Consider the following 87,133-nt stretch of genomic DNA (forward strand, 5'->3'; position numbering starts at 1 on the left):
TCATTCGTGCTGGCCACCTGGGCACTACTCCTTCTCCGCCCTCGACTCAACGAATCATCCAGTATGCCTGACTCGACCTACTTTGACAGAGAGGGCTCGGGATGCCGTACGGCTATCAGGTCACGGAAGGCGGGACGGCCCTGGTGTTCGACGGTGGCCTCGGCGGGCAGCGCTCCGACGGACAGCAACCGCTCGACGAGCGCACTGTTGTCCTCGGCCGTGTAGTGCAGCGCGCCGGCCCAGAAGTCGGCCTGCGCGTGCGGGTCGGCGGCGTCGATGACGAGCTTCCAGTGCAGCGGAGCGGGTGCCTTGGCGGGCGTCTGCGTCGACATGCCGCCAATGTACAGCGGGCCACGCGTCCGGCGGCTCGGATATGCCCTCCCGGGCCAGGGCACCTACCGCTCGGCCCCGTTGGCTTCGTCCGGTGACTCCGGCGGCCTGGTGTTGCGACGTTCTTCTGGAACCAGCCTCTCGTACAGCCCGAGCACCCGCTCTTTTCCATCCCGGAGTTCAAAGTGAATACCCCGGTCTCCGGGGCAGGGAAGCCGATGGTCGAAACCGCCTCGGTAGATGTCGTCCGGAATATTTTCGGGGAAGGCTTCGCAGTAGGGGATCCACTGGTCCAGTGAAGTCCTCGCCTCGGGATTCTGGCGCTGTTTCACTCTTTCATTCTGGATCGTATTTATGGCTCGGTCTTGTTCAGGATTACACGCCAGTTACCGCCGGTACCGAGCCCGTCGACCCGGTCAAGGGTCCAGGTGTCCTCCCCGATGGGAAACGTGTCGCCGATGCCGAGCTCGAGTGTCTGCTCCGTGGCGGATGCGACGACCAGGTAGACCGTGACCGGGCCGTCGTTTGGGGCATAGACGTGTTGTACAGCGAGGTTGGCGTTTTCTGTCCGTCCGGGCACATTGGGGCGAAGGGTGACTACGTTTTTCGCCATTATCCACTTCCTGTGAGGAGATGTGAGGGGGTAATTGGGTTGGGTCGACCGCCGCTGGTCTCGTTCGGCTGATCCGACTGTTTGGCGTTGCGACGTTCTTCTAAAGCGAGCGTGAAGTGCTCGCCTCCGGGTTCTGGTACTGCTCTGCCCTGGTGAAAGCGTCACAGATGTTGGGGAGTCGGTGTGCCATTCATCGTCCCTGTTTTTATTTGAGGAATTTGGGTGCCGAGGTCAATTCACGTGGGTGAGTACCACGGTCCAGTCCCCGGTCGGAGAATCGAGATCCACGATCCGGTCCAGCTTCCACTCTTGGTCCTGTACTGGAAAGACGTCGCCGGGTGTGAGGGAGTGGAACGGTGATGGCTAATGCCGTGAGGTCGCAATCGGCGTCAATTGGGACGCCGCGCTGCTGGGGGGTGCGATCAGGCTTCGACGCTGCTATTGCTCAACCTTGGTAAGGATGACTCTCCAGTTCCCGCCGGTTCCGAGTCCATCGACGCGCTCGACGATCCAGGTTTCGTCATGAACGGAGAATGTGTCGCCAATTCCCAGCTCGAATTCTCGCTCCCCGGCTGCGTCGACAATCAGGTAGACAGTGGGCGGGAGGCCCTCCGGTGCGTATACGTGACGCACGGCGAACCAAGCGTTCTCGGTTTCAAATGGTACCCCGCGCCGCAGGGGAACTCTGCTGATCATTTTTGTGACTCCGTCGTCGTGTAGCGGTTCTTGATATGGTTCCGAAATTCGGTGACAGTCAAAGGTTTTGGTTGATCTTTATTGTACGGGTTGCGTAGGTGGATAAATCCCTGACTGTCCACTTCGGTCACCTCGTAGGCGTGTCTTTCAATAAGCCTCTTGGGGAGTGGCTTATCGTTTTCCGTCAGGGCGATGGTTCCTACGAGTATCGGTCGGCCTTCGGCGAGCTTTTCTCGGAACGTGTCCACGAGTTGTCGATCTGGACTGCGGCCCTGCATGTTGTACTGACTGGGGAAGTCCTCAGTGTATGCGGGTTCGCCGGTGAGCTGAGTGAGCAACTCGGCCCTGAAATTGGGATTGCTTCCTCGATCCAGCCTCGCGTATCCCATAACCTTCTTTGCTCGCCCTTGATCCCACGACTGATCGACTCCGGCAATCGCCTTCTCTAAAACCGACGGCCATGCTGCTTCGCTGTCGCCCGATTTGGCGTACGCGGGTCGATCTGGACGGGAATTCAACACTGGGAGGTCGGGTGTGACAGTGAGCTTGATGACGGATCCCGTCGGCCGGAAGCGGCGCCAGGAATCCGCGCCGCTGGAATACGTCGCCCGGTGGAGAGTCACCTCGTACGTTCCGTCGCTGTTCTCGCGGATGCACTGGGAAATTAGCTCTGGCCGATGACCGGCGACGGCTCCCATCGTGGCGATGACCCCACAGTCGCCGAGCAGCCCCTGTTGCGTCTGCTCCCTGGAAGGCGGTCCGTCGAACAAGGGAAGACGTTTTCCATCGGCACCGTCGAGCGGTGTCCCGTACCTGAGGAGAATCAAGTCCTCCTCAGGCATCTCCACGTTGTTGAAGTCCGGCCTGTCCACGGTGACCTTCGTGGGCTCGGGCACATCGGTCGGCTCCTTCCAGCCGGAGAGTGCCTCGTGCATCCAGTTGACGAAGCCGCCTTCTGCATCTTCGCTCCGCATGACGCGTTCTGCGGCTGACGACGGTTTCGGGGCTTGGGAAGGATCAGGGGCCTCCCCGGCGTCCACATCGTCAGTCGTTGCTGGGGCGTCTGGTGTGTCCTGTCCACCGAGGTCTCTCTCGGGTGGCACAACCCCGACCGCCTCTGAGAGGCCGGAGTCCTCCGGGACGTCGCCGGCTTCATCAGTTCTCGGTGACTCAACAGTCTCCGCTGCCTTTCCGCCCGCAGCTCCTGTTGGTATCTCGGCAGGCTCTTGAGCCTCTTGGATTACGGATGGCGTCGATGCCTCACGATGCTCTGGGGATGCTTCGCCAGGCTCGGGTGCCTTCAGAGACTCTTTCGTGGGTTTGGGCGGCGCGGAGGATTCCGCTCGTTCGGTTGGAGGCTCCGCAGGTTGAGATCCTCCTCCCTGAGGAGCAGGTGTCTCCCCGGCATCAACGACCTCGACGGAGGATGAGGCCTCTACGGCCTCCGGCGCGGCAGGAGCGGCCGTAGCGGCGTACGTCACCGGGGCGTCGGTCGCGTTCGCCGGTGGTGGGTTGTCCGAGACGACAGTTGCGTCCGGTGAGTCATGTTCGGCGAGGGCCCCATCGGCTGTGGGGGCAGGCTTGGGCGCCTCTGGATCAGGCGCCTCGTCGGCCTGCGCGTCGGAGTCACCGGAAACGAGCCCCTCCGTCGTCGCCTCCGGAGGGGGCGGCGCGGCCACGTCGTCGGATATGACAGGGGTCTCGGCGGATGCCATCGCTGGTTCCGGTGCCTCCAGAGGTTCCGATGCCGAGGAGGGTTCCGGTGTTTCCAGTGGGTCGGACGACTCTTCCGGCTCTGATGCCTCAGGGCTGTTCGGTGCCTCCGGCGGAGTCGGTGCCTCGGAGAAGCCGGGGTGCTCCGGAGCGACGGTGGCTTCGCCGGTCCAAGGGGCCCCAGTAGGCGCCTCAGTCTCTTCACCCATCGCAGGCGTCGGCGCTTCAGCAGGCTCGGGAGCCTCCACCGACGCAGGTACTTCCCCTGCGTCGGCCGGTTCTGTCGGCTCCGCCGGCTCGGCAGGGGCCCGTATGGATTCCGGATCCGGTGCTTCCACCGGCTCCACTGCGGTCGGAGACTCCGATTGCGTCGGCCGCTCGACCGGGCGGTCGCTCACGCGTTACCCCTTGAGGACAGGTGGGTGCGGTAGAGGCGCACCCAGGGGAGCGTCTTGCGTTGCCAGGCCGAGCGGGCCACGTGGATGAAGACGCACGCCCGGTAGTCCGAGACGGTGGCGGGGGAGGGGTCTTCGTCGGGCAGTGGGGCGCGGTCGGCGAGGTCGGTGATCCAGGTCGCCGTCGACTGCCACCAACTCGCCTGCTCCGGTTTGGTCTTCGGGTAGGTCTTCACCCGTTCCCGCAACTCCTTGCCGTCCTCGGGCCAGACCGCCGCGCCCGCCCGGGAGCGGAAGGCGCAGCGGTGGCGGCAGCCTTCGCACTCGGGGAAAGGGGCCAGCGCGTCCGACACGGACGTGTCGGATTCGGCGAAACGACGGAATCGGGTGGCCAGTTCGGCGGAGGTCGCCAGGGGGGCTCGCGGAACTCCCGCCTCGCGGGCCGCCGCAGCGCGTACGTCCGGTACGGCGATCAGGGCCGGGCGGTCCAGGCGGTCGTGGTGGGCGAAGGCTTGGAAGGGTTCGAGCGTGGCCGCGTAGCGTTCCTGGTCGGGGGAGAAGCGCATGGTGCCACCGATGAGTTCGCGGTCGGCCGTGGCCGGCAGGCGGTGCATCACCTTCAGATTGGTGTTCTTGTACGCGTCCTCCACCAACTTGCCCGGCACCTGTTCGACGATCACGATGCCCTCGCCGTACTTGCGGTTCTCCGCAAGGGTGTTGGCGAACGCCTGGGCGGCGCGTGCCTGGGCGTTGCCCTCCTTGGCGTCACCGGACTGCGCGTGCGGGCGGCCGAGCAGGCGGTGCGCCTCCTCGATCACGGTCACGTGGGCCAGCGAACCGCCCGAGCGGTGCGCCTTGTAGTACTCGGTCATCGACTGCAGGATCAGCGCGGTGACGAGGGACTGCTCCTTCTCGTTGTCGCCGACCGCCGCCAGTTCCACCACCACCGGCCGGTTCAGCAACTCGGCCACGGGATACGACCGGGCCACGTCCAGCGTGCTGCCGCAGGCACCCTCGGCGAGTGCCTCGCCCCGCAGCAGGGATGCGGCGATGATGTTGTCCCGCACCTCGCCCGAGTAGTCGAGCGCCTCGCACTGTCTGCGCATCTCGGCGATGAACTCCTGGAGGGTGGGCCACTCGTGCGTCGGATTCGCGAGGTCCGTCGGCACGATGCCCTTGCGCGCGTACGTGGCGCGCAGCGCCCGGTTGTAGATGTTCGGCAGCGGGTCCCAGAGGCCGAACGCCGCGTCGAAGCAGGCCATCAGCCCGGCCATGTGCGTGCTGATCCGGACCCCGGTCGGCACCTCGAAGGGGTTCAGCCGGAGAGGGGCGGTGCTCTCGTCGCCCACGGTGAGGACCAGGAGGTCCTCGAAGCCGGGCCGGGTGGCGAGCCAGCGGTAGTCGTCGAGGTCGGAGTTGACCGGTTCCAGGACCAGGAAGGGCACCCGGTGGTCACGCCAGAGCTGTTCGCAGAAGGCCAGGGTCGTGTTCGTCTTGCCCGAGCCCGTCGTGCCCACGAACAGCGCGTGCCGGGACAGGTCGCCCAGGGCGATGCCGAGCGGTCCGGCAGGGGAGTCTTCGACGAGCTGGCGGCCCAGGGTGATCGACGGACCTTCCGCCCGATACACCGTCTCGCCGGCCAGGCCCGGGCGCCGTACCGGAAAACCGGTCATGTGACCGCTCACGGCCAGCGGCAGCCGGAATGCGGCGCTCGCTTCCCGGGCGTCGACCAGGTCGGCGAGGAGGCGCAGCGGCGGGGCGAGCGGCTCGGGCAGCCGCCAGCCGTGGTCGCCGCCCCAGCGGGACTGCTCCAGCGTGGTCAGCGCCTGCCATGCCGCGGGCAGTTCGGCCGGCGTCGGCCAGATCACGCAGTGCGCCGGGCCGGTGAACGTCTCGGTGAGCACGCCTGCCTCGCGTGCCTGTTCCTGCGGGGAGACGGTCGCGCCGACCAGCTCGGCCAGGCTCTCGGGCAGCGGGGCGGGCGAGGCCAGAGCGATCCGGGCCCGGAAGGCGCGGTCGGTGTAGCGGCGGGCGGCGTCCGCATAGATTCGTGAGGCGTCGACCGCGAAGGCGTCCGGGGCGAGCTGCGTTCCTGGTGACCACAGGCCGTCCGGCAGCTGCCCCTGGGTGCCGAGCCGTCCGTACTGCGTGGCGATCCGGTCCAGCAGCGGCCCCAGGTCGTGGGGTACGGCGAACGGCTCCAGACCAATCGTGAGCATGACCGGGTACGGGTGCTCGGCCAGCGCCCGCCACAGCGCGTCCCAGGGCGGGGCGGACGCTGTGAAAGGCTGCGGTGACAGGTAGTACCGCACCCCCGCGTCGGGGCGGTTGGGCAGGCCCGTGCGGTACCGCTTGCGGATCTCGGCCAGACCGGTGACCGGTTCGGGCGTGAACGGCGTGAGCAGGCGCGCCACCTCGGCCGGGTCCTCGACCGGGCCGGCGCTCACATGGCGGGGCAACGCGGCCAGCCGCGCGTGCAGGGCCAGCGCTGCCGCTTCCGCCCCGGTCAGGGTGGGCGCCTGGACGCGGCCGAGCACCGCACACGAGATGCGCCGCTCGGCCGGGTCGGTCAGATAGCGCAGTTCGAGCCGTGCGCCGCGCGCGGTGTCCCACTGGCCGGCCAACCATGCCGCCTCGGCCGCGACCGCTTTGACCCGGCGTTCCCTCTCCTCGAGGTCCGCGTACTCCTTGGTCTCGGTCAGGTCGGCGGCGGCGTCGATCCGCACGGCTGTCCAGGCCCACACGGTCGTACCGTCGGAGACGGTCAGCACGCCGGCTGTCGGCGGTGCCCCGTCGGCGATCAACTTCCGTTCCAGCCGGTCGTGTAGGGGGACTGGGGTGGCGGTGTCACGGACGGACCGGTCGGGTTCACCGGGGGCATGCCGTGCATCGGGCCGGGGGACGGAACGGGGCCGCCGGGTATCGGCCCCGGCGTGTAGACGGGAGTGGGCGGTGACGGCGGGGCGGGCGGCACCGGCCCTGCCGCGGACGAGACGTCCTGGATCGGGATCTCCTGGCCGAACGTCGAGGCCAGCGGCACCTCGATGCCCTGGACCGCGATCTCCACGCCCTCACGCGCGGCCGAGTGCACGGCCTCCCGCATGGCGCGCGGCCGGTCGGTTCGCAGCATCTGGTTGAGGTTGCCGGCGCGGTTCACGAACGAGCCGAGGATGTCCTTCAGGAAGTGCCCGATGACGACGAAGCCGGGTCGGCTGCGCCACATGGTCCAGCCGACGTACAGGCTGGTGCCGTACGCGAAGACGGTCACGTACGCCACGTAGCGGCCGCTCGTGATCACCAGCCGGTTGTGCACGACCTCGGGCGTGATGTCGCTGCGGACGCGGGCGGGTACGGCGGAGAGCGGGATGTGACGGCGGGCCAGGGCGCCGTAGATCGCCGCGTAGGCGGAGGAGGAGGCCGCGGCCTTCTCCTCCAGGAGCGTCTTCCACTCGGAGATCGGTTCGTTGAGCCGGGTCAGCAGGAGCGTCAGCCAGAAGACGACGAACGAGATCACCAGGCCGGGGCTGAGGGCGTCGAAGCTGCCCGCGAAGAGCGCAGGCAGCACACCGACGACGAGGAAGACCAGCGTCGAGAAGGCCGCGGCCGCGAACCACAGCCGTTTGATGGTGCTGAAAGCGACCGACTCGTCGAAGGCCAGCTCGACGTCGCGGTACTGCAGCGTCTGGTTGCGATACGACGCGTTCGGACCCACCGCTCCGGCCGCCGCCCAGTCGGTGGCGCCCCCTCCGGTGTGCATGGCAGCCATGGTCCCCATTCCCCCGATTCCCCCGGCGCGTTGTTCTCTTGTCCCTCTGCCTGTACGGCAGTGGGTCACCCTAGTGGACGGGTCGGACAGCGCGGCGGGGTCGCGTGGTTTTGCGGGGTTCAGGCGTCCACTGTGGCCGAATCCGTCGCCTGAGCGCGAGGTGCCGGCAGCGGGCCCCTCGTGCCGCGTGCCCTTCTCGCGGACTGCATGGCGCTCCAGGTCAGCAGGATCAGGGCCAGCCAGACCAGGGCGAAGCCCGCCCAGCGCTCGGGCGGCATGGCCTCGTGGAAGTAGAGGATGCCGAGGGCGAACTGGAAGACCGGGGCCAGGTACTGGAGCAGGCCCAGGGTGGACAGCGGGACCCGGATCGCCGCCGCGCCGAAGCAGACCAGGGGCAGGGCGGTGACGATGCCGGTCGAGGCGAGCAGGACCGCGTGCCCCGAACCCTCGCTCGTGAAGGTGGATCCGCCGTGCGCCCCGAGCCAGAGCAGGTAGCCGAGGGCGGGCAGGAACTGGATCGCGGTCTCGGCGGCCAGGGACTCGATGCCGCCGAGGGCGACCTTCTTCTTCACCAGGCCGTACGTGGCGAAGGAGAGGGCGAGGCACAGGGAGATCCACGGCGGACGGCCGAAGCCGACGGTCAGGACGACGACGGCGGTGACGCCTACGCCCACGGCGACCCACTGGAGGGGTCGCAGCCGTTCCTTCAGGATCAGCACGCCCATCGCGATGGTCACCAGCGGGTTGATGAAGTACCCGAGGGACGCCTCGACCACGTGACCGGCGTTCACGGCCCAGATGTAGACGCCCCAGTTCACGGTGATGACACCGGCGGCGAGCACGACGAGCCCGAGACGCTTCGGCTGCCGCAGCAGCTCGCCGGCCCAGGCCCAGCGCCGCACGAAGAGCAGGGCGAGGGCGACGAAGGCGAGCGACCAGACCATCCGGTGGGCCAGGATCTCGGCCGCACCCGCGGGCTTCAGCAGGGGCCAGAACAGGGGGACGAGCCCCCACATGCCGTAAGCGGCGAAGCCGTTCAGCAGGCCTATCCGGTGTTCTCCCTTGGACATCCCGGCCACGGGCCCCTCCTTCTCGCTACCAGGCACGCGAGAAAGAAGGTAGCGCCGAGCACCCCGGTCTGTCATGTCCGTACCGCTATACGGTCATGACAGTCCGGAAAGGAGTGCCGAGCGGGCGGTTCGACCACCGGGTTCAGCCCGTGCGTTCAGTCCTTGAGCGCTGCGGCCACGGCCTCGGACAGCGGGGTGGTCGAGCGGCCGGTCAGCCGGGAGAGGTCGCCGGTGGAGACCACCAGCTCGCCCTTCTCGATCGAGGCGTCCACGCCGACGAGGATCGCGGCGAACGGCTCGGGCACCCCGGCGCCGGTCAGGATGGTCTGCATGACCTCGCCGGTGACCGCGTTGTAGGCGATCTCCCTGCCGGTCTGCCGGCTCAGCTCGGCCGCGTACTCGGCGAAGCTCCACGCCTCGTCGCCGCCCAGCTCGTACGTCGTGTTCTCGTGGCCCTCGCCGGTCAGCACGGCGACCGCGGCGGCGGCGTAGTCGGCGCGGGAGGCGGAGGAGACCCGGCCCTCGCCGGCGGCGGTGACGACCGCGTCGTGCTCCAGCACGGGGGCCAGGTTCTCGGTGTAGTTCTCGTGGTACCAGCCGTTGCGCAGCAGGCTGTACGGCAGACCGGAGGCGAGCAGCGCCTTCTCGGTGCCCCGGTGGTCGTCGGCGAGCGCGGCCGTCAGGCTGCCCGGGGCGCTGGTGTACGCCAGCAGCGCCACCCCGGCCGCCCCGGCGGCGTCGATGACGACCTGGTGCTGGTGCACCCGGCCCTTGTCGAACTCGTTGCCGGAGATCAGCAGGACCTTGTCGCCTGCCGAGAAGAGGCCGTCGAAGGTCTCGGGCGCGTTGTAGTCGGCGACGGCGATCGTGACGCCGCGGGCGGCGAGGTCGGCGGCCTTCGCCCGGTCGCGCACGACGGCGGTGATCCGCTCCGCCGGAACCTTCCCCAGCAGCTGCTCCACGACGTGGCGGCCGAGGTGTCCGGTGGCTCCGGTGACGACGATGCTCATGGTTCTGAACTCCTTGTGGGTGGCTAGGGCACTCACCCTAGAAGCTGTACTAACCGTAGGAAAGTACCCACTTTGAAGTAAGGTACTGGCATGGAAGTAAGCAGCGCGCGCACCCGCACCCGCACCGGAGCCGAGGCCGAGGCGTTGTGTCCCTACCGGCTCGTCCTCGAGCACCTCACCAGCCGCTGGGGCGTGCTCGTGCTGATCGAGCTGCTCGACGGTTCGCGGCGGTTCAGCGAGCTGCGGCGGGCGATCGGCACCCTGGGCCGGATCAGCGAGAAGATGCTCGCCCAGACCCTGCAGACCCTGGAGCGTGACGGTCTGGTCCACCGGGACGCCAAGCCGGTCATCCCGCCCCGCGTCGACTACTCCCTGACCGACCTCGGCCGTGAGGCGGCGGAACAGGTGCGGGCGCTGGCCCGGTGGACGCACGAGCGCATGGACGACGTGGAGCAGGCCCGCCGGGCATACGACGAGGCCCGGGAAATCCAGTCCCGGGCCTCGTGATCGTCGGACGGTCTCGGCTCTCGGCTTTTCGCTCTCGGCTCTCCGCTCTCAGCCGATGACCGTCCAGGTGTCCCCGCCGGCCAGCAGCGTGGCGAGGTCGCCCTTGCCGTGCTGTTCCACGGCGGTGTCGAGCTGGTCGGCCATCGCCGTGTCGTAGACGGGCCGCTCGGCCGAGCGGAAGACGCCGATCGGCGTCCGGTGCAGGGTGTCGGGGTCCGCCAGCCGCGACAGCGCGAACGCGGTGGTGGGCGAGTCCGCGTGCGCGTCGTGGACGAGGACGTCCGCCTCGTTCTCCGGCGTCACGGTCACCACCTTCAGATCACCGGTCTGCCGGTCGCGCACGACACCCTGGGCCCGGTCGGCGCCGAAACGGATCTGCTGCCCGTGCTCGAGACGGATCAGCGCCTCCTCGGACCGCTGCCTGTCCTTGAGGGCGTCGAAGGCGCCGTCGTTGAAGATGTTGCAGTTCTGGTAGATCTCGATCAGTGCCGTGCCCGGGTGGTCGGCGGCCGCGCGCAGCACCTCGGTCAGGTGCTTGCGGTCGGAGTCGATGGTGCGCGCGACGAAGGAGGCCTCCGCGCCGAGCGCCAGCGACACCGGGTTGAACGGCGCGTCCAGCGAGCCCATCGGCGTCGACTTGGTGATCTTGCCGACCTCGGAGGTCGGGGAGTACTGCCCCTTCGTCAGGCCGTAGATCCGGTTGTTGAACAGCAGGATCTTGAGGTTGACGTTGCGGCGCAGGGCGTGGATGAGGTGGTTGCCGCCGATGGACAGCGCGTCGCCGTCACCGGTGACCACCCACACGCTCAGGTCCCGCCGGGAGGACGCCAGGCCGGTCGCGATGGCGGGCGCGCGGCCGTGGATGGAGTGCATCCCGTAGGTGTTCATGTAGTACGGGAAGCGGGAGGAGCAGCCGATGCCGGAGACGAAGACGATGTTCTCCTTCGCCAGGCCCAGCTCCGGCATGAACCCCTGGACGGCGGCAAGGATCGCGTAGTCACCGCAGCCCGGGCACCAGCGCACCTCCTGGTCGGTCTTGAAGTCCTTCATCGACTGCTTGGCCTCGGCCTTGGGGACCAGCTGCAGCAGCCCGTTGGTGGCGTCAGTCATCGATGGCCTCCTTGAGCGCGGCGGCGAGCTGTTCCGCCTTGAACGGCATGCCGTTGACCTGGTTGTAGGAGCGGGCGTCGACCAGGTACTTCGCCCGGACCAGGGTGGCGAGCTGCCCGAGGTTCATCTCGGGGACGATCACCTTGTCGTAGCTCTTGAGGATCTCGCCGAGGTTGGCGGGGAAGGGGTTGAGGTGGCGCAGATGGGCCTGGGCGATGGACTCGCCGGCCTTGCGCAGCCGCCGTACCGCCGCCGTGATCGGGCCGTAGGTCGAGCCCCAGCCGAGGACCAGGGTGCGTGCCCCGTCCGGGTCGTCGACCTCGAGGTCGGGGACGGTGATGCCGTCGATCTTGGCCTGGCGGGTGCGGACCATGAAGTCGTGGTTGGCCGGGTCGTAGGAGATGTTGCCCGTGCCGTCCTGCTTCTCGATGCCGCCGATGCGGTGCTCCAGACCGGGCGTGCCCGGGATCGCCCACGGCCGGGCCCGGGTCTGCGGGTCCCGCTTGTACGGCCAGAAGACCTCGGTGCCGTCCTCCAGCGTGTGGTTGGGACCCTGGGCGAACCGCACCCGCAGGTCGGGCAGCTCGTCCAGGTCCGGGATCCGCCACGGCTCGGAGCCGTTGGCCAGGTAGCCGTCGGAGAGCAGGAACACCGGCGTGCGGTACGTCAGCGCGATCCGGGCCGCCTCCAGAGCGGCGTCGAAGCAGTCGGCCGGCGTCCTCGGGGCGATGATCGGGACCGGCGCCTCGCCGTTGCGGCCGAACATCGCCTGCAGCAGGTCCGCCTGCTCGGTCTTGGTCGGCAGACCGGTCGACGGGCCGCCGCGCTGGATGTCGATCACCAGCAGCGGCAGCTCCACGGAGACCGCCAGGCCGATCGTCTCGCTCTTGAGCGACACACCCGGACCGGACGTGGTCGTCACCGCGAGGGAGCCGCCGAACGCCGCGCCCAGCGCCGCTCCGATGCCCGCGATCTCGTCCTCCGCCTGGAAGGTCCGCACACCGAAGTTCTTGTGCTTGCTCAGCTCGTGCAGGATGTCCGAGGCCGGGGTGATCGGGTACGAGCCCAGGAACAGCGGCAGATCGGCCTGCTTGGAGGCGGTGATCAGGCCGTAGGCCAGGGCCAGGTTCCCGGAGATGTTGCGGTAGATGCCCGGCGGGAACGCCTTCGTGGCCGGCGCGACCTCGTAGGAGACCGCGAAGTCCTCGGTCGTCTCGCCGAAGTTCCAGCCCGCCCGGAACGCGGCGATGTTGGCCGCGGCGATGTCCGGCTTCTTGCCGAACTTGGCTGTAAGGAACTTCTCGGTACCCTCGGTCGGCCGGTGGTACATCCAGCTCAGCAGGCCCAGCGCGAACATGTTCTTGCTGCGCTCGGCCTCCTTGCGGGAGAGCGAGAACTCCTTCAGCGCCTCGACGGTGAGGGTGGTCAGCGGCACCGGGTGGAGGCTGTAGCCGTCCAGCGAGCCGTCCTCCAGCGGGGACTTCTCGTATCCCACCTTCTGCAGGGCGCGCTTGGTGAACTCGTCCGTGTTGACGATGATCTCGGCGCCGCGCGGCAGGTCGCCGATGTTGGCTTTCAGGGCGGCCGGGTTCATCGCGACCAGCACGTTCGGCGCGTCGCCCGGGGTGAGGATGTCGTGGTCGGCGAAGTGGAGCTGGAACGAGGAGACACCCGGCAGGGTGCCGGCGGGCGCGCGGATCTCGGCCGGGAAGTTCGGCAGCGTGGAAAGGTCGTTGCCGAAGGACGCGGTCTCCGAGGTGAACCGGTCACCGGTGAGCTGCATGCCGTCGCCCGAGTCCCCCGCGAACCGGATGATCACCCGGTCCAGGCGCCGCACGTCCTTCGCTCCGCCCGGTTTGCGCTGCTCTCCCACGACGGTTCCGTCGGTGTGCTCCGCTGGGCTGCTGACCTGACTGGTCACTGAACTGGACCTCCTTCGAGGCGGCTGTTCGGGCACGGTCGTCCCACGGACCATCCCAACATCAACCCTACGTCGCTTAGGGTCGCCTTCCCGGGGCCATCCGCATGATGGACGGGTTTGTGAGACAACCTTTCGCGCTGACTTCTCATGTTCTCCTCGCCCCCGGAGCATTGCTGGAAGCCGCTCCCCGCGCGTTTCCGTGGTTCCGTACTGACACAGTGTCAGACCGTTACGAGTTCAGGTAGGTCAGGACGGCCAGAACACGCCGATGGTCCCCGTCGCTCTGGGACAGGCCGAGCTTCAGGAAGATGTTGCTGACGTGCTTCTCCACGGCTCCGTCGCTGACCACCAGCTGCCGCGCGACGGCCGAGTTCGTCCGTCCCTCCGCCATCAGCCCCAGCACCTCGCGCTCCCGCGGGGTGAGCCCCGCCAGCACGTCCTGCTTGCGGCTGCGGCCGAGCAGCTGGGCGACCACCTCCGGGTCCAGCGCCGTACCGCCCCGGGCCACCCGCACCACCGCGTCGACGAACTCCCGCACCTCGGCGACCCGGTCCTTGAGCAGATATCCCACACCCCGGCTGGAACCGGCCAGCAGTTCGGTGGCGTAGCGCTCCTCCACGTACTGTGACAGCACCAGCACCCCGAGTCCCGGGTGCGCCTTGCGCAGTCGTACGGCGGCCCGCACGCCCTCGTCGGTGTGCGTCGGCGGCATCCGTACGTCCGCCACCACCACGTCGGGCAGCTCGCCCTGGACGTTCAGGTCGGCGATGGTCTTGACCAGCGCTTCCGCGTCCCCGACGCCGGCCACGACGTCGTGCCCACGGTCGGTCAGCAGCCGGGTCAGCCCCTCTCTGAGCAGCACCGAGTCCTCGGCGATGACCACCCGCACCCTGTCCTCCACGATGTTCCGGCCCCCCGTTGCCCGATCTTCCGACGGTGTCCGCCCGTACGGAAGTCCAGCATTCCAGCATTCCCGTCGGGGCGCCGCCGTGACGTGGGAACGGGTTCGGGGGCCGGGGATCCGGCACACGCGGAAGGGGGCCACGGGTGTGGCGGCGTGGGCGTGACGGCGTGGGCGTGGCGGCGGGGCGCGAACGCGGGCGCGGCCGTACGGGGTGCGTTCAGCCGCGCCAGGGCAGTTCCGCGAGGACGCGGGTGGGGCCGCCCGTGGGGGAGTCCACCAGCAGGACGCCGTCCACCGCGTCCAGTCGACCGGACAGACCCGCGAGGCCCGAGCCGAGGGAGGCGTCCGCGCCGCCCACGCCGTCGTCCGTGACCTGGAGCATGAGCCGGTCCTCCGAGCGCCACACGTCCACCGAGGCGGACCGGGCCCGGCTGTGCTTGCTGATGTTCTGGAGAAGCTCGGAGACGATGAAGTAGGCGATGCCCTCGATCGCCGGGGCCGGCCGGGAGGGCAGGTCGACCTCCACCTTCACCGGGACCGTGCAACGGGAGGCGACCGAGGAGAGCGCCGCGTCCAGGCCGCGGTCGGTGAGGACGGCCGGGTGGATGCCGCGGGCGAGATCGCGCAGCTCCTGCAACGCGGTCTTCACCTCGCCGTGCGCCTCCTCCACCATCCGCGCGGCCACCCGCGGGTCCTCGCGCAGCTTCTCCTTGGCCAGGCCCAGGTCCATCGCCAGGCTGACCAGCCGGGCCTGCGCCCCGTCGTGCAGGTCGCGCTCGATCCGGCGCAGGTCGGCGGCCGCCGTGTCCACCACGACCCCGCGGTCCGACTCCAGCTCCACCACTCGCGCCGACAGCACCGACGGCCCGAGCAGTCCGCGCACCAGCAGCCCGTCCACGGTCGTCAGCGCCCGGACGATCCACGGCGTGGCCAGCGTGAAGAGCAGTCCGACCAGCGCGGTCACGGTGATTTCGAAGGGATTGTCCAGGTAGACGCTGTGGTGCTCGTCGCCGTACAGCTGGATGCCGCCCTGGCCGGCGTACATCGGGAACACCCAGAACCACAGCGGGTACGTCAGCAGCGTCCAGCCGGTCGTCCAGAAGGTCACGGCCACGGAGAACGAGAACACCGCCCAGGGAAACTGCAGCAGCGCGTACAGCAGATGCCGCCAGGACGAGCCGCTCTTCAGCACCGCGCCCATCCACGCGAACATCCCGGGCCCGGCCGTCCGCAGCGGTTCCGGGTCGGCCACCTCCAGGCGCAGCAGGCCGCGCGCCCGGGTCCGCTCCAGCGCGCCGAAGCCCCGGCAGCCGGCCAGCGCCACCGCGAGCACGGGGATGCCGACGAAGGTGACCAGCATGCCCGCGCCGAGCGACACCATCGTCACCGTCCAGGTGAACAGCACGATCGAGATCGGCAGGCTCAGCAGGACATATCCGAACTCGCGCCGGCTGCGTGCCGCCAGCGGAGCCCGCAGCGCGGCGGGCATCCGGTGGCGTCGTTCGCGCCCGTGCTCCGGCTCGTATCCGTACCCGTGTCCGTGCCCGTACTGCGTGGACTCCATGGCCATCGGTGTCGTCCCGTTCCCCTCGTCCTGGCGGCGGTAGCGCCGTGTCTCCAGAGTCGTGCGCCGCGGGTCCGTGAACCATGGAGGTCGTCGGCGTCTTGGAAGGGGGGTTTTCCCCACCTCCACCCCGATCCCGACGCCCCACCTCCGATCACGACACCCCACCCCCGATCCCGTCGGTGCGGCGGCGGGGCTACTCCGTGCGGTCCCGCCACGGCAGTTCCGCCGTGACGACCGTCGGGCCGCCGGCCGGGGAGTCGACCACGAAGAGGCCGTCGACCGCGCCGAGGCGCTCGGCGAGCCCCCGCATCCCGCTGCCGCCCTCCAGCCGGGCGCCGCCGCGGCCGTCGTCGCCGACCTGGATGAGCAGCCGGTTCTCCGAGCGCCAGACGTCGACCGAGGCGGACCGGGCGCCGCTGTGCTTGCTGATGTTCTGGAGCAGCTCGGAGACGGTGAAGTAGGCGATGCCCTCGATCGCGGCGGCCGGCCGGGACGGCAGGTTCGCGGTCACCTTCACCGGGACGGTGCAGCGAGAGGCGACCGAGGACAGGGCGGCGTCGAGACCGCGGTCGGTGAGGACGGCCGGGTGGATGCCGCGGGCGAGGTCGCGCAGCTCCTGCAGCGCCAGCTTCACCTCGCCGTGCGCCTCCTCCACCATTGCCGCCACGTGCTCGTCGGCCTGCCCCTCCAGCAGCTTCTCCTTGGCCAGGCCCAGCCCCATCGCCAGGTTGACCAGCCGGGCCTGCGCCCCGTCGTGCAGGTCGCGCTCGATCCGGCGCAGGTCGGCGGCCGCCGTGTCCACGACGACACCGCGATCGGACTCCAGTTCGGCGATACGGCGCTCCAGTTCGTCCGACGGGGACAGCAGACCCCGCACCATCGCCCGGTCCACGTTCGACAGGCCCCGCGCGATGAACGGCAGCACCGGCCACAGCACGAACAGCGAGGTCAGCACCAGACAGAAGGTGAGGATGCCCCAGGGCAGCCGGATGACGTCGTACAGCAGCGTCCGCCAGGCCACCGGGTCCTTCAGCGCCAGCCACAGCCGCTGCACCGGCCCGCCGCCCTTGGCGAGCGGCAGCCGGGTCGGCTCGTCCACGCGCACCCCGAGCAGCGCCCGCGCCCGGATCCGCTCCAGCTTGCCCAGTTGTCGGGCGCCCAGCAGACAGAGGGCGAGCAGCGGCAGTCCGATCACCGTGAGGGTGAGGACGCCGCTGACGAGCACGACGGCGAACACGTACGTGAAGCCGAACACCGCCAACGGCAGGTTCAGCAGGAGATGCGCGATCTCCTTCCAGGTGTACGCGTCGTAGGCGAACCGGGCCGGAGGCAGCCGGTCGGTGCCGTCGGCCTGGCCGTCGACGGCATGGCTGTCAACGGCATGGCTGTCGACGGCACGGCTGTCGACGGCGTCGATCCGGCGGTCCATGTCGTCGGTCCGGCGGTCGATGCCGCCAGTACGGTCGCCGGTGGCGTCGGTCCGGCCGTCGCCGGAGGTGGGAGCGGTCATACCGGTCAGCCTGCCGTGCCCGGCACCCGTCGCGCCATGCGGTCCGCCGCCTTCCGTACCTGGGGAAAACCCCACCCTCCCCCCGGCCCGCGCGTCTCACCCCGTGACGGCCTGCTTACCGCCTCTTTAACAGGGCCTAGACTCCCGTGCGTACAGATCCTCGAATCGCGTCACGTCACGTCACGTGATTCATCATGGTGACGAGGTCAGGGAGCGAGGGACGGACGGTGCGGGAGACGTTGGGGCACTCGACGGTCGCCGCGGCGGACGTCGCGGCCGGCTACTTCGGGTCCTACTCGGTCGTGGGGCTGCTCGCCTTCATCGGCGTGCTCTTCGTCGCGGTCGCCTTCGGCGCGGGGCGCCTGCTGCGGCCCGTCGTGCCCACCCCCGAGAAACTCCTGACCTACGAGTGCGGCGTCGACCCGGTCGGCGAGGGCTGGGCCCACACCCAGGTCCGCTACTACGTCTACGCCTTCCTGTACGTGATCTTCGCGGTCGACTCGGTCTTCCTCTTCCCCTGGGCGACGGTCTTCGCCGCCCCCGGCTACGGCGCGACGACCCTGGTGGAGATGTTCATCTTCCTGGGCTTCCTCGCCGTGGGCCTGCTGTACGCCTACAAGAAGGGCGTCCTGACATGGACGTGAACCCGTCTGTCTCGGAGCCCGTGAGCGCGGCACCTGTGGCTGCGGAGCCCGTGCCGCTTCCCGAGCCGAAGCGGCTCGGCACGCTCGCCCGGCTCGCCCCGGAACCGATGAAGGTGGTCCTGAACTGGGGCCGTCGCTACTCGCTCTGGGTCTTCAACTTCGGCCTCGCCTGCTGCGCGATCGAGTTCATCGCCGCGTCGATGGCCCGGCACGACTTCATCCGCCTCGGCGTGATCCCGTTCGCGCCGGGCCCCCGTCAGGCCGACCTGATGATCGTCTCCGGCACGGTCACGGACAAGATGGCCCCCGCCGTGAAGCGCCTGTACGAGCAGATGCCCGAGCCCAAGTACGTCATCTCCTTCGGCGCCTGCTCCAACTGCGGCGGCCCGTACTGGGACTCGTACTCCGTCACCAAGGGCGTGGACCAGATCATCCCCGTCGACGTGTACGTCCCCGGCTGCCCGCCGCGCCCCGAGGCGCTGCTCCAGGGCATCCTCAAGCTTCAGGAGAAGATCGCCCACGAGTCCCTGGGCGAGCGCTACGGCCACGGAGGGGCCCGGCCGTCGGCCGCCGCCCTGCAGAGCGGCCTGGTGAAGCCCCCGGCTCCGGAGGGGGACGCGCGATGACCACGGTCGGCTGGCTGCCCGCCCCCGCCGAGGAACTCTTCGGCCCGGACGCCACGGCAGAGGAGTCGTACGACGTCCTGACCGTGGACGTCCCGCCGTCCTCCTGGCTCACGGCCTTGGAGACGGCCCGTACGACCCTGTCCTGCACCTACTTCGACTGGCTGAGCGCGGTCGACGAGCCGGGCACGGGCTTCCGCGTCTGCGCCCACGTCGCCGCCCTGCACCCGGTCCGCCGTCTGCTGCTGCGCACGACGGTCCCGCACGAGGCGCCTGTGCTGCCGTCGGCCGTCGGCGTCTACGCCGGCGCGGCCTGGCACGAGCGCGAGACCCACGAGATGTTCGGCGTCGGCTTCGAGGGCCACCCGGGCCTCGACCACCTCCTCCTCCCGGAGACCTTCGAGGGTCACCCGCTGCGCAAGGACTTCGTCCTCGCCTCGCGCGTGGCCAAGGCATGGCCCGGGGCCAAGGAGCCAGGGGAGCCTGCGGCGGGCGCCGACCACGGTGGTCCGAAGCGCCGTCAGATGCTGCCGCCGGGTGTCCCCGACCCGAACGAATGGGGCCCCCTCAAGGGTCAGCTGCCCCCCGCCCCGGCCCGCCCTGCCAGGGGCGCGGGCCGCGCCGCCGGCGAACGTCCGGCCCGCGCGGCGGGAACGGCAGGCGCGGCGGGAGCGGCGGGAGTGGCGGGGGAGCGTCCGGTACGTCGGGCGCGTACCGCGGCGGAGGGCTCGGCGAGCCAGGTGGCCGCGGGTGCCGCTGCCGGCGCGGACGCGGCGCAGGCCACGGGAGCGACGGAAGCCAAGGCGGCCCCGGAGGGCACGAGTGCCCCGACCGCCCCGGGTGCTTCCGGCGCCGCTGCCCGACCGCGCCGGATGCGGAGCGCGAGCCAGGGTTCGGTCAGCCAGGCGGAGACGACCCCGGCGGGCACGACCCCGGCAGACACGACGCCGGCGGGCACGACCCCGGCGGGTACAACCTCCGCGGCCACGCCCGAGCCGACGGCCACGCCCGAGCCGACGGCCACGCCCGAGCCGACGGCAGCGCGCAGCTCGGACGCCCCGTGGCACCACGCGCGCCCGGCGTTCGACGAGCAGCCGGAACGGGAGCCGGAGAGCAGCCGGGCGGAACCGGAAGCTCCACGTCCAGCCGAGTCGCCGTCCGGGGAACCGGCCACCGAGAAGGCACCATCCGGGAGCGCGACCCCCGAGAATTCGACCCCCGAGAACTCGAACTCCGAGAGCTCGCCCCCCGAGAACTCGAACTCCGAGAGCTCGCCCCCCGAAGCCGCACCTTCCGACACCTCCACCTCTGAGAACGCACCCTCTGACACCCCCACCCCCGACGACCCCACTGGAGGCCAGCAGTGAACGGCGTGTCGGACGTCGCCCTGCGACTCCTGCTCGTGTTCGTCGTGTTCCTCACCTTCCCGCTGATCGTCGGACAGACCGAGCACAAGGTGATGGCCCACATGCAGGGCCGTCTCGGCCCGATGTACGCGGGCGGGTTCCACGGCTGGGCCCAGCTCGTCGCCGACGGCGTGAAGTTCGCGCAGAAGGAGGACGTGGTCCCGGCGGGTGCCGACCGCCGCGTCTTCCAGCTCGCCCCCGCCGTGGCCCTGCTGCCGTATCTGCTCGTGCTGCTCGCGATCCCGATCGGGCCGAGCGAGGGAGCGGTCGGGCAGGTCCTGGACGCGGGCATCTTCTTCGTCCTCGCCGTGATGGGTGTCGGCGTGCTCGGCTCGCTGATGGCCGGCTGGGCCAGCGCGAACAAGTTCTCCCTGCTCGGCGGCCTGCGCACGGCCGCCCAGCTGCTCGCCTACGAACTCCCGATGCTGCTCGCCGCGGCCTCCGTCGCCATGGCGGCCGGCACGGTCTCCCTGCCGGGCATCCTGCACGCCTTCCACTGGTGGTGGGTGCCGTGGCAGATCGTCGGCGCGATCGTGTTCTTCGTGGCCGGCCTCGCCGAGCTGCAGCGCCCGCCCTTCGACATGCCGGTCGCCGACTCGGAGATCATCTTCGGCGCGTACACCGAGTACACCGGCCTGCGGTTCGCGCTGTTCCTGCTCGCCGAGTACGCCGGCATCGTCGTCCTGTGCGGTCTGACCACCGTTCTCTTCCTGGGCGGCTGGCACGGCCCCTGGGGCGCGGACGGCCTCGGCTGGCTGTGGACCCTGCTGAAGACCGCGATCCTCGCCTTCGTCGTCATCTGGCTCCGCGTCACCTACCCCCGCCTGCGCGAGGACCAGCTCCAGAAGCTCTCCTGGACCCTCCTCGTCCCTCTCTCCCTCGCCCAGATCGCCCTCACCGGCATCGTCAAGGTGGTGATCTCCTGATGGCTGCGTCGCTCCCGCCCACCCGGCCCCGCATCCCCGGCAGTGGCCTCGCCAAGGGCCTGGCCGTCACCCTCCGCACGATGACGAGGAAGCACGGCACCGAGCAGTACCCGGACGTCCAGCCCGACCTGCCGCCCCGCACCCGGGGCGTCATCGGCCTGTTCGAGGAGAACTGCACGGTCTGCATGCTCTGCGCACGCGAGTGCCCGGACTGGTGCATCTACATCGACTCCCACAAGGAGACCGTCCCGGCCGCCACGCCCGGCGGCCGCGAGCGCAGCCGCAACGTCCTCGACCGGTTCGCCATCGACTTCTCCCTGTGCATGTACTGCGGTATCTGCATCGAGGTCTGTCCGTTCGACGCGCTGTTCTGGTCCCCGGAGTTCGAGTACGCCGAGACCGACATCCGCGACCTCACCCACGAGCGCGACACGCTGCGCGAGTGGATGTGGACCGTCCCGGCCCCGCCCGCCCTGGACCCCGGCTCGGAGGAGCCCAAGGAGATCGCCGCCGCCCGCAAGTCCGCCGAGAAGCAGGCCGCCGCGCAGGCCGAGGCACGGGAACAGGAAGCGCAGGCAGCGCAGGAACAGAACGCACCGGAACAGAACGCACCGGAACAGGAGGGGGAGTCGTGAGCCTGAGCCTCGCCGCAGCACAGCACGGCTTCCTGTCCCCGACCGGCGTCGAGATCGCCTTCCTGCTCGTCGGCCTGGTCACCTTCGGCGCCGCGCTCGTCACCGTCACCACCCGGCAGCTGGTGCACGCCGCCCTGTGGCTGGTGGTCACCCTCGGCGGCCTGGCCGTCGAGTACCTCCTGCTCACCGCCGAGTTCATCGCCTGGGTGCAGGTCCTCATCTACGTCGGCTCCGTCGTCGTCCTCCTCCTGTTCGGTCTGATGCTCACCAGGGCGCCGATCGGCCGCTCCCCGGACGCCGACTCCGGCAACCGCCCGGCCGCCCTCGTCGTCGCGCTCGCCGCCGCCGGCGCCCTGGTCTGGGTGGTCGTCGACGCGTTCCGCACCACCTGGATCGACCTGAGCGGTCCCGCCGCCGGCACGACGAAGGTCACCGGCGCGAGCCTCTTCCAGAACTGGGTGCTGCCCTTCGAGGCCCTCTCCGTCCTGCTCCTCGCGGCCCTGGTCGGCGCGATCGTCCTGTCCCGCAAGGCGAAGGCGGACGCGGAGCCCTCCGGCACACCGGCCCCCGCGACCGCACCGGCGGACACCCCCGCGACCGCACCCGCGGCCGCTCCCGGCGAGAAGGAAGGCGCCCGCTGATGCACCTCGCCTACCCCGCCGTCCTCTCCGCCCTCCTCTTCTGCACCGGCCTGTACGGCGTCCTCGCCCGCCGCAACGCGATCCTGGTCCTGATGTCGGTCGAGCTGATGCTCAACGCCGTCAACCTCAACCTGGTCGCCTTCGACGTCTGGCTCAGCCGTGCCGCCCGGGAGACCCTGCACTCCGGCCAGGCGCTGACCCTGTTCACGATCGCCATCGCCGCCGCCGAGATCGGCATCGGCCTCGCGATCGTCCTCGCCGTGTACCGCAACCGCGGCACCTCCGACATCGACAAGCTCCGCGACACCGCCGAGGGCCACGGCGACGACACCGACGGCCCCGGCACCGACGCCCTCGCGGCCGAGAAGGCTGAGGCCACCGCGTGACCACGACCAACCTCGCCGTCCTCGTCCCGCTCCTGCCCTTCCTGGGCGCCGTGGCCGGCCTGCTCCTGGGCCGCACCGCCCCCGGACTCGTCCGCCCGCTCGCCGTGCTGCCCGCCGCCGCCGCGCTGGTGCTGGCCGCGCTCGTCGCCGTACACCAGGGCGGCGACCGGGCCGTCGACGCCCACACCCTGCTGACACCCACCGGCTCGGTGCCGATCGAGCTGGCCCTGCACATCGACGGTTTCGCCGCGCTCGTCGCCGTCCTGGTCGCCTTCGTCGCGACCTGCGTGCAGATCTACTCCACGGGCTACCTCCGCGACGACCCGCGCTACCCCTCCTACGCGGCCCTCGTCTCTCTGTTCACCTCCGCGATGCTCCTCGTCGTCTACTCCGGCGACCTGATCGTGCTGCTGGTCGGCTGGGAAGTCATGGGCATCTGCTCCTACTTCCTCGTCGGCCACTACTGGGAGACCCCGGAGGCACGCGCCGCCTCCCTCAAGGCCTTCCTGGTCACCAAGCTCGGTGACGTGCCGTTCCTCATCGGCCTGTTCGCCCTGGGCACCGACGCCGGATCGTTCCGCATCACCCGCGTCCTGGGAGCCGTCGCGAGCGGCGGCCTCGACCACCCGACCCTGATCGCCCTGCTGCTGCTCGCGGGCGTGGCCGGCAAGTCGGCGCAGTTCCCGCTGCACACCTGGCTCCCCGACGCGATGGCGGGCCCGACGCCCGTCTCGGCGCTGATCCACGCGGCGACGATGGTCGCCGCCGGTGTCTACTTCGTCGCCCGGCTCCTTCCGGTGTTCGAGGCCTCCCAGGCCGCGATGGTCGTCCTCGCCGGCATGGCCGCCGTCACGATGGCCGGCTCCGGCCTCGCCGCGCTCGCCCAGGACGACATCAAGCGCGTCCTCGCCTACTCGACGATCGGCCAGCTCGGCTACATGACCGGCGCCCTCGCCGTCGGCGACCGCGGTGCCGCCGTCTTCCACCTCCTGTCCCACGGCGCCTTCAAGGCGCTGCTGTTCCTCGCGGCCGGCGTGATCATCCACGCCGCCGGCACCAACTCACTGGCCGCCATGTCCCGCATGAGCCGGCTGCGCGACCGTGTGCCGGACGCCTACTGGACGATGACCGTGGCGCTCCTCGCGCTCGCCGCGATCCCGCCGTTCAGCGGCTTCTTCTCCAAGGAGTCCGTCCTCGGCGCCGCCGAGCACGTCGCCACCGGCCACACCGACCACGCACCCGGCGCCGCCGGCTGGATCGTCCTCGTCGCCGGCCTGGTCACCGCCCTGCTCACCGCCGCGTACGCCACCCGGCTGTGGCTGCTGGCGTTCCACGGCCGCGGCGGTGAGGCCCCGGACCACGGTCGGCAGCCGGTGCAGATGACCGTGGTGCTGTGGGTGCTCGCCGTGCCGTCCCTGGCCTTCGGCGGGCTGGCCTACCGCTCGCTGCCCCGCTGGTTCGACGGCCGCGACCTGACGCCGACGCTGCTCACCTCCATCCTCGGCACGGGCCTCGCCGTGGTCGGCGGGCTCCTCCTGTACGGCGCCTGGCAGCGCACCCGCGCCCTCGCCGCCCGTGTCCCGACCGGGCCCGCGCCCTCCTTCGAGTGGGAGCACCTCCAGGGCGAGGCCGCCGCGCACCCGGAGGGCGACGCGAGCCTGGTCGAGGCGCATGCCCTCGCCGACCACGAGCCGGCCTACCGCGACCTCGCCCACGCGCCCGACCCCGGCCGGCTGCTGCTCGGCCCGCTGTACCGGCACGCGACCGCCGGCTTCCACCTGGACGCCGTGTACTCCGCGCTGTTCGTCCGCCCGGTCCTGGCCGCGGCGAGTCTCGTCCGGTTCCTCGACAGCGCGGTCGTCGACACCTACGTACGCGCAGCGGCCGCCCTGCCCCGGCTGCTGGGGTCCGCCGTACGACGTGCCCAGACCGGCAACGTCCAGACCTATGTGAGCGCGCTGCTCGCCGGCACCGTCGTCCTGACGGTCGCCGTCCTCCTCGTCGCCACGGGAGTGTGAGCAGGCGTGATCGATATCAACGAGTCCGTGATGCGGTTCCTTCTGGCATTCGTCGTCGTCGGCCCGCTCCTCGGCGCCGCCGCCGCTCTTCTCCCGGCCCCGCCCGGACTGAAGGGGAAGTCGCCCGAGCAGGCGGTGCTGCGGCACGGTGTGACCGTGACCGGCGTGATCCTTCTCGCCGCGATCGTCCTCGCACTCGGCTTCGACCACGGCCATCCGTCGAAGATGCAGGCCCAGACCGACATCAGCTGGATCCCCGCACTCGACGTGCGGATCCACCTCGGCATCGACGGCATCTCGCTCCCCCTTCTGGTCCTGACCGCACTGCTGACCTTCCTCTGCGCGCTCTACTCGTACTTCAAGACGCCCCCGGGCGGCTCCCCGAAGGCCTTCGTCGCCCTGCTGCTCCTGCTCGAGTGCGGCACCCTCGCGACCTTCGCCGTCCTCGACCTGCTGCTGTTCTTCCTCGCCTTCGAGACCGTGCTCATCCCGATGTACTTCCTCATCGCCCGCTGGGGCGGCGAGGGCCGGACCCGCGCCGCGTGGAAGTTCATCCTGTTCACGCTGCTCGGCTCCGTCGTCATGCTGCTCGGCCTGCTCCTGATCGGGATCAAGGCGGGCACATTCGACATGGTGGCACTCGCCACTGACAACGGCCGGTCGCTGACCACGACCGTGCAGGTCATCGCCGTTCTGGCGATCGGGATCGGGCTCGCGGTCAAGACGCCGATGTGGCCGCTGCACAGCTGGCTGCCCGACGCCCACACCTCCGCGCCGACCGTCGGCTCGGTCCTGCTCGCCGGTGTCCTGCTGAAGATGGGTACGTACGGGTTCGTCCGGATCCTGCTGCCGATCGCACCGGACGGCTTCCGTGTCTTCGCGCCGTACCTCGCCGCGTTCGCCGTCGTCGGGATCATCTACGGATCCCTGGCCTGCCTGGCCCTCGCCAAGCGGGGCGCGAAGGGCGATCTCAAGCGGCTGATCGCCTACTCCTCCGTCGGCCACATGGGCTTCGTCCTGCTCGGCATCGCCACCATGACCCCGACCGGCGTGAACGGCGCCCTGTTCGCCAACATCGCCCACGGCCTCATCACCGGCCTGCTGTTCTTCCTGGTCGGCGCGCTCAAGGACCGCACGGGCACGACCGACCTCGACGCCCTCGCCGAGGGGGGCGGCGCAGCACTGTACGGCAGGGCCCCGCGCTTCGGCGGCCTGCTCGCCTTCGGCGCCGTCGCCTCGCTCGGCCTGCCGGGCCTGGCCGGGTTCTGGGGCGAGATGCTCGCGCTGTTCGGCGCGTTCAAGCCCGCCGCCGACCTCAGCCGCCCCGCGTTCCTCACCTTCATGGCGATCGGCGCGTTCGGCACCCTGCTGACCGCCGCGTACATGCTCATCGTGGTCCGCCGGGTCTGCATGGGCGCCGTACCGCAGGACACGCCGAAACTCGCCGACGTCCACGGGTACGAGTTCGCGGCCTGGACCCCGCTCGTCGTCCTCACCCTCGTCGCCGGACTGTGGCCGCGGGCCCTGCTCGGCCTGACCGACCCGGCCGTGCACCAGCTCCTCGCAGGAGGCTCCCGATGAGCGCCCTGGCCCCGTCCCTGGCCGAGCCGCTGGCCCAGCCCGTGGCCCAGTCGCTGGTCCAGTCCGTCGACTGGCTCGCGATCGCGCCGCCCACCATCGCCGCCGTCGTCGGGCTCGCGGTGCTCGTCGGCGACCTGTTCCTGCCCGAGGCGCGCAAGCCCGTCCTCGGCTGGGTCTCCGTCGCGGGCCTCGCCGCGGCCACGCTGATGCTGCTGCCGCTGCTGGACGGCGACCGCAGCACCTTCTGTCTGACCGGTGACGCGCGCGCGTGCAGCTACACCGCCGACCACTTCACCCTCGTCATCCAGTTCCTCGTCCTCGGCGGCGCCCTGCTGGCCGCCCTGCTGTCCGTGACGAACCTCAAGGACGACGAGCGGCGGGTCCCGCCGGGCGAGTTCTGGTTCCTGCTGCTGTCCTCCGCGGCCGGCGCCGCCCTGCTGCCCGCCTCCCGCGACCTGGCCACCCTGATCGTCGCCCTGGAGGTCGCCTCCCTGCCCGCCTTCGCCCTCGTCGGCATCCGGCACGGCGACAAGCGGTCCTCCGAGGCAGCCCTGAAGTTCTTCCTGTCCTCGGTCACGGCCACCGCGGTCAGCCTGATGGGCATCAGCTTCGTCTACGCCTCCACCGGCACGCTCTACCTCACCCAGGTCGCCCAGCGCATCCAGCACGTCGACGGCCAGCTGCACACCCTCGCCCAGACCGGCGTCGTCCTCACCCTCGTCGGCTTCGCCTTCAAGACGGCCGCCGTCCCGTTCCACTTCTGGGTCCCCGACACCTACGTGGGCGCGCCGCTGCCCGTCGCCGCCTACCTGTCGGTGGTCGGCAAGGCGGTCGGCTTCTCCGGCCTGATCCTCGTCACCGTCGTCGGCTTCCCGTCGTACGCCGACGTCTGGGGACCCGCGCTCGCCGCCCTGGCCGCCCTCACCATGACCGTCGGCAACGTCGGCGCCCTGCGTCAGCAGGCCACGCGCGCGTACAGCGCGGTACGGCTGCTGGCCTGGTCCTCCGTCGGCCAGGCCGGCTACCTCCTGGTGCCGATCGCCGCCGCCGGCTACACCAAGGACGCCCACAGGGCGATCGGCTCCACGGTCGCGTACGCCCTCATGTACGCCGTCGTGAACCTCGGCGCCTTCGCGGTCGCCGCCCTGGTGGGCCGTACGAAGTCCCTGAACCGGGTGAGCGACTACCGGGGGCTGTACGCCACCAACCCGGCCACCGCCCTCCTCATGGCCTTCTTCCTGCTGTGCCTGGCCGGTCTCCCGCCGGGTGTCATCGGCCTGTTCGCCAAGGTCACGGTGTTCTCGGCGGCCGTCGACGCGGGCCTGGGCTGGCTCGCCGTCCTCATGGCCGTCAACGTGGTCATCGCGCTCTTCTACTACCTCCAGTGGACGGCCCTGCTGTTCCGCGCCCCCGAGGGCGAGCCCGCCCGGCTCCGGGTCCCGGCCCCCCTCACCGCCGCGCTCGCCCTCACGGGCGTCCTCGGCGTGGCCCTCTCCGGGGCACCCCAGCTGGTCCTGCGCTTCGCGGCCACCGGCCTGTTCTGAGCACCCCGCGGAAGGCCGTACGACCACGTCACCGCACGTCACCCGTACGGCCGCCCCGCGCCGCCGTACACACCGGGGAACTCGTGGCCGTCGTCTGGCGTTGACGAGAGCGGGAAGGTCCACTGGACCAAAGGGCCAAAAGGGTTCCCCTGCCGCACGACTTGGAGGGCGTACCGTGCACCGCCGGCACAACGGGCTCAGGACCGCCGTACTCCTCGGGGGACTGTCCGCACTCATCATCGTCATCGGCAGCCTCTTCGGCCGTACCGGACTGATCGTCGCCGTCCTGGTGGCGCTCGGCACGAACGCGTACGCGTACTGGAACAGCGACAAGCTGGCACTGCGTGCGATGCGCGCCCGTCCGGTGAGCGAGTTCGAGGCGCCGGCCCTGTACCGGATGGTCCGCGAGCTGTCCACGCAGGCCCGCCAGCCGATGCCCCGCCTGTACATCTCCCCGACGGAGGCCCCCAACGCCTTCGCCACGGGCCGCAATCCGCGCAACGCCGCCGTGTGCTGCACGGAGGGCATCATGCGCCTGCTCGACGAGCGCGAACTTCGCGGTGTCATCGGCCACGAGCTGAGCCACGTCTACAACCGCGACATCCTCATCTCGTCGGTCGCCGGCGCCCTCGCCTCGGTGATCATGTTCCTGGTGAACTTCGCCTGGCTGATCCCGGTCGGCCGTTCGGACGACGACGACGGCCCCGGCCTGCTCGGCACGCTGCTGATCATGATCCTCGGCCCGATCGCCGCGTCCCTCATCCAGCTGGCCATCAGCCGCTCCAGGGAGTACGAGGCCGACGCCTCGGGCGCCCAGCTCACCGGCGACCCGCTGGCCCTCGCGAGCGCCCTGCGCAAGCTGGAGCTGGGCACGCAGCAGCTGCCGCTGCCTCCCGAGCCCCGGATCGAGACCGCGAGCCACATGATGATCGCGAACCCGTTCCGCCCCGGCCAGGGCTTCACGAAGCTGTTCTCCACCCACCCGCCGATGGCGGAGCGCATCGCGCGACTGGAGCAGATGGCGGGCCGGAACCGCTGAGGGCCCGCGCCCCGACCGGGCCCGCGCCCCGACCGGGGCCGCGCCCCGACCGGGGCCGCGCCCCGACCGGGGCCCGCGCCCCGACGGGTCCGGTGCGGGCTCAGCGCCCGCCGAACGCCTCGTCCGTCGGTACGACGTCACGCCCCAGCGGCATCAGCGAGATCGGGATGAGCTTGAGGTTCGCCCAGCCGAACGGGATGCCGATGATCGACACGAACAGCGGGATGCTCGTGATCAGGTGCCCCAGGGCGAGCCACCAGCCCGCGAAGACCAGCCAGATCACGTTGCCCACGCAGGACGGCGCACCGGCGTCGGGACGCTCCACGGTGGTGCGCCCGAACGGCCACAGCACGTAGCCCGCGATCCGCAGCGACGCGATGCCGAAGGGGATCGTGATGATCAGGACGAAGCAGATCAGCGCGGCGATCAGATATCCGATCGCCATCCACAAGCCGCAGAGGACCAACCAGAGGATGTTCAGCAGCAGGTTGAACAGCTTCATGATCGGTACCTCTCCCCGTGACTGCCCCGTCGTATGCCCGTTGGCTCAAGTATCAGCCGGTCACGCGTTCACACGGAACCGCGCGGACCCGGTGGTGTGAACCGCTGTCGTACGCCGTAGGCGACCACCCCCACGGCCAGCACCCCCGCCCCCGTGACGACCGATGCCGTCGGCAGGGCGAACGCCAGCGTGGCGCAGCCCAGCAGGCCCAGCGCGGGCACCACCCGGGCCGAGGGCGCCGGGCTCAGCGTCCAGGCGGAGGCGTTGGCCACGGCGTAGTAGGCCAGCACGCCGAAGGAGGAGAAGCCGATCGCGCCGCGCACGTCCACCGTCGCGGCCAGCACGGCGACCACCACGCCCACGGCCAGCTCCGCCCGGTGCGGGACCTGGAACCGCGGATGCACGGCCGCCAGCGCTCCGGGCAGATGGCGGTCGCGGGCCATGGCGAGCGTCGTCCGGGACACCCCGAGGATCAGCGCGAGCAGCGAGCCCAGCGCGGCCACCGCCGCCCCCACCCGCACCACGGGCACAAGACCCGGTGTCCCGGCCGCCCGCACGGCTTCGGCCAGTGGCGCCGCCGCATGCCCCAGCCGGTCCGCGCCGAGGACGGCGAGCACCGCGACGGCCACGCACGCGTACACCACCAGCGCGATCCCCAGGGCCAACGGGATCGCGCGCGGAATCGTCCGCGCCGGATCCCGTACCTCCTCGCCGAGCGTCGCGATCCGCGCGTACCCGGCGAACGCGAAGAACAGCAGGCCGGCCGCCTGGAGCACACCGCCCCCGCCCGTCCCCGCCCCCATGTCGAGCCGCCCGGCACCGGCCCGCCCGGAGGCGAGGCACACGACCACCACGCACGCGAGGACGGCCAGCACCACGGCCACGATCACCCGCGTCAGCCACGCCGACTTCTGCATCCCGCCGTAGTTCACGGCGGTCAGGGCCACCACGGCCGCGACCGCCACGGCGTGCGCCTGCCCCGGCCACACGTACGACCCCACGGTGAGCGCCATGGCCACGCAGGAGGCCGTCTTACCGACCACGAACGCCCAGCCGGCGAGGTACCCCCAGAACGGGCCGAGCCGCTCCCGCCCGTACACGTACGTCCCGCCCGACGCGGGACAGCGGGCGGCCAGACGGGCCGAGGACATGGCGTTGCAGTAGGCCACGACCGCCGCGACCGCCAGCCCGAGCAGCAGCCCCGTACCGGCGGCCCGCGCGGCCGGGGCCAGGGCGGAGAAGACACCCGCCCCGACCATCGCGCCGAGACCGACGACCACGGCGTCACGTACGCCGAGGGTGCGCCGCAGACCGGTTCCGGAGGGTGTCATGCGCCGCACCCTACTGAGCCTTCGCAACCGCGGATGGACCCGCGACGTCTTCACCCCCGACAAGGAACGAACACGCGCGCGACGGACGGCTGGTCCTCACCGAATCTTCAAGGACCGGACAGTGCGAGCACAGCGCGGGAGGGCAGGTACAGGGCATGAGCATCATCGGTTGGATCATCCTGGGCCTGCTGGCCGGAGCCATAGCCAAGGTCCTGCTGCCGGGCCGCGACCCGGGCGGCTTCATCGGTACGACCCTCATCGGCGTCGCGGGCGCGTTCCTCGGCGGCTGGATCTCGGCCCGCTGGCTGGACCACCCGATCTCCAAGCAGTTCTTCGACGGCGCCACATGGGCGGCTGCCATCGGAGGCTCGCTGGTCCTGCTGATCCTGTACCGCGTCCTGTTCGGCAACTCACGCGACTGAACGGCGAGTTCACGCGACCGAACCGTACCCACCGAAGCCAAAAGGGCGGGCACCGCCGGGTGCCCGCCCTTCGTACTGCCGTGCGCCGGCGGTTCGTGCCCGTCCTACCGGTAGTTCACGAACTGGAGCGCGAAGTCGAAGTCCTGGCCCTTCAGCAGCGCGATCACTTCCTGCAGGTCGTCGCGGCTCTTCGAGGTGACCCGCAGCTCCTCGCCCTGGACCTGCGCCTTCACGCCCTTCGGGCCCTCGTCGCGGATGATCTTCGCCACCTTCTTCGCGTTCTCCTGGGAGATGCCCTCCTGGATCGACGCGAAGATCTTGTACTCCTTGCCGGACAGCTGGGGCTCACCGGCGTCCAGGGCCTTCAGCGAGATGCCTCGCTTGATCAGCTTGGACTGGAAGACGTCGAGGACCGCGGTCACCCGGTCCTCCGAGTTCGCCTCCATGAGGATCTTGTCACCGGACCACGAGATCGAGGCACCCACGCCCTTGAAGTCGTAGCGCTGCGAGATCTCCTTGGCGGCCTGGTTGAGGGCGTTGTCGACCTCCTGCCGCTCGACCTTCGAGACGATGTCGAAACTGGAGTCGGCCATGTCCTGTGGCTCCTTGAATCGGGGTGCGTATCCGCCCCAGCCTAGTCACCCCGCGCCCCGACGGGTGGAGATCAACCGGGTGGCGGAGCACCCCCCGGCATCGGGTATTGTTTACGTCGTTGCCAGGGAGCACCGCCGAAAAGCGGATCGAACGGCAGCAACCCCGGCGGTGTGCCCGAGCGGCCAAAGGGAGCAGACTGTAAATCTGCCGGCTTCGCCTTCCCAGGTTCGAATCCTGGCGCCGCCACAAGACCGAAAGGGTCTGTGACCAGCAGCAATGCTGGTCACAGACCCTTTCGGCGTTCACAGGCACGGCATCGTCGCTATGGGTGCTTTTTCCCAGTGTGTCTCACCTCTCCGTATCCGGTGTCCTGGATGAGCCCGCCGCGTTGCGTCCGGAACAGCCGCCCGTCGGGGGCGACGCCGTACGCCATGACGTGCCACCGCAGCAGGTTCACGAGATCCGGCGGGATCGACACGGTGCGGACCGCCTTCCGGGGCCGATGCTTGAGCCCGCGCCGGTCGTGCGCTTCGCCGATGTCCGTCCAGGCCGACCCCGAGCGGGGGCGGGTCTCCCGCGGTCGCAGAGTGCCCCATCCCCGGCGGGGCAGGTCCCAGTCCTCGATACGGAGACCGATGACTTCCGTCGGCCGTGCCGCCGCGTAGTACACGCAGCCGAAGAAGGCGATGAGGCGGCGACCGCGGGCGCTCTGCGCGCGGACGGCATCGAGCAGCGCCAGGGCCTGCAGGGGGTCGGGCACTGAGGCGGGTCCAGTTCCTCGGATACCTGCTCCGGAGCCTTCCACTGCACCTGCGGCAGAGGATTGTCCGTCAGGCGGCCCGCACCGACAGCTCCGCACACGTGCCGTCACGGCGGTGGTGATGGCCCGCCGGTAGGCAAGGCCGGTCTCGGCCGTGACGATCAGCAGCAGCGGCGCCACCGCGTGCACGGCCACGCCCACCAGGTCGTTCTTCAATGCCGAGTCGGCCACGTTCAGCGCGAGCGTCATGCAGCCGGTCATCCACCGCGGGGCGACGGGCCACCGGCCGCCGTGTCCTCCGAGAGGCTCGGCAGTCCGGGCGCGCCGCCGCTTGATGGTCGCTTGGTACCTGGGAGCGAGGGCGGGTACCCCTCCGCCTTGGGCGGGCCGGGTCAGCGGCCCCGCTCCCGACAGCAATGTCACCCGAACGGCCCAGCATGGCGTGCCACCCACATGGGTGAAGATCAAGCTGGCTAGTGTCCCAACCGAGGCAATCCGTGAAAGGCGAACCAAATGCGCATTCGACGAATCCTCGCCGCCGTCATCGCCACGGCAGCCCTCGCCGGACTCGGCCTCACAGGCGCCGCCGCCACCGCCACCGCCGCCACACCCAGCCCCACCCCTGGTCAACGGTTTGTCACCTCTGAACAGTGCAGGGAGGGCGGCGGAACGGTAGAGGGCTTCGACTGCAAGGGTGGTACATACGACGGCCGGGGGGTCGACTAAACCCCACAAGGCGCCCCGCGGCCACGCGCCGCGGGGCGCTCCCGCGCGAGCGTGGCCGGGAGAGTCGCAGGGACTGTGCCGACTCGTCGGACACGCCCTGGACGCCATCCGATCCCGGCCTCGGTCTGAGGCCGGTTGGCGCGTGGCAAGTCGAGGGAGTCCACGCGGCAACAAGGTTCCGCCCGAACGCGAGGGCGACGCTTCCGGGCGCATCGTGGGGCACGTGTGGGGCACGGAGCGGCGCGTTGTGGGAACGGTCAGCTCAGCGCGGAGTGATCGCGCGGTCTGTAAATCTGCCGGCTTCGCCTTCCCAGGTTCGAATCCTGGCGCCGCCACACGGGCCCTTCGTCATGCATCCCGGTGATCGGTCGAATGTCTCACTCCGTCTCGTGTTCGGACGCCCCGTCTCGCAGTGTGTGGACGGAGCGCGGACGGGATTCTCGGTGCGTCAGCCACGCTGACCGAGCAGACCCGCTACGTCGGCGCCCTCCTCGTCGACGTCCTCGGCTCCATCCGCCGGATCGTCGGCGCGCGGTAAACGCTGGGAGTGACTGCCGCGCGGGAGGGCGACTTGGAACAGGCGCTCGTCATGGGCGAGCGCGCCCTCGAAGGCGAGCGCCAGTCCGTCCCTTCGCTCATCCTGACGAGGCGCGAGCTGGCAGCCGAGATGAGGAGTTCCCGCCCGCCACGTACTTCCGGGCCGGCTTGGACCCAGCGTGGCCGACGGGTCGGCACGGTCCCTGCGACGCTCCCGGCCACGCTCGCGCGGGAGCGCCCCGCGGAGCGTGGCCGCGGGGCGCCTTGTGGGGTCTAGTCGACAGTCAGCCCGTCGTATTTACCGCCCCAGCATTTGACGGTGTTGTGCAGATAGGGCTGTCCGCCGCCCTCCCTGCACTGAGAAGGGGTGGTGTAGCCACTGCCACCCTGTGCGGTAGCGGTGGCGGCGCCTGTGAGGCCGAGCCCGGCGAGGGCTGCCGTGGCGCTGACGGCGGCGAGGATTCGTCGAATGCGCATTTGGTTCCCCTTTCACGGATTGCCTCGGTTGCGGCACTAGTCAGCTTGATCCTCACCCATGTGGGTGGCACGTCATGTTGCGCCGTTCGGGTGACACTGCTGGCGGGTGCGGGGTCGGTGACGCGACCCGTCGGACAGGCCAGCTAGGTCGTCATGTCAGCGCTCACCGGCCAGCCCCGGCCACAACGCCCGCACCGCGTCAGGCACCTCGGCCACAGCAGCCGGATCGAGCAGAGCTACTTGGAGGATGTAGCCGGGGAGGACCCGAGGGGCGTGGTGTTCAGCTCTGCGGTCTTCTCGACTGCGGCAGGGCGAGGAGCGGCGACGGCTTCGCTGTCGCCGGCGGGATCCCATCGGGCACGGATCGGGCACGCGGAAGTGGTGGGCCGGGTTCACAGGCGCACGATGACCAGGGCGGTGTCGTCGGTGGCGCCGCCGGGCGGGAGCAGGTCGGTGAGCACGGCGTCGGCGAGGGCATCGGGGTCGTCTGCCTGGTGGCGGGCCAGGGAGTCGGCGAGCCGGGCGAGGCCGGTGTCGATGTCTTCGTGCCGGCGTTCGATCAGGCCGTCGGTGTAGAGCACGAGAACGGCGCCCTCGTCGAAGGCCGCTGCAGCCTGGATGCGGGGGGCGTGTTGCGGGCGGGCGGCCAGTGGCGGGTCGGTGGCCTGGTCCAGGAATTCGACGGTCCCGTCCCTCCGCAGGAGCGCAGGTGGCGGGTGGCCGGCGCTGCTGTAGGTGACGGTGCGGGTCTCCCAGTCGACGAATGCCGTGGCCACGGTGGTGTTCTCGGCGCCGTCGACGGTGCGGGCGTACAGCCCGAGGACTTCCAGGGCGCGGGCGGGGCCTTCGGCGACGAGGCAGGCGGCGGTGAGGGCGCTGCGCAGTTGCCCCATGACACCGGCCGCGGGCAGGCCGTGGCCGACGACGTCACCGACGGCGACGGCGACGCGGTCGCCCGGCAGCTCGACCAGGTCGTACCAGTCGCCGGCCACGTTCAGCGCTTCGGCGGCGGGCCGGTAGCGCACGGCCACCGGGTGTCGGCCGACCGGGCGGGGAGCGGGCAGCATGGCTTCCTGCAAGGTCAGCGCGACTTCACGGGCACGGAAGAGTTCGGTGACGTCCTCCACCCGGTGCAGCAGCAGCGCCACCTGACCGTCAGGGGCCAGGACGGGAATGTTGGTCATGTTCAGATACCGCTCGTGCCACACCCCGGGCCGGTCGGGGTCCTCCATGTCGAAGCGCTCCAGCGCTAGCGTGTCGCCCTCCCCGGTGTCCGCCACCCGGAGCAGTGACGCCATGATCTTGAGCACGAGGGGCTGCTCGTTCGCGGAGCGGTCCTCGAGCAGGAAGTGACCGACCAACTGCTCGCGGGTGCAGTGCAGGATCCGCATGAACGCCGCGTTGACATCCACGAAGATCAGCTTCGGGGTGACCAACGCCGCCGCCCCGGGCAGGGCCCGGAACACCGCTGTGTAGTCGACCTCCGGCTCCGCCATGACTTTCCTGCCTCGCCGCCATCGCCGCGTCTCTTTTCACGATACGAGCGGGAATCGCAGCTCGCCCCATGGACAGCCCGGCTTGAACGGCGGTTCGGCGGTCCGGCGGCCCGGTGGTCCGGCGGTCGGGGCGGCCTGGTCTCCCGGTGCCGTGGGCGACGGCGACGATCGCGGCGCCGAGCGATGCAGATCCGGGTGGTCGGCTGTGCTGGGCGCGCCCCGGCACCACTGCCGCCATGCCGTTTTGCGCATGTTGCCACGTTCTGTGGGGCCCGACTGTCAAGGGGGTAGGCATGGAGAGCAGATGAGGGAGATTGGTGATCTTGGACGTCTACGAGGCAGTCACGAGCCGACGGGCCGTGCGCGGGTTCATCGACCGGCCCGTCCCGAGGGAGGTACTGGAGCGGGTGCTGTCCGCTGCGGCTTGGGCGCCGTCCGGGTCGAACCTCCAGCCCTGGCGCGTCTACGTGCTGACCGGCCGGCCACTGGCAGAGCTCAAGGAGCGCGCCGGCAAGCGCGTGACCGCACGCGACCCCTGGGACGAGCGGGAGTACGAGATGTACCCGCCCACACTGAAGTCCCCGTACCACGAGCGCCGATCCGCCTTCGGCGCGGAGCGCTACAGCGCGCTGGGCATCGCGCGCGAGGACTGGGAGGCGCGGCAGAGAGCGGCTTCCGCGAACTGGAACTGCTTCGGCGCGCCCGCCGCCCTGTTCTGCTACATCGACCGCGGCCTGGGCCGGCCCCAGTGGTCCGACGTAGGCATGTATCTGCAGACCGTGATGCTGCTGCTCCGCGCCGAAGGCCTGCACAGCTGCCCGCAGATGGCGTGGTCGGTCTACCGCAAGACCGTCGCGGAGGTCCTGTCACCCTCGGACGGCCTCGTCCTCTTCTGCGGCATGTCGATCGGTTTCGAAGACGCCGCAGTGCCCTACACCCGCACAGGCCGAGCACCGCTCGACGAGACGGTCACGTTCGTCGATGGTTAGCCGGCGGTACTCATTGCCCGTTTCCGGCGGGCGGGCGGGTGCGACAGCTGTCGAAAGCCCGGCGCCCACCCCTCCATCCTGGCCGCCCGCGGAAGCCGTGGGCCGGATCGGCTGGACCGGGACGCTCCCCGCGCACGTCCGACGGGCAGCCGTGACGGCAGCCGCTGACCACACGTCACGAGTGGTCCCACCACTGCGAGATGGCGCGGAACGTGGCGTTACTCGGCCTGAGGCTCACCGCGGCCGACGGTCACTGCCCAGGTGACGGTCGTGGGTGCGGTCACCGACACGATGCCGGGCTTGTAGGCCGGCTCCAAGGCGAACTTGTTGTAGATGACTTCCGGCTTCTCGACGCCGCATGTGAGCGGGAAGGACACGCGCGGTGCTGACACCTCGACGTACACAGCGCCCTTGCCCCGGCAGCTGACAGCGACGATGAGGGCCTTTCCCTTGGCTCCGCCGGAATACTTCAGTTCGGCGTTCCCCCGGGTCGGTTGCCGTTTTCCGGCGAGCGTCTCCCCGAGATCCGCATCGAGTTCGGGCGGTGAGACGGGGACGGCCTTGTGCGCCTGAACCGCGCTCCGTGTCGTGGGCGGGCCGGCGGGCGTGGCCGGGTCATCGATGCCGTGTGAGGAGGAGCAGGCGGTCGCCGCGAGCAGCGCGAGGGCCCAGACGGCGTGGTGGGGGCGGGGGATCAGTTTTCCCGCAGAACCCGCCCGTGTGGTCGGGCTGCTCAGAACCGGCGCAGTTCTCAATGGGCGTGCGATGTTCATGAACACCACTTTTGAATGAAGGAACGCCTCCCTGGCGATCAGTGGCACGGACGCTATGAGTACGTCGTGCACGCAACAAGCGAGACAGCGATCTTCTGAGGTGGAATTGAGGAAGATTCTTCCCGCGAGAGGGTCCACATCCAGCGACAACGCTGGATGTGGACCCTCTCTTCGCGTCGGGCACGAGGACAGATGGCGTGGAAAGGCGCCCCGGGAGATCGCGAAATCCGCGTGCTCAGGAGCAGAGATTCACGTGGCGGACGGCCAGGACGTGTCCCGCCGCGTCGATGAGGCGGCCGCGGGAGAGGCGGCCGCTGGACACCGCGTTGGTGATCGCCGTGGCGATCGAGGAGGTCTGGGAGCTGACGTTGCTGCCCAGGTCGAACATGACCATGTCGGCACCGGAGCGCAGGGCCTGGACGGCGGCGGAGGAGACGCTGAAGCCGGCGGCGGAGATGGCCTTGGCGCTGAGGGAGTCGGTGAGCACCAGCCCCTTGAAGCCGAGCTTGCCGCGCAGTTCGGAGGTGATGGCGGTGGGGGACAGGCTCGCCGGGTTGGTGCCCAGGCCGGGCACGATGTTGTTGGAGACCATGATGGCCGGGGCGCCGGCCTTGATGGCCGCGGTGAACGGCGGGATGCCGACCTTCTGCAGGGTGGACCAGGGCAGCGTCTTGGCGGGGCCGAAGTCGGAGTTGTAGGTGGAGCCGCCGAGGCCCGGGAAGTGCTTGACGACGGGTATCACGCCTCCGGCGCGCAGCCCGTTCATGTACGCGACTCCGGCCTTGGAGACCACCGAGGTGTCGCCGCTGAAGGACCGCCATCCGTCGGGGTTGGTCCGACTGGGAGCAACGTTCCTGCCGTCGACGTCGACCACCGGCGCGAGGTCCATGTTCACCTGGGCGGCCGACATCTTGATGGCGACCTTCGTGACGTTCTGCTGGATCTGGGCCGGCGTCCAGTGCTTGCCCATGTACGCGGGCCAGGGCAGGTCCCCGACGAGGTTCGCCATCCGCTGGATGCCGCCGCCCTCCTCGTCCGTCATCACCAACAGGCCGCGGTTGCCGGGCACATGGGATTTCAGGGCCTTGAGCCGGGAGCCCAGGTCGGACGGTGCCTTGCTGCCGAACAGCAGCACTCCGCCCGCACCGGCGGTCACCTCGGACGTGACGTCGGACACCGAGGTCTCCGACACCGGGACGGCGATGGTCAGCATGGCCAGCCGGCGGTTCGACCAACCGGCCAGTTTCGTGCTGTTCGTGCACGCGGCCGCCGCCGTGGCCGTGCCAGCCGTCGTGGCCGTGCCAGCCGTCGTGGCCGTGCCAGCCGTCGTGGCCGTGCGCGCCGTCGTGGCTGTGCCCGCCGTTGTGGGAGTGCTCGCCGCGGTCGCCGCGCCGGACGTGTTGGTGGCGTCCGGGGCGAACGACGAAGCCGAGCGGGAAGGCGTGGCGGACGGGGCGAGGGACACGCCGGCGTCGCCGGAGTGCGGGGCCGCGTCGGGGGTGCCCGTGCCGCAGCCCGACAGGAGCATCGCCGCCATCGCGGCGATGCTCACTCTGCGTACGGTCGTGGCCCGGCCGGGGAGCCGGGGCGGTGTTGTCACGCTTCTGCGGTCACGGTACGACGGGAGATTCATCGCCCGGCCTCCTTTCGGAACACGCGACGGCAGCCGTCGCGCTGAGGGCCGTATGAACACGGTGGGCTGTACGGCACGTGAGATGCGCACCGGCCCGCATTTGTTCGCGGGTCCACGCTCGGAGTACCCAGAATCTCGCGGGGGGCGCTCAGGAATTGCCGTCGAGTGCACTTCACCGCGCCTCGCAGCGCCGTACGCACGGTGGGACGGGTGCGGGGCGGGAGTGCGTTGTCAGTGGGCCGGGGCACACTGACGGCATGGGCTCCCGTCGTAGAACCTGTCCCGTGTGCCGCCGCGAAATCGCCGTCGTCGCCGGGCGCTTCGCGCGGCACGACCCGCCGGGGGCGCGGGACAGCGGAGATCTCGTCTCGTGCTCCGGCTCGCGACGGCAGGCACAACTGGACGCCGTCCAGCCCTCGTTGGACGGGTATGCCCTGCCCGACTTCCCCGGTCAACTGCCGCTCTTCTGAACCATCGCCTCCCGGCCACTGTGGTGACCTGCCAATGCCCAGCTGCTCCGATCCGTCAGCATCCGCTCACCCCGCCCCGTCAATTCCCGGCCACCGACTTCACCGCCACCGACACCGGCGTCGAGCCGCCGATCAGCTCCAGCGTCAGTCCGGCGGTCGACGAGCTCTCCACCAGCTCCGCCAGGACGGCCGCCACGTCGTCCCGGGGGATCGGGCCGCGCCCGGTGTGCGCCTCCAGACGGACCGTGCCGGTGCCGGCGGAGTCCGTCAGCGCGCCGGGGCGCAGGATCGTCCAGTCCAGGGCGTCCTGCCGGGCCACGTACGCGTCGGCATGCCCCTTGGCCCGCAGGTACACGTCGAAGACGTCGTCGCCCGGGTGCGCGGGATCCGCGCCCATCGAGGAGACGACCACGAAACGGCGTACGCCCGCGCGGACGGCCGCTTGCGCGAACAGCACCGCCGCGCCCTTGTCCACCGTCTCCTTGCGGGCCGTTCCGCTGCCCGGACCCGCACCGGCCGCGAACACGGCCGCGTCCGCGCCCTGCAGATGCGCCGCGACCTCCTCCACGGACGCGGACTCCAGGTCCAGCAGGACCGGTTCGGCGCCGGCCGTCCGCAGATCCTCGCCCTGCTCGGCGTTGCGGATGATCCCCGCCACCTCGTCCCCGCGCGCGGCGAGCAGTCGCTCCAGCCGCAGCGCGATCTGACCATGACCCCCAGCGATGACAATGCGCATGACTCCGACCGTACGCCCGTGCAGCCCCGCCTGCCGCACGGCCCGAAGCCGCCGCTCGAAGCCGCCGCTCGACGCCGCCGCTCGACGCCGCCGTCCGAAGCCGCCGTCCGAAGCCTCCGCTCTGAGCCTCCGCTCCGAGTCTCCGCTCTGAGCGCCCGCTAGGAGCACCTGCTCCAAGCCCGCGCTCGGAGCGCCCGCTTATAGCCCCCGGCTAGGAGCACCTGCTCGAAGCCCCCGCCCGACGCCGAGGCTTGAAGCCGCTGCGCCAGGCGTTACGACAGCTCTCCGCGCCCCTGCCGCGGCAGCCCCAGCTCCGCCGCCGCTGCCGAGTTGCAGTACTCGCGAACCGCACTCGTACGGGCGACCACGCGTCCGCGGTGCACCACGAGCCGGCTGTAGGCGAGGGAGAGCGCGCCCGCGAGGTGGTCGCCGCGCACGGCGAGGAGTTCGGCCGGGAAACCGGCCTCCACGCGCACCTCGGGCAGACCCAGGGCGGCGCGGGCCGAGGTGCTCACCGCGTCGTAGGCGTCCTGCGGGCACAGGCCGTGCGCGGAGGCGAGGAGGTAAGCCGCCTCCAAGGGGTCGCCGCGCCCGACGGGGTTGGCGACGTCCCGGAGGGCGCCGCTGCCCGCGGCCACCCGCACCCCGGCCGCGCGCAGCAGCCGTACCGGGGCGGTGCCCCGGCGGTCGGCGCCGCCGCAGCCGCCCTGGGGCAGGCACACCACCGTCACGCCCGCCGCCGCGAGCTGGTCGGCGAGCCGGGCGACGGCCTCGCCGGGCAGGCGCGCAAGCCCGGCGCACGGGCCGATCGTCACGCCGGGGCGCAGGCCGCCAGCCATGGCCGCGAGGCGGGACAGCCGGGCCGGGTCGGCGGCGTCCGTGTGCAGGTCCACCGGGCAGCCGTGCTCGGAGGCCACTTCCAGGACCGTCTCCACATAGCCCGTGGGATCGGGGTCCAGGTCGGGGCAGCCGCCGACCACGGAGGCGCCCATCTTCAGCGCGTCCCGCAGCATCGCGAGCCCGTCCGCGCCGGCCGCCCCGGTCAGCAGCCGGGGCATCGCCACCGTGGTCAGCTCCGCCAGCCCCCGCAGCGAGCGCCGGGCCTGGAGGACCGCGCCCAGCGCGCCGAGCCCCTGGACGTCACCGACACGCACGTGCGCGCGTACCGCCGTCGCCCCGTGCCCGAGCTGGAGCAGGGCCGCCTCCGTCGTCCGGCGCTGGACTTCCTCGGGGGCGTACGAGACCGGTCCGGGCTGTTCGGCGGAGAGCGCGGTGTCGCCGTGGGCGTGCGGCTCGGCCGGGGCCGGCAGGAGCAGGTATCCGCCGAGGTCCACGCGCGCGGTGCCGGTGCGGACCGGGCCCGGTGTCAGGCTGCCGGCCGTGCCGACCGCCTCGATGCGTCCACCGGCCAGTCGTACGTCCACCGTCCGGCCGTCGGTGAGCCGCGCCCCGCACAACAGCAGTCCGGCCGGTTCGGGCTGCCCCGAGGACCCCGACGAGTTCGACGGCGGGTGCGGCTGCGACTGGCTGTCAGGCATCGGACTCCAGGGGTCGGGGCCGGGGCCGGGGCTGGGCGTGCCACGTGAGGGGCTCGAGGTCGCGACGGGCTCGGGAACGCGGCGGACTCAAGATCACGCAGAGTGAGTCGAGCCTATGGTCGCGGGACGCCCGTGACGCGGAGGAGCGCAATAGTCGTACCGGCGTGGTCCACCCAGGGCGATACGCGCGTCGCCCGCGCGCGTGGCGTGCGGTGCACGCGCCTGCGGCGAGGCCTCCGAGGGGGCTCAGGAGGCTGCGGGGAGGCCTGAGATGGGAGCCACGAAGGACGGCTGGATACGGATTTGGGTGAACGGCGGCGGACCGTGTAATGTCTTCATCGCTCGCCCCAATAGCTCAGTCGGCAGAGCGTCTCCATGGTAAGGAGAAGGTCAACGGTTCGATTCCGTTTTGGGGCTCTGGTGTGAGAGATCCTCGTCGCGAGACGGGGTTCGATCTCATCAAAGCGGTGTAGCTCAGTCGGTAGAGCAAGCGGCTCATAATCGCTGTGTCACCGGTTCAAGTCCGGTCACCGCTACTGACAGTAGCCGATTGTGGGGTCGGTCCTTCGATCGGCTACTCTTTCTTGCGTTGAATCATTTCACCCGTTCGTCTTAGGAGCACTCACGTGGCTGCCACCGACGTCCGCCCGAAGATCACGCTGGCCTGCGTGGAGTGCAAGGAGCGGAACTACATCACCAAGAAGAACCGGCGTAACAACCCGGACCGTCTTGAGATGAAGAAGCACTGCCCGCGTTGCAACGCGCACACCGCGCACCGCGAGACGCGATAAATCAGGCTCGTACATGAGGCCGCCCCCGCAACTCGGGGGGCGGCCTCATGTCGTTTCACGAGCGGCTGAGACAGCGACGCCGCCGAGACCAGTGAGACCAGGAGGTGCCGGGCCATGGCGCTCGACCAGTCCTTCGTGGGGCGGACCTACCCGCCCACCGCGCCCTACGAGGTGGGCCGGGAGAAGATCCGTGAGTTCGCCGAGGCGGTCGGGGACACCAACCCCGTGTACACGGATCCGGAGGCCGCCAAGGCGTTCGGTCACTCCGATGTGATCGCCCCGCCGACCTTCGTGTTCTCCATCACCTTCCGTGCCGCCGGGCAGGTCGTCGAGGACCCCCAGCTCGGCCTGGACTACAGCCGAGTGGTGCACGGCGACCAGAAGTTCGCCTACAGCCGCCCCGTGCGCGCGGGCGACCGGCTGACCGTCACCTCCACCATCGAGGCGATCAAGTCCCTGGCGGGCAACGACATCCTGGACATCCGGGGTGAGGTGCACGACGAGGCGGGCGAGCACGTGGTGACCGCCCTGACCAAGCTGGTGGCCCGCGCGGCCGAGGAGGCGTGAGGTGCCGATGACGGCGAAGATCGCGTACGACGACGTCGAGGTCGGCACCGAACTGCCGGCCCGGACCTTCCCCGTGACCCGCGCCACGCTGGTGCGGTACGCGGGTGCCTCCGGGGACTTCAACCCCATCCACTGGAACGAGAGGTTCGCCAAGGAGGTGGGCCTGCCGGACGTCATCGCGCACGGCATGTTCACCATGGCCGAGGCGATCCGCGTGGTCACCGACTGGACCGGCGACCCGGGCGCGGTCGTGGAGTACGGCGTCCGCTTCACCAAGCCGGTCGTCGTACCCAACGACGACAAGGGCGCCGAGATCGAGGTCAGCGCCAAGGTCGCGGCCAAGCTCGACGACAACACGGTGCGCGTGGACCTGACCGCGACGAGCGGCGGCCAGAAGGTGCTGGGCATGTCCCGGGCGGTCGTACGACTGGCCTGACGGCTCCGGCCCGATGCGCCTGATGTACCTGATGTTCCCGATGTGCTGATGTAAGGGGCGTTTCCAACGGCGGGGCGCCCCTTGCGCGTACCGGTACGCGCAACCCCTTGACCTAGTTAGTGATTGAGTACTAACTTTCTGGACATGGTCAGGATGAGCGCCGAGGACCGGCGCGAGAGTGTCATTCGTGCCGCGATCGCCGAGTTCGCGCAGAGGGGCTACTACGGCACCTCGACCGAGGCGATCGCCAAGCGGGTCGGGGTCTCGCAGCCGTACCTCTTCCGGCTCTTCCCGGGCAAGAAGGCGATCTTCGCCGCCGCCTCGCTGCGCTGCGTCGAGGACACACGCCGTGTCTTCGCAGAGGCGTCCGAGGGGCTCACGGGGGAGGAGGCGCTGCATGCCATGGGCCAGGCGTACGTGCGGCTGATCCAGGAGCATCCGGAGAGGCTCCTGATGCAGATGCAGACGTACATCACGGTCGCGGCCGCCGAGGCCGAGGGCGACCAGGAGTTCGGCGAGGCGGTGCGGGCCAGCTGGATGCGGCTCTGGGAGACCGTGCATCTGCCCCTGGGGGCGGACGTGAACGGGACCACCGTCTTCATGGCCTACGGAATGCTCGTCAACACCCTGACCGCCATGGGGTTTCCGCCCGGCCATCAGGTCTGGCAGGGGATGTACCCGTCTGCTCAGCCTGACGGGTGGCAGGAGGAGTAGCGCGGCGGTCATGGGGCTCCGGCTCTCTCCTGGCCACAAAAGTTAGTCATCAATAACTAATCAACGATCACGCTCAACGCACGGGGGGAGCGATGTCAGCGATGTCACAGCAGACCGCGGCACCGAGCACCACAACATCACGCACGGGGGCCGTCTGGGTCCTCGTCATCACCAGCGTCGCCGGATTCATGGCGGCCCTCGACAACCTTGTCGTCACCACCGCGCTGCCCTCCATCCGGAAGGACCTCGGGGGCGCGCCGGACGACCTGGAGTGGACCGTGAGCGCCTACACGCTCACCTTCGCCGTCCTGCTGATGACCGGCGCCGCGCTCGGCGACCGGTTCGGACGGCGCCGGCTCTTCCTCGCCGGACTCACCGTCTTCACCGGCGCCTCCGCGGCCGCGGCCATGGCCCCCGACATCGACTACCTCATCGCCGCCCGCGCGGTCCAGGGCGTCGGCGCGGCCGTCATGATGCCGCTGACGCTCACCCTGCTGACAGCGGCCGTACCCGCCGCCAGGCGAGGGCTGGCGTACGGCATCTGGGGCGCCGTCAACGGTCTCGCGGTCGCCTCCGGGCCGCTCATCGGCGGCAGCCTCACGGAGCACGTCTCCTGGCACTGGATCTTCTGGCTGAACGTTCCGCTCGGCGTCGCCCTGCTGCCCCTGGCCCGCCTCCGGCTCGCGGAGTCCCACGGCACCGGCGCCCCGCTCGACGCCCCCGGCACCCTGCTCGCCAGCGGCGGTCTGTTCGGGATCGTGTACGGCCTCGTCCGCGGGCCCGCCAACGGCTGGACCAGCTCCCTCGTCCTGACCGGGCTGTTCGCGGGCAGTGCGCTGCTGGCCGGCTTCGTCCTCTACAGCGCACGGGCCGAGAACCCCATGCTCCCCATGCGGCTGTTCCGTGCCCGCGCCTTCTCGGGGATCAACGCCGCGAGCCTGCTGATGTTCCTCGGGATGTTCGGCTCGATCTTCCTGCTCAGCCAGTACATGCAGGGGGTGCTCGGCTACTCGCCCACCGAGGCGGGCCTGCGGATGCTGCCGTGGACGGGGATGCCGATGCTCGTCGCCCCCGTCGCCGGGATCCTCTCCGACCGCATCGGCGGCCGGCCGGTCGTCGCCGTCGGCCTGTTCCTCCAGGCCGCCGGGCTCGGCTACCTGGCCTCCGTGGTCAGGGCCGACGTCTCCTACGGCGCCCAGCTGCCCGGCCTGATCGTCAGCGGCGTCGGGATGGCGCTGTACTTCGCCCCCGCCGCCAACCTGGTGATGTCCAGCGTCCGCCCGCAGGAGCAGGGCATCGCCTCCGGCGCCAACAACGCGCTGCGTGAGGTGGGCGGCGCGCTCGGCATCGCCGTCATGTCGTCGATCTTCTCCGCGCAGGGCGGCTACGGGAGCGCGCAGGCCTTCGTGGACGGCCTGCGGCCCGCTCTGGTCACCGGCTCCGGGGTGATCGCCCTGGCGGCGGTCGCGGCGCTGGTGATCCCGGCCCGGCGGAGGGCGCGCAGCGACGTGGCCCCGGCCGAGCACGCTCCCGCACCGGCCGTCGAAGCCCTCTCCCTCTGACCCGCACGTGCAAGGCAGCAGACAGTCCACACGGCAAGGCAACAGGCAACAGGCAACGGAAGGAGAAACGGTCATGCCCACCCTGCCCTGGACCGCCCCGGCCCCCCGCCGGCCGGTGCCGAGGTCCACGTCTTCGCCTCGCGGTTCGAGACCCGCACCCTTGCCGGAGCCCTCCGGTTCTTCCTGCGCACGCCGGCCGTGTGGCGGCAGGTCGGCCGGGCGCCCGGCGCCTACGGGGCGTCGCTGAAGGCGCAGCCCCTGCGGCGGACGTTCTGGACCCTGTCCGCCGGGGAGTCGCCGGACGTGCTGCGCGCCTTCGCCCTCTCCGGCGCCCACGGACCGAGCGCCAGGGGCCTCGCCCCGCAGATGCGGGACGCCAAGTTCGCGAGCTGGCAGGCGTCGGGCGACGACCTGCCGGTGAGCCGGTCGGAGGCCTTCCGACGGCTGAGCTGAACTGAGCTGAGCCGGCGGGCCGTGATCACGAGCACGCGCGCAGGGCCCCGGTTCCCGGATCGGGGCCCCACGCGCGCGTGGCGCGAGCCGAGGGCCGGTGCCACCGGGCTGTCCGTGCCGTCTCGTAGTCTTGGGCGCGTGCAGGTACTCCACGACGCCCCCCTCGCCCCGCTGACCACCTTCCGGCTGGGCGGTCCCGCGGCCCGGCTGGTCACCGCCACCACCGACGCCGAGGTGATCGACGCCGTCCGCGAGGCCGACGACAGCGGGACCCCGCTGCTGGTCATCGGCGGCGGATCCAACCTGGTCATCGGCGACAAGGGCTTCGACGGCACCGCCCTGCTCATCGCCACCCGCGGCATCGAGCTGCGCGGCACCACGCTGGAGCTGGCGGCAGGCGAGGTGTGGACGGACGCCGTCGCCCGCACCGTCGAGGCCGGCCTCGCCGGTATCGAGTGCCTGGCCGGCATCCCGGGCTCCGCGGGCGCCACCCCGATCCAGAACGTGGGCGCCTACGGCCAGGAGGTCTCCTCGACGATCACCGAGGTGATCGCGTACGACCGCCGGGCCGGCGAGACCGTCACGCTGACGAACGAGGAGTGCGCCTTCTCGTACCGCCACAGCCGCTTCAAGGCCGACCCGGAGCGCTACGTCGTCCTGCGGGTCCGCTTCGAGCTGGAGGACGCCGACGGGCGGTCGGCGCCGATCCGGTACGCCGAGACGGCCCGCGCGCTCGGCGTGCGGACCGGCAACCGGGTCCCCCTGGCCGACGCCCGCGCGACCGTGCTGAAGCTGCGTGCCGGCAAGGGCATGGTCCTCGACCCCGAGGACCACGACAGCTGGTCCGCCGGGTCCTTCTTCACCAACCCGATCCTCACCGACGAGCAGTTCGCCGCGTTCCACGCGCGCGTGGGCGAGCGGCTCGGCGAGGGCGCCGAGCCGCCCGCCTACCCGGCGGGGGAGGGGCGCACCAAGACATCCGCGGCCTGGCTGATCGACAAGGCCGGCTTCACCAAGGGCTACGGCGCCGGCCCCGCCCGCATCTCCACCAAGCACACCCTCGCCCTCACCAACCGGGGTGACGCCACCACCGAGGACCTGCTGGCCCTGGCCCGCGAGGTCGTCGCCGGAGTCCGTGAGGCCTTCGGGATCACCCTGGTCAACGAGCCGGTGACGATCGGCGTGAGCCTGTAGGGGCCCGCCCCGGGGAGCCGGGGCGTGGGTCGCCCGCAACCGGCAGGACCCACAGGACCGGCAGGATCGCCCAGCCGCCCAGCCGCCCAGCCGCCCAGCCGCCCAGCCGCCCAGCCGCCCAGCCGCCCAGCCGCGCCGCCGGCTCGGGCCGGGCACCCCGCTGACCGTGCGCACCGACGAGGCGCGCACCGCGCGGGACGCCGCGTCCTGGCGCGCACGCCGGGAACGGGCAGACTTCCGGGACGAGCTGCGGCACGCCACGCACGCCCGCACGTTCTTCCTGTTCGGCAGCCGGGACGTGTTCGCCGAGACCGCCACCTGGTTCGCCCACGCGGCCGGCTGGGGCCCGCGCCACAAGCGCGTCGCCGAGGGAGCCTCCGCGCTGATGGCGGAGCTGCCGGCGCTGGTCCAGCCGCCCGGTGGCGGGCACCCCGCCGACGTCCTGGTCTGCTTCAAGCCCTATCCGCCCTACGCCCACTTCAGGCCGCCGGGCGCACCAGCCAGTCGTCGACGCCGGCCAGCAGCCGCTCCCTGACCTCCTCGGGCGCCGCCGAGGCCCGCACCGACTGGCGGGCCAGTTCCGCGAGTTCGGCGTCCGTGAAGGCGTGGTGGTGGCGGGCGATGTCGTACTGGGCGGCGAGGCGGGAACCGAAGAGCAGCGGGTCGTCGGCGCCGAGGGCCATCGGGACGCCGGCCTCGAACAAGGTGCGCAGCGGGACGTCCTCGGGCTTCTCGTAGACGCCCAGCGCCACGTTCGAGGCCGGGCAGACCTCGCAGGTCACGCCCCGGTCGGCCAGCCGCTTCAGCAGCCGCGGGTCCTCCGCCGCGCGCACCCCGTGGCCGATCCGCGAGGCGTGCAGATCGTCCAGGCAGTCGCGGACCGACGCCGGGCCGGTCAGCTCGCCGCCGTGCGGGGCCGACAGCAGGCCGCCCTCCCGGGCGATGTGGAAGGCCCGGTCGAAGTCCCGCGCCATGCCCCGCCGCTCGTCGTTGGACAGCCCGAAGCCCACCACGCCCCGGTCCGCGTACCGCACCGCCAGCCGGGCCAGCGTGCGCGCGTCCAGGGGGTGCTTCATACGGTTCGCGGCCACCAGCAGCCGCATCCCGAGCCCGGTGTCCCGGGACGTCGTCTCCACCGCGTCCAGGATGATCTCCAGCGCCGGGATCAGACCGCCCAGCCGGGGCGCGTACGACGTCGGGTCCACCTGGATCTCCAGCCAGCCCGAGCCGTCCCTCAGATCCTCCTCGGCGGCCTCCCGGACCAGCCGCTGGATGTCCTCGGGCTCCCGCAGGCACGAGCGCGCCGCGTCGTACAACCGCTGGAAGCGGAACCAGCCCCGCTCGTCCGTGGCCCGCAGCCTCGGCGGCTCCCCGCTGGTCAGCGCCTCCGTCAGCGCATCGGGCAGGCGCACGCCGTACTTGTCGGCCAGCTCCAGGACGGTCGCCGGCCGCATCGAGCCGGTGAAGTGCAGGTGCAGATGGGCTTTCGGCAGCTCAGAGACATCACGTACACGCTCCATCTGAAGATCCTGCCGTACGGGGATGTCTTCCCGGTAGCCGTTTCCCCGTTCGTGGTCTTGCTCGCACAAACGAAGCAGGGGCGGCGGGTGAACTCACCCGCCGCCCCTCACCGGACCGAGGACCGGAACGTCAGTCCCGCGCCTCCGCCAGCAGCTTCTGGATCCGGCTCACGCCCTCGACGAGGTCCTCGTCACCGAGCGCGTACGACAGCCGCAGGTAGCCCGGCGTGCCGAACGCCTCGCCCGGGACGACCGCGACCTCGGCCTCCTCCAGGATCAGCGCGGCCAGCTCCACGGAGTCCTTCGGACGCTGCCCGCGGATCTCCTTGCCGAGCAGGGCCCTGACCGACGGGTAGACGTAGAAGGCGCCCTCGGGCTCCGGGCAGAGCACACCGTCGATCTCGTTGAGCATCCGCACGATCGTGCGGCGGCGGCGGTCGAAGGCCTCGCGCATCTTCGCGACGGCCTCCAGGTCGCCGGAGACGGCGGCCAGCGCGGCCGCCTGGGCCACGTTGGAGACGTTCGAGGTGGCGTGCGACTGGAGGTTCGTCGCGGCCTTGACCACGTCCTTGGGGCCGATGAGCCAGCCCACGCGCCAGCCGGTCATGGCGTACGTCTTCGCCACACCGTTGACCACGATGCACTTGTCGCGCAGTTCGGGCACGACCGTGGGCAGCGAGGTGAACGTCGCGTCGCCGTAGACGAGGTGCTCGTAGATCTCGTCGGTCAGCACCCACAGGCCGTGCTCGACGGCCCAGCGGCCGATCGCCTCGGTCTCCTCGGCGCTGTAGACCGCGCCGGTGGGGTTGGACGGGGAGACGAAGAGCACGACCTTCGTCCTCTCCGTGCGCGCCGCCTCCAGCTGCTCGACCGAGACGCGGTAGCCGGTCGTCTCGTCGGCGACGACCTCCACCGGGACACCGCCGGCCAGGCGGATCGACTCCGGGTACGTCGTCCAGTACGGCGCCGGGACGATGACCTCGTCGCCCGGGTCGAGGATGGCGGCGAACGCCTCGTAGATGGCCTGCTTGCCGCCGTTGGTGACCAGGACCTGCGAGGCGTCGACCTCGTAGCCCGAGTCGCGCAGCGTCTTCGCGGCGATCGCGGCCTTCAGCTCGGGCAGGCCGCCGGCCGGCGTGTAGCGGTGGTACTTCGGGTTCTTGCAGGCCTCGATCGCGGCGGCGACGATGTAGTCCGGGGTCGGGAAGTCGGGCTCACCGGCACCGAAGCCGATCACCGGACGCCCGGCGGCCTTGAGGGCCTTGGCCTTGGCGTCCACGGCGAGGGTGGCGGACTCGGAGATCGCGCCGACTCGGGCGGAGACCCGGCGCTCGGTGGGAGGGGTTGCAGCGCTCATGGGGCCATCGTTCCAGACCGGAAATGTCCCCGGCACACGGGTTTCACAGACTGAACAGCCAAGGGTCGAGGCGTGAACAGTCATGCGAATCTCGCCCCCGGCCAGGACGATCTTCGGTCTCGGGGCTTCGGACGGGCGCTTTCTGTTCGACGCCGAGCCGCAGACCACGTACACTCTCACCTCGTTGGCCTCCAGCAGCCGCAGTACGGACGGTGCACACCGAGCACCCGCCCGAATGCGGTACGTTGGGGGACGGACAAAGGGTCGTAGCTCAATTGGTAGAGCACCGGTCTCCAAAACCGGCGGTTGGGGGTTCAAGTCCCTCCGGCCCTGCTACACACACCGCCAGGATGTGTGCGTACGTACAGCAATGCACCGCCGTGCGGCTCAGGAACCGGGCGCGGCACGGCCATACCCCGGGATCAGGTGAGGACGCATGACGGACGCCGTGGGCTCCATCGACACGCCTGATGCCCAGGACGAGGTGCCCGAGTCCAAGAAGAAGGCCCGCAAGGGCGGCAAGCGCGCCAAGAAGGGCCCGCTGAAGCGCCTCGCGATCTTCTACCGCCAGATCGTCGCGGAACTCCGCAAGGTCGTCTGGCCGTCGCGTAACCAGCTGACGTCGTACACCACCGTGGTGATCTTCTTCGTCGCCATCATGATCGCCCTGGTGACCGTGATTGACTATGGGCTCAACCACGCGGCCAAGTACGTTTTCGGCTGAGCCAAGAGCGAAGGGCGCCGTGGTACCGGCGCCCCTTTTCGCATGTTCCACCCCTATGTATCCAGGAAGAAGCAGCCATCGTGTCTGACCCGAACCTGAACGACGACGCCACCGAGCCTCGCGCTGCTGCTGCCGAGACGGTGGACGACGAGCTCGACATCGTCGAGGGCGCGGACGAGCAGGACGAGTTCGAGGCTGCCGAGACCGAGGCGGAGGAGCCGGCCGAGGAGGCCGCGCTGCACGCCGAGGACGAGGACGTCGAGACCGACGAGGTCGAGGCCGACGAGGTCGAGACCGAGGACGTCGAGGCCGAGGACGGCGAGGAAGCCGCCGCCGAGGTCGTCGAGGAAGAGCCGGCCGAGCCCGTCGACCCGGTCCAGGCCCTGCGCGAGGAACTGCGCACGCTGCCCGGCGAGTGGTACGTCATCCACACCTACGCCGGTTACGAGAACCGCGTGAAGACCAACCTGGAGCAGCGCGCCGTCTCGCTGAACGTCGAGGACTACATCTTCCAGGCCGAGGTGCCGCAGGAAGAGGTCGTCCAGATCAAGAACGGCGACCGCAAGACGATCAAGCAGAACAAGCTGCCGGGTTACGTCCTGGTCCGCATGGACCTGACGAACGAGTCCTGGGGCGTCGTCCGCAACACCCCGGGCGTCACCGGCTTCGTCGGCAACGCCTACGACCCGTACCCGCTGACCCTGGACGAGATCGTCAAGATGCTCGCCCCGGAGGCCGAGGAGAAGGCCGCCCGCGAGGCCGCCGAGGCCGAGGGCAAGCCTGCCCCGCAGCGCAAGGTCGAGGTCCAGGTGCTGGACTTCGAGGTCGGCGACTCGGTCACCGTCACCGACGGCCCGTTCGCCACGCTCCAGGCAACCATCAACGAGATCAACCCCGACTCGAAGAAGGTCAAGGGCCTGGTCGAGATCTTCGGTCGCGAGACGCCGGTCGAGCTGAGCTTCGACCAGATCCAGAAGAACTGACGCCTTTCGGCGAACTGAGCCACCGGCCGGGTCGGACGAGCTGTCACAGCTCGTCTGACCTGCTCGGTTTTTGGCCGCACATCCATACCCGTTATCGTTGTGCGGTATGCCTGCGTCCGGGTGGTCCCTGGAAGCGGGCAGGACCCGAATTGAAAGGACCCGGAGAGCCATGCCTCCCAAGAAGAAGAAGGTCACGGGGCTCATCAAGCTCCAGATCCAGGCCGGCGCCGCCAACCCGGCCCCGCCGGTCGGCCCCGCGCTGGGTCAGCACGGCGTCAACATCATGGAGTTCTGCAAGGCCTACAACGCCGCGACCGAGTCGCAGCGTGGCTGGGTCATCCCGGTGGAGATCACGGTCTACGAGGACCGTTCCTTCACCTTCGTGACCAAGACGCCGCCGGCCGCCAAGATGATCCTCAAGGCCGCGGGCGTCGAGAAGGGCTCCGGCGAGCCGCACAAGACCAAGGTCGCCAAGATCACCGAGGCGCAGGTCCGCGAGATCGCCACGACGAAGATGCCCGACCTCAACGCCAACGACCTGGACGCCGCCGCGAAGATCATCGCCGGTACCGCGCGTTCCATGGGCGTCACGGTCGAGGGCTGAACCCCACCTTCGTAGAACCATGCAGCTGCCGAATACGCAGCCGCACGTGGTAGGGCCTGCTCGGCCCGTACACCACGACTCCTCACCGAACACACAGGAGCAGTTGTGAGCAAGCGCAGCAAGGCTCTCCGCGCTGCGGACGCCAAGGTCGACCGGGAGAAGCTGTACGCCCCGCTCGAGGCCGTCCGTCTCGCCAAGGAGACCTCCACGTCCAAGTTCGACGGCACCGTCGAGGTCGCCTTCCGTCTGGGTGTCGACCCGCGTAAGGCCGACCAGATGGTCCGTGGCACCGTGAACCTTCCGCACGGCACCGGTAAGACCGCCCGGGTCCTGGTCTTCGCGACCGGTGACCGTGCCGAGGCCGCGCGTGCCGCGGGCGCCGACATCGTCGGCGCCGACGAGCTGATCGACGAGGTGGCGAAGGGCCGTCTGGACTTCGACGCCGTCGTCGCCACCCCGGACCTCATGGGCAAGGTCGGCCGCCTCGGCCGCGTCCTCGGCCCCCGTGGTCTGATGCCGAACCCGAAGACCGGCACCGTGACCCCGGACACCGCCAAGGCTGTGACCGAGATCAAGGGCGGCAAGATCGAGTTCCGCGTCGACAAGCACTCGAACCTGCACTTCATCATCGGCAAGACGTCGTTCGACGACACCCAGCTGGTGGAGAACTACGGCGCGGCCCTGGAGGAGATCCTCCGTCTGAAGCCGTCCGCCGCCAAGGGTCGCTACATCAAGAAGGCCGCCATCAGCACCACGATGGGCCCCGGCATTCCGCTCGACTCGAACCGCACCCGTAACCTCCTCACCGAGGAGGACCCGGCCGCCGTCTGAGCCCCGCTCACCCGGTAGCCGCGTCACGGACGCGTCAGCGAAAAGGGCGGACCCCGCAACCTTCGAGGTGCGGGGTCCGTCCTTTTCGCTGTACGGCCTTGCGCACGACCGCTGTGTGTAAGGCCTTTCGCGCGACTGTCGGTCGCCTGGGCTACGGTTCTGGCACAGGACACGCATAGGGGTGGGGGCTACATGAAGAGCACGACCGTTCGCCGGGTGACCCTGTCGACAGCCGTGGTGACCGCGCTGGCCGGGGTGGCCGCGTGCGGCACCGACTCCGGGAAGGGCGACAAGGCGGTCGGCAGGAGCCTCACGCACGTCAGCCCCGTCGCGGCCCTGCGTTCCGCGGAGAAGTCCACCGACAAGGCGGACTCGGCCAAGGTCCGCTCCACCATGGAGATCGGCACCGCCGTGACCATGTCGGCCGACGGCACCCTGTCCTGGGGCGACGGCCTCAAGGGCAACCTCACCGTCAACTACACCGGCGGCAGGCTGGCCGAGGCGATGCGCAAGGCCGGCACGGCCTCGATGCAGGCCCGCTATCTGCCGGACGCCTACTACGCCAGGATGAGCGAGAAGTTCGCCCAGCAGTTCGGCGGCAAGCACTGGATCAGGTACGCGTACGCCGACCTGGCCGCGCTCGGCGGCGGCTCAGGCGCGTACATGAAGGACCAGATGCAGAACAGCACGCCGAACCAGTCGGTGCGGCTGCTGCTGGCCTCCGGTGACGTGAAAAAGGCCGGTGAGGAGACCGTCTCCGGCCAGCACACCACGCACTACTCGGGCACGGTGAACGTGGCCGACCTGGCCGGCAGGACCAACCACAACCTCACCGCCTCCCAGCTGGGCTCCCTGAAGAAGCAGCTCGAGAAGGCCGGCGTCACCACGGAGACCGTCGACATCTGGGTCAACGACCAGAACCTGATGGTCAAGAAGACCGAGAAGGCCGACATGGCGGCCGGCCGCATGGTCAGCACCGCCTACTACAGCGACTACGGCGTCAAGGTCGCAGCCGTGGCGCCCCCGGCCTCCGACACCGAGGACTTCAAGGACCTGATGCGCGCCGGCGGCATGACGCCGGGCGGCCCGGACACCAGCAGCGGCAGCAGCACCAGCGCAGCCTCCTGAGGCGGCAGCGCCTTCGGATCCCAGGGACCGGGGCCGCCGAGAGCCCGATTTGCTCGACGGCGTCCCGGTCCCGTACTCTTCCACCGAAGCCAAAGACCGCTGGTCGTTGCCGCACGCTCCAACGAGGGTGTGGTGGCCGAAGGATCCGCTGAAAAGTGGGCGACCCGCGCAGGTGTCAGTGGAAGTACTCCCGGAGCAGACGCGAGAGCGTGTGCCGCCGGTCGAGTCCGCCCCGTGCGCCTGCGCCGGGGCGTTTGTTTTGCCCAGTCCTCCTTCGGGTCCGCGCGGTCCGAATCACCCGGAAGGAGGCCGAGGCTCTATGGCGAGGCCCGACAAGGCTGCCGCGGTTGCGGAGCTGACGGACAAGTTCCGCAGCTCCAACGCCGCCGTGCTGACCGAGTACCGCGGTCTCACCGTGGCGCAGCTCAAGACGCTGCGCCGGTCGCTCGGTGAGAACGCCCAGTACGCCGTGGTGAAGAACACGCTGACCAAGATCGCGGCCAAGGAGGCCGGGATCACGCTGGAGGACCAGCTCTTCGCTGGCCCGACGGCCGTCGCCTTCGTCACCGGTGACCCGGTGGTGTCGGCGAAGGGTCTTCGTGACTTCGCCAAGGACAACCCGAATCTCGTCATCAAGGGCGGTGTCCTTGACGGCAAGGCGCTCAGCGCCGACGAGATCAAGAAGCTTGCGGACCTCGAGTCCCGCGAGGTTCTGCTCAGCAAGCTGGCCGGTGCCTTCAAGGGCAAGCAGTCCCAGGCTGCTCAGCTCTTCCAGGCGCTGCCGTCGAAGCTCGTCCGCACCGTGGACGCGCTGCGCGCCAAGCAGGCCGAGCAGGGCGGTGCCGAGTAATTCGGCTCGCTTTCTGACCTTGGCCGCCTAGGCGGCACGGGTCGCAGCGGGCCGACGTACGCCCGCCTTACCCAGTACATCCGGCACCTGCCGAATTAGTGGAAGGATCGCCCATCATGGCGAAGCTCAGCCAGGAAGACCTGCTCGCGCAGTTCGAGGAGATGACCCTCATCGAGCTCTCCGAGTTCGTGAAGGCCTTCGAGGAGAAGTTCGACGTCACCGCCGCCGCCGCGGTCGCCGTCGCCGCCCCGGGCGCCCCGGGTGCCCCGGCCGAGGCCGTCGAGGAGAAGGACGAGTTCGACGTCATCCTCACCGGCGCCGGCGACAAGAAGATCCAGGTCATCAAGGTCGTGCGTGAGCTGACCTCGCTGGGTCTGAAGGAGGCCAAGGACCTCGTCGACGGTGCCCCGAAGCCCGTCCTCGAGAAGGTCGCCAAGGACGCCGCCGAGAAGGCCGCCGAGTCCCTCAAGGGCGCCGGTGCCTCCGTCGAGGTCAAGTAAGACCTTCCGGGGTTCCTCGAACCTCGCTGCGCGCTGAACACGGCCCGGTAGGGCTGTAACGCGAACGCACCGAAGAGCGATCATCCATCCGGGTGGTCGCTCTTCGGCGTGTTCGGAGGGCCGTCCACGGTTGCCTTGCGCTCGCGATGGCGAGGGGTATGGTGATCTTCGTCGTGTCTCAGGACGGCCCTGTTCCGGCAGGGGGGCCTTGACGAACCGCACGCAGCGCGCAATTCTCAGGACGCGTCGTCACAAGGATCCGAATCCGAGGCATGGATCGACGACGAAGAGGGCAGTATCAACGTGCGTTGAGGGCAACATCCCGAGGACGTGACGAGGGCGTTGGGAAAAACGAGGGTCTCGCAAAACCCGCACTGGACATCAGTGTGCCAAGTGGCTACACTGTCCCTTTGCGCTGCCTGTTAGCTGTCCCCTGCCCGTCACCAGGGGTCTGCCCTCACTCGAGCACCGATGGCCGAAGCCCCTCCGACCTGGGGTTTCCGTCTCCGTGCATGGGAGAGGGACCGGTACGCGCGTAGTGAGTCCGAGCCCTCGGAAGGACCCCCTCTTGGCCGCCTCGCGCAACGCCTCGACCGCGAATACGAACAACGGCGCCAGCACCGCCCCGCTGCGCATCTCCTTTGCAAAGATCAAGGAGCCTCTCGAGGTTCCGAACCTGCTCGCGCTGCAGACCGAGAGCTTCGACTGGCTGCTCGGCAACACAGCTTGGCAGAGTCGGGTCGAGGAGGCTCTTGAGAACGGTCAGGACGTCCCCACCAAGTCCGGTCTGGAGGAGATCTTCGAGGAGATCTCCCCGATCGAGGACTTCTCCGGGTCGATGTCCCTGACGTTCCGGGACCACCGCTTCGAGCCGCCGAAGAACTCCATCGACGAGTGCAAGGAGCGCGACTTCACGTACGCCGCCCCGCTCTTCGTCACCGCCGAGTTCACCAACAACGAGACCGGTGAGATCAAGTCCCAGACGGTCTTCATGGGCGACTTCCCGCTCATGACGAACAAGGGCACCTTCGTCATCAACGGCACCGAGCGTGTCGTTGTGTCTCAGCTGGTCCGTTCCCCCGGTGTCTACTTCGACTCCTCCATCGACAAGACGTCCGACAAGGACATCTTCTCCGCCAAGATCATCCCGTCCCGGGGTGCCTGGCTGGAGATGGAGATCGACAAGCGCGACATGGTCGGTGTCCGTATCGACCGCAAGCGCAAGCAGTCGGTCACCGTGCTGCTCAAGGCGCTCGGCTGGACCACCGAGCAGATCCTCGAGGAGTTCGGCGAGTACGAGTCGATGCGCGCCACCCTGGAGAAGGACCACACCCAGGGCCAGGACGACGCGCTGCTGGACATCTACCGCAAGCTGCGTCCGGGCGAGCCCCCCACGCGTGAGGCCGCGCAGACGCTGCTCGAGAACCTCTACTTCAACCCGAAGCGCTACGACCTCGCCAAGGTCGGCCGCTACAAGGTCAACAAGAAGCTGGGTGCGGACGCTCCGCTCGACGCGGGCATCCTGACCGTCGAGGACGTCATCTCGACGATCAAGTACCTGGTCAAGCTGCACGCGGGCGAGACCGAGACCACCGGTGACAGCGGTGGCACGATCGTCGTCGAGACCGACGACATCGACCACTTCGGCAACCGTCGTCTGCGCAGCGTCGGCGAGCTCATCCAGAACCAGGTCCGTACGGGTCTCGCCCGTATGGAGCGTGTCGTGCGCGAGCGCATGACCACCCAGGACGTCGAGGCGATCACGCCGCAGACCCTGATCAACATCCGGCCGGTCGTCGCCTCCATCAAGGAGTTCTTCGGCACCAGCCAGCTGTCCCAGTTCATGGACCAGAACAACCCGCTGTCGGGTCTCACCCACAAGCGCCGTCTGTCGGCGCTCGGTCCGGGTGGTCTCTCCCGCGAGCGGGCCGGCTTCGAGGTCCGTGACGTGCACCCGTCGCACTACGGCCGCATGTGCCCGATCGAGACCCCTGAAGGCCCGAACATCGGTCTGATCGGCTCGCTCGCCTCCTACGGCCGGGTCAACGCGTTCGGCTTCGTCGAGACGCCGTACCGCAAGGTCATCGACGGCCAGGTCACCGACGAGGTCGACTACCTGACCGCCGACGAAGAGGACCGGTTCGTCATCGCGCAGGCCAACGCGCCGCTGACCGACGAGCTCCGCTTCGCCGAGAACCGCGTGCTCGTCCGCCGCCGTGGCGGCGAGGTCGACTACGTCGGCGGCGAGGACGTCGACTACATGGACGTCTCGCCGCGCCAGATGGTGTCGGTCGCGACCGCCATGATCCCGTTCCTCGAGCACGACGACGCCAACCGTGCCCTCATGGGCGCGAACATGATGCGTCAGGCCGTGCCGCTGATCAAGTCCGAGGCCCCGCTCGTCGGCACCGGCATGGAGTACCGCTCCGCGGTCGACGCCGGCGACGTGGTCAAGGCCGAGAAGGCGGGTGTGGTCCAGGAGGTCTCCGCCGACTACATCACCACCACGAACGACGACGGCACGTACATCACGTACCGCCTGCACAAGTTCTCGCGCTCCAACCAGGGCACCTCGGTCAACCAGAAGGTCATCGTCAACGAGGGCGACCGGATCATCGAGGGCCAGGTCCTCGCCGACGGTCCGGCCACCGAGAACGGTGAGATGGCCCTGGGCAAGAACCTGCTCGTGGCGTTCATGCCGTGGGAGGGTCACAACTACGAGGACGCGATCATCCTGTCGCAGCGCCTCGTGCAGGACGACGTCCTCTCCTCGATCCACATCGAGGAGCACGAGGTCGACGCCCGTGACACCAAGCTCGGCCCCGAGGAGATCACCCGGGACATCCCGAACGTCTCCGAGGAGGTCCTCGCGGACCTGGACGAGCGCGGCATCATCCGTATCGGTGCCGAGGTCATCGCCGGTGACATCCTCGTCGGCAAGGTCACCCCGAAGGGTGAGACCGAGCTGACCCCCGAGGAGCGTCTGCTGCGCGCGATCTTCGGTGAGAAGGCCCGTGAGGTCCGTGACACCTCGCTGAAGGTGCCGCACGGCGAGACCGGCAAGGTCATCGGCGTCCGCGTCTTCGACCGTGAGGAGGGCGACGAGCTGCCGCCGGGCGTGAACCAGCTGGTTCGTGTCTACGTGGCGCAGAAGCGCAAGATCACCGACGGTGACAAGCTCGCCGGCCGGCACGGCAACAAGGGTGTCATCTCCAAGATCCTGCCGATCGAGGACATGCCGTTCCTGGAGGACGGCACCCCGGTCGACATCATCCTCAACCCGCTGGGTGTGCCGTCCCGAATGAACCCGGGACAGGTCCTGGAGATCCACCTCGGCTGGCTCGCCAGCCGCGGCTGGGACGTCTCCGGCCTCGCGGACGAGTGGGCCCAGCGCCTGCAGGCCATCGGTGCCGACCAGGTCGCCCCGCGCACCAACGTCGCCACCCCGGTCTTCGACGGCGCGCGTGAGGACGAGCTCGCGGGTCTGCTCCAGCACACCATCCCGAACCGCGACGGCGAGCGCATGGTGCTCCCGACCGGTAAGGCGAGGCTGTTCGACGGCCGCTCCGGCGAGCCGTTCCCGGACCCGATCTCCGTCGGGTACATGTACATCCTCAAGCTCCACCACCTGGTCGACGACAAGCTGCACGCCCGTTCGACCGGTCCGTACTCGATGATCACCCAGCAGCCGCTGGGTGGTAAGGCCCAGTTCGGTGGCCAGCGGTTCGGTGAGATGGAGGTGTGGGCCCTCGAGGCCTACGGCGCCGCGTACGCCCTCCAGGAGCTGCTGACCATCAAGTCCGACGACGTCACCGGCCGCGTGAAGGTCTACGAGGCCATCGTCAAGGGCGAGAACATCCCCGAGCCCGGCATCCCCGAGTCCTTCAAGGTGCTCATCAAGGAGATGCAGTCCCTGTGCCTCAACGTGGAGGTGCTGTCCTCGGACGGCATGTCCATCGAGATGCGCGACACCGACGAGGACGTCTTCCGCGCTGCGGAGGAGCTCGGCATCGACCTGTCCCGGCGCGAGCCGAGCAGCGTCGAAGAGGTCTGACGGGAGTCCGGTAGGGGCCCAGCAACGGGCCCCTGCCGACCCCGCGACCCCCGTTTCAGACCACAGACTTACAACCCTGAGAGGGATTGACGCATAGTGCTCGACGTCAACTTCTTCGACGAGCTCCGGATCGGTCTGGCCACCGCTGACGACATCCGTCAGTGGAGCCACGGCGAGGTCAAGAAGCCCGAGACGATCAACTACCGCACCCTGAAGCCCGAAAAGGACGGACTCTTCTGCGAGAAGATCTTCGGTCCGACCCGGGACTGGGAGTGCTACTGCGGCAAGTACAAGCGTGTCCGCTTCAAGGGCATCATCTGTGAGCGCTGTGGCGTGGAGGTCACGCGCGCCAAGGTGCGCCGTGAGCGGATGGGCCACATCGAGCTGGCCGCGCCCGTCACGCACATCTGGTACTTCAAGGGTGTCCCGAGCCGGCTGGGCTACCTGCTCGACCTGGCTCCCAAGGACCTCGAGAAGGTCATCTACTTCGCGGCGTACATGATCACGTACGTCGACGAGGAGCGTCGTACCCGCGACCTGCCCTCGCTGGAGGCCCACGTCTCCGTCGAGCGCCAGCAGATCGAGAACCGCCGCGACTCCGACCTCGAGGGACGCGCCAAGAAGCTCGAGACGGACCTCGCCGAGCTCGAGGCCGAGGGTGCCAAGGCCGACGTGCGCCGCAAGGTGCGCGAGGGTGCCGAGCGTGAGATGAAGCAGCTGCGCGACCGTGCGCAGCGCGAGATCGACCGCCTCGACGAGGTGTGGAACCGGTTCAAGAACCTCAAGGTCCAGGACCTCGAGGGCGACGAGCTGCTCTACCGCGAGCTGCGTGACCGCTTCGGCACGTACTTCGACGGCTCGATGGGTGCCGCGGCGCTGCAGAAGCGCCTGGAGTCCTTCGACCTCGAGGAGGAGGCCGAGCGCCTCCGCGAGATCATCCGCACCGGCAAGGGCCAGAAGAAGACCCGCGCCCTCAAGCGGCTGAAGGTCGTCTCCGCGTTCCTGCAGACCTCCAACAGCCCCAAGGGCATGGTCCTGGACTGTGTCCCGGTCATCCCGCCGGACCTGCGTCCGATGGTGCAGCTGGACGGTGGCCGCTTCGCGACCTCCGACCTGAACGACCTGTACCGCCGTGTCATCAACCGCAACAACCGCCTGAAGCGGCTTCTCGACCTCGGCGCGCCCGAGATCATCGTGAACAACGAGAAGCGCATGCTCCAGGAGGCCGTCGACGCGCTCTTCGACAACGGCCGTCGTGGCCGCCCGGTCACGGGACCCGGCAACCGTCCGCTGAAGTCCCTCAGCGACATGCTGAAGGGCAAGCAGGGTCGATTCCGTCAGAACCTGCTCGGCAAGCGTGTCGACTACTCGGCGCGTTCCGTCATCGTCGTCGGCCCGCAGCTGAAGCTGCACCAGTGCGGTCTGCCCAAGGCCATGGCGCTGGAGCTCTTCAAGCCGTTCGTGATGAAGCGCCTGGTCGACCTGAACCACGCGCAGAACATCAAGAGCGCCAAGCGCATGGTGGAGCGCGGCCGCACGGTCGTGTACGACGTCCTCGAAGAGGTCATCGCCGAGCACCCGGTTCTGCTGAACCGTGCTCCCACCCTGCACCGCCTCGGCATCCAGGCCTTCGAGCCGCAGCTGGTCGAGGGCAAGGCCATCCAGATCCACCCGCTCGTCTGCACCGCGTTCAACGCGGACTTCGACGGTGACCAGATGGCCGTGCACCTGCCGCTGTCCGCGGAGGCGCAGGCCGAGGCCCGCATCCTGATGCTGTCCTCGAACAACATCCTCAAGCCGGCCGACGGCCGTCCGGTGACGATGCCGACCCAGGACATGGTCCTCGGTCTGTTCTTCCTCACCACCGACGGCGAGCTGCGTGACACCAAGGGCGAGGGCCGTGCGTTCGGCTCCACGGCCGAGGCGATCATGGCGTTCGACGCCGGCGAGCTCGCGCTGCAGTCGCCGGTCGACATCCGCTTCCCGGTGGGCACCATCCCGCCGCGTGGCTGGACGCCGCCGGTGCGCGAGGAGGGCGAGCCCGAGTGGCAGCAGGGTGACTCGTTCCGCCTGCGCACCACCCTGGGCCGCGCGCTCTTCAACGAGCTGCTGCCCGAGGACTACCCGTTCGTCGACTACTCGGTGGGCAAGAAGCAGCTCTCCGAGATCGTCAACGACCTGGCCGAGCGCTACCCCAAGGTGATCGTGGCGGCGACGCTCGACAACCTGAAGGCGGCCGGCTTCTTCTGGGCGACCCGTTCCGGTGTCACCGTGGCCATCTCCGACGTCGTCGTTCCCGAGGCGAAGAAGGAGATCGTCCGCGGGTACGAGGCGCAGGACGAGAAGGTCCAGAAGCAGTACGAGCGCGGTCTGATCACCAAGGAAGAGCGCACGCAGGAGCTCATCGCGATCTGGACCAAGGCGACCAACGAGGTCGCCGAGGCGATGAACGAGAACTTCCCCAAGACGAACCCCATCTTCATGATGGTTGACTCGGGTGCCCGAGGAAACATGATGCAGATGCGGCAGATCGCCGGTATGCGTGGTCTGGTGTCGAACGCGAAGAACGAGACCATCCCGCGTCCGATCAAGGCGTCCTTCCGTGAGGGCCTGTCCGTGCTGGAGTACTTCATCTCCACGCACGGTGCCCGTAAGGGTCTGGCGGACACCGCCCTGCGTACCGCCGACTCGGGTTACCTCACCCGTCGTCTGGTCGACGTCTCCCAGGACGTCATCATCCGCGAGGAGGACTGCGGCACCGAGCGCGGCCTCAAGCTGGCCATCGCCGAGCGCGGCGCCGACGGCGTCCTGCGCAAGGCGGACAACGCCGAGACCAGCGTGTACGCGCGCTGCCTCGCCGAGGACATCGTCGTCGACGGCAAGGTGCTCGCCCCGGCGGGCGTCGACCTCGGTGACGTCCTCATCGACCAGCTGGTCGGCGCGGGCATCGAGGAGGTCAAGACCCGCTCGGTCCTGACCTGTGAGTCCGCCGTCGGCACCTGCGCGATGTGCTACGGCCGTTCGCTGGCCACCGGCAAGCTGGTCGACATCGGTGAGGCGGTCGGCATCATCGCCGCCCAGTCCATCGGTGAGCCCGGTACCCAGCTGACGATGCGTACCTTCCACACCGGTGGTGTGGCCGGTGACGACATCACCCAGGGTCTGCCCCGTGTCGTCGAGCTCTTCGAGGCTCGTACCCCGAAGGGTGTCGCCCCGATCTCCGAGGCCAACGGCCGCGTGCGGATCGAGGAGACCGAGAAGACCAAGAAGCTCGTCGTCACCCCGGACGACGGCAGCGACGAGACGGCGTTCCCGATCTCCAAGCGTGCCAAGGTCCTGGTCCGCGAGGGCGACCACGTCGAGGTGGGCCAGCAGCTCACCGTGGGTGCCACCAACCCGCACGACGTGCTGCGCATCCTGGGTCAGCGTGCCGTCCAGGTCCACCTGGTCGGCGAGGTCCAGAAGGTGTACAACTCGCAGGGTGTGTCGATCCACGACAAGCACATCGAGATCATCATCCGGCAGATGCTGCGCCGTGTGACGATCATCGAGTCGGGCGACGCGGAGCTGCTGCCCGGCGAGCTGGTCGAGCGCTCGAAGTTCGAGACCGAGAACCGTCGTGTGGTCCAGGAGGGCGGTCACCCGGCCTCCGGTCGTCCGCAGCTGATGGGTATCACCAAGGCCTCGCTGGCGACGGAATCCTGGCTGTCGGCCGCCTCCTTCCAGGAGACGACCCGAGTTCTGACGGACGCGGCGATCAACGCCAAGTCCGACAGCCTCATCGGCCTCAAGGAGAACGTCATCATCGGTAAGCTCATCCCGGCCGGTACGGGTCTGTCCCGCTACCGCAACATCCGGGTCGAGCCGACCGAGGAGGCCAAGGCCGCGATGTACTCGGCCGTCGGCTACGACGACATCGACTACTCGCCGTTCGGCACCGGCTCCGGCCAGGCCGTCCCGCTGGAGGACTACGACTACGGTCCGTACAACCAGTAAGCGAGCGTCCGCTTGAACCGAAGGGCGGTCACCCCGCACGGGTGACCGCCCTTCGGCGTGCTCGGCGCGGCCGGGAGGGAGCAGCCCCCCGGCGCACCACCGGACTACGGAATCCCCAACTCGAAGATCACGTAGTGCGCGTACCACCCCGACGCCACCGCCGTCGTCGTGAAGAACACCGCGAGGCTCGGCCACTTCAGCCGGCTCAGGGCGGCCGCCGGGGCGAGCAGCAGGGGGAAGGCGGGCAGCAGATAGCGGGAGGTGTTGCCGAACATCTGCTGGGTGCCGAGGACGGTCACGATGCCGGCCAGGGTGTAGGCCACCAGCACCAGCGGCGGCTTTCGGCGCAGCATCAGCGCGATCAGGAAGGGCAGCGCGATCACCACCTGGACGCCGAGCAGATCGGGCGTCGCGTAGGCGAAGAGATAGTCGCTGCGCCCGACGGCGACGTTGCCGAGGACGTCGCCCGTGTACGAGCCCCAGTCGAAGTAGTGCGCCCAGCCCTCGCGTTGAAGCGTGAAGTAGGCGGTCAGGTCGCCCATGCTCAGCCCGACCCAGGCGATGTAGGTGAGCAGCCCGAGGGGTGCCGCGATCATCGCGTAGAGCGGCCCGGCGACGCCGTGCTTCCGGCGGCGCTCCGGCCGTAGGAGCGTGACCAGGGCGGCCAGGCCCACCGCGCCGATGAGAGCGGCCGAGGTGGGCCGGTTCAGGCCCGCCAGGAAGACCAGGAGGCCCGCCGCCACCCAGCGGCCCCGCATCACGCTGTAGCAGGCCCAGGCCGCGATGGCGACGAACAGGGACTCCGAGTAGACCGCCCATTCGACGCCCGCCCCGGGCACGACCGCCCACAGCCCGGCGGCGATGACGCCCGCCCGCACTCCGGCCAGGGTCGAGACGACCGCGTAGATGCCTGCCGCGGCCACGAGCGAGGCCAGGACCGACACCAGGATCCCGGAGCCGAACAGACCGATCCCGGTGACCTCCGAGACGCCGCGGATCAGCCCGGGGTACAGCGGGAAGAAGGCGACGGAGTTCTGCTTGACCGTGAACAGCCCGCCCGGGGGCAGCGGTTCCAGCGGCTTCGGGTCGTACCCGTGGCCGGCGACCTGGAGGTACCACCAGCCGTCCCAGGTCCCGAGGACGTCCCACCAGTGCGCGCCGCCGCCGAAGCGCGGGTCCTTCGTGTGGTAGTCACCCGCGTGCTCCAGCAGCCAGGCGAATATGGTGAGCCCCACGAGCTTCGTCGCGCAGTACAGGACGAGCGGAGGCACGTAGGGGCGTGCTCCCGGTGGCAGGGCGAGCCGGCGGCTCGGGCGCGGACGTTCGGCCTGTTCGCCCGGCAGGGCGGAGTCCGCCTCGGTGTCTCTGGAAGCCGTGCTCATGCCCGCGATCCCCCTCGCCGACCGGCCGGGGCGGAGGTCGTCCCGCTGTCCGACGGTCGTGAATGTCAGCCGGCCGTGACGTGCCGGCTGGTCGTGAAGTGTCAGCGTCAAGATCACACAAGAGTCGCATGTGTGCGGCTGAAGCCTCGCACGTGCGGGGCGAAGGGGGGAGAAGGGGTGGCCGCAGAAGCGGATCCGACGTGCGGACTGTCCGTCGTCGTACCCATGTACAACGAGGTGGAGGCCCTGCCCGCGCTCGTCGGGCGGCTGCGCCCGGTCCTGGACGGCCTCGGTGAGCCGTACGAGCTCGTCGCGGTCGACGACGGCAGCAGTGACGGCACCGTCGAGCTGCTGGCGGCCTTCCGGCTCGGCTGGCCCGAACTGCGGGTGATCCGCCTGCGCCGCAACTCCGGCCACCAGGCCGCCCTCACCGCCGGCCTCGACCGCGCGGTCGGCGCCTACGTGGTCAGCCTCGACGCCGACCTCCAGGACCCGCCCGAGAAGATCCCCGAGATGCTGGCCCTGGCCCGCGCCGAGGAACTCGACATCGTCTATGGCGTCCGCGCCGACCGGGCCAGCGACAGCGGGTTCAAGCGGTGGACCGCCGGGCTCTACTACAGGGTCGTACGCCGCCTCGCCGGCCACACCGTGCCCGACCAGGCGGGTGACTTCCGGTTGCTGAGCCGGGGCGCCGTCGACGCGCTGAAGGCGCTGCCGGAGCAGCAGCGCGTCTACCGGCTGCTGGTGCCCTGGCTCGGCTTCCCCAGCGGACAGGTGGGCTACGAGCGCGCTCCCCGCACGGCCGGCCGGAGCAAGTACCCCCTCGGCCGGATGATCCGGCTCGCGGTCGACAGCGTCACCGGCTTCTCGGCGGCCCCGCTGCGGCTGGCCACCTGGCTCGGCGGCTTCGCCTTCCTGGTCTGCCTCGGGCTGATGGTGTACACGCTCAGTGCGCACCTCTTCGACCACACGGTGCCGGGCTGGACCTCCCTGTTCACCGGGGTGCTGTTCATCGGCGCGGTGCAGCTGATCTGTGTGGGGCTGCTGGGGGAGTACGTGGCCCGCATCTACACGGCCATACAGAACCGGCCGACCTACTTCGTGGGGCACGACACGGCACAGCTCGCGGAGGAGCCGGCACAGAGGTCCTGAGCGCGGGACGCGAGGAGGGTCCCCGGCACCGGGTGCGAGGAGCGTCCGCCGCGCCCGTCCCGAGTCGCGCCCTGCCGCCTTTTGTGATATTGGGTGGTTCGTCCGGAGGAATCCCAGGTCAAACCCGTACGGGAACCGCGCACCCAGGGCGCCGACCTTTTGTTTTGACCGGAGTCTGTGCGGTAGGTACGCTCAGACCTTGTGCCTGGGGTGTGCCCTGGCTCCTGTGCGTGCCTTCAACCGTATGGCGAGTCGTCACCGGCCACCGTAATCTGCGCCCTTTTCGCCTTGCGGCGAGAGTCTGCGGGTACGACACACCCGACCGCGTGGGTCGGCGAAGTTCCAGGTTAGCTTTACATTCGGCACACAGAAACCGGAGAAGTAGTGCCTACGATCCAGCAGCTGGTCCGTAAGGGCCGGCAGGACAAGGTCGAGAAGAACAAGACGCCCGCACTCGAGGGTTCCCCTCAGCGTCGTGGCGTCTGCACGCGTGTGTTCACGACCACCCCGAAGAAGCCGAACTCGGCCCTGCGTAAGGTCGCGCGTGTGCGTCTGACCAGCGGGATCGAGGTCACCGCTTACATTCCGGGTGAGGGACACAACCTGCAGGAGCACTCCATCGTGCTCGTGCGCGGCGGCCGTGTGAAGGACCTGCCGGGTGTTCGCTACAAGATCATCCGCGGCTCCCTCGACACCCAGGGTGTCAAGAACCGCAAGCAGGCCCGCAGCCGCTACGGCGCCAAGAAGGAGAAGTAAGAATGCCTCGTAAGGGCCCCGCCCCGAAGCGCCCGGTCATCATCGACCCGGTCTACGGTTCTCCTCTGGTGACCTCCCTCATCAACAAGGTGCTGCTGAACGGCAAGCGCTCCACCGCCGAGCGCATCGTGTACGGCGCCATGGAGGGCCTGCGCGAGAAGACCAGCAACGACCCGGTCATCACGCTGAAGCGCGCGCTGGAGAACATCAAGCCGACCCTCGAGGTCAAGTCCCGCCGTGTCGGTGGCGCCACGTACCAGGTTCCGATCGAGGTCAAGCCCGGTCGTGCCAACACCCTGGCGCTGCGCTGGCTCGTCGGTTACTCCCGCGCCCGTCGCGAGAAGACCATGACCGAGCGTCTGCTCAACGAACTCCTCGACGCCTCCAACGGCCTCGGTGCCGCTGTGAAGAAGCGCGAGGACACCCACAAGATGGCCGAGTCCAACAAGGCCTTCGCGCACTACCGCTGGTAGTCGCAGTCCACATCGAGACCGAGAGAAGACTGAAGCCTTATGGCTACCACTTCACTTGACCTGGCCAAGGTCCGCAACATCGGGATCATGGCCCACATCGACGCGGGCAAGACGACCACCACCGAGCGGATCCTGTTCTACACCGGTGTGTCGTACAAGATCGGTGAGGTCCACGACGGCGCCGCCACGATGGACTGGATGGAGCAGGAGCAGGAGCGTGGCATCACGATCACGTCTGCTGCGACCACCTGCCACTGGCCCCTCGAGGGCAGTGACTACACCATCAACATCATCGACACCCCGGGTCACGTCGACTTCACCGTCGAGGTGGAGCGCTCGCTGCGCGTGCTCGACGGTGCCGTGACGGTGTTCGACGGTGTCGCCGGTGTCGAGCCGCAGTCCGAGACGGTGTGGCGTCAGGCCGACCGTTACGGCGTGCCGCGCATCTGCTTCGTCAACAAGCTGGACCGTACCGGCGCCGAGTTCCACCGCTGCGTGGACATGATCTCGGACCGCCTGGGCGCCCAGCCGCTCGTCATGCAGCTCCCCATCGGTGCTGAGGCCGACTTCAAGGGCGTCGTGGACCTGGTCCGCATGAAGGCGCTCGTGTGGTCCGCCGAGGCGGCCAAGGGCGAGATGTACGACGTCGTCGACATCCCCGACACGCACACCGAGGCCGCCGAGGAGTGGCGCGGCAAGCTGGTCGAGGCCGTCGCGGAGAACGACGAAGAGATCATGGAGCTCTTCCTCGAGGGCCAGGAGCCCACCGAGGAGCAGCTGTACGCCGCGATCCGTCGCATCACCATCGCGTCCGGCAAGTCCAACGACATCACGGTCACCCCGGTGTTCTGTGGCACCGCGTTCAAGAACAAGGGTGTTCAGCCCCTGCTCGACGCGGTCGTCCGCTACCTCCCGACGCCGCTCGACGTCGAGGCCATCGAGGGCCACGACGTCAAGGACCCCGAGGTCGTCGTCAAGCGCAAGCCGTCGGACGAGGAGCCCCTCTCCGCGCTCGCGTTCAAGATCATGAGCGACCCGCACCTCGGCAAGCTCACCTTCGTCCGGGTTTACTCGGGCCGCCTGGAGTCCGGCTCTTCGGTGCTGAACTCCGTCAAGGGCAAGAAGGAGCGCATCGGCAAGATCTACCGCATGCACGCCAACAAGCGTGAGGAGATCGAGTCGGTGGGCGCCGGCGACATCGTCGCCGTCATGGGCCTGAAGCAGACCACCACCGGTGAGACGCTGGCCGACGACAAGAACCCGGTCATCCTGGAGTCCATGGACTTCCCGGCGCCGGTCATCCAGGTCGCCATCGAGCCCAAGTCGAAGGGTGACCAGGAGAAGCTGGGCGTCGCGATCCAGCGCCTGGCCGAGGAGGACCCGTCCTTCCAGGTTCACTCGGACGAGGAGACCGGCCAGACCATCATCGGTGGTATGGGCGAGCTGCACCTCGAGGTGCTGGTCGACCGTATGCGCCGTGAGTTCAAGGTCGAGGCCAACGTCGGCAAGCCGCAGGTCGCGTACCGCGAGACGATCCGCAAGGCCGTCGAGCGCGTGGACTACACCCACAAGAAGCAGACCGGTGGTACCGGTCAGTTCGCCAAGGTGCAGATCGCGATCGAGCCCATCGAGGGCGGCGACGCCTCGTACGAGTTCGTGAACAAGGTCACCGGTGGTCGTATCCCGAAGGAGTACATCCCTTCGGTCGACGCCGGTGCGCAGGAGGCCATGCAGTTCGGCATCCTGGCCGGCTACGAGATGACGGGCGTTCGCGTCATTCTTCTCGACGGTGCCTACCACGAGGTCGACTCCTCCGAGCTCGCCTTCAAGATCGCCGGTTCGCAGGCCTTCAAGGAGGCCGCGCGCAAGGCTTCGCCCGTGCTCCTGGAGCCGATGATGGCCGTCGAGGTCACCACGCCCGAGGACTACATGGGTGAGGTCATCGGCGACATCAACTCCCGCCGTGGTCAGATCCAGGCCATGGAGGAGCGGGCTGGTGCCCGCGTCGTGAAGGGCCTCGTGCCCCTGTCGGAGATGTTCGGCTACGTCGGCGACCTCCGTAGCAAGACGTCGGGTCGCGCAAGCTACTCGATGCAGTTCGACTCCTACGCCGAGGTTCCGCGGAACGTCGCCGAGGAGATCATCGCGAAGGCCAAGGGCGAGTAACGCACCGCGTTTCCACGCTTTAGGCTTGACTCCGGAGCCTCGTGGGGCAAACAACCGCAAACACGGATGTTTGCCCCGGGTTCCGGGACTTAACAGCAAAGATCACCTGGCGCCGATGAAGTAAGGCGTACAGAACCACTCCACAGGAGGACCCCAGTGGCGAAGGCGAAGTTCGAGCGGACTAAGCCGCACGTCAACATCGGCACCATCGGTCACATCGACCACGGTAAGACGACCCTCACGGCCGCCATTACCAAGGTGCTGCACGACGCGTACCCGGACCTGAACGAGGCCACCCCGTTCGACAACATCGACAAGGCGCCCGAAGAGCGTCAGCGCGGTATCACCATCTCCATCGCGCACGTCGAGTACCAGACCGAGGCGCGTCACTACGCCCACGTCGACTGCCCGGGGCACGCGGACTACATCAAGAACATGATCACCGGTGCCGCGCAGATGGACGGCGCGATCCTCGTGGTCGCCGCCACCGACGGCCCGATGCCGCAGACCAAGGAGCACGTGCTCCTGGCCCGCCAGGTCGGCGTTCCGTACATCGTCGTCGCCCTGAACAAGGCCGACATGGTGGACGACGAGGAGATCCTGGAGCTCGTCGAGCTCGAGGTCCGTGAGCTCCTCTCCGAGTACGAGTTCCCGGGCGACGACGTTCCGGTCGTCAAGGTCTCCGCCCTGAAGGCCCTCGAGGGCGAGAAGGAGTGGGTGGACTCCGTCCTCAACCTGATGAAGGCTGTCGACGAGGCCATCCCGCAGCCGGAGCGCGAGGTCGACAAGCCGTTCCTGATGCCGATCGAGGACGTCTTCACGATCACCGGTCGTGGCACCGTCGTCACCGGTCGTATCGAGCGCGGTGTCCTGAAGGTCAACGAGACCGTCGACATCATCGGCATCAAGACCGAGAAGACCACCACCACGGTCACCGGCATCGAGATGTTCCGCAAGCTGCTCGACGAGGGCCAGGCCGGTGAGAACGTCGGTCTGCTGCTCCGTGGCATCAAGCGCGAGGACGTCGAGCGCGGCCAGGTCATCATCAAGCCGGGCTCGGTCACCCCGCACACCGAGTTCGAGGCGCAGGCCTACATCCTGTCCAAGGACGAGGGTGGCCGCCACACGCCGTTCTTCAACAACTACCGTCCGCAGTTCTACTTCCGTACGACGGACGTGACGGGCGTTGTGACCCTCCCCGAGGGCACCGAGATGGTCATGCCGGGTGACAACACCGAGATGTCGGTGCAGCTCATCCAGCCCATCGCGATGGAAGAGGGCCTGAAGTTCGCCATCCGCGAGGGTGGCCGCACCGTGGGCGCCGGCCAGGTCACCAAGATCGTCAAGTAAGTTCCGCTTGCTTGAGGGTCACTGACTGACCTAGGAGAGGCTCGTACGACTTCGGTCGTACGGGCCTCTTCGTCGTCCCCGCACCTCGACGGAACCGCTTGTGCGGCCGCACGCGCCGCTCATGCATGGAACGCGTCACCCTGCACGGCCACGACGGCCCCAAGCCCGCCACGCACGAGCTGGGGCCCGACACGGACGACCGAGCCGGCTTCGGCGTGGCCTTGCGTCGTGCGTGATGGCGAGGCCGAGGGTGCGGAGCTGAAGATGCCACTGGAGGAGGCGCTCCTCCGGGCGAGATGGACCTGGCGCGGTGTGCCGTTCACGTTGTGATCGCACCCGCGTGCGGCCCTTCGGTTTGACCTACGTCACTCTCGGGGTATTCTCTCCGGCTCGATTGGCGGAGTACCCGCCCCATATGGCAGACTGTCCGAGTTGCTCGGTCGAGTGTTGATGCTGCACGTCTCCCGCCGGGAGGACCGGAAGCGAGTCCCACGGTACTCGTCGCCCTAACTGCCATTACGGCAGCACTGGGGCGGACGTACGGGAATCTTCCGGGAAGTGTGGGCGCGACACCGACCAGGCACCCGGTGGGCCCGCGTCAGCTGATTGACGCAGTCACCCTCGGCTTGCGGTTCCGGAAGGGCCGTGTGCATTCCCCGCAGGGATGTTCGGACAAGGGGCATCTGTGTCAGCGGGAGCGCGACACGCCCGACCGCGTGGGTCGGAGGGACGAGGGAAAACACCGGGTTCCAGAGCGTTACAGAGACAGGACTACTGAGTAGCCATGGCGGGACAGAAGATCCGCATCCGGCTCAAGGCCTACGACCACGAGGTCATCGACTCCTCGGCGAAGAAGATCGTCGAGACGGTGACCCGCACTGGTGCGTCGGTCGCGGGCCCGGTGCCGCTGCCCACTGAGAAGAACGTGTACTGCGTCATCAAGTCGCCGCACAAGTACAAGGACTCGCGCGAGCACTTCGAGATGCGCACGCACAAGCGCCTGATCGACATTCTCGACCCGACCCCCAAGACCGTTGACTCTCTGATGCGACTCGACCTCCCGGCCGGTGTCGACATCGAGATCAAGCTCTGAGGCTGGTGGGCTGAGAATGGCTAAGCAGATCAAGGGCATCCTGGGCGAGAAGCTCGGCATGACGCAGGTGTGGGACGAGAACAACCGTGTTGTTCCGGTCACCGTCGTCAAGGCCGGCCCCAACGTCGTGACCCAGGTTCGTACCAACGACGTCGACGGCTACGAGTCGGTCCAGATCGCCTTCGGCGAGATCGACCCGCGCAAGGTGAACAAGCCCCTCAAGGGCCACTTCGCCAAGGCCGACGTAACCCCGCGCCGCCACCTGGTGGAGCTCCGTACCTCCGACGCCAGCGAGTACACGCTGGGCCAGGAGATCACTGCCGAGGTCTTCGAGTCGGGCGTCAAGGTCGACGTCACCGCGAAGAGCAAGGGCAAGGGCTTCGCCGGTGTCATGAAGCGCCACAACTTCAAGGGTGGCAAGGCGTCCCACGGTGCCCACCGTGTGCACCGCATGCCCGGTTCCATCGGTGGCTGTGCCACCCCCGGCCGTGTCTTCAAGGGCATGCGCATGGCGGGTCGCATGGGCAACGAGCGGGTCACCACCCAGAACCTGACCGTCCACGCCGTTGACGCGGAGAAGGGTCTGCTGCTCATCAAGGGCGCGGTTCCTGGTCCGAACGGCGGCCTCGTCCTGGTCCGCACCGCGGCCAAGGGGGCCTGAGGTAACCGATGAGCACTGTTGACATCCTTTCGCCGGCGGGCGAGAAGGCCGGTTCCGTCGAGCTCCCCGCGGAGATCTTCGACGTTGAGAAGATCAGCATCCCGCTGATCCACCAGGTCGTCGTCGCGCAGCTGGCCGCTGCCCGCCAGGGCACGCACAAGACCAAGACCCGTGGCGAGGTCCGTGGTGGTGGCCGCAAGCCGTACCGCCAGAAGGGCACCGGTCGCGCCCGCCAGGGTTCGACGCGTGCGCCGCAGTTCGCCGGCGGTGGCGTCGTCCACGGCCCGCAGCCGCGTGACTACTCGCAGCGGACCCCGAAGAAGATGAAGGCGGCGGCCCTGCGCCACGCCCTCACCGACCGGGCGCGTCACAACCGCATCCACGTCGTCTCCGGCGTGGTCGAGGGCACGAACCCCAGCACCAAGGCCGCCAAGGGCCTGTTCGGCAAGATCTCGGAGCGCAAGAACCTGCTCCTGGTCGTCGAGCGCGCCGACGAGGCCGCGTGGCTGTCCGCCCGCAACCTGCCCCAGGTCCACATCCTGGAGCCGGGCCAGCTGAACACGTACGACGTTCTCGTCTCGGACGACGTGGTCTTCACCCAGGCCGCTTTCGAGTCCTTCGTGTCCGGCCCGAAGGCCAATGACACCGAAGGGAGCGAGGCCTGATGGCTATCCGTCACCCCGCTATCGCCTCGAAGGCCGCCAAGGCCGCCAAGGCCGCGCGCGTCGCCAAGGCGCGCCGCCACGCCACCGAGGGCAAGAACACCGTCGAGACCCCGCTGAGCAAGTCGTACACGGACCCCCGTGACGTCCTGCTGAAGCCGGTCGTCTCGGAGAAGAGCTACGCGCTCCTCGACGAGAACAAGTACACGTTCATCGTCGACCCGAACGCCAACAAGACCCAGATCAAGCAGGCCGTCCAGGCGGTCTTCGACGTCAAGGTCACCGGGGTCAACACGATCAACCGCCAGGGCAAGCGCAAGCGCACGAAGACCGGTTTCGGTCAGCGTGCGGGCAGCAAGCGCGCGATCGTGACCCTCGCTGAGGGCGACCGTATCGACATCTTCGGCGGTCCGACCGCGTAAGCGGGTCGGATCGTCCGATATCGGACGAGGACTGAGAAATGGGAATCCGCAAGTACAAGCCGACTACGCCGGGCCGTCGTGGCGCCAGCGTTGCCGACTTCGTCGAGGTCACGCGGTCCACGCCGGAGAAGTCGCTGGTCCGCCCTCTGCACAGCAAGGGCGGCCGTAACAACGCCGGTCGTGTGACCGTTCGCCACCAGGGTGGCGGACACAAGCGCGCCTACCGCGTGATCGACTTCCGTCGTCACGACAAGGACGGCGTGCCGGCGAAGGTCGCGCACATCGAGTACGACCCCAACCGCACCGCGCGCATCGCGCTGCTGCACTACGCCGACGGCGAGAAGCGCTACATCCTCGCCCCGCGCAACCTGCAGCAGGGTGACCGCGTCGAGAACGGTCCCGGGGCCGACATCAAGCCGGGCAACAACCTGGCCCTCCGCAACATCCCGGTCGGTACCACGATCCACGCGATCGAGCTCCGTCCCGGTGGCGGTGCCAAGTTCGCCCGCTCCGCCGGTGCCTCCGTGCAGCTGCTCGCGAAGGAGGGCTCGATGGCCCACCTGCGCATGCCGTCCGGTGAGATCCGCCTGGTCGACGTCCGCTGCCGCGCCACCATCGGTGAGGTCGGCAACGCCGAGCAGAGCAACATCAACTGGGGTAAGGCCGGCCGTAAGCGGTGGCTGGGCGTTCGCCCGACCGTCCGTGGTGTCGTGATGAACCCGGTTGACCACCCGCACGGTGGTGGTGAGGGCCGGACCTCCGGTGGTCGCCACCCTGTGTCCCCGTGGGGCAAGAAGGAAGGCCGTACTCGTTCGCCCAAGAAGGCGTCGAACAAGTACATCGTCCGCCGCCGCAAGACGAACAAGAAGCGCTAAGGACGGGTTGAGATGCCTCGTAGCCTGAAGAAGGGGCCCTTCGTCGACGACCACCTGATCAAGAAGGTGGACGCCCAGAACGAAGCCGGCACCAAGAACGTCATCAAGACCTGGTCCCGTCGCTCCATGATCGTCCCGGCCATGCTGGGCCACACGCTCGCGGTGCACAACGGCAAGACCCACATCCCGGTGTTCGTCACCGAGTCGATGGTCGGCCACAAGCTCGGCGAGTTCTCGCCGACCCGCACCTTCCGGGGCCACGTCAAGGACGACCGGAAGTCGAAGCGCCGCTAGTAGCGGATCGCATTCAGACACGTAAGTAACTGAGAGGGACAACCATGGAAGCCAGGGCCCAGGCGCGGTACATCCGCGTTACGCCCATGAAGGCCCGCCGCGTGGTGGACCTTATCCGTGGCATGGACGCCACGGAGGCTCAGGCTGTTCTGCGATTCGCTCCGCAGGCAGCCTCCGTGCCGGTCGGCAAGGTGCTCGACAGCGCCATCGCCAACGCCGCGCACAACTACGACCACACCGACGCCGACAGCCTCTTCATCTCCGAGGCCTACGTCGACGAGGGCCCGACCCTGAAGCGGTTCCGTCCGCGCGCCCAGGGCCGTGCCTACCGGATCCGCAAGCGGACCAGCCACATCACCGTGGTCGTCAGCAGCAAGGAAGGAACCCGGTAATGGGCCAGAAGGTAAACCCGCATGGGTTCCGGCTCGGTGTCACGACCGACTTCAAGTCGCGTTGGTACGCCGACAAGCTGTACAAGGACTACGTCAAGGAAGACGTCGCCATCCGTCGGATGATGACGTCCGGCATGGAGCGCGCCGGTATCTCGAAGGTTGAGATCGAGCGCACCCGTGACCGCGTGCGGGTGGACATCCACACCGCTCGTCCGGGCATCGTCATCGGCCGCCGTGGCGCCGAGGCCGACCGCATCCGCGGCGACCTCGAGAAGCTCACGGGCAAGCAGGTCCAGCTGAACATCCTCGAGGTCAAGAACCCCGAGACCGACGCTCAGCTGGTTGCCCAGGCCGTTGCCGAGCAGCTCTCCTCCCGCGTCTCCTTCCGTCGCGCCATGCGTAAGAGCATGCAGTCGGCGATGAAGGCCGGCGCCAAGGGCATCAAGATCCAGTGCGGTGGCCGCCTCGGCGGCGCCGAGATGTCCCGCTCGGAGTTCTACCGCGAGGGCCGCGTGCCCCTGCACACGCTCCGCGCGAACGTGGACTACGGCTTCTTCGAGGCCAAGACGACCTTCGGCCGCATCGGTGTGAAGGTCTGGATCTACAAGGGCGACGTCAAGAACATCGCCGAGGTCCGCGCCGAGAACGCTGCGGCCCGTGCGGGTAACCGCCCGGCCCGCGGTGGTGCCGACCGCCCGGCCCGTGGTGGCCGCGGTGGCGAGCGGCGCGGTCGCAAGCCGCAGCAGGCTGCCGGCTCCGAGGCCCCCAAGGCCGAGGCTCCCGCCGCCGCGCCGGCTGAGAGCACCGGAACGGAGGCCTGACCGAAATGCTGATCCCCCGTAGGGTCAAGCACCGCAAGCAGCACCACCCGAAGCGCAGCGGCATGGCCAAGGGCGGCACGCAGGTTGCGTTCGGCGAGTACGGCATCCAGGCGCTGACCCCGGCCTATGTCACGAACCGCCAGATCGAGGCGGCTCGTATCGCGATGACCCGCCACATCAAGCGTGGCGGCAAGGTCTGGATCAACATCTACCCGGACCGTCCGCTGACGAAGAAGCCGGCCGAGACCCGCATGGGTTCCGGTAAGGGTTCTCCGGAGTGGTGGATCGCCAACGTCAAGCCCGGACGCGTCATGTTCGAGCTGTCGTACCCCAACGAGAAGATTGCGCGTGAGGCCCTCACTCGTGCGGCCCACAAGCTGCCGATGAAGTGCCGGATCGTCAAGCGCGAGGCAGGTGAAGCGTGATGTCGGCCGGTACCAAGGCGTCCGAGCTGCGCGAGCTGGGCAACGAGGAGCTTCTGGGGAAGCTCCGCGAGGCCAAGGAAGAGCTGTTCAACCTCCGCTTCCAGGCGGCGACTGGCCAGCTCGAGAACCACGGCCGTCTGAAGGCGGTCCGCAAGGACATCGCGCGGATCTACACCCTGATGCGCGAGCGTGAGCTGGGCATCGAAACGGTGGAGAACGCCTGATGAGCGAGAAGAACGTGACTGAGAACGCAGAGGCCCGCGGCTTCCGCAAGACCCGTGAGGGTCTCGTCGTCAGCGACAAGATGGACAAGACTGTCGTCGTCGCTGTCGAGGACCGCGTCAAGCACGCGCTGTACGGCAAGGTCATCCGCCGTACGAACAAGCTCAAGGCGCACGACGAGCAGAACGCCGCGGGTGTCGGCGACCGCGTCCTCCTCATGGAGACCCGGCCGCTGTCCGCGACGAAGCGCTGGCGCGTCGTAGAGATCCTCGAGAAGGCGAAGTAACCAGCGGGGCTCAGGCCCTGCTGCCCCCGCCGGGGGGCTCCGCAGCGATGCGGCCCCCGGCGGTGGGCTTCACCTCAAGAGGCGTAAGTAATTCCTGCGAGGCACCCCTCGCAGGGCAGTTCCGCCAGGCTCTCCGGTTCAACTCCCGGAGGGAACCGGCAGACAAACAGGAGATAGACGTGATCCAGCAGGAGTCGCGACTGCGCGTCGCCGACAACACTGGTGCGAAGGAAATCCTTTGCATCCGTGTGCTCGGTGGCTCCGGTCGCCGCTACGCGGGCATCGGTGACGTCATCGTTGCCACCGTCAAGGACGCGATCCCCGGTGGCAACGTGAAGAAGGGTGACGTCGTCAAGGCGGTCATCGTTCGCACCGTCAAGGAGCGCCGCCGTCCGGACGGCTCGTACATCCGCTTCGACGAGAACGCCGCCGTCATTCTGAAGAACGACGGCGACCCTCGCGGCACCCGTATCTTCGGCCCGGTCGGCCGTGAGCTGCGCGAGAAGAAGTTCATGAAGATCATCTCGCTCGCGCCGGAGGTGCTGTAAGCATGAAGATCAAGAAGGGCGACCTGGTCCAGGTCATCACCGGTAAGGACAAGGGCAAGCAGGGCAAGGTCATCGCGGCCTACCCCCGCGAGGACCGTGTCCTGGTCGAGGGTGTCAACCGGGTCAAGAAGCACACCAAGGCCGGCCCGACCGCCAGCGGTTCCCAGGCCGGCGGCATCGTGACCACCGAGGCCCCGATCCACGTGTCCAACGTTCAGCTGGTCGTGGAGAAGGACGGTCAGAAGGTCGTCACGCGCGTCGGTTACCGCTTCGACGACGAAGGCAACAAGATCCGCGTTGCCAAGCGGACGGGTGAGGACATCTGATGGCTACCACCACCACTCCGCGTCTGAAGACGAAGTACCGCGAGGAGATCGCGGGCAAGATGCGTGACGAGTTCAAGTACGAGAACGTCATGCAGATCCCCGGTCTCGTCAAGATCGTGGTCAACATGGGTGTGGGCGACGCCGCCCGCGACTCCAAGCTGATCGAGGGCGCCATCCGCGACCTCACCACGATCACCGGCCAGAAGCCGCAGGTCACCAAGGCCCGCAAGTCCATCGCGCAGTTCAAGCTGCGTGAGGGTCAGCCGATCGGTGCCCACGTCACGCTTCGTGGCGACCGCATGTGGGAGTTCCTGGACCGCACCCTGTCGCTCGCGCTGCCGCGCATCCGCGACTTCCGCGGCCTGTCCCCCAAGCAGTTCGACGGCCGTGGCAACTACACCTTCGGTCTCACGGAGCAGGTCATGTTCCACGAGATCGACCAGGACAAGATCGACCGTACCCGGGGCATGGACATCACCGTGGTCACCACGGCGACCAACGACGCTGAGGGCCGCGCGCTCCTTCGTCACCTCGGCTTCCCGTTCAAGGAGGCGTGAGCGAGATGGCGAAGAAGGCTCTGATTGCCAAGGCTGCTCGCAAGCCCAAGTTCGGTGTGCGTGGCTACACCCGCTGCCAGCGCTGCGGCCGTCCGCACTCCGTGTACCGCAAGTTCGGCCTCTGCCGCGTGTGCCTTCGTGAGATGGCTCACCGTGGCGAGCTGCCGGGCGTGACCAAGAGCTCCTGGTAATCCCCGCTTTTTAGGGATTCCTGAAGCTCTCGGTAAGCATCTGGGTCGGCAGGGGCCCTTCTCCACATGCCGTAGGCTTGGGGGGTTGGGCGCCTGCTGCGCCCGTACGACTTACTACGCCGTAGGTCCACCGCGCCGCACCCGCCCCGTCTCGGATCGGGGAGAGGGATGGCGCACCAGGAAACCCCGGCGAGAGAGGCCGAAGGCCAATTCATGACCATGACTGATCCGATCGCAGACATGCTTACGCGTCTGCGGAACGCGAACTCGGCATACCACGACTCCGTGACGATGCCGGCATCGAAGATCAAGTCGCACATCGCGGAGATCCTCCAGCAGGAGGGCTTCATCACGGGCTGGAAGGTCGAGGACGCCGAGGTCGGCAAGAACCTCGTTCTCGAGCTGAAGTTCGGCCCGAACCGTGAGCGCTCCATCGCGGGCATCAAGCGGATCTCCAAGCCCGGTCTCCGGGTTTACGCGAAGTCCACCTCCCTGCCCAAGGTGCTGGGTGGCCTCGGCGTGGCGATCATCTCCACGTCCCACGGGCTCCTCACCGACAAGCAGGCCGGCAAGAAGGGCGTAGGCGGAGAAGTTCTCGCCTACGTCTGGTAACGGAAGGGAACGGAGGAAACAGCTATGTCGCGTATTGGCAAGCTCCCCATCACGGTTCCCGCCGGCGTGGACGTCACCATCGACGGCCAGACGGTCTCGGTCAAGGGTCCCAAGGGCTCGCTGACCCACACCGTCGTGGCGCCGATCGAGATCGCCAAGGGTGAGGACGGCGTTCTGAACGTCACCCGCCCCAACGACGAGCGTCAGAGCAAGGCCCTGCACGGCCTGTCCCGCACGCTGGTGGCGAACATGATCACCGGCGTGACCCAGGGTTACGTGAAGAAGCTCGAGATCAGTGGTGTCGGTTACCGCGTGACCGCCAAGGGTTCGAACCTCGAGTTCGCTCTCGGCTACAGCCACCCGATCGTCGTCGAGGCCCCCGAGGGCATCACCTTCAAGGTGGAGGCCCCCACCCGGTTCTCGGTCGAGGGCATCGACAAGCAGAAGGTCGGCGAGGTTGCGGCCAACATCCGCAAGCTGCGCAAGCCCGACCCGTACAAGGCCAAGGGCGTCAAGTACGAGGGCGAAGTCATCCGCCGCAAGGTCGGAAAGGCGGGTAAGTAAGCCATGGCATACGGGCAGAAGATCCTCAAGGGCGACGCCTACAAGCGCGCCGCGATCAAGCGCCGTCACATCCGGATTCGCAAGAACCTTTCCGGTACGGCGGAGCGTCCCCGTCTGGTCGTTACCCGCTCCAACCGCCACATCGTGGCGCAGGTGATCGACGACCTCAAGGGCCACACCCTGGCCTCCGCGTCCACCCTGGACGCGTCGGTCCGTGGCGGCGAGGGCGACAAGTCCGCGCAGGCCAAGCAGGTCGGCGCCCTGGTCGCCGAGCGTGCCAAGGCCGCCGGTGTCGAGGCTGTCGTGTTCGACCGTGGTGGCAACCAGTACGCCGGGCGCATCGCCGCCCTGGCGGACGCCGCCCGCGAAGCCGGTCTGAAGTTCTGAGCCGGTTCCGTAGCTAGCGGAAACAGAGAGAGGTAATTCCAATGGCTGGACCCCAGCGCCGCGGTGGCGGTGCCGGTGGCGGCGAGCGGCGGGACCGGAAGGGCCGTGACGGCGGCGCTGCTGCCGCCGAGAAGACCGCGTACGTTGAGCGCGTCGTCGCGATCAACCGTGTCGCCAAGGTTGTGAAGGGTGGTCGTCGCTTCAGCTTCACCGCGCTGGTCGTGGTGGGCGACGGTGACGGCACCGTGGGTGTCGGTTACGGCAAGGCCAAGGAGGTGCCGGCCGCCATCGCCAAGGGTGTTGAGGAGGCCAAGAAGCACTTCTTCAAGGTCCCCCGTATCCAGGGCACCATCCCGCACCCGATCCAGGGTGAGAAGGCTGCCGGCGTCGTGCTGCTCAAGCCCGCGTCCCCGGGTACCGGTGTTATCGCCGGTGGTCCGGTGCGTGCCGTGCTCGAGTGCGCCGGTATCCACGACATCCTGTCGAAGTCGCTCGGCTCCGACAACGCGATCAACATCGTGCACGCGACCGTGGCGGCCCTGAAGGGCCTGCAGCGTCCGGAGGAGGTCGCGGCCCGCCGTGGTCTGCCTCTCGAGGACGTCGCTCCCGCGGCTCTGCTGCGTGCGCGTGCCGGGGCGGGTGCGTGATGGCTCAGCTCAAGATCACGCAGGTCAAGTCCTACATCGGCAGCAAGCAGAACCACCGTGACACGCTGCGTTCCCTTGGTCTCAAGGGCATCAACACGCAGGTCGTCAAGGAGGACCGCCCCGAGTTCCGCGGCATGGTGCACACCGTCCGCCACCTCGTGACGGTCGAGGAGGTCGACTGATCATGGCGGAGCAGAACCCGCTCAAGATCCACAACCTCCGTCCCGCCCCGGGCGCCAAGACCGCCAAGACCCGTGTCGGTCGTGGTGAGGCGTCGAAGGGTAAGACGGCCGGTCGTGGTACCAAGGGTACGAAGGCCCGTTACCAGGTTCCGGAGCGCTTCGAGGGTGGCCAGATGCCGCTCCACATGCGTCTCCCGAAGCTGAAGGGTTTCAAGAACCCGTTCAAGACCGAGTTCCAGGTCGTGAACCTCGACAAGCTGGCCGCGCTCTACCCCGAGGGTGGCGAGGTCACGGTCGAGGGTCTGGTGGCCAAGGGTGCCGTTCGCAAGAACAGCCTCGTCAAGGTCCTCGGCCAGGGCGAGATCTCCGTGGCGCTGCAGGTGACGGTCGACGCCGTCTCCGGCTCCGCCAAGGAGAAGATCACCGCCGCCGGCGGTACGGTCACCGAGCTGGTCTGAGACCAACAGGTCGCTCGATGACGTAGACGATCCCGACCGGGGGTACCTCACAATGGGGTATCCCCGGTTGGTCGTTCCGGGGGAGGCAGTGTCGCCGGTAAGGTGGCCTGCACTGTTCCTTTTCTGTATCCGTCGAACCTCAAGACCGTCACCCTTGACGCAGTTGCGCGGGGGTCGCAGGAGGCACCGTGCTCACCGCGTTCGCCCGGGCGTTCAGGACGCCCGACCTGCGCAAGAAGCTGCTCTTCACGCTGGGCATCATCGTGGTCTACCGGGTCGGTACCCACATCCCGATCCCCGGCGTCAACTACAAGGCCGTCCAGACCTGCGTGAACGAGGCGTCCGGCAATCAGGGGCTCTTCGGTCTCGTCAACATGTTCAGCGGCGGCGCGCTGCTCCAGATCACGATCTTCGCGCTCGGGATCATGCCGTACATCACGGCGAGCATCATTCTTCAGCTGCTGACCGTGGTCATCCCGCGCCTGGAAGCCCTCAAGAAGGAGGGACAGGCCGGTACGGCGAAGATCACGCAGTACACGCGCTACCTGACCGTGGCGCTCGCCATCCTGCAGGGCACCGGCCTGGTGGCCACCGCCCGCAGCGGCGCGCTCTTCAACGGCTGCTCGGTCGCCCAGAGCATCGTCCCGGATCAGGCGATCTTCGCCACGATCACCATGGTCGTCTGCATGACCGCCGGTACGGCCGTCGTCATGTGGCTCGGTGAGCTGATCACCGACCGCGGCATCGGCAACGGCATGTCGATCCTGATGTTCATCTCGATCGCGGCCACCTTCCCGTCCGCGCTGTGGGCCATCAAGAAGCAGGGCTCGCTGGCCGGCGGCTGGATCGAGTTCGGCACCGTCATCCTGGTCGGCCTGGTGATGGTCGCTCTGGTCGTCTTCGTCGAGCAGGCCCAGCGACGCATCCCGGTGCAGTACGCGAAGCGCATGATCGGCCGTCGTTCCTACGGTGGGACGTCCACGTACATTCCGCTCAAGGTGAACCAGGCGGGTGTGATTCCTGTCATCTTCGCCTCGTCGCTGCTCTACATTCCGGCGCTCGTCGCGCAGTTCTCGGGCGGCAACTCGAGCTGGAAGCAGTGGATCTCGGCGAACCTGACCAAGGGCGACCACCCGATTTACATCACTCTGTACTTCTTGCTCATCGTTTTCTTCGCGTTCTTCTACGTGGCCATCTCGTTCAACCCCGAGGAAGTCGCGGACAACATGAAGAAGTATGGTGGCTTCATCCCGGGCATCCGGGCTGGCCGACCGACCGCTGAGTACCTCAGCTACGTGCTCAACCGGATCACCTGGCCGGGTTCGCTGTACCTGGGTCTGATCGCTCTCGTACCGACAATGGCGTTGGTCGGCTTCGGGGCAAGCCAGAACTTCCCGTTCGGTGGCACCAGCATCCTCATCATCGTGGGTGTCGGTCTCGAGACGGTGAAGCAGATCGAGAGCCAGCTCCAGCAGCGCAATTACGAAGGGTTCCTCCGCTGATGCGTATCGTCCTCGTCGGGCCACCTGGTGCCGGTAAGGGAACGCAAGCCGTCCGCCTCGCCGAGAAGCTGAAAATCCCGCACATCTCCACGGGCGACCTGTTCCGGGCCAACATCAGCCGTCAGACGGAGCTGGGCAAGCTGGCCAAGTCCTACATGGACGCCGGCAACCTCGTTCCGGACGAGGTGACCATCGCGATGGCCAAGGACCGGATGGAGCAGCCGGACGCCGAGGGCGGCTTCCTGCTCGACGGCTTCCCGCGCAATGTCTCGCAGGCCGAGGCGCTCGACGAGCTGCTCACGACCGAGGGCATCACGCTGGACGCGGTCCTGGACCTGGAGGTCCCCGAGGACGAGGTGGTCAAGCGGATCGCCGGCCGGCGTATCTGCCGCAACGACTCGTCGCACGTCTTCCACGTGACGTACAGCCCGGCGAAGCAGGAGGGCGTCTGCGACGTCTGCGGCGGCGAGCTGTACCAGCGCGACGACGACCGCGAGGAGACCGTCCGCACGCGGCTGGAGGTCTACCACACGCAGACCGAGCCGATCATCGACTACTACAAGGCGCAGGGCCTGGTCGTGACGATCTCCGCCCTGGGTCCGGTGGACGAGATCACGCAGCGGGCGCTGGAAGCGCTCAAGCGCGAGAAGGCCGAGAACAAGTAGATCGCGGTCCTTCCGGCCGCGGTGCCCCCTGGGGCGCCGCGGCCGTAGTGTTGTGTAGGTAACCCAGTCGACGTGACGAGTGACGGAGAGCGCAGGCCCCCATGGTGCAGATCAAGAGCCCCGAGCAGATCGCCAAGATGCGTGCGGCGGGGCTGGTCGTCGCAGCCATCCACGCGGCCACGCGCGAGGCCGCTGTGCCCGGTGCCAGCACCAAGGACCTGGACGAGGTCGCCCGCAAGGTGCTCGCCGAGCACGGCGCCAAGTCGAACTTCCTCGGCTACGGCGGCTTCCCGGCCACCATCTGCACCTCCGTGAACGACGTCGTCGTCCACGGCATCCCCTCCGACGACGTCATCCTCAAGGACGGCGACATCATCTCCATCGACTGCGGTGCGATCGTCGAGGGCTGGCACGGCGACGCCGCCTTCACGGCCTTCGTCGGCTCCGGTCACGCCCCGGAGCTGATCGAGCTCTCCCGGGTGACCGAGGAGTCGATGTGGGCCGGCATCGCGGCCATGAAGCAGGGCAACCGCCTGATCGACATCTCCAAGGCCATCGAGACGTACATCCGCCGTCAGCCGAGGCCCGGCGGCGGCAAGTACGGGATCATCGAGGACTACGGCGGCCACGGCATCGGCACCGAGATGCACATGGACCCGCACCTGCTGAACTACGTGGACCGCCGCCGCGGCAAGGGCCCCAAGCTGGTTCCCGGCTTCTGCCTCGCCATCGAGCCGATGGTCTCCCTCGGCACCCCGCGCACCGAGGTCCTCGAGGACGACTGGACCGTCATCACGACGGACGGCACCTGGTCCTCCCACTGGGAGCACTCCGTCGCCCTCACCGAGCAGGGCCCCCTGGTGCTGACCGCCCCCGACGGCGGCAAGGCCAAGCTCGCGGAATACGGCATCACGGCTGCCCCGGACCCGCTCGGTTGATGGGGGCCCCCGCCACCACCGTCAGTCGGAGGCCGGCGCAGCCGATCGAAGCCTGTGAGGCGCCCCCGGCGCCGAGCCCGCGAGAGCGGCGTCAAGGATAGGTCGGCGGCCGGGCGAAGCTCGCCGAGCACGGCATCACGGCCGCCCCCGATCCGCTGGCATGAGTGCGGTCCCGCTTGCATAGGGATCACCGGCGTGGGGCAGACTCTCTCGATTCGTGTTTCCGGGTGCGCTGACGTAGACTGACTCGTCGGCTCTCGTGCACCCGCATGTCCGCATGCGCTCGCACTCGCCCCCTCGGGGTGAGGAAGAGAGTCGATCAAGGTAGTCGATTCGAAGGGCGAAGCGTGGCCAAGAAGCAAGGTGCCATCGAGATCGAGGGCACTGTCGTCGAGTCTCTTCCGAACGCCATGTTCAGGGTCGAGCTCCAGAACGGCCACCAGGTTCTGGCACACATCAGCGGCAAGATGCGTATGCACTACATCCGCATCCTCCCTGACGACCGGGTCGTGGTGGAGCTGTCTCCGTACGACCTGACGCGTGGCCGGATCGTCTACCGGTACAAGTAGATCTTGCCCGCATCCCGCTGCGGCGGGGTGGTGGCACTGACCCGGAGAACCTCAATCCCATGAAGGTCAAGCCGAGCGTCAAGAAGATCTGCGACAAGTGCAGGGTGATCCGCCGTCACGGCCGGGTCATGGTCATCTGCGAGAACCCGCGCCACAAGCAGCGCCAGGGCTGACGCAGGACCGATCCCTCTGCACCCGCAGAGATTCGCGCGACGCAAGCTGAATATGTTCATACGCAGAGCCCGAGCCATCCAGCTCGACACCCCCGGTTCGGAGGCCGGGGACCCGGTTCGTACCTCATACGGCGGCCGGGAGTCGGCTCTGCGGAAGACCTCCGAAGATCACCAGGAGCCATTGAATGGCACGCGTTTCCGGTGTCGACATCCCGCGCGAAAAGCGCGTGGAGATCGCCCTCACCTACGTGTTCGGCATCGGCCGGACCCTCTCGCAGGAGACGCTGGCTGCGACCGGCGTCGACCCGAACACCCGCGTTCGCGACCTCTCCGAGGAGCAGCTCGTCGCGATCCGCGAGTACGTCGACAACAACATCAAGACCGAGGGTGACCTCCGTCGTGAGATCCAGGCCGACATCCGCCGCAAGGTGGAGATCGGTACCTACCAGGGTCTGCGGCACCGCCGCGGTCTGCCCGTCCGCGGTCAGCGCACCAGCACCAACGCCCGTACCCGCAAGGGCCCGCGTCGCGCCATCGCCGGCAAGAAGAAGCCGGGCAAGAAGTAGTCCGCAGCGGACACCTGTCCACGGTCTTCGCTGTAGGACCGACCACCTCCCGTAGGAGTTTGTAGATGCCCCCCAAGGGTCGTCAGGGCGCTGCCAAGAAGGTGCGCCGCAAGGAAAAGAAGAACGTCGCTCACGGCCACGCGCACATCAAGAGCACGTTCAACAACACGATCGTCTCCATCACGGACCCGTCCGGCAACGTGATCTCCTGGGCCTCCGCCGGCCACGTCGGCTTCAAGGGCTCCCGGAAGTCCACGCCGTTCGCCGCGCAGATGGCCGCCGAGTCGGCTGCCCGCCGCGCTCAGGAGCACGGCATGCGCAAGGTCGACGTGTTCGTGAAGGGCCCGGGTTCCGGTCGTGAGACCGCGATCCGCTCCCTGCAGGCCACGGGCCTCGAGGTCGGCTCCATCCAGGACGTCACCCCGACCCCGCACAACGGCTGCCGCCCGCCGAAGCGTCGTCGCGTCTGACGCTCGGTCGCGCTGAGGATTCGGGCGGTACGGCTCCGTGAGGGGCTGTATCGCCCGTACCCTTGCAGTACCCGCACTTCACGCGTGCGGTTTTCCGTCGGACGTCAAATAGCGGGCGTCCACGAAAGAAGGATCTGATCCACACATGCTGATCGCTCAGCGTCCCTCGTTGACCGAAGAGGTCGTCGACGAGTTCCGCTCCCGGTTCGTGATCGAGCCGCTGGAGCCGGGCTTCGGCTACACCCTCGGCAACTCCCTTCGTCGCACCCTTCTGTCGTCGATTCCCGGTGCTGCTGTCACCAGCATCCGTATCGACGGTGTCCTGCACGAGTTCACCACCGTGCCGGGCGTCAAGGAGGACGTGACCGACCTGATCCTCAACATCAAGCAGCTGGTCGTCTCCTCGGAGCACGACGAGCCGGTCGTGATGTACCTGCGCAAGCAGGGGCCGGGTCTGGTCACCGCCGCCGACATCGCGCCGCCGGCGGGTGTCGAGGTGCACAACCCCGACCTGGTCCTCGCCACGCTCAACGGCAAGGGCAA

General features: G+C 68.9%; 90 protein-coding genes, 4 tRNA genes and 6 pseudogenes. 72 read left to right on the forward strand and 28 right to left on the reverse strand.

Features of this window, described 5'->3' with window-relative positions; all coding sequences use genetic code 11:
- Nucleotides 1–95 precede the first annotated feature (95 nt).
- From ACWD5D_RS35375 to ACWD5D_RS35420, 10 genes and pseudogenes are all read right to left on the reverse strand, one after another.
- Nucleotides 96–332, reverse strand: a pseudogene (locus tag ACWD5D_RS35375) (VOC family protein); the annotation flags it as partial.
- Nucleotides 333–395: 63 nt separating this feature from the next.
- The gene (locus tag ACWD5D_RS35380) at nt 396–662 is read right to left on the reverse strand and encodes a hypothetical protein (RefSeq protein WP_451376915.1); all 267 of its coding nucleotides are present in this window, start codon (nt 660–662) and stop codon (nt 396–398) included.
- Between the two features lie 20 nt (nt 663–682).
- Nucleotides 683–943 carry a DUF6406 domain-containing protein gene (locus ACWD5D_RS35385; RefSeq protein ID WP_451376916.1) on the reverse strand — a complete coding sequence of 87 codons (261 nt, stop codon included), beginning with the start codon at nt 941–943 and terminating at the stop codon, nt 683–685.
- A gap of 231 nt (nt 944–1,174) precedes the next feature.
- Nucleotides 1,175–1,285: pseudogene (locus ACWD5D_RS35390) on the reverse strand (DUF6406 domain-containing protein); the annotation flags it as partial.
- 96 nt (nt 1,286–1,381) lie between these two features.
- Nucleotides 1,382–1,639, reverse strand: coding sequence for a DUF6406 domain-containing protein (locus ACWD5D_RS35395; protein ID WP_451376917.1), 258 nt, complete (start codon nt 1,637–1,639; stop codon nt 1,382–1,384).
- Nucleotides 1,636–3,354, reverse strand: a complete 1,719-nt coding sequence (locus tag ACWD5D_RS35400) for a C2 family cysteine protease (RefSeq protein ID WP_451376918.1) — start codon at nt 3,352–3,354, stop codon at nt 1,636–1,638. The genes ACWD5D_RS35395 and ACWD5D_RS35400 overlap by 4 nt, the downstream gene beginning before the upstream one ends.
- A gap of 392 nt (nt 3,355–3,746) precedes the next feature.
- Nucleotides 3,747–6,551, reverse strand: a complete 2,805-nt coding sequence (locus tag ACWD5D_RS35405; protein ID WP_451376919.1) for a helicase HerA domain-containing protein — start codon at nt 6,549–6,551, stop codon at nt 3,747–3,749.
- The gene (locus ACWD5D_RS35410) at nt 6,548–7,504 is read right to left on the reverse strand and encodes a hypothetical protein (RefSeq protein WP_451376920.1); all 957 of its coding nucleotides are present in this window, start codon (nt 7,502–7,504) and stop codon (nt 6,548–6,550) included. The genes ACWD5D_RS35405 and ACWD5D_RS35410 overlap by 4 nt, the downstream gene beginning before the upstream one ends.
- A 128-nt stretch (nt 7,505–7,632) precedes the next feature.
- On the reverse strand, nt 7,633–8,583 hold the full coding sequence (rarD, locus tag ACWD5D_RS35415; RefSeq protein WP_451376974.1) for an EamA family transporter RarD: 951 nt from the start codon (nt 8,581–8,583) through the stop codon (nt 7,633–7,635).
- Between the two features lie 155 nt (nt 8,584–8,738).
- Entirely contained in the window at nt 8,739–9,593 is an 855-nt protein-coding gene (locus ACWD5D_RS35420; protein ID WP_451376921.1) for an NAD(P)H-binding protein, read from the reverse strand.
- 90 nt (nt 9,594–9,683) lie between these two features.
- On the opposite strand from ACWD5D_RS35420, the gene ACWD5D_RS35425 reads away from it, so the two are divergent.
- A complete protein-coding gene (locus ACWD5D_RS35425; RefSeq protein WP_451376922.1) occupies nt 9,684–10,100 on the forward strand; it encodes a winged helix-turn-helix transcriptional regulator in 417 nt (138 codons plus the stop codon).
- A 48-nt stretch (nt 10,101–10,148) separates the two neighbouring features.
- Here ACWD5D_RS35425 and ACWD5D_RS35430 read toward each other — a convergent pair whose 3' ends face one another.
- The 5 genes from ACWD5D_RS35430 to ACWD5D_RS35450 all read right to left on the reverse strand — a co-directional run bounded on the left by ACWD5D_RS35430 (nt 10,149) and on the right by ACWD5D_RS35450 (nt 17,112).
- Entirely contained in the window at nt 10,149–11,210 is a 1,062-nt protein-coding gene (locus ACWD5D_RS35430) for a 2-oxoacid:ferredoxin oxidoreductase subunit beta (protein WP_451376923.1), read from the reverse strand.
- On the reverse strand, nt 11,203–13,131 hold the full coding sequence (locus ACWD5D_RS35435) for a 2-oxoacid:acceptor oxidoreductase subunit alpha (RefSeq protein ID WP_451376924.1): 1,929 nt from the start codon (nt 13,129–13,131) through the stop codon (nt 11,203–11,205). Before ACWD5D_RS35435 ends, ACWD5D_RS35430 begins: the two co-directional genes overlap by 8 nt.
- Nucleotides 13,132–13,360: 229 nt before the next feature.
- On the reverse strand, nt 13,361–14,020 hold the full coding sequence (locus ACWD5D_RS35440; RefSeq protein WP_451376975.1) for a LuxR C-terminal-related transcriptional regulator: 660 nt from the start codon (nt 14,018–14,020) through the stop codon (nt 13,361–13,363).
- A 232-nt stretch (nt 14,021–14,252) separates the two neighbouring features.
- On the reverse strand, nt 14,253–15,605 hold the full coding sequence (locus ACWD5D_RS35445) for a sensor histidine kinase (RefSeq protein WP_451376925.1): 1,353 nt from the start codon (nt 15,603–15,605) through the stop codon (nt 14,253–14,255).
- A 190-nt stretch (nt 15,606–15,795) separates the two neighbouring features.
- Nucleotides 15,796–17,112 carry a sensor histidine kinase gene (locus ACWD5D_RS35450; RefSeq protein ID WP_451376926.1) on the reverse strand — a complete coding sequence of 439 codons (1,317 nt, stop codon included), beginning with the start codon at nt 17,110–17,112 and terminating at the stop codon, nt 15,796–15,798.
- 194 nt (nt 17,113–17,306) lie between these two features.
- Between ACWD5D_RS35450 and ACWD5D_RS35455 the strand changes: the two genes are divergently transcribed.
- The 11 genes from ACWD5D_RS35455 (at nt 17,307) to htpX (ending at nt 28,555) form a co-directional block, all read left to right on the forward strand.
- Nucleotides 17,307–17,756 (forward strand): NADH-quinone oxidoreductase subunit A, encoded by a 450-nt coding sequence (locus ACWD5D_RS35455; protein WP_451376927.1) that lies wholly within the window; start codon nt 17,307–17,309, stop codon nt 17,754–17,756.
- The gene (locus ACWD5D_RS35460) at nt 17,747–18,382 is read left to right on the forward strand and encodes an NADH-quinone oxidoreductase subunit B (RefSeq protein ID WP_451376928.1); all 636 of its coding nucleotides are present in this window, start codon (nt 17,747–17,749) and stop codon (nt 18,380–18,382) included. Before ACWD5D_RS35455 ends, ACWD5D_RS35460 begins: the two co-directional genes overlap by 10 nt.
- The gene (locus tag ACWD5D_RS35465; RefSeq protein WP_451376929.1) at nt 18,379–19,746 is read left to right on the forward strand and encodes an NADH-quinone oxidoreductase subunit C; all 1,368 of its coding nucleotides are present in this window, start codon (nt 18,379–18,381) and stop codon (nt 19,744–19,746) included. The genes ACWD5D_RS35460 and ACWD5D_RS35465 overlap by 4 nt, the downstream gene beginning before the upstream one ends.
- Entirely contained in the window at nt 19,743–20,711 is a 969-nt protein-coding gene (locus ACWD5D_RS35470; RefSeq protein WP_451376930.1) for a complex I subunit 1/NuoH family protein, read from the forward strand. The genes ACWD5D_RS35465 and ACWD5D_RS35470 overlap by 4 nt, the downstream gene beginning before the upstream one ends.
- Nucleotides 20,711–21,346, forward strand: coding sequence for a NuoI/complex I 23 kDa subunit family protein (locus tag ACWD5D_RS35475; RefSeq protein WP_451376931.1), 636 nt, complete (start codon nt 20,711–20,713; stop codon nt 21,344–21,346). The genes ACWD5D_RS35470 and ACWD5D_RS35475 overlap by 1 nt, the downstream gene beginning before the upstream one ends.
- Nucleotides 21,347–21,348: 2 nt before the next feature.
- Nucleotides 21,349–21,987: an NADH-quinone oxidoreductase subunit J family protein gene (locus ACWD5D_RS35480; protein ID WP_451376976.1), complete on the forward strand. Its 639-nt coding sequence runs from the start codon at nt 21,349–21,351 to the stop codon at nt 21,985–21,987.
- Nucleotides 21,987–22,373 carry an NADH-quinone oxidoreductase subunit NuoK gene (nuoK, locus tag ACWD5D_RS35485; protein ID WP_451376932.1) on the forward strand — a complete coding sequence of 129 codons (387 nt, stop codon included), beginning with the start codon at nt 21,987–21,989 and terminating at the stop codon, nt 22,371–22,373. Before ACWD5D_RS35480 ends, nuoK begins: the two co-directional genes overlap by 1 nt.
- Nucleotides 22,370–24,391, forward strand: coding sequence for an NADH-quinone oxidoreductase subunit 5 family protein (locus tag ACWD5D_RS35490; RefSeq protein WP_451376933.1), 2,022 nt, complete (start codon nt 22,370–22,372; stop codon nt 24,389–24,391). Before nuoK ends, ACWD5D_RS35490 begins: the two co-directional genes overlap by 4 nt.
- Before the next feature lie 6 nt (nt 24,392–24,397).
- Nucleotides 24,398–25,972: a complex I subunit 4 family protein gene (locus ACWD5D_RS35495; protein ID WP_451376934.1), complete on the forward strand. Its 1,575-nt coding sequence runs from the start codon at nt 24,398–24,400 to the stop codon at nt 25,970–25,972.
- Nucleotides 25,969–27,516, forward strand: coding sequence for an NADH-quinone oxidoreductase subunit N (locus tag ACWD5D_RS35500; RefSeq protein WP_451376935.1), 1,548 nt, complete (start codon nt 25,969–25,971; stop codon nt 27,514–27,516). The genes ACWD5D_RS35495 and ACWD5D_RS35500 overlap by 4 nt, the downstream gene beginning before the upstream one ends.
- 175 nt (nt 27,517–27,691) lie before the next feature.
- Nucleotides 27,692–28,555 (forward strand): zinc metalloprotease HtpX, encoded by an 864-nt coding sequence (gene htpX / locus ACWD5D_RS35505; RefSeq protein WP_451376936.1) that lies wholly within the window; start codon nt 27,692–27,694, stop codon nt 28,553–28,555.
- 100 nt (nt 28,556–28,655) lie between these two features.
- Here the strand turns inward: htpX and ACWD5D_RS35510 are convergent, their stop codons facing one another.
- Together ACWD5D_RS35510 and ACWD5D_RS35515 are read right to left on the reverse strand one after the other, a co-directional pair.
- Nucleotides 28,656–29,057, reverse strand: a complete 402-nt coding sequence (locus ACWD5D_RS35510) for a YccF domain-containing protein (protein WP_451376937.1) — start codon at nt 29,055–29,057, stop codon at nt 28,656–28,658.
- A gap of 68 nt (nt 29,058–29,125) precedes the next feature.
- Nucleotides 29,126–30,388 carry an APC family permease gene (locus ACWD5D_RS35515; RefSeq protein ID WP_451376938.1) on the reverse strand — a complete coding sequence of 421 codons (1,263 nt, stop codon included), beginning with the start codon at nt 30,386–30,388 and terminating at the stop codon, nt 29,126–29,128.
- Between the two features lie 155 nt (nt 30,389–30,543).
- On the opposite strand from ACWD5D_RS35515, the gene ACWD5D_RS35520 reads away from it, so the two are divergent.
- Complete coding sequence (locus tag ACWD5D_RS35520) at nt 30,544–30,810, forward strand: GlsB/YeaQ/YmgE family stress response membrane protein (protein WP_451376939.1); 267 nt, start codon at nt 30,544–30,546, stop codon at nt 30,808–30,810.
- A gap of 104 nt (nt 30,811–30,914) precedes the next feature.
- On the opposite strand, the gene ACWD5D_RS35525 is transcribed toward ACWD5D_RS35520, so the two are convergent.
- Nucleotides 30,915–31,403: a YajQ family cyclic di-GMP-binding protein gene (locus ACWD5D_RS35525; protein ID WP_451376940.1), complete on the reverse strand. Its 489-nt coding sequence runs from the start codon at nt 31,401–31,403 to the stop codon at nt 30,915–30,917.
- 165 nt (nt 31,404–31,568) lie between these two features.
- On the opposite strand from ACWD5D_RS35525, the gene ACWD5D_RS35530 reads away from it, so the two are divergent.
- A tRNA-Tyr gene (locus ACWD5D_RS35530) sits at nt 31,569–31,650 on the forward strand.
- 616 nt (nt 31,651–32,266) lie between these two features.
- Here ACWD5D_RS35530 and ACWD5D_RS35535 read toward each other — a convergent pair.
- Nucleotides 32,267–32,467, reverse strand: a pseudogene (locus ACWD5D_RS35535) (DUF2637 domain-containing protein); the annotation flags it as partial.
- A 210-nt stretch (nt 32,468–32,677) separates the two neighbouring features.
- Between ACWD5D_RS35535 and ACWD5D_RS35540 the strand changes: the two are divergent.
- Both ACWD5D_RS35540 and ACWD5D_RS35545 read left to right on the forward strand, forming a co-directional pair.
- A complete protein-coding gene (locus tag ACWD5D_RS35540) occupies nt 32,678–32,890 on the forward strand; it encodes a hypothetical protein (RefSeq protein ID WP_451376941.1) in 213 nt (70 codons plus the stop codon).
- A gap of 412 nt (nt 32,891–33,302) precedes the next feature.
- Nucleotides 33,303–33,428 (forward strand): hypothetical protein, encoded by a 126-nt coding sequence (locus tag ACWD5D_RS35545; protein WP_451376942.1) that lies wholly within the window; start codon nt 33,303–33,305, stop codon nt 33,426–33,428.
- Between the two features lie 272 nt (nt 33,429–33,700).
- Here ACWD5D_RS35545 and ACWD5D_RS35550 read toward each other — a convergent pair whose 3' ends face one another.
- Both ACWD5D_RS35550 and ACWD5D_RS35555 read right to left on the reverse strand, forming a co-directional pair.
- Nucleotides 33,701–33,904 carry a hypothetical protein gene (locus tag ACWD5D_RS35550; RefSeq protein ID WP_451376943.1) on the reverse strand — a complete coding sequence of 68 codons (204 nt, stop codon included), beginning with the start codon at nt 33,902–33,904 and terminating at the stop codon, nt 33,701–33,703.
- A 392-nt stretch (nt 33,905–34,296) separates the two neighbouring features.
- Nucleotides 34,297–35,400: a PP2C family protein-serine/threonine phosphatase gene (locus tag ACWD5D_RS35555; RefSeq protein ID WP_451376944.1), complete on the reverse strand. Its 1,104-nt coding sequence runs from the start codon at nt 35,398–35,400 to the stop codon at nt 34,297–34,299.
- Nucleotides 35,401–35,723: 323 nt separating this feature from the next.
- Here ACWD5D_RS35555 and ACWD5D_RS35560 point away from each other — a divergent pair, with 323 nt between their 5' ends.
- Entirely contained in the window at nt 35,724–36,389 is a 666-nt protein-coding gene (locus ACWD5D_RS35560; protein WP_451376977.1) for a nitroreductase, read from the forward strand.
- A gap of 218 nt (nt 36,390–36,607) precedes the next feature.
- Here ACWD5D_RS35560 and ACWD5D_RS35565 read toward each other — a convergent pair whose 3' ends face one another.
- Nucleotides 36,608–37,210 (reverse strand): hypothetical protein, encoded by a 603-nt coding sequence (locus ACWD5D_RS35565; protein WP_451376945.1) that lies wholly within the window; start codon nt 37,208–37,210, stop codon nt 36,608–36,610.
- Between the two features lie 187 nt (nt 37,211–37,397).
- Nucleotides 37,398–38,714 (reverse strand): glycoside hydrolase family 3 N-terminal domain-containing protein, encoded by a 1,317-nt coding sequence (locus ACWD5D_RS35570; protein WP_451376946.1) that lies wholly within the window; start codon nt 38,712–38,714, stop codon nt 37,398–37,400.
- 338 nt (nt 38,715–39,052) lie between these two features.
- On the opposite strand from ACWD5D_RS35570, the gene ACWD5D_RS35575 reads away from it, so the two are divergent.
- The gene (locus ACWD5D_RS35575) at nt 39,053–39,265 is read left to right on the forward strand and encodes a hypothetical protein (protein WP_451376947.1); all 213 of its coding nucleotides are present in this window, start codon (nt 39,053–39,055) and stop codon (nt 39,263–39,265) included.
- 79 nt (nt 39,266–39,344) lie between these two features.
- Here ACWD5D_RS35575 and ACWD5D_RS35580 read toward each other — a convergent pair whose 3' ends face one another.
- A complete protein-coding gene (locus ACWD5D_RS35580; protein ID WP_451376948.1) occupies nt 39,345–40,001 on the reverse strand; it encodes an SDR family oxidoreductase in 657 nt (218 codons plus the stop codon).
- A 272-nt stretch (nt 40,002–40,273) separates the two neighbouring features.
- Nucleotides 40,274–41,539, reverse strand: coding sequence for an amidohydrolase family protein (locus tag ACWD5D_RS35585; RefSeq protein WP_451376949.1), 1,266 nt, complete (start codon nt 41,537–41,539; stop codon nt 40,274–40,276).
- 344 nt (nt 41,540–41,883) lie between these two features.
- On the opposite strand from ACWD5D_RS35585, the gene ACWD5D_RS35590 reads away from it, so the two are divergent.
- The 10 genes and pseudogenes from ACWD5D_RS35590 to ACWD5D_RS35635 form a co-directional block, all read left to right on the forward strand.
- A tRNA-Thr gene (locus ACWD5D_RS35590) sits at nt 41,884–41,956 on the forward strand.
- A 46-nt stretch (nt 41,957–42,002) separates the two neighbouring features.
- Nucleotides 42,003–42,075 (forward strand) — tRNA-Met (locus ACWD5D_RS35595).
- A gap of 90 nt (nt 42,076–42,165) precedes the next feature.
- Nucleotides 42,166–42,330, forward strand: coding sequence for a 50S ribosomal protein L33 (gene rpmG, locus ACWD5D_RS35600; protein WP_003948671.1), 165 nt, complete (start codon nt 42,166–42,168; stop codon nt 42,328–42,330).
- A gap of 114 nt (nt 42,331–42,444) precedes the next feature.
- Nucleotides 42,445–42,897, forward strand: coding sequence for an FAS1-like dehydratase domain-containing protein (locus ACWD5D_RS35605; RefSeq protein ID WP_451376950.1), 453 nt, complete (start codon nt 42,445–42,447; stop codon nt 42,895–42,897).
- Nucleotides 42,898–42,904: 7 nt separating this feature from the next.
- Nucleotides 42,905–43,333, forward strand: a complete 429-nt coding sequence (locus ACWD5D_RS35610; RefSeq protein ID WP_451376951.1) for a MaoC family dehydratase — start codon at nt 42,905–42,907, stop codon at nt 43,331–43,333.
- Nucleotides 43,334–43,477: 144 nt separating this feature from the next.
- On the forward strand, nt 43,478–44,047 hold the full coding sequence (locus ACWD5D_RS35615) for a TetR/AcrR family transcriptional regulator (protein WP_451376952.1): 570 nt from the start codon (nt 43,478–43,480) through the stop codon (nt 44,045–44,047).
- 101 nt (nt 44,048–44,148) lie between these two features.
- Complete coding sequence (locus ACWD5D_RS35620) at nt 44,149–45,609, forward strand: DHA2 family efflux MFS transporter permease subunit (RefSeq protein ID WP_451376953.1); 1,461 nt, start codon at nt 44,149–44,151, stop codon at nt 45,607–45,609.
- Between the two features lie 73 nt (nt 45,610–45,682).
- A pseudogene (locus tag ACWD5D_RS35625) lies at nt 45,683–46,062 on the forward strand (DUF3291 domain-containing protein).
- Between the two features lie 138 nt (nt 46,063–46,200).
- Entirely contained in the window at nt 46,201–47,256 is a 1,056-nt protein-coding gene (locus ACWD5D_RS35630; RefSeq protein ID WP_451376954.1) for a UDP-N-acetylmuramate dehydrogenase, read from the forward strand.
- A 115-nt stretch (nt 47,257–47,371) separates the two neighbouring features.
- Nucleotides 47,372–47,791, forward strand: a pseudogene (locus ACWD5D_RS35635) (hypothetical protein); the annotation flags it as partial.
- Here ACWD5D_RS35635 and ACWD5D_RS35640 read toward each other — a convergent pair.
- Nucleotides 47,736–48,776, reverse strand: a complete 1,041-nt coding sequence (locus ACWD5D_RS35640) for an adenosine deaminase (RefSeq protein ID WP_451376955.1) — start codon at nt 48,774–48,776, stop codon at nt 47,736–47,738. The pseudogene ACWD5D_RS35635 and the gene ACWD5D_RS35640 overlap by 56 nt on opposite strands.
- 130 nt (nt 48,777–48,906) lie before the next feature.
- On the reverse strand, nt 48,907–50,133 hold the full coding sequence (locus ACWD5D_RS35645; RefSeq protein WP_451376956.1) for a pyridoxal phosphate-dependent aminotransferase: 1,227 nt from the start codon (nt 50,131–50,133) through the stop codon (nt 48,907–48,909).
- A gap of 260 nt (nt 50,134–50,393) precedes the next feature.
- Between ACWD5D_RS35645 and ACWD5D_RS35650 the strand changes: the two genes are divergently transcribed.
- The 10 genes from ACWD5D_RS35650 to ACWD5D_RS35695 all read left to right on the forward strand — a co-directional run bounded on the left by ACWD5D_RS35650 (nt 50,394) and on the right by ACWD5D_RS35695 (nt 63,803).
- Nucleotides 50,394–50,466: transfer RNA gene (locus ACWD5D_RS35650), tRNA-Trp, on the forward strand.
- Nucleotides 50,467–50,569: 103 nt separating this feature from the next.
- Nucleotides 50,570–50,857, forward strand: a complete 288-nt coding sequence (gene secE / locus ACWD5D_RS35655; RefSeq protein ID WP_451376957.1) for a preprotein translocase subunit SecE — start codon at nt 50,570–50,572, stop codon at nt 50,855–50,857.
- An 80-nt stretch (nt 50,858–50,937) separates the two neighbouring features.
- Entirely contained in the window at nt 50,938–51,840 is a 903-nt protein-coding gene (gene nusG, locus ACWD5D_RS35660) for a transcription termination/antitermination protein NusG (RefSeq protein WP_451376958.1), read from the forward strand.
- A gap of 169 nt (nt 51,841–52,009) precedes the next feature.
- Complete coding sequence (gene rplK / locus ACWD5D_RS35665) at nt 52,010–52,444, forward strand: 50S ribosomal protein L11 (RefSeq protein WP_046419431.1); 435 nt, start codon at nt 52,010–52,012, stop codon at nt 52,442–52,444.
- Between the two features lie 105 nt (nt 52,445–52,549).
- Nucleotides 52,550–53,275, forward strand: coding sequence for a 50S ribosomal protein L1 (gene rplA, locus ACWD5D_RS35670; RefSeq protein WP_451376959.1), 726 nt, complete (start codon nt 52,550–52,552; stop codon nt 53,273–53,275).
- Between the two features lie 192 nt (nt 53,276–53,467).
- The gene (locus ACWD5D_RS35675) at nt 53,468–54,403 is read left to right on the forward strand and encodes a hypothetical protein (RefSeq protein ID WP_451376960.1); all 936 of its coding nucleotides are present in this window, start codon (nt 53,468–53,470) and stop codon (nt 54,401–54,403) included.
- Between the two features lie 319 nt (nt 54,404–54,722).
- Nucleotides 54,723–55,253, forward strand: coding sequence for a 50S ribosomal protein L10 (gene rplJ, locus ACWD5D_RS35680; RefSeq protein WP_451376961.1), 531 nt, complete (start codon nt 54,723–54,725; stop codon nt 55,251–55,253).
- Between the two features lie 116 nt (nt 55,254–55,369).
- Nucleotides 55,370–55,753 carry a 50S ribosomal protein L7/L12 gene (gene rplL / locus ACWD5D_RS35685; protein WP_451376962.1) on the forward strand — a complete coding sequence of 128 codons (384 nt, stop codon included), beginning with the start codon at nt 55,370–55,372 and terminating at the stop codon, nt 55,751–55,753.
- A 568-nt stretch (nt 55,754–56,321) separates the two neighbouring features.
- The gene (gene rpoB, locus ACWD5D_RS35690; protein ID WP_451376963.1) at nt 56,322–59,807 is read left to right on the forward strand and encodes a DNA-directed RNA polymerase subunit beta; all 3,486 of its coding nucleotides are present in this window, start codon (nt 56,322–56,324) and stop codon (nt 59,805–59,807) included.
- A 96-nt stretch (nt 59,808–59,903) separates the two neighbouring features.
- A complete protein-coding gene (locus ACWD5D_RS35695) occupies nt 59,904–63,803 on the forward strand; it encodes a DNA-directed RNA polymerase subunit beta' (RefSeq protein ID WP_451376964.1) in 3,900 nt (1,299 codons plus the stop codon).
- A gap of 104 nt (nt 63,804–63,907) precedes the next feature.
- Here the strand turns inward: ACWD5D_RS35695 and ACWD5D_RS35700 are convergent, their stop codons facing one another.
- Complete coding sequence (locus ACWD5D_RS35700) at nt 63,908–65,185, reverse strand: hypothetical protein (RefSeq protein ID WP_451376965.1); 1,278 nt, start codon at nt 65,183–65,185, stop codon at nt 63,908–63,910.
- Nucleotides 65,186–65,362: 177 nt separating this feature from the next.
- Here ACWD5D_RS35700 and ACWD5D_RS35705 point away from each other — a divergent pair, with 177 nt between their 5' ends.
- From ACWD5D_RS35705 to ACWD5D_RS35870, 34 genes and pseudogenes are all read left to right on the forward strand, one after another.
- Complete coding sequence (locus ACWD5D_RS35705; protein WP_451376966.1) at nt 65,363–66,337, forward strand: glycosyltransferase family 2 protein; 975 nt, start codon at nt 65,363–65,365, stop codon at nt 66,335–66,337.
- A gap of 384 nt (nt 66,338–66,721) precedes the next feature.
- Complete coding sequence (rpsL, locus tag ACWD5D_RS35710) at nt 66,722–67,093, forward strand: 30S ribosomal protein S12 (RefSeq protein WP_003948652.1); 372 nt, start codon at nt 66,722–66,724, stop codon at nt 67,091–67,093.
- A 2-nt stretch (nt 67,094–67,095) separates the two neighbouring features.
- Entirely contained in the window at nt 67,096–67,566 is a 471-nt protein-coding gene (rpsG, locus tag ACWD5D_RS35715) for a 30S ribosomal protein S7 (RefSeq protein WP_005481264.1), read from the forward strand.
- A 39-nt stretch (nt 67,567–67,605) separates the two neighbouring features.
- The gene (gene fusA, locus ACWD5D_RS35720; RefSeq protein WP_451376967.1) at nt 67,606–69,732 is read left to right on the forward strand and encodes an elongation factor G; all 2,127 of its coding nucleotides are present in this window, start codon (nt 67,606–67,608) and stop codon (nt 69,730–69,732) included.
- 156 nt (nt 69,733–69,888) lie between these two features.
- Entirely contained in the window at nt 69,889–71,082 is a 1,194-nt protein-coding gene (tuf, locus tag ACWD5D_RS35725; RefSeq protein WP_451376968.1) for an elongation factor Tu, read from the forward strand.
- Between the two features lie 784 nt (nt 71,083–71,866).
- Nucleotides 71,867–72,175 carry a 30S ribosomal protein S10 gene (rpsJ, locus tag ACWD5D_RS35730; RefSeq protein ID WP_003948644.1) on the forward strand — a complete coding sequence of 103 codons (309 nt, stop codon included), beginning with the start codon at nt 71,867–71,869 and terminating at the stop codon, nt 72,173–72,175.
- Between the two features lie 16 nt (nt 72,176–72,191).
- Nucleotides 72,192–72,836: a 50S ribosomal protein L3 gene (gene rplC, locus ACWD5D_RS35735; protein ID WP_018543906.1), complete on the forward strand. Its 645-nt coding sequence runs from the start codon at nt 72,192–72,194 to the stop codon at nt 72,834–72,836.
- A gap of 8 nt (nt 72,837–72,844) precedes the next feature.
- Entirely contained in the window at nt 72,845–73,501 is a 657-nt protein-coding gene (gene rplD, locus ACWD5D_RS35740; protein WP_451376969.1) for a 50S ribosomal protein L4, read from the forward strand.
- Nucleotides 73,501–73,920 (forward strand): 50S ribosomal protein L23, encoded by a 420-nt coding sequence (gene rplW, locus ACWD5D_RS35745; protein ID WP_030601206.1) that lies wholly within the window; start codon nt 73,501–73,503, stop codon nt 73,918–73,920. The genes rplD and rplW overlap by 1 nt, the downstream gene beginning before the upstream one ends.
- A 38-nt stretch (nt 73,921–73,958) precedes the next feature.
- Entirely contained in the window at nt 73,959–74,795 is an 837-nt protein-coding gene (gene rplB / locus ACWD5D_RS35750) for a 50S ribosomal protein L2 (RefSeq protein ID WP_031167077.1), read from the forward strand.
- 12 nt (nt 74,796–74,807) lie between these two features.
- Entirely contained in the window at nt 74,808–75,089 is a 282-nt protein-coding gene (rpsS, locus tag ACWD5D_RS35755) for a 30S ribosomal protein S19 (RefSeq protein ID WP_003992359.1), read from the forward strand.
- 44 nt (nt 75,090–75,133) lie between these two features.
- Nucleotides 75,134–75,481: a 50S ribosomal protein L22 gene (gene rplV, locus ACWD5D_RS35760; protein ID WP_003974262.1), complete on the forward strand. Its 348-nt coding sequence runs from the start codon at nt 75,134–75,136 to the stop codon at nt 75,479–75,481.
- The gene (rpsC, locus tag ACWD5D_RS35765; protein WP_015658463.1) at nt 75,481–76,302 is read left to right on the forward strand and encodes a 30S ribosomal protein S3; all 822 of its coding nucleotides are present in this window, start codon (nt 75,481–75,483) and stop codon (nt 76,300–76,302) included. Before rplV ends, rpsC begins: the two co-directional genes overlap by 1 nt.
- A gap of 5 nt (nt 76,303–76,307) precedes the next feature.
- On the forward strand, nt 76,308–76,727 hold the full coding sequence (gene rplP, locus ACWD5D_RS35770; protein ID WP_030811678.1) for a 50S ribosomal protein L16: 420 nt from the start codon (nt 76,308–76,310) through the stop codon (nt 76,725–76,727).
- A complete protein-coding gene (rpmC, locus tag ACWD5D_RS35775; protein ID WP_018564811.1) occupies nt 76,727–76,951 on the forward strand; it encodes a 50S ribosomal protein L29 in 225 nt (74 codons plus the stop codon). The genes rplP and rpmC overlap by 1 nt, the downstream gene beginning before the upstream one ends.
- The gene (gene rpsQ, locus ACWD5D_RS35780) at nt 76,951–77,235 is read left to right on the forward strand and encodes a 30S ribosomal protein S17 (protein ID WP_018543912.1); all 285 of its coding nucleotides are present in this window, start codon (nt 76,951–76,953) and stop codon (nt 77,233–77,235) included. Before rpmC ends, rpsQ begins: the two co-directional genes overlap by 1 nt.
- 179 nt (nt 77,236–77,414) lie before the next feature.
- Nucleotides 77,415–77,783, forward strand: a complete 369-nt coding sequence (rplN, locus tag ACWD5D_RS35785) for a 50S ribosomal protein L14 (protein ID WP_003998823.1) — start codon at nt 77,415–77,417, stop codon at nt 77,781–77,783.
- A gap of 2 nt (nt 77,784–77,785) precedes the next feature.
- Nucleotides 77,786–78,109: a 50S ribosomal protein L24 gene (gene rplX, locus ACWD5D_RS35790; RefSeq protein WP_023547376.1), complete on the forward strand. Its 324-nt coding sequence runs from the start codon at nt 77,786–77,788 to the stop codon at nt 78,107–78,109.
- Nucleotides 78,109–78,666, forward strand: a complete 558-nt coding sequence (gene rplE / locus ACWD5D_RS35795) for a 50S ribosomal protein L5 (protein WP_046583600.1) — start codon at nt 78,109–78,111, stop codon at nt 78,664–78,666. Before rplX ends, rplE begins: the two co-directional genes overlap by 1 nt.
- Nucleotides 78,667–78,671: 5 nt before the next feature.
- Complete coding sequence (locus ACWD5D_RS35800) at nt 78,672–78,857, forward strand: type Z 30S ribosomal protein S14 (protein WP_003948630.1); 186 nt, start codon at nt 78,672–78,674, stop codon at nt 78,855–78,857.
- A 213-nt stretch (nt 78,858–79,070) separates the two neighbouring features.
- Nucleotides 79,071–79,469: a 30S ribosomal protein S8 gene (gene rpsH / locus ACWD5D_RS35805; protein ID WP_013001411.1), complete on the forward strand. Its 399-nt coding sequence runs from the start codon at nt 79,071–79,073 to the stop codon at nt 79,467–79,469.
- Between the two features lie 24 nt (nt 79,470–79,493).
- Nucleotides 79,494–80,033, forward strand: coding sequence for a 50S ribosomal protein L6 (rplF, locus tag ACWD5D_RS35810; protein WP_451376970.1), 540 nt, complete (start codon nt 79,494–79,496; stop codon nt 80,031–80,033).
- Between the two features lie 3 nt (nt 80,034–80,036).
- Entirely contained in the window at nt 80,037–80,420 is a 384-nt protein-coding gene (rplR, locus tag ACWD5D_RS35815; protein WP_053661883.1) for a 50S ribosomal protein L18, read from the forward strand.
- A gap of 41 nt (nt 80,421–80,461) precedes the next feature.
- Entirely contained in the window at nt 80,462–81,067 is a 606-nt protein-coding gene (gene rpsE, locus ACWD5D_RS35820; RefSeq protein ID WP_007494753.1) for a 30S ribosomal protein S5, read from the forward strand.
- Nucleotides 81,067–81,249, forward strand: coding sequence for a 50S ribosomal protein L30 (gene rpmD, locus ACWD5D_RS35825; protein WP_003974250.1), 183 nt, complete (start codon nt 81,067–81,069; stop codon nt 81,247–81,249). Before rpsE ends, rpmD begins: the two co-directional genes overlap by 1 nt.
- 2 nt (nt 81,250–81,251) lie before the next feature.
- Nucleotides 81,252–81,707 carry a 50S ribosomal protein L15 gene (gene rplO / locus ACWD5D_RS35830; protein ID WP_023547373.1) on the forward strand — a complete coding sequence of 152 codons (456 nt, stop codon included), beginning with the start codon at nt 81,252–81,254 and terminating at the stop codon, nt 81,705–81,707.
- A gap of 188 nt (nt 81,708–81,895) precedes the next feature.
- Nucleotides 81,896–83,209, forward strand: a complete 1,314-nt coding sequence (secY, locus tag ACWD5D_RS35835) for a preprotein translocase subunit SecY (RefSeq protein WP_451376971.1) — start codon at nt 81,896–81,898, stop codon at nt 83,207–83,209.
- Nucleotides 83,209–83,874: an adenylate kinase gene (locus tag ACWD5D_RS35840; protein ID WP_451376972.1), complete on the forward strand. Its 666-nt coding sequence runs from the start codon at nt 83,209–83,211 to the stop codon at nt 83,872–83,874. The genes secY and ACWD5D_RS35840 overlap by 1 nt, the downstream gene beginning before the upstream one ends.
- A 101-nt stretch (nt 83,875–83,975) precedes the next feature.
- Nucleotides 83,976–84,812 carry a type I methionyl aminopeptidase gene (gene map, locus ACWD5D_RS35845; RefSeq protein ID WP_451376973.1) on the forward strand — a complete coding sequence of 279 codons (837 nt, stop codon included), beginning with the start codon at nt 83,976–83,978 and terminating at the stop codon, nt 84,810–84,812.
- Nucleotides 84,813–85,159: 347 nt separating this feature from the next.
- A complete protein-coding gene (infA, locus tag ACWD5D_RS35850) occupies nt 85,160–85,381 on the forward strand; it encodes a translation initiation factor IF-1 (protein ID WP_004927214.1) in 222 nt (73 codons plus the stop codon).
- A 59-nt stretch (nt 85,382–85,440) separates the two neighbouring features.
- Complete coding sequence (gene rpmJ / locus ACWD5D_RS35855; RefSeq protein WP_003998809.1) at nt 85,441–85,554, forward strand: 50S ribosomal protein L36; 114 nt, start codon at nt 85,441–85,443, stop codon at nt 85,552–85,554.
- Between the two features lie 185 nt (nt 85,555–85,739).
- Complete coding sequence (rpsM, locus tag ACWD5D_RS35860) at nt 85,740–86,120, forward strand: 30S ribosomal protein S13 (protein WP_310764970.1); 381 nt, start codon at nt 85,740–85,742, stop codon at nt 86,118–86,120.
- Nucleotides 86,121–86,185: 65 nt separating this feature from the next.
- Entirely contained in the window at nt 86,186–86,590 is a 405-nt protein-coding gene (gene rpsK / locus ACWD5D_RS35865) for a 30S ribosomal protein S11 (protein ID WP_003956432.1), read from the forward strand.
- Nucleotides 86,591–86,735: 145 nt separating this feature from the next.
- Nucleotides 86,736–87,133, forward strand: a pseudogene (locus ACWD5D_RS35870) (DNA-directed RNA polymerase subunit alpha); the annotation flags it as partial.

This window comes from Streptomyces sp. NPDC002520, assembly GCF_053595235.1.

Bases quoted from the DNA above. Each gene is read 5' to 3' on its own strand.
- ACWD5D_RS35385 (WP_451376916.1), bottom strand. From the start codon at position 943: ATGGCGAAAAACGTAGTCACCCTTCGCCCCAATGTGCCCGGACGGACA.
- ACWD5D_RS35395 (WP_451376917.1), bottom strand. From the start codon at position 1,639: ATGATCAGCAGAGTTCCCCTGCGGCGCGGGGTACCATTTGAAACCGAG.
- ACWD5D_RS35400 (WP_451376918.1), bottom strand. From the start codon at position 3,354: ATGGCATCCGCCGAGACCCCTGTCATATCCGACGACGTGGCCGCGCCG.
- ACWD5D_RS35410 (WP_451376920.1), bottom strand. From the start codon at position 7,504: ATGCACACCGGAGGGGGCGCCACCGACTGGGCGGCGGCCGGAGCGGTG.
- rarD (WP_451376974.1), bottom strand. From the start codon at position 8,583: ATGTCCAAGGGAGAACACCGGATAGGCCTGCTGAACGGCTTCGCCGCT.
- ACWD5D_RS35420 (WP_451376921.1), bottom strand. From the start codon at position 9,593: ATGAGCATCGTCGTCACCGGAGCCACCGGACACCTCGGCCGCCACGTC.
- ACWD5D_RS35425 (WP_451376922.1), top strand. From the start codon at position 9,684: ATGGAAGTAAGCAGCGCGCGCACCCGCACCCGCACCGGAGCCGAGGCC.
- ACWD5D_RS35430 (WP_451376923.1), bottom strand. From the start codon at position 11,210: ATGACTGACGCCACCAACGGGCTGCTGCAGCTGGTCCCCAAGGCCGAG.
- ACWD5D_RS35445 (WP_451376925.1), bottom strand. From the start codon at position 15,605: ATGGCCATGGAGTCCACGCAGTACGGGCACGGACACGGGTACGGATAC.
- ACWD5D_RS35450 (WP_451376926.1), bottom strand. From the start codon at position 17,112: ATGACCGCTCCCACCTCCGGCGACGGCCGGACCGACGCCACCGGCGAC.
- ACWD5D_RS35455 (WP_451376927.1), top strand. From the start codon at position 17,307: ATGGTGACGAGGTCAGGGAGCGAGGGACGGACGGTGCGGGAGACGTTG.
- ACWD5D_RS35460 (WP_451376928.1), top strand. From the start codon at position 17,747: ATGGACGTGAACCCGTCTGTCTCGGAGCCCGTGAGCGCGGCACCTGTG.
- ACWD5D_RS35465 (WP_451376929.1), top strand. From the start codon at position 18,379: ATGACCACGGTCGGCTGGCTGCCCGCCCCCGCCGAGGAACTCTTCGGC.
- ACWD5D_RS35475 (WP_451376931.1), top strand. From the start codon at position 20,711: ATGGCTGCGTCGCTCCCGCCCACCCGGCCCCGCATCCCCGGCAGTGGC.
- nuoK (WP_451376932.1), top strand. From the start codon at position 21,987: ATGCACCTCGCCTACCCCGCCGTCCTCTCCGCCCTCCTCTTCTGCACC.
- ACWD5D_RS35500 (WP_451376935.1), top strand. From the start codon at position 25,969: ATGAGCGCCCTGGCCCCGTCCCTGGCCGAGCCGCTGGCCCAGCCCGTG.
- ACWD5D_RS35510 (WP_451376937.1), bottom strand. From the start codon at position 29,057: ATGAAGCTGTTCAACCTGCTGCTGAACATCCTCTGGTTGGTCCTCTGC.
- ACWD5D_RS35515 (WP_451376938.1), bottom strand. From the start codon at position 30,388: ATGACACCCTCCGGAACCGGTCTGCGGCGCACCCTCGGCGTACGTGAC.
- ACWD5D_RS35520 (WP_451376939.1), top strand. From the start codon at position 30,544: ATGAGCATCATCGGTTGGATCATCCTGGGCCTGCTGGCCGGAGCCATA.
- ACWD5D_RS35525 (WP_451376940.1), bottom strand. From the start codon at position 31,403: ATGGCCGACTCCAGTTTCGACATCGTCTCGAAGGTCGAGCGGCAGGAG.
- ACWD5D_RS35540 (WP_451376941.1), top strand. From the start codon at position 32,678: ATGCGCATTCGACGAATCCTCGCCGCCGTCATCGCCACGGCAGCCCTC.
- ACWD5D_RS35550 (WP_451376943.1), bottom strand. From the start codon at position 33,904: ATGCGCATTCGACGAATCCTCGCCGCCGTCAGCGCCACGGCAGCCCTC.
- ACWD5D_RS35555 (WP_451376944.1), bottom strand. From the start codon at position 35,400: ATGGCGGAGCCGGAGGTCGACTACACAGCGGTGTTCCGGGCCCTGCCC.
- ACWD5D_RS35575 (WP_451376947.1), top strand. From the start codon at position 39,053: ATGGGCTCCCGTCGTAGAACCTGTCCCGTGTGCCGCCGCGAAATCGCC.
- ACWD5D_RS35580 (WP_451376948.1), bottom strand. From the start codon at position 40,001: ATGCGCATTGTCATCGCTGGGGGTCATGGTCAGATCGCGCTGCGGCTG.
- ACWD5D_RS35585 (WP_451376949.1), bottom strand. From the start codon at position 41,539: ATGCCTGACAGCCAGTCGCAGCCGCACCCGCCGTCGAACTCGTCGGGG.
- ACWD5D_RS35605 (WP_451376950.1), top strand. From the start codon at position 42,445: ATGGCGCTCGACCAGTCCTTCGTGGGGCGGACCTACCCGCCCACCGCG.
- ACWD5D_RS35610 (WP_451376951.1), top strand. From the start codon at position 42,905: ATGACGGCGAAGATCGCGTACGACGACGTCGAGGTCGGCACCGAACTG.
- ACWD5D_RS35615 (WP_451376952.1), top strand. From the start codon at position 43,478: ATGGTCAGGATGAGCGCCGAGGACCGGCGCGAGAGTGTCATTCGTGCC.
- ACWD5D_RS35620 (WP_451376953.1), top strand. From the start codon at position 44,149: ATGTCACAGCAGACCGCGGCACCGAGCACCACAACATCACGCACGGGG.
- ACWD5D_RS35640 (WP_451376955.1), bottom strand. From the start codon at position 48,776: ATGGAGCGTGTACGTGATGTCTCTGAGCTGCCGAAAGCCCATCTGCAC.
- ACWD5D_RS35645 (WP_451376956.1), bottom strand. From the start codon at position 50,133: ATGAGCGCTGCAACCCCTCCCACCGAGCGCCGGGTCTCCGCCCGAGTC.
- secE (WP_451376957.1), top strand. From the start codon at position 50,570: ATGACGGACGCCGTGGGCTCCATCGACACGCCTGATGCCCAGGACGAG.
- rplK (WP_046419431.1), top strand. From the start codon at position 52,010: ATGCCTCCCAAGAAGAAGAAGGTCACGGGGCTCATCAAGCTCCAGATC.
- ACWD5D_RS35675 (WP_451376960.1), top strand. From the start codon at position 53,468: ATGAAGAGCACGACCGTTCGCCGGGTGACCCTGTCGACAGCCGTGGTG.
- rplJ (WP_451376961.1), top strand. From the start codon at position 54,723: ATGGCGAGGCCCGACAAGGCTGCCGCGGTTGCGGAGCTGACGGACAAG.
- rplL (WP_451376962.1), top strand. From the start codon at position 55,370: ATGGCGAAGCTCAGCCAGGAAGACCTGCTCGCGCAGTTCGAGGAGATG.
- ACWD5D_RS35700 (WP_451376965.1), bottom strand. From the start codon at position 65,185: ATGAGCACGGCTTCCAGAGACACCGAGGCGGACTCCGCCCTGCCGGGC.
- rpsG (WP_005481264.1), top strand. From the start codon at position 67,096: ATGCCTCGTAAGGGCCCCGCCCCGAAGCGCCCGGTCATCATCGACCCG.
- fusA (WP_451376967.1), top strand. From the start codon at position 67,606: ATGGCTACCACTTCACTTGACCTGGCCAAGGTCCGCAACATCGGGATC.
- rpsJ (WP_003948644.1), top strand. From the start codon at position 71,867: ATGGCGGGACAGAAGATCCGCATCCGGCTCAAGGCCTACGACCACGAG.
- rplC (WP_018543906.1), top strand. From the start codon at position 72,192: ATGGCTAAGCAGATCAAGGGCATCCTGGGCGAGAAGCTCGGCATGACG.
- rplD (WP_451376969.1), top strand. From the start codon at position 72,845: ATGAGCACTGTTGACATCCTTTCGCCGGCGGGCGAGAAGGCCGGTTCC.
- rplW (WP_030601206.1), top strand. From the start codon at position 73,501: ATGGCTATCCGTCACCCCGCTATCGCCTCGAAGGCCGCCAAGGCCGCC.
- rplB (WP_031167077.1), top strand. From the start codon at position 73,959: ATGGGAATCCGCAAGTACAAGCCGACTACGCCGGGCCGTCGTGGCGCC.
- rpsS (WP_003992359.1), top strand. From the start codon at position 74,808: ATGCCTCGTAGCCTGAAGAAGGGGCCCTTCGTCGACGACCACCTGATC.
- rplV (WP_003974262.1), top strand. From the start codon at position 75,134: ATGGAAGCCAGGGCCCAGGCGCGGTACATCCGCGTTACGCCCATGAAG.
- rpsC (WP_015658463.1), top strand. From the start codon at position 75,481: ATGGGCCAGAAGGTAAACCCGCATGGGTTCCGGCTCGGTGTCACGACC.
- rplP (WP_030811678.1), top strand. From the start codon at position 76,308: ATGCTGATCCCCCGTAGGGTCAAGCACCGCAAGCAGCACCACCCGAAG.
- rpmC (WP_018564811.1), top strand. From the start codon at position 76,727: ATGTCGGCCGGTACCAAGGCGTCCGAGCTGCGCGAGCTGGGCAACGAG.
- rpsQ (WP_018543912.1), top strand. From the start codon at position 76,951: ATGAGCGAGAAGAACGTGACTGAGAACGCAGAGGCCCGCGGCTTCCGC.
- rplX (WP_023547376.1), top strand. From the start codon at position 77,786: ATGAAGATCAAGAAGGGCGACCTGGTCCAGGTCATCACCGGTAAGGAC.
- rplE (WP_046583600.1), top strand. From the start codon at position 78,109: ATGGCTACCACCACCACTCCGCGTCTGAAGACGAAGTACCGCGAGGAG.
- ACWD5D_RS35800 (WP_003948630.1), top strand. From the start codon at position 78,672: ATGGCGAAGAAGGCTCTGATTGCCAAGGCTGCTCGCAAGCCCAAGTTC.
- rpsH (WP_013001411.1), top strand. From the start codon at position 79,071: ATGACCATGACTGATCCGATCGCAGACATGCTTACGCGTCTGCGGAAC.
- rplF (WP_451376970.1), top strand. From the start codon at position 79,494: ATGTCGCGTATTGGCAAGCTCCCCATCACGGTTCCCGCCGGCGTGGAC.
- rplR (WP_053661883.1), top strand. From the start codon at position 80,037: ATGGCATACGGGCAGAAGATCCTCAAGGGCGACGCCTACAAGCGCGCC.
- rpsE (WP_007494753.1), top strand. From the start codon at position 80,462: ATGGCTGGACCCCAGCGCCGCGGTGGCGGTGCCGGTGGCGGCGAGCGG.
- rpmD (WP_003974250.1), top strand. From the start codon at position 81,067: ATGGCTCAGCTCAAGATCACGCAGGTCAAGTCCTACATCGGCAGCAAG.
- rplO (WP_023547373.1), top strand. From the start codon at position 81,252: ATGGCGGAGCAGAACCCGCTCAAGATCCACAACCTCCGTCCCGCCCCG.
- ACWD5D_RS35840 (WP_451376972.1), top strand. From the start codon at position 83,209: ATGCGTATCGTCCTCGTCGGGCCACCTGGTGCCGGTAAGGGAACGCAA.
- map (WP_451376973.1), top strand. From the start codon at position 83,976: ATGGTGCAGATCAAGAGCCCCGAGCAGATCGCCAAGATGCGTGCGGCG.
- rpmJ (WP_003998809.1), top strand. From the start codon at position 85,441: ATGAAGGTCAAGCCGAGCGTCAAGAAGATCTGCGACAAGTGCAGGGTG.
- rpsM (WP_310764970.1), top strand. From the start codon at position 85,740: ATGGCACGCGTTTCCGGTGTCGACATCCCGCGCGAAAAGCGCGTGGAG.
- rpsK (WP_003956432.1), top strand. From the start codon at position 86,186: ATGCCCCCCAAGGGTCGTCAGGGCGCTGCCAAGAAGGTGCGCCGCAAG.